This is a genomic window from Yersinia entomophaga, assembly GCF_001656035.1.
Classification (GTDB): Bacteria; Pseudomonadota; Gammaproteobacteria; order Enterobacterales; family Enterobacteriaceae; genus Yersinia; species Yersinia entomophaga.
Map to the genome: position 1 here is coordinate 3665766 of NZ_CP010029.1, position 115343 is coordinate 3781108.

Sequence of the window (115343 nt, forward strand, 5' to 3'; positions counted from 1 at the left end):
AAAGAAACCGGTGAAAAAGACGCATTGGTCGCAATGAAAGGCACTTTGTACGGTATGCCTATCGTTGCGGCTTCCTTTGAATTCGCTTTTATGGGCGGTTCAATGGCTTCCGTAGTGGGCGCACGTTTTGTCCGCGCGGTAGAACAGGCATTGGAAGACAATTGCCCTTTGGTCTGCTTCTCCTCCAGCGGCGGCGCCCGTATGCAGGAAGCGTTGATGTCATTGATGCAGATGGCAAAAACCAGTGCGGCGTTGGCAAAAATGCAAGAGCGCGGCTTGCCTTACATTTCTGTTCTGACCGATCCGACCATGGGGGGCGTTTCCGCCAGCCTGGCGATGCTGGGTGATATTAATATAGCCGAGCCAAAAGCGCTGATCGGCTTTGCCGGCCCGCGTGTTATCGAGCAGACCGTGCGCGAGAAGCTGCCACCGGGCTTCCAACGCAGTGAATTCCTGATCGAGAAAGGCGCGATTGATATGATCGTTCGCCGTCCGGTCATGCGTGAAACCTTGGCCAGCATTCTGTCTAAACTGACCAACCAGCCGCAGCCTATCGTGGCTGAAGCCAAAACTGTCGTAGTCGAAAACGACGATGCAGTAGAAGGCTAATTCGGCCTGCGGGCATCACTTTTACCGAGTGATGCCCGATTATCGCTGACAGAAATTGCGAGCTAAAGGTTGATTAACCACAGGGTAATTTAACCGGCGTCTGTCAGGCGTTCTGCCTGGCGAACACCATGGAATGAATCCAAGGCCAGTGACGGGACTCATGAATAATCATCAAATCCCCCAAGCCACGTCGCCTTTAGCCGCGTGGCTTTACTATCTTGAGCGTTTACATTTTCAGGCCATTGATATGGGTCTGGAGCGTATCAAACAGGTTGCCGAGCGGCTCGAACTGCTAAAGCCGGCGCCTATCGTTTTCACCATCGCCGGTACCAACGGTAAAGGCACCACTTGCTGTACGCTGGAAGCGATTTTACTCGCCGCCGGTTTACGAGTGGGCGTCTACAGTTCCCCACATTTGCTGGAATACACCGAGCGGGTTCGCATTCAAGGCCATGAGTTGCCTGAATCTGAACATAGCCAATCTTTTGCCTATATCGAAGCCGGTCGCGGCGACATTTCCCTGACTTATTTTGAATTCAGCACGCTATCCGCTTTGCATCTGTTTAAACAGGCAAAACTGGACGTGGTGATTCTGGAAGTTGGGTTGGGTGGGCGTCTGGATGCAACCAATATTGTGGATTCAGACGTCGCGGGCGTAACCAGTATTGCGTTGGATCATACCGACTGGCTGGGTGCAGATCGCGAAAGTATCGGTCGCGAGAAAGCCGGCGTATTCCGCGCCGGTAAGCCTGCGGTGGTCGGCGAGCCGGATATGCCAAACTCCATCGCCGCTGTAGCTAAAGAGTTGGGCGCGCATTTGTATCGCCGCGATGAAGCCTGGAAATTTAGCCAACAGGATTCTAGCTGGAACTGGCAGTGCGGAGCCTCTGAACTAAAGGATCTGCCGTTGCCAAACGTCCCCTTGGCTAATGCAGCCACGGCGTTGGCGGTATTGCACTATTCGCCGCTCCAGATCGCTGAGGAAGCTATCCGTCAGGGGCTGATCGCGGCGCAGTTACCGGGGCGTTTCCAAATTGTCAGTGAACGACCTATGCTGATTCTGGACGTTGCTCACAATCCTCATGCCGCCGGTTATCTCGCCGATCGCCTGTCTCAATTACCGGCGACCCAGGGTAAAGTTCGCGCGGTAGTGGGGATGCTGGCGGATAAAGATATCCCAGGTACGCTGGCGTGTTTAAGCCCGCAGGTTGATGAATGGTACTGTGCGCCGCTGGAAGGGCCGCGGGGAGCCAGCGTGGCAGCTTTGGCGCAGCATCTTGAAGCATCGCGGCAATTTACCGATGTGGCAACGGCGTGGCGTCAGGCCATGCAGGATGCGACAGCGGAAGACGTGGTTATCGTGTGTGGGTCTTTCCTTACCGTGGCTCATGTGATGGAAGCATTGAAAACGGGGAGTGTGAGTGGCCAGTAAATTCCAGAACCGTTTAGTGGGTACCGTCATTTTGGTGGCGCTGGGCGTCATTTTATTACCCGGTTTGCTGGATGGTAAGAAAAAGCATTATGAGGATGAGTTTGCCGCTATTCCATTAGTACCTAAGCCCGGCGATGCGGAAGAAATCGACGTGGTGCCGCCGGTGAACCAGCCTTTACCGACGCAGCCGCCAGAAGGTGCAGCGGAAGCCCTCGGAGCCAATAAAGGTGAAGAATCAGCCTCTCAGGCAGCTAACGATGCAGGTAGCGTTGCAACTCCGCCACTGGTCGTCAGTAAGCCTATTGAAACTAAGCCTGTACCGCCAAAACCGGTAGAGGTTAAGCCGATAGAAGTTAAACCGATAGAAGTTAAACCAATAGAGAAGAAACAGGCCGCGCCTAAACCGGTTGAGGTGAAACCTAAGCCTGAAGTTAAGCCGATAGAAACCAAACCTGAGGCGAAAGTGGAAGAAAAAGCGCCGACAGGACAGGCCTATGTGGTTCAACTGGGGGCGCTGAAAAACGCGGCCAAAGTGAATGAGATCGTAGCGAAGTTACGCTTATCGGGTCATCGCGCCTATACCGTGCCGGCTACGCCGGTTCAGGGTGAAATTACCCGCGTATTCGTTGGCCCGGATGCTTCAAAGCAGAATTTGCAATCGGCGTTGCCTGAACTGAATGCCCTAAGCGGCCTGAACGGGCAGGTTAAGGCATACAATACCGGCCGCTAAAGTGATTTACCCTTGTCCCGCCGCGGTAGAACGACGGCTGGCAAGGGGTTATAGCTAAGTTTGTGCGGCGATTGTTGTTTTTAAAATCGCCGCACTTTATTTATCGGAGCGCAGGAATTCCCCTACGCAAACGTTTTCTTTTTCTGTTAGAATTCGCCGCGAACAGGATGTAGGGGCGATTTCATCATTGGAATAGTCATGGTTTGGATTGATTACGTCATTATAGGAATTATCGGGTTTTCTGCTTTAGTCAGCTTGATCCGGGGTTTTGTCCGTGAAGCATTGTCACTTGTGACATGGGGATGTGCGTTTTTTGTTGCCAGCCATTTTTATGCTTATCTTGCCATTTACTTCACGCGTTTTGAAGACGAACTCGTACGCAATGGCATCGCGATCGGCATCTTGTTCATTGCGACATTGATCGTCGGAGCAATTGTTAACTACGTGATTGGCTCGCTGGTTGAGCGTACCGGGTTATCGGGAACGGACAGAGTGTTGGGGATCTGTTTCGGCGCACTGCGAGGTGTGTTGATCGTTGCCGCCATGCTGTTCTTTCTGGATACCTTTACCGGCTTCTCACAAAGTGAAGACTGGAAACAGTCGCAGTTGATTCCGCAGTTCAGTTATATCATCAGGTGGTTCTTTGACTACCTGCAGAGCACGTCGAGTTTCTTGCCGAATCAATTACCGATTCGGAGCGGCTTATGAGGAAAGACACATGTGCGGTATTGTCGGTATCGCCGGTTTTACACCGGTAAACCAGTCGATTTATGATGCGTTAACGGTGCTTCAGCACCGAGGTCAGGATGCCGCAGGCATCGTCACCATTGATGCCAATAATGGATTCCGTCTGCGTAAAGCGAACGGTTTGGTGAAGGATGTTTTTGAAACCCGGCATATGCTCCGGCTGCAGGGAAATATGGGCATTGGTCACGTCCGCTACCCAACCGCCGGCAGCTCCAGCGCCTCTGAGGCCCAGCCTTTCTACGTTAACTCACCGTTTGGTATTACGCTGGCTCACAACGGCAATCTGACTAACGCTCACCAGCTGAGAAAGCAGTTGTTCGAAGTCTCCCGCCGTCATGTGAATACCACTTCTGATTCAGAAATTCTGCTAAATATCTTCGCCAGCGAACTGGATCGCTTCCAACATTATCCGTTGGAAACAGACAATATTTTTGCTGCCGTTGCCGCCATGCATCAGCTTATTCGCGGTGCTTATGCCTGCGTAGCGATGATCATAGGCCACGGTATGGTTGCTTTCCGCGATCCGAACGGTATTCGCCCTTTGGTGATTGGTAAACGCACCCTGGTTGATGGCCGTAATGAGTATATGGTTGCCTCTGAAAGTGTGGCGCTGGATACGCTAGGCTTTGAATTTCTGCGTGATGTGGCTCCGGGCGAAGCGGTGTATATCACCGAAAAAGGCCAGTTGTTTACTCGCCAGTGCGCAGAAAATCCTAAGTACAATCCTTGCTTGTTCGAGTATGTCTATTTTGCTCGCCCTGATTCCTTTATCGATAAAATCTCGGTCTACAGCGCCCGTGTACGCATGGGTCAGAAGTTAGGGGCTAAAATTGCCAAGGAATGGGAAGATCTGGATATCGACGTTGTTATTCCGATTCCTGAAACTTCCTGCGATATCGCGTTAGAAATCGCCCGTATTCTGGATAAACCGTATCGCCAGGGTTTTGTTAAAAACCGCTATGTGGGCCGTACCTTTATCATGCCGGGGCAGCAGGAACGCCGTAAGTCTGTGCGCCGTAAACTGAACGCCAACCGCGCCGAGTTCCGGGATAAAAACGTGCTGCTGGTGGATGATTCCATCGTGCGTGGCACTACGTCCGAACAGATCGTGGAAATGGCTCGCGAAGCCGGAGCGAAGAAAGTTTACTTTGCTTCCGCTGCGCCAGAAATTCGTTTCCCTAACGTTTATGGCATTGATATGCCGAGTGCCAATGAGCTGATTGCTCACGGACGTGAGGTTGACGAAATCAAACAGCTGATCGGCGCCGATGCCCTGATTTTCCAGGACTTAAGCGATTTGATTGACGCGGTAGGTGAAGACAATCCGGATATTACTCAGTTCGAATGCTCGGTATTTAACGGCATTTACGTCACTAAAGACGTCGATCAGAGCTATCTGGAATATCTGGAGTCTTTACGTAGCGATGACGCTCAGGCGTTGCGTAGTCAAAATGAAGCAGAAAACCTTGAGATGCATAACGAGGGGTAATTCTCCGCACGCTATTTCGCTGGTTCAGTAGCGTTGCAGCGTTAAGTGCCAAGGGGCTTTCTGGGTATTAAAAAGGTGCAACCGGCTAATCAAAGCGGTGCACCTTTTTTTGTCATATCTTGCTAATATTTCTGTGATACGGCACAGTTTGTCCCTATTCCATTATTTTTCCGCATTTTTCTTTGAATACGCGGCCAGTTTGAGGCAGTTCTTCATGAGGCGACTTATTATCGGTATTTCCGGCGCTAGCGGGGCGATTTACGGCGTTCGGCTATTACAGGTGCTGCAAAGCGTCGCTGATGTGGAAACCCACCTGATTATCAGTAATGCTGCCCGGCAAACTTTGGCGCTGGAAACGGATCTGAGCCTGCGAGATGTACAGGCGCTGGCCGACGTGGTTCACGATGCCCGAGACATTGCTGCCACTATTTCCTCCGGTTCCTATAAAACCACAGGCATGGTGATTCTACCGTGCTCGATCAAAACCCTATCCGGCATTGTACATAGCTATACCGACGGACTGCTCACGCGTGCTGCCGACGTTGTGCTGAAAGAACGCCGCCCGCTAGTCCTGTGCGTGCGTGAAACGCCGCTGCACTTAGGCCACCTGCGCCTGATGACACAAGCTGCTGAATTAGGAGCGGTTATTATGCCGCCGGTGCCGGCTTTCTATCATCGGCCAACCAGCGTACAGGATATTATCGACCAAACCGTTAATCGGGTAATAGATCAGTTTGATATCGAATTGCCTCAGGATCTGTTTGTTCGTTGGCAAGGCTCAAATTAACAATATTTCCCCAAATTGATACATTTGTGCAACATCGCACTAAAATTAAACAGATTATGCACCACAATGATCCTGCTTAGTTTCCTGCGTAGTTGGACGAATTTCGCATTTTGTCCTGTTTGCGGGCGCTGACGTCTTTCGAACTGTCGATTTTAGTGGTTATCGCGCTGATAATGGGACTGATGGAAATCCTTTCATTATTCGTCATTACTGGCACGATTACTGCAAATTGATTTACGAAAGCTCAGGGACGACAAAATAGCAACGTACTCCGTGGCATCGAAAATCAATTTGAGGGTAATGTATGAAAAAGCAGATATTGGCCATTTCTATGGTACTGGCTCTGGCAACCGCCAGCAGCGCCTTTGCTGCCATACCTAAGACGTTGAAAGTAGGCACCGATCCTACTTATGCGCCATTCTCGTCTAAAAATGCCAGCGGTGAGTTGGTGGGTTTCGATATTGATTTAGCGAAAGAACTCTGTAATCGCATTGATACTAAATGCACCTTTGTCGACAGCGATTTCGATGCGCTGATCCCCTCTCTGAAAGCGAAAAAAATCGATGCCATCATCGCATCCTTGTCCATTACTGAGAAACGACAGAAAGAAATTGCCTTCACTGACAAACTCTACGCGGCGAACTCTCGCCTGATTGCCCAGAAAGGCTCGACCATTCAACCCACGCTGGAATCTCTGAAAGGCAAGCGCATTGGGGTATTGCAAGGTTCAACCCAGGAAGCGTTTGCCAATGCTTTATGGCAGCCCAAAGGGGTAGATGTGGTGGCTTATCAGAATCAGGATCTGATTTATGCCGATCTGGCTTCTGGTCGTATCGACGCGGCCTTCCAGGATGAAGTGGCAGCTAGCGAAGGCTTCCTGAAGCAAAAAGGCGGCAAAGATTATGCCTTTGCCGGTCCTTCGGTAAAAGATGACAAATTCTTCGGCGTGGGTACTGGTATGGGCTTACGTAAAGATGATACCGAACTGAAAGCGGCGCTGGATAAAGCCTTTGCCGAAATGCGCAAAGACGGCACTTACGACAAGCTGGCGAAGAAATACTTCGATTTTAACGTTTACGACTAGTTTTACCGACAGGTTGCTCAGCCTCTGCCGCAATGGCAGAGGCAATTTCTGACAACCAACCAGACCCACACTCAGTGATAGCAGGAAAAACCGATGCTGGATGGATATTCCAAACTGATATTTGATGGTGCGCTGGTGACGCTGGAATTAGCGTTGTGCTCGGTGCTGCTGGCCTTGGTGATAGGCATGGTGGGCGCTGGGGGGAAATTATCCGCTAATCGCTTGTTGTCCGGCGTATTTGAGTGTTACACCACCCTGATTCGCGGGGTGCCTGATTTGGTCTTAATGCTGCTCATCTTTTACGGTTTGCAGATCATCTTAAATTCCATCACTGAATCTCTGGGATTCAGTCAGATCGATATTGATCCATTATCTGCCGGTATTATCACGTTGGGTTTTATTTACGGCGCGTATTTTACCGAAACCTTCCGCGGTGCCTATATGGCCGTTCCCCGTGGGCAAATCGAGGCGGCGACTGCTTTCGGTTTTTCCCACAGCAAGATATTCCGTAGGATTATGTTTCCCGCCATGATGCGCTACGCCTTGCCCGGCATTGGTAATAACTGGCAGGTGATCCTAAAAGCAACGGCCTTGGTCTCCATTCTGGGTTTAAACGATGTGGTTAAAGCCACGCAACTGGCGGGTAAAGGGACTTACGAGCCGTTCTTCTTTGCTATGGTGGCCGGTGCGGTTTATCTGATCTTCACCACGTTATCCAATGGTGTGCTGTGGTGGCTGGAACGCCGTTATTCTCAAGGTGTGAAGAGGGCTGAGCTATGATGGATATTCTGCATCAATACTGGCAGTCACTGCTTTGGAGCGATGGCTACCGTTTTACCGGCGTGGCGATAACGCTGTGGCTGCTGATTTCTTCGGTGGTGATGGGCGGGCTGCTGGCGATTCCGCTGGCTGTAGCGCGGGTTTCACCAAATCGCGCGATTAGCCTGCCGGTATGGTTCTTCACCTATATCTTTCGCGGTACGCCTCTCTACGTACAGCTTTTGGTGTTTTACTCCGGTATGTACAGCCTAGAAATTGTGCGCGGCAGCGAGTTTTTAAACGCCTTTTTCCGCAGCGGGCTGAATTGCACCATTCTGGCGCTGACGCTGAATACCTGTGCCTACACCACGGAAATCTTTGCCGGAGCCATCCGGGCGGTGCCGCAGGGGGAAATTGAAGCGGCGAATGCCTATGGTTTTTCCCGATTTAAGCTCTACCGCTGCATTATTTTACCTTCGGCGCTGCGTATCGCCTTACCGGCTTACAGTAACGAAGTCATTTTGATGCTGCACTCCACGGCGCTGGCTTTTACCGCCACCGTACCGGATATCCTGAAAATCGCGCGGGATATCAACGCCGCGACCTATCAACCTTTTTACGCTTTTGGCATCGCGGCGGCGCTGTATCTGATAATTTCATTTGGTTTGATCAGCCTGTTTCGTCAGGCGGAAAAGCGTTGGTTGGCACATATTAAGCCGCAGTCGACGCATTAAAGGTTTATCCCGTCGGGGCTACGGGATGGGGCATTTTAAATCAGGGATGCGCAGGCTCCCCGCTGGCGCCAAGTACGGAGAGAATGATGATAACAACATCCGAAACCAAATTAGCCGTGATCGAGCTGCATAAGCACTATGGCGAGCATGAAGTATTAAAAGGCGTATCGCTATCGGCGAAAGCCGGTGACGTGATTTCCATTATTGGATCATCAGGATCGGGGAAAAGCACCTTTTTACGCTGTATCAACTTTCTGGAAAAACCCAGTGAAGGTTCGATTAGCGTGAATAATCAAGACATAAAGTTAGTTCGTGATAAAGACGGGCAACTGAAAGTATTCGATAAAAAACAGCTGCAACTGTTGCGTACCCGCCTGACGATGGTATTCCAGCATTTTAATCTGTGGAGCCATATGACGGTGCTGGAGAACGTTATGGAAGCGCCAATTCAGGTGCTCGGCCTGAGCAAATCGGTGGCGAAGGAGAGAGCGATTCGCTATCTGGATAAGGTTGGCATTGATGAACGGGCGCGGCAAAAGTATCCGGTTCATCTGTCTGGCGGCCAGCAGCAGCGGGTTTCCATTGCGCGGGCGCTGGCGATGGAGCCGGATGTTTTGCTATTTGACGAACCGACTTCGGCGCTGGATCCTGAGTTAGTAGGAGAAGTGCTGCGAATTATGCAAAAACTGGCGGAAGAAGGGAAAACCATGGTGGTCGTGACTCATGAAATGGAGTTTGCCCGCCACGTTTCCAACCATGTGATATTTCTGCATAAAGGTGTTATTGAGGAAGAAGGGCCACCGGCCGAATTGTTCGGTAATCCGCAAAGTGCGCGCCTGAAACAGTTTCTTTCAGGCGCATTGAAATAATCAAAAAAATGGATAATTAGAGGTGCGGACGAGGAAGCGGCTTTTGCAGCACATCTCGCAGCGCCTCTTCCAAATCAAAATAACGGAAACCGAAACCAGCCTCTTCTATACGTTTCGGCAATGCTCTTTGGCTGCCTAACACCAATACCGCGGATTCTCCCATCAGTAGCCGGATAACGGTGGCAGGGACGCGCATAAAGGCCGGGCGATTCAATACGTCCCCCAGCGTGGCGCTGAACTGCTCATTATGTACCGGATAAGGCGCAACCATATTGAACGGGCCGTGCAGCTCGTCGCTGGTTAGCAGGTAATGAATGCCATTGACCATATCATCCAGATGAATCCATGGCAGATATTGGCGTCCATCTCCGATAGGTCCGCCCAAGCCCAGCCGGAAAATCGGCAACATTTTTGCCAGGGCACCTCCGTCGGCAGCCAGCACTACGCCGGTACGCAACAAACACACGCGCGTCTGCGGGCTTTCTGCCGCCAACGCCAGATTTTCCCAACGTTGGCAAAGCTGATGGGTAAATTCATCATGAGGAGTTTCTTCCTCAGTGACAAAAGAGTCGCCCTGATCGCCGTAAAAACCCACGGCAGAGCCAGAAATTAGCACTTTAGGCGGTTGCTGACCGGCTTTAATCAGATTGGCGATACGCTCGGTTATTTGCCAGCGGCTTTGGCACAGACGTTCTTTTTGCTGCGCCGTCCAGTGCTTATCTGCAATAGGTTCACCGGCGAGGTTAATTACCGCATCAAAGTCATCGAGGTTCTGTCGGTCATCTAGCGTAGACCAGCAGGTAACCTGTTGACCTAACACCCGTTTAGCGCGCTCGGGATCGCGGCTCAGCACGGTCACGGTGTGCGAGAGGCTTAGCAGTCGCTGGGTCAGGCTGCGGCCGATCAGCCCTGTTGCGCCGGTTATCAAGATACGCATGGTAAACCTCCGTTTATCTCTGGCCCAGTTTCACCCTCGGCGCAGTTCCTGATGATCTAATCATCACATCAGTTTGTCTGCGGAAAATCTGAGTAAAAAGTCTTTTTCGCGCTCTTTTAGCATAGGCGATCCGGGGCATTTATCCCACGATAGAGAGCACATCCTGAGTGAATTATTTCTAACAGGCTGCGGCGATAAATGGCCAGTAACCAAATGATATTTCGATTAATAAACCGCGAAGAAACGGATAAAACGAGGCATTCCAGAGAAAATCACTGGATTGCTCAAAATATTCGATTAATGACTTATCTCTTTACTTTCGCTGCCGATAACACTTTATAGGTATTGGCGAATGAGTATGAGCGAGAAAGCGATGAGCTGCCAGCGCGGTGAAATAGCAAGCCTGAGTTCGAAATAGAGCAGGCAACGCGGTCTGCGAAGTCATCAGCTTGCCGGTGTCTGTGTAGGGGATTTTCTGATATGAGGTATAAATGCCCCACTGCGGGGCATTGATGGCAACTTAGCTGGCTTTGGCTAGCTCATAGGCGCGTAGCGTTGCCGGGCGGCTGGCAATGCTCTGGAACCAGCGTTCGACGGCGGGATAGTCGGCCAAATCGATATTCTGATTTTTATGGGAAACAACCCAAGGATAAGTGGCGATATCGGCAATACTGTAATTTTCACCGGCCAGGTAGGCGTGTTTTTGCAGTTGGGTATCTAACACACCGTACAAGCGCTGGGTTTCTTTCTGATAGCGTTCAATGGCGTAAGGTATTTTTTCGGAAGCATAAATGCTGAAGTGATGATTTTGGCCGAGCATAGGGCCAAAACCGCCGACCTGCCAGAACAGCCATTGCAAGGTTGCCGTGTGTTCACGTAGCTCAGCGCTTAGAAATTTACCACTCTTTTCAGCCAGATACAGCAAGATTGCGCCGGATTCAAAAATACTGATGGGATCGCCGCCGCCGTCTGGACGATGATCGACAATTGCCGGGATCTTATTATTCGGTGATATAGCGAGAAAATCCGGTTTGAACTGATCGCCGGCGCTAATATTTATCCGGTGAAGATTATAAGGTAGTCCAGCTTCCTCTAAAAACAGGGTGATCTTGTGTCCGTTAGGGGTTGGGGCGTAATAGAGATCGATCATAACATTCTCCAAAGCGACATCAGACAGGGGGAAATAACGACTTCATTTGTTTTTTAACACCAAAACAGGCTCAGGCACATGGAAACAAGGTAACAAACTGAGAGTGAATAAGTGAAGATAAATTGATCTACGTATTGTCCACAAATCTACAGTAAATAAGAGAATTCAGTGTGACTTTGATAGGTTACCTGAATCAAAATCACTTCAACGCTGGGGCACAATTTAGCCATAAATATGACGAGTCCCCTTATTTATACTTGCTTGCAGGATTTCTGCTAGAGTGGAAACACTGTGTCGAGGGAGCTTAAGTACACATGAAACTCAATATTGAGATTAACTGCTCTTATGTATGTGAGCCGATATACAGGAAGGATGGCAGCCTACTCGCTGCTGAATTGCTCAGCCGTTTTACGACAAAACCTTTGGATTTACCGATTAATCCGGAAGATTTTTTTAACGAGTTAGACAGCGAGGGGAAAGGAAAACTGTTCCGCGATCAGCTGTTGGCAGCGCAGAAGTATAGCCAGTGGTTTATCGATAATCAGGTACTGCTTTCCATCAATATTGATTTTGATACGGCAGGAATTATTGTCAGAGACAGCGAATTGCAGGCGTTACTAAATACCATGCCGTTTTTGCGTCTGGAATTAATGGAGACTTTCTCCAATTTATCCGATGGTAACAACAATCCGTTGCTGCGAGACTTGGTTAAACTCTATCCACTATGGTTAGACGATCTTGGACGCGGAGATTCCAGTCTGAACGCGGTGACGGCCAATATCTTCGAATATGTCAAAATTGATAAGCACTTTTTCTGGCAGCATAATAAGCACACCTTCCCAATTCTGATTAATAACGTCAAAAAATACTGCGAAGGCGTTATCGTTGTTGGCGTAGAAAATCAGATCGAATCCGAGCAATTGCAGGGCAGTAATATTGATGCCATGCAGGGTTATTTATTTAACTCTCTGACTTTGGATGAACTGACCCAAACACCCCGCTAACAGGTCGTTAAGTTATGCGGTTAACTTTCCTGCACCAACTGACGATTTTCTCTACGATAATACCGGTATTGCACAAATGAAGGCGCTGTTTTACTCAATGCGCTGGTAATAAGTCGTTTATTCTCGGAATAATCTCAATTATTGAATGTTAAACTAGGCCGTATTTATTAATGAGGGCTGAGACGGCGATAACCTGCCAGACGCCGTTGCTGATGATCAAAAATAAGGTGATGCCATGAAGTTAATGTTTGCTTCTGATCTACATGGTTCGCTTACTGCAACCGATAAAGTATTGGAAATTTTTAACCGTAGCGGTGCGCAGTGGCTGGTTTTGTTAGGTGATTTGCTCAACCACGGGCCGCGTAATGCTTTGCCGGAAGGCTATCAGCCGGCGCAGGTTGCCGAGCAACTTAACGCTTACGCTGATCGGATTATTGCCGTGCGGGGAAACTGTGACAGTGAAGTGGATCAGATGTTGCTCAACTTTCCGATGATGGCACCCTGGCAGCAGATTATTTTACCGGAAAGACGGTTGTTTTTAACCCACGGTCACCTTTATCATCCTGCGGAACGTCCTCCATTGCGTTGCGGGGATGTCTTGGTTTATGGTCATACACATCTGCCGCAGGCTCAGCTACAGGGTGATGTTTTTTGTTTCAATCCCGGCTCGGTCAGTATTCCTAAAGGCGGTAATCCAGCGAGCTACGGCATGTTGGATCAAGGTGAGTTGCAGGTTTTGACCCTACAAGATGATAAACCTCTTGCCCGGTTGGTTTTAACCGATGAGTTTTAAACGCCGAGGGTTATCGTCGGTTAAAAATACGCGTTTTACACATACTTATAATGTTGTTTTTGAAAAACACTTGATCAACAAATGCGCGCTTATCGTCGCGCCCAGATAGAAGGTTTCAGAGGATGGTGGAGCAAAATCCAACAGTGAGCACGGAATGGGTTGATATTGTTGATGAGCAAAATGAAGTGATTGCTCAGTCCAGTCGTCAACAAATGCGTGCTCAACGTCTGCGCCATCGTGCTACCTATATTGTGGTGCATGATGGTATGGGGAAAATTCTGGTACAGCGTCGTACTGAAAGTAAAGACTTCTACCCGGGTAAACTCGATGCAACGGCGGGGGGAGTGGTGCAAAGCGGTGAAAACTTCCTCGAATCCGCCCGTCGTGAAGCGGAAGAAGAATTGGGTATTGCCGGCGTGCCTTTTGCCGAGCACGGCCTGTTCTATTTTGAAGAGGAGTGCTGTCGCGTGTGGGGCGCATTATTTAGCTGTGTTTCTCACGGGCCTTTTGCGCTGCAAGCGGAAGAAATTGATGAAGTGCGTTGGATGTTGCCGGAAGAAATCACCGCTCGTTGTGATGAATTCACTCCGGATTCTCTGAAAGCGCTATCTTTGTGGCTGAGCCGCAATAACGAACAGGATTACGGTAAGATTACCGTTCGGGAAGATTAACTTCGCCGATAATCTCGCGGTTATCAATAAGTGTTGCTGGCAATGAATAACAAAAGGCTCCGAATAATCGGAGCCTTTTTCATATCGAATATGAGTAAAATCTTAGCGAACGATAATACCCAATAGAATGCCCAGCGCGCCGAAGTCAGCGTCGCTGAAGGTCGTATTGGCAAAACCAATATCACCCAGCACTGGCAGTAGGAATACCGGCAAGAAGGTAATCAGCAGGCCCTGGGCGAAAGCCCCCAGAATCGCCCCGCGACGACCACCGGTCGCGTTGCCGAACACGCCCGCAGCGGCACCTACGAAGAAGTGTGGAACGACGCCTGGGATAATCACCGTCATATTCAGTAGGTACAGGGCAAACATACCAATCAAACCGGCGGCGAAGCTGCTCAGAAAGCCGACCAATACCGCATTGGGTGCGTAAGGGAATACGACTGGGCAATCCAGCGCAGGTTTGGCGTTAGGTACCAGTTTGTCTGAAATGCCTTTAAATGCCGGTACAATTTCTGCAATCACCATGCGTACACCTTGCAGAATGATATAAACACCCGCTGCGAAGGTAATGGACTGCATGATAGAGAACATAAACCAGTTTTTGCCGCCGCTCAGTTCTTTCACCACATCGGCCCCGGCAAACAGGCAGGTTACCAGGAAGATAATGCTCATGGTGAAAGAGATGGCAACTGGCGTATCCCGCAGGAACAGCAGGCTTTTCGGCACGTTCATGTCTTCGGTCGAATGTTCTTTATTACCGAATTTGCTGCCGATAAAACCGGCCAGCACATAAGATAACGTCGAGAAATGGCCAATAGCCACGTCATCGGAACCGGTTACTTTTTTCATGTACGGATGAGCAATCGCAGGGAAGAACACCATTGCCACGCCGACGACCAATGAACCAACGGCTATCAGCGTAATACCGCTCATGCCCGCCGTTGCCAGAATCACTGCCACCATCATTGACATAAACAGCGTGTGATGACCGGTCAGGAAGATAAATTTCCATGGGGTGAAACGGGCGATCAGAATATTGATCACCATAGCGAAGAACATGATCATCGCCATTTCTTTACCGAAGCTTTTTTGCGCCACGGAGACAATGGCTTCGTTGTTCGGTACGACGCCCTGAATACCAAAGGCGTGCTGGAAAATGTTAGCGAAATCACCCAGAGAGGAAACCACCAGACCGGCACCGGCACCCAAAATCACAAAACCCATGATGGTTTTGACAGTGCCTTTAATACATTCGGTTACGGGTTTTTTCTGAGCGATTAGGCCGATTAAGGCGATAAAACCGACTAATACCGCCGGTTCGGACAACACATCGCTCATCAGAAAACGAAAGAAATCCATATTGACCTCCGCTTACAGCGCGCCTAATTCGGTTAATGCAACGGACAAACGCTCTTTCATGGCTTTTTTATCGATCATGTTATCCAGTGCGACAATTTTGCCCGTCACGGATTGCGCGATCAGCTGTTCGGCGATGTCTTTGGTGCCAACATAAATATCGCTCGGTGTGCCTTTGGCTGAGCCTAAATCCACATGATCGACTTCAGCGCTGACGGCCAGCTCTTTCAGAATGTTTTTAATACTGATTTCCATCATCAGGCTGGTGCCTAAACCGTTACCGCAAACCACTGTGATTTTCATTTTATTTCCCCTTGGAATTGGTGATCCCGATTGCTTCGGTGGTTAAACCTTCGCTAATCGCGGATTAATAGCGCGCAATGACAGATAAAATGTCTTGCGTCGTTTTGGCGTTTAACAGGCTGCTTACGTCATTATCGTTATCGAACAATTGAGCGAGTTGAGAGATAGCCTCAATGTGGCTATTGCTGTCCGTCGCGGCTAATACTATTAATAATTTTACCGGGTCGTTCTCTTCGGCATCGAAATTGACGCCGGAGGAAATGACCGTGAGCGCCAGTGAAAGCTTATTGACGCCTTCTTCTGGGCGAGCATGGGGCATGGCGATACCGGGGCCAACAACGTAGTAAGGCCCTATTGCCTCGTGAGAGCGATAAATGGCATCGACGTAGCGTGGTTCAACGGAGCCATTATCAATCAATGGCTGACATGAGATGGCGATAGCATCTCGCCAATCTTTGGCCTGTTCTACTACCTGAACGACATTCGCCGTTAACAATGTCTTTAACATGAGATGAGTCACTCCCGATAACAATTCACATGAGAGTAGATATTTCGCTCATTGATTAATGTGATGTTTATCGCATTTGATAGCGCTACCTGATAGCGCTATCAATAATTGTGATAGCGCTATCATTTAACCGATCCTGGTCTTTGGCTAAATCTGCCCCAGGCATATACAATGCGACTCGATATCTGCGCTGCTAATAGTAGGCGGAGCGCAACAGACAGGCTGAAAACGGTGAGTTTCAGCGGACAGGGAACCCAGAATGGAAAAAACGCGTAAGCGCCGTAACACCGGGAGAGTCACGCTGCAAGAGGTGGCCAACTACGCCGGTGTCGGAACCATGACCGTTTCTCGTGCATTGAGAACCCCGGAGCAGGTTTCTGACAAGTTACGGGAAAAGATAGAACAGGCAGTTGAAGAGCTTGGCTATATCCCTAATCGGGCAGCAGGTGCGCTGGCGTCTGGGCATAGCAATACCGTAGCGGTGCTGATTCCATCGCTGACAGATAAGTCAAGCTCGCGCTTTATGCAGGCTTTACAGCAGGTGCTGAATAAAAACGAATTTCAGCTGTTACTAGGCTGTCACGAACACAATCAGCACAAAGAAGCCGAAATTTTAATGACCTTATTGCAGAGTAATCCGGCTGCGCTGGTTATTTTTGGTTCTCAGCTGGCAGAGAAAACCTATCAAATTCTTGAGCGAGCAAATATTCCTACAGTGAATGTTGTTGGCTCGCGTTACAGCAAGGCTGAAATCACGCTGGAGGCGGCGTTTTTTGAAGCCGCGCATAAACTGACGGATCATTTGCTGGATCAAGGTTATCAGCATATTGGTTACGTGGGCGCGCATATGGATAACCGCTTGCAACGGCAATTGCTCAATGGTTGGCATAAAGCCATGCTGAGCCGCTACCAGAATTCAGATCAGATTGTGACGACTCCGGAAGCCGCCAGCCTGCAATTTGGCCGCTATGCGCTAACGGAAATGCTGTTGCGTCAGCCTGAGCTGGATGCGGTGATTTGTAGCCATGAAGATATTGCGTTGGGCATCATGTTTGAATGTCAGCGGCGTTTGCTGAAGATCCCCGGTGATATAGCCGTGGCTTGTCTGGATGGCTCAGACAGTTGTGACCAAACGCATCCTACCCTGACGTCTATTCGTATTGATTACAAAAAAATGGGGCGGGAGGCCGGGAAACTACTCATTGATATGCTCAATGATAGTGATGATGACGAAGAACCTCGGACGCAGACCTTCAGTTACCAGTTAGAGTTGAGACAAAGCAGTTAAGGCAGTTAAGGATAGGCGGGCAGATTTCACCGTTTAAACCATAAAAAACGCCAGCGCTAAGGCTGGCGTTTATCATTCAAACCGAAGCGTAAATTAAGACGCGTCGGCCTGAGCAGACTGAATAGCAGTCAGAGCGACGGTGTAAACGATATCGTCTACCAGTGCGCCACGGGACAAATCGTTAACCGGCTTGCGCATACCTTGCAGCATTGGCCCGATAGAGACCAGATCTGCTGAACGCTGTACCGCTTTGTAGGTGGTGTTACCGGTGTTCAGATCTGGGAAGATGAACACGGTAGCCTGACCTGCAACCGGAGAGTTAGGCGCTTTGGATTTCGCTACGTCAGCCATGATTGCCGCATCGTACTGCAACGGACCATCGATGATCAGATCTGGGCGTTTTTCCTGTGCCAGACGGGTCGCTTCACGCACTTTCTCAACGTCACTACCTGCGCCGGAATTACCGGTTGAGTAGGAAATCATCGCAACGCGTGGTTCGATACCGAAAGCGGCCGCCGAATCAGCAGATTGAATTGCGATTTCAGACAGCTGCTCTGCGGTTGGATCCGGGTTGATTGCGCAGTCACCGTAAACCAGAACCTGGTCAGGCAGCAGCATAAAGAACACGGAAGAAACCAGCGAGCTGCCCGGTGCAGTTTTGATCAACTGTAGCGGTGGACGAATAGTGTTCGCAGTGGTGTGAACCGCACCGGAAACCAGACCGTCAACTTCGCCTTGTTCCAGCATCAGCGTACCCAGAACCACGTTGTCTTCCAACTGTTCGCGGGCAACGACTTCGGTCATGCCTTTGCTCTTACGCAGTTCTACTAAACGTGGAACATAACGTTCGCGTACGGCAACCGGATCAACAATCTCGATACCTTTACCCAGTTCAACGCCTTGAGCGGCAGCCACTCGACGTATTTCGTCCGGGTTACCTAACAGCACGCACTCGGCAATGCCGCGTTCAGCACAGATTGCAGCCGCTTTTACGGTGCGTGGCTCGTCGCCTTCAGGCAGAACGATGCGTTTGCCGGCTTTACGTGCCAGTTCGGTCAGCTCGTAACGGAATGCCGGTGGAGACAGACGGCGTGAACGCTCGGAGGTGGCGCTCAGTGAGTCGATCCACTCGCTGTTGATATGGCTGGCAACGTAGTTTTGCAGCTTTTCAACGCGCTCATGGTCGTCCGCAGGCACTTCCAAATTGAAGCTTTGCAGGCTCAGAGAGGTCTGCCAGGTGTTAGTGTCAACCATAAATACTGGCAGGCCAGTCTGGAAGGCACGTTCACACAGCTGTTTGATTGGCTCGTCGATAGCGTAGCCACCGGTCAGCAGAATTGCGCCGATTTCAACACCATTCATCGCCGCCAGACAGGCTGAAACTAATACGTCTGGGCGGTCTGCGGAGGTGACCAGCAGAGAACCCGGACGGAAATGCTCCAGCATGTGAGGAATGCTGCGCGCACAGAAAGTCACGGATTTAACGCGGCGGGTATTGATGTCGCCTTCGTTGATAATACGTGCGTTCAGGTGTTTGCACATGTCGATTGCGCGGGTAGCAATCAGCTCGAAGCTCCATGGCACGCAGCCCAGAACTGGCAGCGGGCTGTTGGCAAACAGCTGAGTCGGATCGACTTTCGCTACGCTGGCCTTGGTGGAATCATCAAAGATTTCAGACAGGTCAGGGCGAGTACGGCCTTGTTCATCAACCGGGGCATTCAGTTTGTTAATGATAACGCCGGTGATGTTTTTGTTTTTGCTGCCGCCGAAGCTGGAACGAGCCAGTTCGATACGCTCTTTCAGCTGATCTGGAGAATCGTTACCCAGCGCCAGCACGAACACGATTTCTGCGTTCAGCGTTTTAGCAATTTCATAGTTCAGCGCGTTGGCAAACTGGTGTTTGCGGGTTGGCACCAAACCTTCAACCAGAACCACTTCGGCATCTTTGGTATTTTCGTGGTAACGCGCCACGATTTCTTCCATCAACACGTCCTGCTGGTTAGAACTCAGCAGAGTTTCCACGTAGTTCATATTCAGCGGCTCGGCAGCGGTGATGCTGGAGTTGGCGCGAATGATAGTGGTGGTCTGGTCAGGCGCATCGCCACCGGAACGCGGCTGGGCGATAGGTTTGAACACGCTTAAGCGGACGCCTTTTTGCTCCATGGAGCGAATGACACCCAGGCTGACGCTGGTCAGACCCACGCTGGTGCCAGTTGGGATCAACATAATTGTACGGGACACGGCTAAACCTCTTTACGGTTGCACTCAGGCGACGGTTCTCGCCTGCTGTCGGGCGAAAACAACACCGCCAGCCTTGGCTGACGGTGTTGAGGAGACTTATGCAGTCAGACGGGCTGCGTCTTGTGCGATAACAAACTCTTCGTTAGTTGGGATTACCATCGCCAGACGGCTGCCATCTTTAGTGATGGTGCCGGATTTACCGAAGCGAGCGGCCAGGTTACGTTCGTGGTCAATTTCGAAGCCCAGCAGACCCAGTTTATCCAGAGTCAGTTCACGTACCATAGCTGCGTTTTCACCGATACCGCCGGTGAAGATAACCGCGTCCAAACGGCCGTCCATCAGTGCAGTGTAAGCACCGATGTATTTGGCCAGGCGGTGGCAGAATACGTCCATCGCGCGCTTAGCGTCAGCTTTGGTGTCGTAGTTGTCTTCAACGTAACGGCAGTCGCTGGTGACTTCGGTCAGACCCATCAGGCCAGACTCTTTGGTCAGCATTTTGTTGATTTGATCAACGCTCATGCCCATTGCATCATGCAGATGGAAGATGATTGCTGGATCGATGTCACCGCTGCGAGTCCCCATGACCAGACCTTCCAGCGGGGTCAGACCCATAGAGGTATCGACACATTTACCGTTGCGAACTGCGGTAACAGAACCGCCGTTGCCCAGGTGGCAAGTGATCACGTTCAGTTCTTCCATTGGCTTGTTCAGAGCCTTGGCCGCTTCCTGGCTAACGAAGAAATGGCTAGTACCGTGTGCGCCATAGCGACGGATGCCGTGATCTTTGTACAGGCTGTACGGCAGGGCGTACAGGTAAGATTCTTCTGGCATGGTCTGATGGAATGCAGTGTCGAATACCGCGACATTTTTATTAGCCAGATTCGGGAAGGATTTCAACGCCTCAGCGATACCGATCAGGTGCGCTGGGTTATGCAGTGGTGCAAACGGGATCGAATCTTTGATACCCTGAATAACTTCATCGTCAATAATTACTGATGAAGTGAATTTCTCACCGCCGTGAACGATACGGTGGCCGACAGCAGTCAACTGGGCAGAAAGCTCTGGTTTTTGTGCCAGAATAGTATTAACAATGAAATTCAGTGCTTCGCTGTGCGCTGCACCAGCACCCAATGCTGCTTCTTGTTTGCCGCCATCCATTTTCCATTTGATGCGGGCTTCTGGAAGATGGAAGCATTCGGCTAAACCAGACAGGTGTTCTTCACCGTTGGTCGCGTTGATCACGGCGAATTTCAGGGAAGAACTACCGCAGTTAAGAACCAGTACTAGCTTACTCGACATGGAAGTACCTATTTATTGTCGTGTTTGCAATAAACACGTGGTTAATAAAACGTCAATCTGACCACAAGCGTAGCGCATAATGGTGATGACATTAATGATTAACATCATGCGATAAATGAAAAAGGCATGATGGTGGAAAAATCGCTGATCAAGTGTTTAAAACCTGGTGGTTAAAATGCATCAACGATTTAACAAAAATGATTAATTTGCTGCTAAAAGTTGACATATTGTGCGTCTTCTTCTAGCGGCCAAAAGGCCGGGCTAGGATACCGATAGCGCGCGCTAAAAACAAAATATATTTAATCCATCCAATTTATCATTGGTGGGTTGCAAGAAAATTTTAAATTTTGTCTTTGAAGTTGAGGTGAGCCATGACATCCAAACCTTCCGATTCCGTTAGCTGGTTTCAGGTCCTCCAGCGCGGGCAGCACTATATGAAAACCTGGCCATCAGACAAACGTCTGGCGCCGGTGTTCCCAGAAAATCGCGTAGTGAATGCGACGCGCTTCGGTATTCGCTTTATGCCGCCGCTGGCGATTTTCACGCTGACCTGGCAAATCGCGCTGGGTGGGCAGCTTGGCCCTGCGATTGCTACCGCACTGTTTGCCTGTGGTTTGCCGCTGCAAGGTTTGTGGTGGCTGGGCAAGCGCTCTATTACGCCGTTGCCGCCGACTTTGTTGCAATGGTTTCACGAAGTGCGCAATAAACTGGCTGACGCCGGGCAGGCGGTTGCGCCTATAGAGAAAACTCCGACCTATCAGTCGCTGGCTGAATTGCTGAAACGGGCGTTTAAACAGTTGGATAAAACTTTTCTCGATGATTTATAACTTTTGCAACGATAACTAAATACAAATCCGAGAGTCGGCAGCGGCTCTCGGTGAATCCTTTCACCAAACCCCCTGTCAAATCAAAGAATGGCCCGCTAGTAGTACCACTGAAAGATGCGCTATGCGATGATTTCACCATTAACTTGCCTTTCAGGAGATCATGATGGATATGACTAACGCCCAACGGCTGATCCTTTCAAACCAATACAAAATGATGACCATGTTAGATCCGGATAACGCCGAGCGTTATCGTCGTCAGCAAACCATTGTCGAGCGCGGCTTTGGTCTGCAAATGCGCGAGTTGGACCGTGATTTTGGTGAGTTAAGCGAAGAGACCTGCCGCACCATTATTAATATTATGGAGATGCACCACGCGCTACAGGTGTCTTGGGACAATCTGAAAGATAAGCAAGATCTGGACGGGCGCCGCATCGCTTTCCTCGGTTTCGATGCTGCCACCGAATCCCGCTACCTGAGCTACGTGCGCTTTATGGTGAATACCGAAGGGCGTTATACCCATTTCGATTCCGGCACTCACGGTTTCAATGCCCAAACCCCAATGTGGGATAAATATCAGCGCATGCTGTCTATCTGGCAGTCTTGCCCGCGTCAATATCATTTGAGCGCGGTTGAGATTTCGCAAATCATTAATGCCTGATTAATCACCCGCAAAGCCGCGACTGATCGAGCGAGACGAGGGGGAATAGGCCATTGGCTCGGTGGAGGTTTGTCCATTACGGTGCCCATAGGTATATTACCCCCTCGTTGACCCGGCTCTGTGGCCGGGCTTGCCGTTAAACTCAATAAATAGCCTGATGATTTAGGTTTCAAGAGGATGTGCTTGTGGAGTGCAAAGGTTTTCTTTTTGACTTGGATGGAACGCTAGTAGATTCATTGCCCGCCGTGGAGCGAGCATGGATTGGCTGGGGAGCCAGGCACGGTATCGAATCATCGGTGGTATTGGACTTTATCCACGGGAAACAGGCTATTACCTCCTTGCGCCACTTTATGCCGGGGCAGAGTGATGAGGCTATTCAGGCCGAGTTTCTGACGTTGGAAAAAATCGAGTCGGAAGATACCGAAGGCGTCACCGCATTGCCGGGTGCAGTTGCGTTACTGGAGCGTCTGAATCAATTGGACATTCCTTGGGCGATTGTTACCTCGGGTTCCGTGCCCGTTGCGTCCGCCCGTCGCGCAGCCGCTCATTTACCGTTACCGGAAGTGTTTATCACGGCTGAACTGGTTACTCACGGCAAACCGCAGCCCGATGCCTATCTGCTGGGCGCGCAGCGTCTGGGGCTGAAACCGGAAGATTGCGTGGTGGTGGAAGACGCGCCCGCGGGGATTCTTTCCGGTCTGGCCGCAGGTTGTAAAGTGATTGCGGTTAACGCACCAGCGGACACGCCAAAACGGGATCAGGTTGATTTGATTCTGACCTCCCTTGAGCAAATCGCGATAGAGAAAACGCTCAACGGCGCGGTGATTCAGCGGGTTAAGTAGCTTTCCTGCTTATTCATTGAATCTGCGATAAAAACCAAGAGCGCCTTAAGGCGCTCTTTTTACGTTTACCGAGTCCCAGCTGCGACTTAACCGGCTGGAAGGGAAAAACTGGCCGCCAGACTCTCCAGATTTTGCGGTATCACCTTAATCACGCCGCCGCGCGGACTATCTATATCGGCAATCAACATAAACGAGAAAGAGATAACCAGCGGTAATATCAACAACATGATTTTTCGCCCTTTGCCGTTTTTAAAACCGTAGCCCACCAACGTGCAGCAGCAGATTGCAATAATACTCATCAACATCCATGCCGCCGGAGGAATACGGTTCCACCAAGCCGCTTGAGTGTAACTGGCTGAGTTCAATACATCGTTCATTCCAGCCAGTACCAGCGCCATCGGTGGCGTTGGCTGTTGCGCCGCAGGTTCAAGCAGCACAGTCCAGAGTTCATCCTGTAGCTGATTGGATTGCTGGTTAATTTCCAGCAGCCTGGCTTTATCGCGGGTGCGATAAAACAGAATTCGTTGATCTACGTAGCGTATCAGCAGGTCTTTGGTTTTATCTCGCGCGGCGGGCGAGAGCAGGTCGGCACGCAGATATTCAGTGCTAATAGCGTTGGCTTCCGCTTCTTCTTGATTTTTACGTAAATCGTAACGGCTGATAGCCATGGAAAAACTGAAGCCGATAATCAGCCCGAGTAGCGTCAGTGTCGCACCTTGAATAACGGTGAAGTTTTCCTGAGTGTTGCCATCCATGGTCTGTCCGCGACGAAAAAACGCCTGGCCGATAAGGGCGCAGCCCCACAGCACCAGAAAAGTCAGGAGAAACAGAACCAGCGGATAATTAGTGATATTAAGCATTTAGCGACCTTGCTCTTAGGGATAATTTCAGCGGTAACTGTCACGCGGCTGTTATACGGCCGCGTTTACGGAGTCACCCAAATCAGGCGGGTTGCCACCAATCTAGTATAGTCAGATGTTGCCCAAACCACCGATATGCTCACCATTAATATGGATATGTATCACTAACGAACAAACGACTCATTTCCGGCGAATAATCAGCAAATCGGCAATGAATTGGATAAAAATACGCCATAAAAACGGTATAAGACTGATAAGCGACAATTTTTTAATCAATATTGATCGCAGGCAGTTGAACTCGCGGCGTTTAATGCTTTACTGATAACGCCCAATCTTTGATTTCCGATTTGCCAGCGAGGCCATTTTGAATAGCGAACTATTGTGGGTATTAACTTTACTTCTGATAGCGATAGGACTGTTTACCACTAATAAATTGAGAATGGACGTGGTGGCGCTGTTGGTGATTATTGCCTTTGTGATGAGCGGCACGCTGACGCTGGCGGAGGCCACCAGTGGTTTTAGCGATCCCAACGTGATTTTGATTGCCGCACTTTTCGTGATTGGCGAAGGTTTGGTAAGAACCGGCGTGGCTTATCAGGTGGGGGATTGGTTGGTTAAGGTGGCAGGGCATAGCGAAACCAAAATGCTGGCTTTGCTGATGGTTACCGTAGCCGGATTGGGTGCCTTTATGAGTTCCACCGGCGTAGTGGCTATTTTTATTCCGGTGGTGCTAAGCGTTGCCAGCCGAATGAAAACATCACCCAGTCGTTTAATGATGCCCCTGAGCTTTGCCGGATTAATCAGCGGCATGATGACGCTGGTGGCGACGCCGCCCAATATGGTGGTGAACAGTGAACTGCTGCGAGAAGGCATTCAGGGTTTCGGGTTTTTCGGCGTCACGCCAATTGGCCTTATTATTCTGCTGTTGGGCGTAGGCTATATGCTGATTGCCCGCCGCTGGCTAGGCAGCAACGAACCGCGCTCAGATAAGGAAAAGTGGCAACGCCGAACTTTCCGCGATTTAATTCGGGATTATCGACTCACTGGCCGCGCGCGTCGTCTGGCAATTCGTCAACGTTCCCCACTGATAGGGCATACGCTGGACGAACTGCATTTACGCGCTCGCTATGGCGCTAATGTGGTTGGGATTGAGCGCTGGCGGCGTTTTCGCCGGGTGATGGTCAGCGCAACCGGTAACTCCGAACTACGAGAAGGGGACGTATTGTTGATCGATATGTCCGATTGTGACGTGGATTTACGCGAATTCTGTAGCGATCAATTGCTGGAACCGATGGTGCTGCGGGGGGAATATTTCTCTGAGCAGGCGCGAAACGTCGGTATGGCCGAGGTTTCTCTGATTCCTGACTCCACTTTGATCGGGAAAAGCCTACGGGACATGACATTCCGCAGTCGTTATGGCCTGAACGTGGTGGGAATTCGCCGTCACGGTAAAGCGATGGAAGGAAAGCTGGTGGATGAAAAACTCCAGTTCGGCGATATTTTGCTGGTGATTGGCGACTGGAAACTGATTCGCCAGCTTCAGTCTCAAACCAAAGATTTTATCGTACTCAGTTTACCGGCAGAAGTGGACGAAGTGGCTCCGGCTTTGTCACAGGCTCCTCACGCGCTGTTTTGTCTGGCGTTGATGGTCGCGATGATGCTGACCGACGAGGTGCCTAACGTGATTGCCGCGTTGATCGCTTGCCTGCTTATGGGACGTTTTCGTTGTATTGATATGGACAGCGCTTATCGCGCGATTCATTGGCCAAGTTTGATTCTGATTATTGGGATGATGCCCTTTGCGCTGGCGCTACAGAAAACCGGTGGGGTAGACCTTATTGTTCACGGCCTGATGGATGTCGCGGGCGGCGCGGGGCCTCGAGTAATGCTGCTGTGTCTGTTCGTGCTTTGCGCCACGATTGGGTTGTTTATCTCTAATACGGCCACGGCGGTATTGATGGCGCCCATTGCCATCGCGGCAGCGAGAGAAATGTCGGTATCACCACTCCCATTCGCCATGATTATCGGTATTGCCGCTTCCGCTGCCTTTATGACACCGGTTTCATCGCCGGTCAATACTTTGGTATTAGGCCCTGGTGGTTATAAATTTGGCGATTTTGTACGTATGGGCGTGCCGTTTACGCTGTTGGTGATGGCCGTTAGCGTGATGGTTGTGCCGCTATTATTTCCATTCTGATTAGCTTTCGTCCTTGGTGCCAAGAGAGGTTGGTGGCACTGACGTGAGCCAGCTCATTAGGATGGGTTCACGTCAGCGACGGATCGGGATTATTCCAAGGGATCTAGGCTGATTTCATCCAAAGACAGGCTGAAGCTAGGCACGAAGACTTCCATAAAGTAATCCATTTCCGGGCTTTTACGCAGGTCGAGAGTTTTCTCCAATCGCGTTTTTGCTTGGGTAAACTCGTGATTTCCCGCCGAAAGCTCTTCCAGACATTTCAGATAGGCGCACAGGGCATCAGCCTGTTTAACCAGCAGTTTCTCATCTTCACTGTAATAGTTTTCATCCAGCAAGCAGCGGAAATCATGCTGTAATTCGGTGGGTAACATTTCGATCAGTTTCTGCTGTGCCACTTTTTCGATTTTTTTATATTCGTGGGCAATCTGCGGATTGTAATACTTGATAGGCGTGGGCATATCGCCGGTAATTACTTCGCTGGCGTCGTGGTACATGGCTAACAGCGCGATGCGGTCGGCGTTCAGATTACCGTTGAATTTACGGTTTTTGATGATTGCCAGCGCATGAGCGACAAAGGCCACTTGCAGGCTATGTTCTGATACATTTTCCGTTCGAACATTACGCATCAGCGGCCAGCGATTAATCAGTTTCAGGCGGGATAGATGGGCGAAGAAGTGGCTCTGACTCATAATTTTCTCTCTTTGTTTTTTCTACGACGATAAATCGGTAATCAAACAGGGAGTCGGGGTAATTTTAGGTTTATAGCCTAACAGAAGAGGAGGCGGGTTTTGTAATTTCTCATCTGCGATAGCGATGATGTGACCAGATAACCTGGGTTGGGTTTTGAAAGCCTGACGGTTCAGTTGCTCCCCACTCGCGGAGACGGCGATAAAATGTCTCGAGCTATGCCGTAGCTTTCTGATAATTCGTATCGGATCAGGTTTGAAAGCCTTATTGTTCGGTTTTTCCCTCACTCGTCGTGGAGGCTTGCGAGCAGGGTTGACAGTCGCCCCAGCTCTGTACTTGGTGCGAAAGTGGGGTTCTGCGAATTTTCCTCGTACACTTTTCGTCCGGCGAGCCAGCGCTAGATTCAGCTGCGGGCGTTATCAGGATGCCATGCTTCCTGCCTCTGCGGCTCAAGGCGCGCTTTGAACAGCTGCCGGCCCACCTCCTGATTGCGCCTTATTAAAATCAAAACCATTTTTATGAATCGCTATTTGCCTTTCACCCTTGATAGGGTTTTTGGCCCCAAGCTGGCCCTTTCACAGCACATGTGATCTGCCTAATGAAGAGCGAGTTGCGGCATTCCGCCAGCCGAAGCGATGAGCAAGAGAACCGACGCCGTGAGAAGGCGATAGGTACGGAGGTGCGGAGTGTTAAGACGTGGGGAATGGGGGGGCGCGTAGTCCCCCCAAATCAATTACTGATGGTATGTCTCTAGGAACCGGCCTAGCTTCCCGACCGCCATTTCTAACTCATCTACGCGCGGTAAGGTCACGATGCGCACGTGATCAGGGTACGGCCAGTTGAAGGCACTGCCTTGTACCAGTAACACTTTTTCTTGCAACAGCAAATCCAGCACTAGCTTCTGATCGTCTTTCAGATTGAAACGCTTGGCGTCGATACGCGGGAACATATACAGCGCACCGCGAGGCTTCACACAGGAAACCCCAGGGATCTGATTGATCAATTCCCAGGCGCGATCCCGCTGTTCATACAAACGACCGCCGGGCTGAATAAACTCACTGATGCTCTGATAACCTCCCAGAGCTGTCTGAATGGCGTGCTGCATCGGCACGTTGGCACATAAACGCATCGAAGCCAGCATTTCTAGGCCTTCAATATAACCTTTAGCGTGCTTCTTCGGCCCGTTAAGCACCATCCAGCCCTGACGGAAACCGGCTACGCGGTAAGTCTTGGACAAACCGTTAAAGGTCACGGTCAGCAAATCCGGTGCTAATGCAGCAATCGAATGGTGCTGCGCATCGTCATACAAAATTTTGTCATAGATTTCATCGGCAAAAATGATCAAATCATTCTGGCGGGCAATCTCAACAATCTCCAGCAACAGCTCTTTGCTGTATACCGCGCCGGTTGGGTTGTTCGGGTTGATAATCACAATGCCGCGAGTGCGCGGAGTGATTTTGCTACGAATATCATCCAGATCGGGGAACCAGTCAGATTCCTCATCACACATATAGTGCACGGCTTTACCGCTGGACAGGGAAACAGCCGCGGTCCACAGCGGGTAATCCGGCGCCGGTACCAGCATTTCGTCGCCAATATTTAGCAAGGCTTGCATGGATTGCACAATCAGCTCGGAAACGCCGTTGCCGATGTAAATGTCCTCCACCGTCAGATCGCGCATATCCCGCGCCTGATAGTGCTGCATGATGGCTTTGCGCGCTGAGTATAGGCCTTTGGAGTCGCAATAGCCTTGCGCCGTGGGCAGGTTACGAATGACGTCTACCAGAATTTCATCCGGTGCGTCGAAACCAAACGGGGCAGGATTGCCGATGTTCAGTTTCAGAACCTTATTACCTTCTTCTTCAAGACGCTTAGCTTCTTTTAGCACCGGGCCACGAATGTCGTAACAGACGTTGTCCAGTTTGCTGGATTTTTCAATGGGGGACATAAAACAGAGCCTTTTCACTGGTAAAAGCGTGTCCTGTTCCTGGAACACGGCAAGGTGTTCAATGTACTCCGCTGCCGCACATTTTTGAAGTTCTATACATCGCTTTACTGCAAATGTTTATCGAGGGTAACTGACTTATCATTTTTCCTGTTTCATTCATCATAAAAATCTTAATGATTAGATAAAATGAAGTGTTTGCTGTCTATTTTCTGATCGAAATGACGTGTTTCGGCGATAAAGCAACCGGTAACGCATAATATTCATCCAGCAATACTTATCAACTTAACGCGTTCCCTTACTATTTTTACAATAAAATATTGGCCAATTTCTTTTATATAATAAGTTGATAGCTAAATATTCATGTTTTTATCATACATATTGTAGATGCCAGTCTAAAAATGGCAGGGAAGCTAAAAACTATAAATAGGAAAACTATTAAGAACATTTAATGTAAGGGATTCATTCTCGCACTTTAGTAGAAAATCATTAGTTAAATCTTTTTGAAAAGATAAACCACCATCTCGGTGATAAGTTGTTTTTTTATATATAAAATAAGCGGCCATTAAGGTGAATTTAATTAAAAACAGTACATTAGAAGCATTAAATTTAGCGGCAAGAAATGGCGTTCCCCAGCATAAAAAATCTTCATTTATCGAAGATTTAGCGGTTTTTTGTGACGCTATTCATATAATTGGATGACTGGTTGGGAAAAGATGTTTTTGAAAAAGAGATAAAGATAACGAAATATAAGTTATTTTTTTGCCCTACTCTAATGAGTGGGGTACTGTCATACTTAACATTGTCTCATTTGATAATGTTGTTAGTTAAACACCAGGGTAGTTTGTAATTAGAATTCAAAAAAGTGAAGAATACACTATGACAAATGCAAATCGTCCGATAATTAATCTCGACCTCGATCTGCTTAGAACCTTTGTCGCTGTTGCTGACCTGAATACTTTCGCCGCCGCTGCTGCCGCAGTATGTCGAACGCAATCAGCCGTTAGCCAACAGATGCAACGGTTAGAACAGTTGGTTGGTAAAGAGTTGTTTGCCCGCCATGGGCGCAACAAGTTACTTACTGAACATGGTCTCCAGTTACTTGGCTATGCCAGAAAAATTTTGCGTTTTAACGATGAAGCTTGCACTTCTTTAATGTACAGCAATGTAGAAGGCGTGCTGACCATTGGTGCATCTGATGATACCGCTGATACGCTGCTCCCTTTTCTTTTGAATCGGGTGGCAACGTTGTATCCGCGTTTAGCCATAGATGTGCGGGTCAAGCGTGGGCCGGAAATTGCTGAGATGCTGAGCAGTGGTGAAGTTGATTTAGCGATCACCACGGCAGCAGTTGAAAGTCTTCCCCATCTGATGTTGAGAACCTCCCCAACGCTGTGGTATTGCTCTGCGGACTATCAGTTTGTCCCTGGAGAGGCCATTCCGCTGGTGGTGATGAATGAGCCAAGTCCATTTCGTGACATGGCAATAGAGCATCTGACACAGGCTGGTATTCCGTGGCGCATTGCCTACGTTGCTTCTTCGCTTTCGGCCATTAGGGCGGCGGTGAGGGCAGGGTTAGGTGTGACCGCCAGACCTATCGAAATGATGAGTCCGGACCTGCGGGTATTAGGCGAAACAGAAGGATTACCTCGGTTGCCTGAAACCCATTATGCGCTGTGCAAAGATGATGCATGTGAAAATGAGTTAGCATTGGCGATTTTTAGTGCCTTGCAAAATGGTTATCAGCCTTCATTGCTGACCGGAACAGAACCATCCCAGGGTTCCGAATTGTATATCGATAATTAATAAGAATTATTTAACATCTAGTGTTTCGTTAATCCCCTGTTTAAACAGGGGATTTTTCGTTTCTAAGACAGTAAAAACCTATTTATTACCGTTTTGTTGATATTTCGTGACTAAAGGCGCGTTTCCCACACTTATTTTGGGGTATAGCCCAAGACAGTCAGGCTGCAGTCTAGACTGATATCCATATAGCTCCCCGCAGTATTTTTTTTCTTTTCGTTAACACGTCTTCAATTGACTCAAAACGATGTTTCACTATTTTTAGTTTCAATAACAGCTTTTTATTTGTTAAGAAACTGCCTAATAACACTCAAAACGTGTTCTGGATCAAAAAAATACCCCTAGCTAGTGAGTGGAAGAACAGGTTATTCCTGCGACAATGGTATAGTAAAAACGAAAGATCCACGTTGCTTTATATGTGCATGATAGAACTCAACAAATGACTGACTCGATTTAGCTTTCGAGGTCGCACCAAATGTTAAGCAAGATCGTGCGTTTGTAAATTAATGTGTAGTTACTTTTGTCAAAGTTGACAAAAGGTTATTGAAAGGAGTAAAAAGCCCACAGTAAAACACTGGCTAAATAGTTGTAAAGACAGTGTCTTTGTGTGGTTATTATCCTTCCCTTGAATCGATGTGGTGCACAACTGCCGACACAAGAGCAGAACGTTCGACGCCACTTTTGATGAGTAAGCAATGAGTATGTCAACAACCACTGAAGTTATCGCTCATCACTGGGCGTTCGCTGTATTCCTCATTGGCGCTATCGGGCTGTGCGGTTTCATGCTGCTAGGTGCGTTCTTCCTGGGTGGGAGAGCTCGGGCCCGTGCCAAAAACGTACCCTATGAGTCCGGTATCGACTCGGTTGGCTCTGCGCGTATGCGCCTGTCGGCCAAGTTCTATCTGGTCGCCATGTTCTTCGTTATTTTCGACGTTGAAGCCTTGTACCTGTATGCCTGGTCGATTTCCATTCGCGAAAGCGGCTGGATAGGTTTCATCGAAGCCACCATTTTCATTTTGGTGCTGCTGGCTGGTTTGGTTTATCTGGTGCGCATCGGTGCTCTGGATTGGACTCCTGGGCGGTCGAACCGCCGCGTGAGCAAACCGAGCACGGTCACAAATTCCAAAGGTATTCCGCCCGATTTGCGCCAATAAATACAGCGAGGCATTAACATGGACTATACGCTAACCCGCATAGACCCCAACGGTGAAAATGACCGTTATCCCCTACAAACACAGGAAACCATCAGCGGCGATCCGCTCGAGCAAGACATCCATCGTAGCGTGTACATGGGTAAACTTGAGCACGCGATGCATGACATGGTGAACTGGGGACGTAAAAACTCACTTTGGCCGTATAACTTCGGTCTTTCTTGCTGTTACGTAGAAATGGTGACCTCGTTTACCGCTGTGCATGACGTGGCGCGTTTCGGGGCTGAAGTATTGCGCGCCTCACCGCGTCAGGCTGACTTCATGGTGGTTGCAGGAACCTGCTTCACCAAGATGGCTCCGGTTATTCAGCGTTTGTACGAACAGATGCTTGAACCGAAATGGGTTATCTCAATGGGTGCCTGCGCCAACTCCGGCGGCATGTATGACATTTACTCCGTGGTGCAGGGCGTAGATAAATTCCTGCCGGTGGATGTGTATATCCCAGGTTGCCCACCGCGTCCTGAAGCTTATATGCAAGCGCTGTTACTGTTGCAGGAATCCATTGGTAAAGAACGCCGCCCACTTTCCTGGGTTGTCGGCGATCAGGGCGTTTATCGCGCCAATATGCAGCCAGAACGCGAGCGTAAACACGCTGAGCGTATTGCGGTCACTAACCTGCGTACTCCTGACGAGATTTGATTCTGTCGATTTGACAGTCAATCTAGGTACGACAGCTAAATTCGCGGCGCACTGACCACGAAATGACCCCGGTAGTGATCAAAAAAGTTGTGGTGAAAAAAAAATTATGACAGATCATACAACGACCGACAGCGCCCAGCCCGCATGGCAAACCCGCGATCATCTCGATGATCCGGTAATAGGTGAGTTGTCGAACCGTTTTGGGCCAGAGGCCTTTGTTGTTCAGGCGACCCGTACCGGCATGCCGGTAGTCTGGGTGAAGCGTGAACAATTGCTGGAAGTAATGTCGTTTTTAAGAAAACAGCCTAAGCCTTACGTTATGCTGTTCGATCTGCATGGGGTGGATGAGCGGTTGCGTACTCACCGCCAAGGTTTGCCTGATGCGGATTTCTCTGTTTTCTATCATTTGCTTTCTATTGAGCGTAACCGCGACATTATGCTGAAAGTGGCACTGTCTGAAAAAGACATGCACGTGTCCACAGCAACCAAGATTTTCCCGAATGCCAACTGGTATGAGCGGGAAACGTGGGAAATGTTCGGTATTACCTTTGATGGCCACCCGCATTTGACGCGCATTATGATGCCGCAAAGCTGGGAAGGTCATCCGCTGCGTAAAGACTACCCTGCTCGCGCCACGGAATTCGATCCCTTCGTGCTGACCAAGCAGAAAGAAGATATGGAGATGGAGTCTCTCACCTTCAAACCAGAAGATTGGGGTATGAAGCGTGGAACCGAAAATGAGGACTTCATGTTTCTTAACCTCGGTCCTAACCATCCGTCTTCTCATGGTGCTTTCCGCATTGTATTGCAGCTGGATGGCGAAGAAATTGTCGATTGCGTGCCAGACGTGGGTTATCACCACCGCGGCGCGGAAAAGATGGGCGAGCGTCAATCCTGGCATAGCTACATTCCTTACACTGACCGTATCGAGTATCTCGGTGGCTGTGTAAACGAAATGCCGTATGTGCTGGCCGTTGAAAAACTGGCCGGGATTAAAGTGCCGGAGAAGGTTGATACCATCCGCGTGATGCTGTCTGAACTGTTCCGCATCAACAGCCATCTGCTGTACATCAGTACCTTTATCCAGGACGTGGGTGCGATGACCCCGGTGTTCTTCGCCTTTACCGACCGTCAGAAAGTCTACGATGTGATTGAGGCGATTACCGGCTTCCGTATGCATCCAGCCTGGTTCCGTATTGGTGGCGTGGCTCACGATCTGCCACGCGGCTGGGAGCGTTTGCTGCGCGATTTCCTTGACTGGATGCCCAAACGTCTGGATTCCTACGTCAAAGCTGCTTTGCAGAACAGTATCCTGAAAGGACGTTCAATTGGCGTTGCTGCATACAATTCCAAAGAAGCGTTGGATTGGGGCGTCACTGGTGCTGGCCTGCGTGCCACCGGTATCGATTTTGATGTGCGTAAATGGCGCCCGTATTCCGGTTATGAAAACTTCGAATTCGAAGTGCCAATCGGTAATAACGGTGACTGCTATGACCGCGTAATGCTGAAAGTGGAAGAACTGCGTCAAAGCCTGCGAATTCTGGAGCAATGTTATAAAAACATGCCAGAAGGTCCATTCAAAGCTGACCATCCGCTGACTACGCCGCCGCCGAAAGAACGTACGCTTCAACATATCGAAACGCTGATTACTCACTTCCTGCAAGTTTCGTGGGGCCCGGTGATGCCAGCTAACGAGTCATTCCAGATGATTGAAGCGACCAAAGGGATCAACAGTTACTATCTGACCAGTGACGGCAGCACCATGAGCTATCGCACCCGGATACGTACCCCGAGCTATGCCCATTTGCAGCAGATCCCATCGGTAATCCGTGGCAGCCTGGTATCTGACCTGATCGTCTATCTGGGCAGTATCGATTTTGTAATGTCTGATGTGGACCGCTAATTATGAGTGATCAAAAAGAGACCCAGGATCATAAAGATCAACTTGATGTGGTGAACCTGGCTGTCGATGCAGCGCAGTCTACTGCCGTTGAGCGCTCTGTCGCTGAACAGCCGGCCACCGCACAAGAAGCCTTTGAATTGAGCGCGGAAGAACGCGATGCCATCGAGCATGAAAAGCATCATTACGAAGATGCTCGTGCCGCGTCGATTGAAGCGCTGAAAATCGTACAGAAAAAACGCGGTTGGGTGCCAGACGGTGCGATTCACGCTATTGCTGAGGTGCTGGGTATTCCGGCTTCCGACGTTGAAGGCGTAGCCACTTTCTACAGCCAGATTTTCCGCCAGCCAGTTGGTCGCCATGTGATTCGTTACTGTGACAGCGTGGTTTGCCACATTACCGGTTATCAGGGCATTCAGGCGGCTATCGAGAAAAAGCTCAGCATCAAGCCGGGTCAGACCACTTTTGATGGTCGTTTCACGCTGCTGCCAACTTGCTGCTTGGGTAACTGTGACCGTGGTCCGACGATGATGATCGACGACGATACTCACAGCTACCTGAAGCCTGAAGAAATTGAAAAGTTACTGGAGCAATATCCATGACAAATCCTTCAGGTTTTACTCGTGAAATTATCCGTACCCCGGAAATGCATCCGCTGACCTGGCGTTTGCGTGATGACAAACAGCCGGTATGGCTTGATGAGTACCGCAGCAAAAATGGCTATGTCGGAGCAGAAAAAGCCTTAAAAGGCATGGCTCCGCCGGACGTCGTCAATCTGGTCAAAGATGCGGGTCTGAAAGGGCGCGGCGGCGCAGGTTTCTCCACCGGTTTAAAGTGGAGCCTGATGCCGAAAGACGAAAGCATGAACATCCGTTACCTGCTGTGTAACGCCGATGAAATGGAGCCGGGCACCTATAAAGACCGTCTGCTGATGGAGCAATTGCCTCATCTGCTGGTGGAAGGGATGCTGATCAGCGCCTTCGCGCTGAAAGCCTACCGGGGCTACATCTTCCTGCGTGGTGAATACATCGAAGCGGCGGTGCATTTGCGTCGCGCTATTGCCGAAGCGACCGAAGCCGGTTTGCTGGGCAAAAATATTATGGGCAGCGGTTTCGATTTCGAGCTGATTGTCCATACCGGTGCCGGTCGTTATATCTGCGGGGAAGAAACCGCGCTGATTAACTCACTGGAAGGCCGCCGCGCTAACCCACGTTCCAAGCCGCCTTTCCCTGCGTCTTCCGGCGTGTGGGGCAAACCGACCTGCGTCAACAATGTGGAAACCCTGTGTAACGTGCCGGCAATTTTGGAGCACGGCGTGGATTGGTATCAGGGAATCACCGCTGGCAAAAGTAACGATGCGGGTACCAAGCTGATGGGCTTCTCTGGTCGGGTGAAAAATCCGGGCCTATGGGAACTGCCGTTTGGTATTTCTGCTCGTGAAATTTTGGAAGATTACGCCGGTGGTATGCGTGACGGTTTGAAATTCAAAGCCTGGCAACCGGGCGGTGCGGGTACCGACTTCCTGACCGCCGATCATTTGGATCTGCCTATGGATTTCGAAAACATCGGCAAAGCGGGCAGTCGTTTAGGTACGGCGTTGGCAATGGCGGTGGATCACGAAATCGGTATGGTTTCGCTGGTACGTAATCTGGAAGAGTTCTTTGCCCGTGAGTCATGCGGCTGGTGTACTCCGTGCCGTGACGGTCTGCCGTGGAGTGTCAAAATTCTGCGTGCGCTGGAACGTGGCGAAGGCCAACCGGGTGACATCGAAACGCTGGAACAGCTTTGCCGCTTCTTAGGGCCGGGTAAAACCTTCTGTGCTCACGCGCCGGGCGCGGTTGAACCACTACAAAGCGCGATTAAATATTTCCGGGACGAATTTGAAGCCGGGATCGCGACTAAGGACTATGGCAATACCCGAGCCATAGCCGGTATTCAGCCTAACCTGTTAAAAGCGCGCTGGTAGCACTGATGCCCTTGCTATCTATAAATCGTTATAAGTAGCAAACAGTTATAAGCAGCAAGGGTCAGAATTTTTTGATTAACGCTTGTAAAAAGAACGGTTTCAAGGTCGTCGTGAGCGACGGTCAAACGAGGCAGAAATCAGTAAGAAAGAGCATTTCGGGCTGATTTTTGACGAAGTATCACCGAGCGCAACAGACCTTGAATGTGTTCTGACGCAAGCCACTTGGAAGCATGCTGATATGGCTACGATTCATGTAGACGGCAAAGAATATGATGTAAACGGGGCCGACAACCTGTTACAAGCCTGTCTCTCCCTGGGACTCGATATTCCTTATTTTTGCTGGCATCCGGCGCTGGGAAGCGTCGGCGCTTGCCGCCAATGTGCGGTAAAGCAATACCAAAACGCCGATGACACCCGTGGGCGTTTGGTTATGTCCTGTATGACCCCGGCCACCGATGGCACCTTTATTTCCATCGATGACGGCGAAGCAAAGCAGTTCCGCGAAAGCGTGGTTGAATGGTTAATGACTAACCATCCACACGATTGTCCGGTCTGTGAAGAAGGCGGTAACTGTCACCTGCAAGATATGACGGTGATGACCGGCCACAGCTTCCGTAAGTACCGTTTCAGTAAACGTACTCATCAGAATCAGGATCTCGGCCCGTTCATTTCCCACGAAATGAACCGCTGTATCGCCTGTTACCGCTGTGTGCGTTACTACAAAGACTATGCAGACGGCACTGATTTCGGCGTATATGGCGCGCATGACAACGTATATTTCGGTCGTACCGAAAGCGGCACCTTAGAAAGTGAGTTCTCCGGTAATCTGGTAGAAGTTTGCCCGACCGGCGTATTCACCGATAAAACCCACTCCGAGCGTTATAACCGGAAGTGGGATATGCAGTTTGCCCCAAGCATCTGCCAGCAGTGCAGCGTCGGTTGTAACACCAGCCCAGGCGAGCGCTATGGCGAACTGCGTCGTATCGAAAACCGCTATAACGGCAGCGTAAACCACTACTTTATGTGTGACCGTGGCCGCTTTGGTTATGGCTACGTCAACCTGAAAGATCGTCCGCGTCAGCCGCAGCAACGCCGTGGCAACGATTGGATCGCTCTCAACGCCGAACAGGCCATGCAGGGGGCGGCAGATATCCTGCGTCAGGCGAAGAAAACCATCGGTATCGGTTCCCCTCGCGCCAGTCTGGAAAGCAACTTTGCGCTGCGTGAACTGGTGGGGGCAGAAAACTATTACACCGGCATCGCCGCGGGCGAGCAACAGCGTCTGCAATTGATGCTGAAAGTGCTGACTGAGGGCGGCATCCACACTCCGGCGCTGCGTGAAATTGAAAGCTATGATGCGGTACTGGTTCTGGGTGAAGATTTGACCCAAACCGGCGCGCGCATTGCGCTGTCTGTGCGTCAGGCTGTGAAAGGCAAAGCCCGTGAAATGGCCGCTGCGCAAAAAGTTGCCGATTGGCAAATCGCCGCGATCATGAACATTGGCCAGCATGCCAAACATCCGCTGTTTATCACTAACGTTGATAACACCCGTATGGATGATATCGCTGCCTGGAACTACCGTGCGCCAGTGGACGATCAGGCACGTTTGGGCTTTGCTATTGCCCACGCGCTGGACGAGTCCGCGCCGGCAGTGGAAGACCTGTCAAAAGATCTGAAAGGTAAAGTGGATATCATCGTGCAGGCATTGGCCGGCGCGAGAAAACCGCTGATTATTACCGGTAGCAGCGCGGGTAGCGATGCAATCATCGAAGCGGCAGCCAACATCGCCAAGGCGCTGAAAGGCCGAGGATCTGACGTAGGCATTACCTTCGTCGCGGCAGCAGCTAATAGCATGGGGCTGGCGATGGTCGGCGGCGGTTCGCTGGATCAGGCGTTGGCTCAGTTAGCCAGCGGCGAAGCTGATACCGCAATCGTGATGGAAAACGATCTTTATCGTCATGCGGCGGCGGATCAGGTTGACGCGGCGTTAGCCAAAGCGGAAAACCTGATCGTGTTGGATCATCAGCGCACCACTATTATGGATAAAGCCAGTTTGATTCTGTCTGCGGCCAGCTTTGCTGAAAGCGATGGTACGCTGGTGAATCAGGAAGGTCGCGCGCAGCGTTTCTTCCAGGTTTACGATCCAAGCTACTACGACGAAAACGTGGTGATGTTGGAAAGCTGGCGTTGGCTGCATTCTCTACATTCGACCTACACTAGCCGCCACGTAGACTGGACTCAGCTGGATCACGTGATTCAGGCCTGTGTCAAAGCATTGCCGCAGTTGCAGGGTATCGTGGAAGCTGCGCCAGACGCGACTTTCCGTATCCGCGGTCAGAAACTGGCGCGTTCACCGCACCGTTACAGTGGCCGTACTGCGATGCGCGCCAACATCAGCGTGCACGAACCGCGTCAACCGCAAGACATCGATACGCCGTTTGCCTTCTCAATGGAAGGGAACAACAGTCCATTGGCCGATCGTCAGCAAATTCCGTTTGCCTGGGCGCCAGGTTGGAACTCACCGCAGGCGTGGAATAAATTCCAGGCTGAAGTGGGTGGAAAACTGCGCTTTGGCGATCCGGGCGTGCGCCTGATCGAAGCTGGGGAGGGCAGCCTGGCTTACTTCACCGGCGTACCGGCAGCCTTTGCGGCAAATACCGACGGCTGGCGTGTGGCACCTTACTACCATCTGTTCGGTAGCGAAGAAATGTCTCAGCGTTCAGCGGTGATTCAACAGCGTATGCCAGCGCCTTATGTGATGGTCAATCCATCCGACGCAGCGCAACTGGGGGTTAACCTCGGTATGTTGGTCGAGTTCAACTGTTCTGGTCAGACGCTGCGTCTGCCGGTGCGTTTGAGTGAAACTTTGGCTCAGGGTCAGGTCGGCTTGCCGCTTGGCTTACCGGGCATTCCACCTATATTGGTGGGTACCCGCGTTGAGAACCTGCGGGAGGCGGTGCTATGAGCTGGTTTACCCCTGAATTGATCGAGATCCTGATCTCCGTCCTGAAAGCGGTAGTGATTCTGTTGGTGGTTGTCACCTGCGGCGCGTTTATGAGCTTCGGCGAGCGCCGCCTGCTGGGTCTGTTCCAGAACCGATACGGACCAAACCGTGTCGGTTGGGGCGGCTCACTGCAGCTGGTGGCCGACATGATCAAAATGTTCTTCAAAGAAGACTGGGTACCGCGCTTCGCAGACCGGGTAATTTTTACTCTGGCACCGGTTATCGCCTTTACCTCGTTGCTACTGTCTTTCGCTATCGTCCCGGTCAGTCCGACCTGGGCGGTTGCGGACCTCAACATCGGCATTCTGTTTTTCCTGATGATGGCCGGTCTGGCGGTGTACGCGGTACTGTTCGCCGGCTGGTCCAGTAATAACAAATATTCTCTGTTAGGGGCGATGCGTGCGTCAGCACAAACCCTGAGCTACGAAGTGTTCCTCGGCTTATCGCTGATGGGCGTGGTAGCGCAGGCAGGCTCGTTCAATATGCAGGATATTGTTAACTCTCAGGAACACGTCTGGAACGTTATCCCGCAGTTCTTTGGCTTCGTGACCTTTGCCATTGCGGGCGTTGCGGTTTGTCACCGTCATCCCTTTGACCAACCGGAAGCGGAACAAGAGCTGGCCGATGGTTACCACATTGAATATTCCGGTATGAAGTTCGGTTTGTTCTTCGTTGGCGAATACATCGGTATCGTGACCGTCTCTGCACTGATAGTCACCTTGTTCTTCGGTGGCTGGCAAGGCCCGTTCCTGCCGCCATTTATCTGGTTTGCGCTGAAAACGGCTTTCTTCATGGTGATGTTCATTCTGATCCGTGCATCTTTGCCGCGCCCACGTTATGACCAAGTGATGTCATTCGGCTGGAAAATTTGCCTGCCGTTGACTCTGCTGAATCTGCTGGCGACTGCCGCGGTCATTTTGTACAACGCTCAATAAGGGGTGAATGAACCATGACGTTGAAAGAGTTAGTGGTTGGTTTCGGCACCCAAGTGCGCAGCCTGTGGATGATTGGCCTTCATGCCTTCCACAAGCGTGAAACCCAAATGTATCCGGAAGAGCCGGTTTACCTGCCGCCGCGCTACCGTGGCCGTATCGTGCTAACCCGCGATCCGGACGGCGAAGAGCGCTGCGTAGCCTGTAATCTGTGCGCCGTGGCTTGCCCGGTGGGCTGTATCTCTCTGCAAAAAGCTGAGCAGAAAGATGGTCGCTGGTATCCGGAATTCTTCCGTATCAACTTCTCCCGCTGCATTTTCTGCGGCCTGTGTGAAGAAGCTTGCCCAACGACCGCTATCCAGCTCACGCCGGATTTCGAAATGGGTGAGTTTAAACGGCAGGATTTGGTCTACGAAAAAGAAGATTTGTTGATCTCGGGTCCGGGTAAATATCCGGAATATAACTTCTACCGGATGGCCGGTATGGCGATTGACGGCAAGCAGAAAGGCGAAGCCGAAAATGAAGCCAAACCGATCGACGTTAAAGGTCTGATGCCTTAAAGGAGCCGTTGATCATGGAATTTGCATTTTATATAGCAGCATTGGTAGCGGTAGTGGCGACAATTCGCGTCATTACCCATACCAACCCGGTACACGCCTTGTTGTACCTGATTATCTCTCTACTGGCGATTTCCGCTGTGTTCTTCTCACTGGGCGCGTATTTCGCCGGTGCGTTGGAGATCATCGTGTACGCCGGTGCCATTATGGTGCTGTTCGTCTTCGTGGTGATGATGCTGAACCTGGGCAACGTCGATGCGCAAGAACGTGCTTGGCTGAAACCGAGCGTCTGGATTGGCCCCGGTTTGCTGGCGCTGGTGCTGTTATCGGTACTGATTTATGCCATCAGCAGCGTATCCGATCAGGGTATCAGCGGCGAGATGGTTGACGCAAAAGCCGTAGGTATCAGCCTGTTTGGTCCGTACGTATTGGCGGTTGAGCTGGCTTCAATGCTGTTGCTGGCGGGTCTGGTTGTTGCGTTCCACATTGGCCGGGAACATAAACCCGGTGATGTGCTGAGCAGCGGCGATTCAGCGAAAAGAAAAACGGAGGAACAAGCATGATCCCTCTACAACATGGCCTTATTCTGGCGGCCATTCTGTTTGTGCTAGGGCTGTCTGGGTTGCTGATACGCCGCAACCTACTGTTTATGTTGATCAGTTTGGAAGTGATGATCAACGCGGCGGCGTTGGCCTTTGTGGTCGCGGGCAGTTATTGGGGTCAGGCTGACGGACAGGTGATGTATATCCTGGCGATTACGCTGGCAGCGGCGGAGGCCAGTATTGGCCTGGCATTGCTGCTTCAGCTGTATCGTCGCCGTCATACTCTGGATATTGATACAGTCAGTGAGATGCGCGGATGAACCTATTATATTTAACAATTCTGCTGCCACTGCTTGGTTTTCTGCTGTTGGCATTCTCCCGCGGTCGCTGGTCGGAAAATACTTCCGCCACCGTCGGAGTCGGCTCCATTGGTCTGGCTGCGCTGGTTACCGCTTACGTTGCGGTTGATTTCCTCAGCCAGAAAGCCACGGGCGTTCAGGTGTTTAACCAAACCCTGTGGAACTGGATGTCCGTTGGCGACTTCAGTATTCCATTGACCCTGACGCTGGACGGCCTGTCGCTGACCATGCTGTCGGTAGTGACCGGCGTGGGCTTCTTCATCCATATGTATGCCTCTTGGTATATGCGTGGGGAAGAAGGCTATTCCCGCTTCTTCGCTTATACCAACCTGTTTATCGCCAGTATGGTGGTCTTGGTATTGGCGGATAACCTGCTGCTGATGTATCTCGGCTGGGAAGGCGTGGGTCTGTGCAGTTACCTGCTGATCGGTTTCTACTACACCAATCCGGCGAATGGCGCGGCGGCCATGAAAGCCTTTATCGTGACTCGCGTAGGTGACGTATTCTTGGCTTTTGCGCTGTTCATCCTCTACAACGAATTGGGTACGCTGAATATTCGCGAACTGATGGTACTGGCACCGCAGCAGTTGGAAATGGGCTCCACCGCCATTACCTGGGCGACCTTGATGCTATTGGGCGGTGCAGTAGGTAAATCGGCGCAGTTGCCGTTGCAAACCTGGCTGGCCGATGCGATGGCAGGCCCGACGCCGGTTTCCGCGCTGATCCATGCGGCGACCATGGTTACCGCCGGTGTGTATCTGATTGCTCGTACTCACGGTCTGTTCCTGATGGCGCCGGACGTTCTGCATCTGGTGGGAATTATCGGTGCGGTTACGCTGGTACTGGCGGGCTTTGCGGCGCTGGTGCAAACCGACATCAAACGGGTTCTGGCTTATTCGACCATGAGCCAGATCGGTTACATGTTCCTGGCGCTGGGCGTTCAGGCGTGGGATGCAGCCATTTTCCACCTGATGACTCACGCCTTCTTCAAAGCCTTGCTGTTCCTCTCCTCCGGTTCAGTGATTCTGGCTTGTCACCACGAGCAAAATATCTTCAAAATGGGGGGGCTGCGTAAAAAAATCCCTCTGGTTTATATCTGCTTCTTGGTGGGCGGCGCGGCGCTGGCAGCATTGCCAATCGTCACCGCGGGCTTCTACAGTAAAGACGAAATCCTCTGGGGCGCACTGGCTACCGGCCATATCAACCTGATGGTTGCCGGTCTGGTGGGGGCGTTCCTGACGGCGCTGTATACCTTCCGCATGATCTTTATCGTGTTCCACGGCGAGGAAAAAACCAAAGCCCATCCGGTTACAGGTATGACTCATAACCTGCCATTGCTGGTGCTGCTGGTGCTGTCTACCTTTGTCGGCGCGTTGATCACACCACCGTTGGCGGGCGTATTGCCAGAACTTCATTTAGGTGAAGAAGGCAAAATGCCGCTGGAGATCTTCTCCGGGGTGATTGTGGTGATCGGTATTCTGCTGGCTGCGGCACTGTATCTGGGCAAACGTCAGTGGGTGAACAGCATCGGGCAAAGCGCGATTGGCCGTTTCTTCACCGTCTGGTGGTTCCACGCATGGGGCTTCGATTGGTTGTATCACAACCTGTTTGTAAAACCTTATCTGTGGATTGCACGCTTGCTACAGCGCGATCCGCTGAACTCACTGATGAATACGCCGGCATGGATTGCACGCTTGGGTAATCGCGGTTTGACGTTCAGTGAGAATGGTCAGGTGCGTTGGTACGTTGCCTCAATGGGTCTGGGTGCAGTTGTCATACTGGCTCTGTTGCTTTTCGTTTAGAAGCCTGAATAGGCTCTTTAATTAGGGACACAAAACGCCATGCTATTACCTTGGCTAATTCTTATCCCCTTTATCGGCGGTCTGCTGTGCTGGCAGTTTGAACGCTTCGGTACCAAGGTACCGCGCTGGATAGCGTTAATCGCGATGGGGCTGACGTTGGTACTTTCCCTGCAACTGTGGTTGCAGGGCGGCTATTCACTGACTAATCCGGCGGGCATTCCGCAGTGGCAGTCGGAGTTCTCCTTGCCGTGGATTCCACGCTTTGGCATTGAGTTCCATCTGGCACTGGACGGTCTGTCACTGCTGATGGTGGTGCTGACCGGCCTGCTGGGCGTACTGGCGATTCTTTGTTCGTGGCGTGAAATTCAGCGCTATCAGGGTTTCTTCCACCTGAACCTGCTATGGATTCTGGGTGGCGTCATCGGCGTGTTCCTCGCCATCGACATGTTCCTGTTCTTCTTCTTCTGGGAAATGATGTTGGTGCCGATGTACTTCCTGATTGCCTTGTGGGGTCACAAAGCGTCAGACGGTAAAACGCGTATCTCCGCCGCGACCAAGTTCTTCATTTATACCCAGGCCAGCGGCCTGATCATGTTGATTGCTATCCTGGGTCTGGTATTTGTGCATTACAAAGCCACCGGCGTCTGGACTTTCAACTATGAAAATCTACTGAAAACGCCGATGTCCCACGGTGTGGAATATCTGTTGATGCTCGGTTTCTTCATCGCTTTCGCGGTGAAAATGCCGGTGGTGCCGCTGCACGGCTGGTTGCCGGATGCGCACAGTCAGGCTCCAACCGCGGGTTCGGTGGATTTGGCCGGGATTCTGTTGAAAACCGCTGCTTACGGTTTGCTGCGCTTTAGCCTGCCGCTGTTCCCGAATGCTTCCCACGAGTTTGCGCCTATCGCTATGTGGCTGGGTGTTATTGGTATCTTCTACGGTGCGTGGATGGCGTTCTGCCAGACCGATATCAAACGTTTAATCGCTTACACCAGCGTGTCCCACATGGGCTTTGTATTGATTGCCATCTACACCGGCAGCCAGTTGGCTTATCAGGGCGCAGTGATTCAGATGATTGCCCACGGCTTGTCAGCCGCGGGTATGTTCATCATCTGTGGTCAATTATACGAACGTCTGCATACCCGCGATATGCGTCAGATGGGCGGCCTGTGGGGACGGATTAAGTACCTACCAGCGCTTTCCCTGTTCTTCGCGGTTGCGACGCTGGGGATGCCTGGCACCGGTAATTTCGTCGGCGAATTTATGATTTTGTTTGGCAGCTTCCAGGTCGTACCGGTGATTACTATCATCTCTACCTTTGGGCTGGTGTTTGCGTCGATTTATTCATTAATCATGATGCAGCGCGCTTACTATGGTGCGCCGAAATCGGAAGAAGCCTTGCCGGGTATGAGCCTGCGAGAACTGTCGATCGTGTTGCTGCTGGTGGTATTACTGGTGTTGTTGGGCCTTTACCCGCAACCGATTCTGGATACCTCTCATGCGGCGATGAGCAATGTACAGCAGTGGTTTAACGCTTCATCACCACTAGTTTCACCAAACATAACAACAAGGCCGTAATTCGCCATGACAATAACTCCTCAACAACTGATCGCAATGCTACCGCTGTTGATCGTCGGATTGACGGTGGTGGTTGTGATGCTGTCCATTGCGTGGCGACGCGATCATTTCCTGAACGCCACCCTGACGGTTATCGGGCTTAACCTGGCGCTGCTGTCTCTGTATTTCGTCGGGCAAGTCGAGCCAATGGATGTCACGCCGCTGATGCGGGTTGACGGCTACGCGATGTTCTATACCGGGCTGGTGATTATCGCCAGTCTGGCCACGGCGACCTTTGCCTATCCGTGGTTGGCAGGGTATCCGGATAACCGCGAAGAATTCTACCTACTGGTGCTGATTGCCACCTTGGGCGGCATTCTGTTAGCCAGTGCCAATCATTTGGCTTCGCTGTTCCTGGGTATCGAACTGGTTTCTCTGCCGCTGTTTGGTCTGATTGGCTATGCCTATCGCCAGAAGCGTTCACTGGAAGCCAGTATTAAGTATATGTTGCTGTCTGCGGCCGCATCGTCCTTCCTACTGTTCGGTATGGCGCTGTTGTATGCGGAATCCGGTAGCCTGTCCTTCGCCGGTCTGGGTAAAAGCCTGAGCGATTCTGTTATCCATCAACCGCTGATTCTGGCCGGTTTGGGGATGATGATCGTCGGTCTGGGCTTCAAACTGTCGCTGGTTCCTTTCCAGCTGTGGACGCCAGATGTGTATCAGGGGGCGCCTGCGCCGGTTTCCACCTTCTTGGCTACTGCCAGTAAGATCGCCATCTTCGCCGTAGTGATGCGTCTGTTTATGTATGCTCCAGCGGCGGACAGCGAAGTGGTTCGTCTGGTACTCTCGATCATCGCCGTTGCCTCTATTCTGTTTGGTAACCTGATGGCGATCAGCCAGAGCAATATCAAACGTCTGTTGGGTTACTCTTCCATTGCGCACCTCGGTTACTTGCTGATTGCGTTGGTGGCGGTGCAGACTCATCAGTTGGCGCTGGAAACCGTCGGTGTTTACATGGCCGGTTACCTGTTCAGCAGTCTGGGCGCTTTCGGCGTCGTTAGCCTGATGTCCAGCCCGTATAAAGGGCCGGATGCGGAATCCCTGTTCTCTTATCGCGGTCTGTTCTGGCATAAACCGATTCTGTCTGCGGTAATGACGGTGATGATGCTGTCTCTGGCCGGTATCCCGATGACGCTGGGCTTTATTGGTAAGTTCTTCGTTATTGCGATGGGCGTTAGCGCTAACCTGTGGTGGCTGACCGGTGCTGTAGTACTGGGGAGCGCCATTGGCCTTTATTACTACCTACGCGTCACCGTGAGCCTGTTCCTCAGCCCACCGGAGAAACTGGTGCGCGATACTCCAAGCAACTGGGCCTTAACTGCCGGTGGCGTTGTGGTGTTGATTTCTGCGATTCTGGTACTGTTCCTCGGTATCTACCCGCAGCCGTTGATTACGCTGGTACAAATGGCTCAGCCGATGTTCTGAGTCCGGCAATAATCCGCCAAACGGTGGGTTAACATGCTGAGATAAAACCCCTTGCCGAATTTCTGGCAAGGGGTTTTGCTTTTTGGGGGGAATGTCTACATCTCGTCGATAAATTAAAACCTGATTGGGTTTTCCCGATGGCCGAAGGCTGAGAAATAACAGTCTCTTAATTTTTCTGTTTCAGAGAGTTGGCTGGCGGGTGTACGGCAGGTGCCCTGCCTCGAACGGAGTTTTCTGCTAGAGAATTCAGGACAGAAGAGGGCACGCTAACCGATGCGGCCAAACCTAGGTACCGCCGAGATAAAATGACGTTAAATCATGTTTATTAATATTCTTATGCCAGAATATGGTCGTATTTGATCAGCAATCTTTATTTTTCGGATAAAGAATGGAATGTGTTTTCGAGGCTATTGATCACCGCACGCACGCGTGCTGCCCGTTGTACGTCTGGATGTAAAACCAGCCAGATATCCACGGGATCCTGCCGTTCAGGCCAGATTCGTACCAGATCCTCATCGTTATCCGCCAGAAAACAGGAAAGCAGCGCAATGCCTAACCCTTTTTGCGTGGCGGAACGCAGTAATATTTGCGAGTTGCTTTGCAAGACGACATTGGGTTGAACCAGCGTTTCACCGCATAAACTTTGCCAGTGGCGAGGAACGTCTTGTTGAGGGAACAGCAAGAGATCGTGACCGCGAAAGTGTTCGCCGGGTCGAGGGACGCCTCGCACAGCAATATATTCATGGGCGGCATATAAACCCATATTGATCGTCGCCAGCCGCTTAATGATTAACTCATTATTTTCAGGTCTATCGCCGCGAATGGCCAGATCGGCGCCGTGATGCGCCATATTGGTGATGTTAATGCTGGTTGCGACGCTATAACTGATATCTGGATGCTGCTGACGTAGCAATTTCAACGCGGGAAGAACAAATACTTCGGCCAGCGTATCCGTGGTGACAAGAGAAACCGTGCCCTGTAACCGGTCGTCGCCGTTGGCCGCTTTACGATTAATCGCCTCTGCCGCCCTTTCCATAGCAACAGCATCGGTTAGAAGCTGCTCACCCAATAAGCTAAGAGTGAAATGTTTTGGTGTGCGAATAAATAGCTTTGAATTTAAGGCATGTTCCAACGCTGAAATTCTACGCCCGACGGTAGCCTGATCGACATGTAGCTCACGCGCTGCCTGGCGCAGAGTTCCGGCACGCGCCACGGCGAGAAAGAATCGTGCGTCATCCCAGTTCATCAACTTTTCCTTTCGGTATCAGTTCGTTTATGCCTGTAAGTTTAATGTATAAATGCATCAAGATGATGCATTTATGTCTGTTTTGATGCAATTTTGCAGGCGTATAATCCAGAGCTTCTTTTGTTGTCTGTGACAAGGTATTCCCTTGTTGTTTCACCGTTTTAGGAGCCATTTATGTCTGTGGGAGTTGCCCCTGCTGCCCGTTATTTCCCGGTGCTGTGCTTTCTGGCGTTGGCGCTGACTGCGGCATTACTGAATAGCAGCGCGCCAACGCCGCTTTACCCGCTCTATCAGCAGCAACTGGGGCTCAATTCGGTCAGTTTGACAATGGTGTACGCCGCTTATGCCGCTGGCGTGTTGATTTCGCTATTGGCGGTAGGGAATTTAGCGGGAAAGATTCGGGACCTTCGAATGATGATTGTGCCTGCTCTGGTCACGGTACTGGCTGGAGCCTGGCTGTTTGCTATTGCTGATACTTTTGGTCGCCTGTTTGTGGCGCGATTGCTGGCTGGAATTGGCACTGGCGCGCTAACCGGTGCGGCGAACCTGGCGCTGATCCGTTTTTGTCCGCCGGATGGCGGCAAGCGGGCGGCGTTAATTGCCACGCTTTCTTTTACCGCTGGGTTGGCCTTGGGGCCGATATTTAGTGGTGTAGCGTTACAAACCCATTTTCATCCTACGGTGCTCCCTTTTATTTTGATTATTGCTATGGCCGCGTTGGCAGCGGCAGGACTCACATTGGGCTGGCCGGAAACACGCGCCTTGCGGCATAAGAACATAAAGCTAACTTGCGGGGCCAGTGGTGCAGTGAAACCTGCCGGCGGTTTACTCAGTGGTCTCACCGCTACGGGAATGCGGTTTTTCTTATGCGCCGGTGCACTGTTTGTCTCTTGGGTGGTTGCCGCCAGTATTCTGGCTATCGGCCCGGCGATTGCAAAGCAACTGTTGTATTTACCGGGGCAAGGCGGATTTGGCTATGTGATTGCGGTCTATCTGCTGATTGCGGGTATCTGTCAGTTGGTCAGCCGTAGTATTCCTAGCCGTATTTCCCTGTATACCGGCTGTCTGGCTCAGGCGGTTGCGGTGATGACCTTTGCCGCTGCGTTGTATTTTCATTCATTGCTTTTGGGTGGCATCGGCATGGTCGTGACCGGCTACGCCTTTGGCGCCATCTTTGTCGGCAGTGCCGCGTTGGTGAATTTAATTTCACCTAAAGCCAGCCATGCCCCCTTGCTGTCGTTATTTTATGTGATCGCATACACCGCTAACTGGGTTCCCGTTGCATTGGGATGGATGATAGATCGCCACGGATTATTATCAGCAGCTAATCTTCTGTTCTGTCTGAGTTCGCCGGTTTGTTTGTTGCTGGCATGGGGGATAAAACGCGCCGCGTTCTTCGCTCATGAGTGATGTTTTGTGATTCAAGTCACGATATGATTTATTTTATTGCATTGTTACCATAATAAGCGTGATTTGAATCGCTATGAAATTCACCGATTCGGGTAAAATGCGCTCATTGCTACCTCCCGTTTATTGAACCGAACTTTATCGCGAGTGAATCCTGATGAACATTATCCTGATGATTGCTATCACTACCGGCGTGCTTTCCGGCATTTGGGGCTGGGTTGCTGTCACCTTGGGTTTGCTCAGTTGGGCGGGTTTTTTGGGCTGTACCGCTTATTTCGCCTGCCCACAGGGTGGAATAAAAGGATTGATTATCAGTTTGCTGACCTGCGCTAGCGGCATCTTTTGGGCAATGATGATTATTCAGGGCAGCGCATTACGGCCAGAGTGGACGATACTTGGCTACCTGTTGACCGGCGTCGTCGCATTTTTAATGTGCATTCAGGCCTGCCAGCAATGGCTGTCTTTTGTACCTGGAACCTTTATCGGCGCCTGCGCGACTTTTGCCGGTGGCGGCGATTGGAAGCTAGTTTCAGCCTCATTATTAGTTGGATTGATATTTGGCTATGCCATGAAGAACAGCGGGCTATGGCTGGCGGCGAAAAGAGAGAAACTAAAGAATGAAGACAAGCAGCCAAGGGCAATGGATATCGAGCCAGAAAGCTGAAAAGTCGGTCATCGGGGCAGTTAAAACAAAAGGGCGACTATCCGCCCTTTTTGCTGGAATTTACAGTAAATGATTTGCGACTTTGATCACCAGTTTACGCAGTGGTGCCGGTTCGCTTAAGGTTCCCATCGGGCGGTGAAGTTCTCCTGGGAATAGCATCACCACATCGCCGGGTGTCAGCGTCAGCAGGGTTTCTTGCGTGATACCTTCGAACAGGCCGTAATCTTTCTCGCAATCAAAATCCATAGTAGGGCGCTGCCCTTGCGTACCCTGCGCCGCCCCAATCACTTCGCTTCCTTCCAGCAGAATATGCAAATCAATGTAATAACGGTGCAATTCAGGCAGTTGCTGAGCCAGGGGCTTAGTCTGACCGATAATATGATTGAGATAGATTTCGCGGCCTTCCAGATCCAATTCCCCAGCGGGTAGAGCCGCTAAATCCATCTGGCAGAGGCGGGTCAGCGTGCGGCGAATAACCGCCGGATAAAGCGGGTTATTGGCGGCACTCTTCAGTTCATCCAATATCATAATAAGCCTTCTTTTTTAGTAATGTGAAATTCAGGCGTGGCAGTGGGCGGTGTCGGCCTGCTCTAATGCTGTGATGCAGTTTTGCACGACGCCAGCCAACGGCGGGGTGATATCAATTTTGATGATGTCCCGCTCCGTGGCGTCTGGGGCTTCCAGAGTGGCAAACTGGCTCTGTAATAGACTTTCCGGCATAAAATGTCCGGCGCGCTGCCGCATTCTGGCCAGCACCAGCGAATAATCGCCGGTTAACCATAGAAATTGAATATCCTGATTGCCAGCGCGTAGTCGGTCACGATACTGCTTTTTCAGAGAGGAACAGACTAAAAAACCGGTTTCATTTTTCTGTTGCAGGCTGTAAGCCACGTCACTCAAACGTTCTAGCCAGGGAGCGCGATCCTGATCGTTGAGCGGCTGGCCCGAGGCCATTTTCTGGATATTGGCGCGTGGGTGTAAATCGTCACCATCGATGAATTTGGCATTCAGCCGTAAGGCCAGCGCCTGACCGACGCAGGATTTACCGGTTCCTGCAACGCCCATAACAATAATGCATTTGCCTGTCATCATTTTCCCCTGTCACTCATTCCCAGTGGCTTAGGCACCACCGCAAGTCACATTCACTGAGGCCAGTCGGCTTAAACCGCGACCAGCATACCGCCGTCGATGAAAAGTAAATGACCGTTGACGAAATCGGAGGCTTTGGACGACAGGTAAACCGCCGCGCCAATTAGTTCTTCCGGATTTCCCCAACGGGCGGCAGGAGTGCGTTTACACAGCCAGTCGGTAAAGGCTTTGTCTTCCACCAAGGCTTTAGTCATATCGGTTTTGAAATATCCCGGAGCAATGCCATTCACCTGAATATTATGACGAGCCAACTCCACGCACATGCCGCGGGTCAGCATTTTCACTGCGCCTTTAGACGCTGCGTAAGGCGTAATAGTGTCGCGGCCTAATTCACTTTGCATTGAGCAAATATTAATGATTTTTCCGCTTTGGCGTTTGACCATATAACGAGAAACGGCCTGAGAAACCAGAAATACTGATTTTTGGTTGACCGCAATGACGTCATCCCAGTCTTTTTCCGGAAATTCGGTAAAAGCATGACGGCGTTGAATTCCGGCATTATTAATTAATATATCGATAGCACCTATCTGATTTTCTATTTGCTCAATGGCCTGATTCACCGCATCGTGGTCGGTGACGTTAAAGGCTGCGGCGTGGGCAATGAAACCGGCGTCACGCAGCTGCGCCACGGCGCTTTCAGCGCGCTCCGTAGTAATATCGTTAATAATTATCTCAGCACCAAATTCGGCTAACCCTTTAGCTAATAAAAAACCAATGCCTTGGGCGGAACCGGTGATTAACACCTTACGATTTTCCAATGAGAATAAGTTTTTCATGGTGCATTCCTGATAGCGCCGTGAGCGCGATTATTCGGTAAAGGGTTTCGCCAACGGCGAGGTTGAGTAACCGGTTTTATTTTTCTGGTAAATAGACAGAAAGTTTTTGTTAAATTATCCGTAGCCGTGAATAAGTTGATTTATATAAATCAACGCGGCCTGCCTTCAGGCGACATTATTATTCACAGTTCGGTATTGTTTTAGCTCAGTATTGTTATTTGACCTGAAAATTGAATTCCTTTCATTTGACCAAGGTATTTATTTATCTGGTGATGGTTTGAAATCTGTCATCATCAAACCGTTTTTTAGCAGGGTAAACCGTGATTAAGATCACTTTAAATTATGTTACGCCGAGCTGTTACTCTTTACGTGAGCTTTATCCCTTTTGGCTAAACAAAAAGGCTGGAAAGATAAGGATTGAGGAAGGGAAGATGGTGGGTAATGAAACTAACCTATTGATAAAACGTTGGCTTAATAATAAAAATCCTATCTGTTATGCCATTTTAAGCCAGTAACATGCTTTTCATTACCCCAGCTAACAGGGCATAATCGATTCAACTCCATTCGCCTTATTCCGTCAGGTATCTCCCATGAAAAATCAGCGTGTTACGTTACAAGACATTGCGTTACTGGCAGGAGTGACGAAAATGACCGTTAGCCGTTACCTGCGCACGCCGAAAAAGGTCGCGCCTGAGACCGCTGCCCGCATTGCGCAGGTCATGGTTGAAGTGAACTATGCCGATGGTCATGAAGGCGAGGGGCGCGCTAACCAGCATAATCCTCGCATCGGTATTTTGGTACCTTCCTTTAATAACCAGATTTTTTCCGATTTACTGGCGGGTATTGAATCTGTCACCGCCGGAAATAGCTATCAAACGTTGGTGGTTAACTATAACTATAATAAAGATCGTGAAGAAGAACAGATCATCAACCTGCTTTCCTGCCAGATATCCGGCCTGATTTTGACTGATTCTGAACATACTTTACGTGCAGATAAATATTTGAATGCTGCTGAAATTCCTATTGCGCAGGTGATGGATTTAGAGCCTCAACCTAATCGAATTACAGTTGGTTTTAATAATTATCAGGCCGCCTATGATATGACTTCCACGCTCATTGCCAGTGGTAAACAGCATATTGTCTGGTTTGGTTCGATGTCGGATGTACGTGATCGTAAACGTTATCAGGGATACAGCCAGGCGATGGAAGACGCGCAGCTATCACCTTTGCATATCACTCCTAACAAAGTGTCATCGGTATCTATAGGTTCTGGCATGTTGGCATTGGCGCGACAAATGTATCCGCAGATGGATGCGATCTTTTGTACTAACGATGATATGGCGGTTGGCGTGTTACAGGAATGCCTGAAGCTGGGTATCGCGATACCGGCTGAAATGGCGATTTCCGGCTTTCACGGGTTGGATATTGGTCAGGCAACTACGCCCGTTTTGGCCAGCGTGACTACTCCGCGCTATGAAATGGGTAAAGTAGCCGCAGAAATCTTAATCAAGAAAATCAAAAGTATTCCTACTATCGAACAGGTGGATCTTCATTATCGCATTTCTCTGGGTGGGACTATTTGATATCCGCGATAATCATTGCTGCCTGAACCCGTTAAATGCTTTCAGTCCGAATCATGTCCGATAACCGTGGGTATGTAGTGGTATCGCCACGTTGGTTATTGGCTACTGATTATCTGGCAATTGATAATATTGCAAGCGAATAAATTGATTTATGGTTAAAGGAATTCGTTGAATGGAAATATTATACCGACGCAATGATAGCCAGCTCACGTTGCAGGTAACACGTTTTCTTAACATGATTTACAGTGACCAGTATCACAAAATAAAGTATTGAAAAAAGGTTTTATAACGGCATCGACAAAATAAACGGAACAGAAAGAAATTAGCCGTGGATGATTAAAAACATTAAGAACAGCGATGTAATTAAATCATCCAATCATTGTTTAATAATGGCTAACTGCTTCGGTTATTTTTTATTTTATTTTACTGTCAGGTGCTCAATGATGAAAAAAAACCAACCGGCCGTGCTGATTATTGCTCCAGTAATGGATTATCTGACCGATAAACTGGACGCTAACTTTACCGTTCATAAACTGTATCTATTGGATGATGCCGCCAGTTTTCTGCGTGAACAGGGAGGGAATATCAAAGGTGTGGTAACCCGCGGTGATATTGGAATAAGCAATGAAGTTATGGCGCAACTGATTAATTTAGAGATTATCTCAATCTTTGGCGTCGGTACTGATGCCGTCGATTTGGAATATACTCGCGAGCGAAATATTATTGTGACCAATACGCCGGGCGTGCTGACTGATGACGTCGCAGACACCGCTTTGGGGCTGATTATCACCACCTGCCGCCGTTTCTGTCAGGCCGATAAATTCCTGCGTGCTGGGCAGTGGCCGAAAAGCAGTTTGCCGCTGTCGACAAAAGTAACCGGCAAGCGCCTGGGGATTTTTGGCATGGGACGCATAGGCCGCGCTATTGCGCGCCGTGCCGCCGGTTTCGACATGCAAATTGCCTATACCGATAATACTCACGATCGTGAATTGCCTTATCAGTTTGTGCCCGACCTGATCGATTTAGCGCGTCAAAGCGATATTTTGGTGATTGCCATTTCCGGAGGGAAAGACAGCGGCGGTCTGATTGATGCCAAAGTGTTTGCCGCCATGCCGGAACATGCCATTCTGATTAATATTGCCCGTGGCAATATGGTGAATCAGGATGATCTGATTGCGGCGCTACAGCAAAAAACTATCGGCGGAGCCGGATTGGATGTGTTCGCTAACGAACCTCATGTGCCGCAGGCATTAATCGAGTTGGAAAACGTGGTGCTATTGCCACATATTGCCAGCGCCACCGTTGAAACGCGTATGCAAATGAGCGACATGGTATTTTCTAATATCTCTGCTTATTTCTCTGAGCAACCGGTACCGACGGCGATTAAGTATTCATTAGTTTGAGTTGATTCGTATCAGGGTTAATTAATTTAGCCCTCTCGAAATAATAATAAAAATAAATTATCACATCGTGCATTTTAAAATAACTGGCAAATTAATTCTAATTTGCTGACGGTATTCTCTGCGCCAGCCATCCGAATCGCAGAGTAAATATTGCTATAGAAGAGGCGTGTTCAATATGGACAGTAAGATTCCTAATGCCCGTTGGTTCCGCATTATTGTTCCCATCATGATTGCCTGTATTATTTCCTTTATGGACCGGGTTAATATCAGCTTCGCATTACCCGGTGGAATGGAAAGCGATCTGGGTATTACCAGCCAGATGGCTGGTTTAGCCGGCGGCATCTTCTTTATTGGTTATTTATTTCTGCAAGTCCCTGGAGGGCGTATTGCGGTACACGGCAGCGGGCGTAAATTTATCGCTTATTCCCTGTGCGCCTGGGCGGTCGTATCCATTCTGACCGGATTTGTGACCAATCATTATCAGTTATTATTCCTACGCTTTGTTCTGGGCGTCTCTGAAGGCGGCATGTTGCCAGTGGTACTGACCATGGTGAGTAATTGGTTTCCCGAGCGTGAAATTGGCCGAGCTAACGCTTTTGTGATGATGTTTGCACCTATCGGCGGCATGTTCACCGCGCCGCTTTCTGGCTATATCATTAATATATTGGACTGGCGCTGGTTATTTATTCTGGAAGGCACGCTATCCGCTATTGTATTAGTGATGTGGTGGTTTGTGATTAGCGATCGCCCGGAAGAGGCTAAGTGGCTCTCTGAAAAAGAGCGCGATTATCTGGTGACTGAATTAGCCCGTGAACGCGCCGAAAAGATGCATAATAAACTGGTCACCCATGCGCCGCTGAAAGCCGTATTTCAGAATAAAGGTCTAATGAAACTGGTGGCACTTAATTTCTTTTACCAAACCGGTGATTATGGTTATACCCTGTGGTTACCTACCATATTAAAAAATCTGACCGGTGGAAATATGGCGTCGGTTGGCGTATTAGCCATATTGCCTTTTATTGCGACAACTTTAGGTATTTACGCTATTTCCTATCTATCGGATAAAACCGGTAAGCGCCGTTTGTTTATTATGCTTTCCCTGTTCTGTTTTGCCGCTGGATTAATCACGTCGGTCATATTCCGCCATAACGTGATGGTGTCCTATCTGTCCCTGGTGTTCTGCGGTTTCTTCCTTAAAGCCGCGACCAGCCCGTTCTGGTCTATCCCCGGCCGAATTGCTATTCCGGAAGTGGCCGGTGGGGCGCGTGGAGTGATTAATGGTTTAGGTAATTTGGGGGGATTCTGCGGCCCGTATCTGGTGGGCGTCGTGATGTTTTTCTACGGTCAAAGCGCGGCGGTTTGCATGCTGGCGGGGTCGCTGGTCATTGCCGGTTTGATTACGCTATCCCTGCCAAAAGACTGCGATTTGAATGTGGCTCCCAAGGAAAAAAAACCTGTCGATAGCGCGTTAGCTAAAGTGAAAACCGTTTGAATCAGGCGGATTGGGCGCTGAGAGTGCCCAACCTGCTGCCGGAGATGACTATGAACTTATCCCAACAAATTGCCTTATGTCAGCAACACTTACAGGTACTGCAGTTTTCCCATTTCAACCATCAGCTAGCCTGGTCGCTAGGCGAAAGCATCAGGCAACGCGCCGAGCGGCAACATCTTGCGCTGGCGATAGAAATCAATGTGAATCATCAGTGTATTTTCAGTTATGCCATGGCAGGAACCACGCCGGAAAATCAGGACTGGCTGCGCCGGAAACGGAATGTGGTGGAGTTACTGAATATCAGCTCTTACGAGGCCGGGCTGATGTTGCAACAGCGGCAAACCACGCTTAGCGAGCGCTACGGCGTTAATCCACGGGATTATGCCGCACTGGGTGGTGGTTTTCCCTTGCAGATTAGGCAATCGGGCGTGATTGGCAGCATCAATGTATCGGGCGCCCCGCATCTGGATGATCATGAGTTCCTCCTGCTGACGCTATCTGAGTTTATCGGTTTGCCTGCGGGCAGCGTGGAATCCCTCCGCGAGCTGGACAATACGCTATGACGATAAATCCAACGGTGGAACGAGTTACTCAGCGAATTGCCGCTCGCTCTCTGGCTACCCGAAGCGCCTATTTGCAGCGCATAGCGGCGGCAAAGGAGTGCCGAGTACGCCGTTCTCTGCTGGGCTGTGGCAATCTGGCTCACGGTTTTGCAGCCTGCCAGCCGGAGGATAAAACTGCGCTAAAAAATCAGCTAAGCAGCGATATCGCCATTATTACGTCTTATAACGATATGTTGTCCGCCCATCAACCTTATGCCGATTACCCGAGTCAGATCAAAGCTGCTTTGCATCAGGTGGGTGCGGTGGGGCAGGTGGCGGGTGGCGTACCGGCGATGTGTGATGGCGTCACTCAAGGGCAGGATGGCATGGAGCTTTCCCTGATGAGCCGGGATGTGATTGCCATGTCTGCTGCCGTGGGGCTTTCTCACAATATGTTCGATGGCGCACTGTATCTGGGGGTGTGCGATAAAATTGTGCCTGGTCTGCTGATGGCGGCGTTGTCTTTTGGTCATCTGCCAGCGATTTTTGTCCCGGCGGGGCCGATGGGAAGCGGTTTACCGAATAAAGAGAAAGTGCGTATTCGCCAGCTCTACGCCGAGGGGAAAACGGATAGACAGGCTCTGTTGGAAGTTGAGGCGGCGTCTTATCACGGTGCCGGTACCTGTACCTTTTATGGTACTGCTAATTCCAATCAGATGGTGATGGAGGTTATGGGGCTGCATTTGCCTGGGGCGTCTTTTATCCAGCCGGACGATCCTTTGCGCGAAGCCTTGACCGCAGCGGCGGCACGGCAAATTACGCGACTAACCGAAGTCAGCGGGCAGTATTTACCATTGGGAAAATTGGTGGATGAAAAGGTTATCGTCAACGGCATTGTGGCTTTGTTAGCGACCGGCGGGTCGACAAACCACACCTTGCATTTGGTGGCTATGGCGCGGGCGGCGGGGATCATCATTAATTGGGATGATTTCTCCGATTTGTCGAACTGTATTCCTCAGCTTTGCCGAATTTATCCCAATGGCCCGGCGGATATTAATCATTTTCAGGCTGCAGGTGGCGTCGCGCTTTTAGTGCGGGAACTACTGCAGGGCGGTTTGCTGCATCCTGACGTTGAAACCGTGGCGGGCTTTGGCCTACGGCGTTATACCCAAGAGCCTTATCTCTCCGCGGGAGAACTGTTTTGGCGTGAAGGCGTGGCAAAATCTCTGGATCGAGCGGTGATTGCTGACTTATTGCAGCCTTTCGCCATTCACGGTGGTACCAAGGTGATGAGCGGTAATCTGGGAAGAGGGGTGATGAAAACCTCGGCGGTTCCTGCGGAATATCAGGTTATTGAAGGGCCAGCGCTAGTATTTGATAGTCAGCATCAGGTACAGCCTGCCTTTGATGCGGGATTGCTCAATCAGGATTGCGTGGTGGTGGTGCGTTATCAAGGGCCAAAAGCGGTAGGAATGCCGGAATTACATAAATTGATGCCACCGCTGGGCGTGTTATTGGATCGCGGCTTTAAAGTGGCTTTGGTGACCGATGGTCGATTGTCTGGCGCATCCGGGAAAGTCCCTGCGGCGATTCACGTTACGCCGGAGGCCTACTGTGGCGGACTGTTGGCAAAAATCCGCAGCGGCGATCGAGTACGAGTGAACGGGCATACCGGTGAGCTAACGCTGTTGGTCGATGAATCCGAGTTGGAGAGACGCCAACCCGAGGAGCCAGATTTATCCCGCTTTCATCTTGGCTGCGGGCGCGAGCTGTTCGGTGCGTTACGGGAAAGCTTATCCGGTGCCGAGCAGGGAGCCTGTTGTATTCGATTTTAGCAATAAAAAACGGCGAGTGCGCGTTATCACCTTCGCCGTTTTGCCGTGGTCGCAGCTGATTGCCCGTCACGCATGGCGAGCGTTAACGGATTGTTATTCAATGCGAAACAGCTTTATCTCTGTCCTGATGCGGTTATTTTGTGATTTTGCGTTTTCGGCCTAATACAAAAATCAGCGCGATTAACACCAATACGCCCACAACCATAGCCGGGGCCATATAAGGCTGTAGTTTCGCCAGCAGCGGAACCGGCCCACCGGCGCGCAACTCAGCGACATCAGCCTCGCTAACGCTCACCTGCGGATTGCCGTAATTCTGTAAAACGTAATTGGCAATCAACGCAATCTCTTTGTCATTCAAATAATTGACGTAGGATTCCGGGCCAAAGTTAGGCATCAACACATGTTCATTTCCCACTTTTCGATCGACACCGAATAACATGGCAGAAATCAGGTTCGCCGGATTGCTGGAACCGGTAGCGGTGTTATTGAACAGGGATGGATAAGCCTGATTTTTGCTGCCGCTACCGTCCGGTTGATGACAACTGGCGCAGTTACCGCTAAATAATGCCGCACCGGTATCCTGCGTATGATTGGCGGTCGCCGGATGCAGGCCGCGCAATCCTTCCTCCACATTAACCGGTTGGCCAAACTGGTCTGCCGCCTGCCTATCCAGCGGGTCGCGTACCGGCTTGGTACTTTTCAGGTAAACCGCAATCGCCAGCAGGTCTTCTTTGGGTAAATATTGCAGGCTGTTTTGTACCGCTTCCGCCATGCCACCCGCCGCCTGATTTTTACCCTTGGTACGACCGGTAGCCAAATATTCCACGAGCTGCTCATTGCTCCAGCCGCCAATACCACTCACTGGATCTGAAGTAATATTTGGCGCATACCAAGGCCCAACCATGCCACCGGCGAAAGCTTTGCCGTGGTTTTCGCCCATCAGCAGATTACGAGGCGTATGGCAGGTGTCACAGTGGCCGGGGCCGTTCACCAGATAAGCGCCGCGATTCCATTGTTCACTTTGGCTAGCGTCAGGTTCAAAACGGCCTTTGTCGAGGAACATCATGTTCCAGCCGATCATGGCAAAGCGCATATTGAACGGGAAAGGCAATTCCGTCGGGATATTTTCCTCATCCACCGCTGCAACGCCGTGCATAAAGTAGGCGTACAGCGCCTTAATATCCTCGCCGCTCAGGCGTGTGTAGGAGGTATAAGGCATGGCGGGATACAAATGACTACCGTCAGACCGAATGCCGTCGCGTACTGCTCGGGCGAACTGTTCTTCGGTGTAGTTGCCAATACCGGCAGCTTTGGACGGCGTGATATTGGTGGAGTAAATCACGCCCATCGGCGAGCTGATACCGTAGCCGCCAGCGTAAGGTGTACCGCCTTCGGGCTTGGTGTGGCAAGCCTGACAGTCAGAGGCAATGGCGACTTGCTCGCCCTTGTGAATCCATTCCTGCTGGCTGAGAGAAGCATTGTCCGCTGCCAGCGCCGCTGCGCTGATGAAAGAGAGAGAAAGCAAGAAAGCGCCGATTCGTTTTTTCATCATTTGCCCGCCATTGAACGAGCCATATCGTCGGCTGCTTTCAAACCCAGCGCCGCCATAGTCAGGGTGCTATTTACCACGCTGGCAGAGGGAATGGCGCTACCGCCCGGTAACCATAGGTTGGCGTGATCGAAGGTTCGACAGTTTCCATCCACTACCGAATCCTTCGGATCGCTGCCCATAATTGTTCCACCCATAATATGGTTGTTGGCATTCAGACTGGTGGTGATTTTGAATTCATCGGCTTCAAACAGTTGGCCGATATGCTCCAGCTGTTTGTGCGCGGCCTCGGCACCCTGACGTACGTAGTCACCGACATCGTAATAAATATCCGGGCACGGCAAGCCGTGGGCATCTGTGCGGGTTTTGCTCAGTGTCAGACGGTTTTCCGGATCGGGCAGCGGTTCCAGGCTGATCGACAAATCAGCGCCGTAAGCCGCTCGGCGGCGGATTTCCTCATCCAGTTCCTTGCCGACTAGGCCCATCTCCAGCGCTTGCTGAGTCGCAGGCAAAACCCGGTTGATATTGTTGAGAATCATCTTGTTAGCCGAATAATCTTTACGGAACTCGCCGTCCCGTGGGCCAACCAGGCAACTGCTTTGCGCCGGGCCGCGGCCTAGCCACAGCGGTTCTTTGGCCAAAAACGTACAGTGAAAACCGGAGTGGTCCATCATGTTGCGGCCGACCTGATCGGAAGAGTTGGCGATACCGTTCGGGTTTTTCTCATTCGCCGCGATCAGCAGTAGTCGGGGCGTTTCAATCCCGTTACAGGCTAATGCGAAGGTTTTCCCCGTGGCTTTATGAGATTGTTTCTGGTTATCCAGCCAGTGTACGGCGGTAACCTGATTATCCTCATCGGTATCAATTTTGTAGACCACCGCTTCCGCCAGTACCGCCGCGCCTTTCATTTCTGCGCGTTCGATGTGATGGATACCGTTATACATGGCACCAATTGGGCAGATCGGTTGGCAGTTATTGTTACCGCAGCAGGTCGGGCGGCCTTCCCACGGGCGGGTACTGCGTCCCTGCGGAATGGGCACCGAATTATAGCCGTGAGGGTTAACCACTTCGGCAAAGCGAGTATCGCCGTAAGCCCAAGGCACACTATCCATCGGATAAGGTTTACTGCGTTCAGACGGAGATTGTTTAGCCGGATCGTTCGGCCCGGCTACGCCAATTTCGTCTTCTGCACGGCAATAGTAGGGTTCCAGTTCGTCATAAGAAATCGGCCAATCGCGCCCCACGTCGTATAGCGTTTTCATCTGGAAATCGTTGGGAACGTGACGCCAGCAAGATGCGGCCCAATGCCAAGTGGTGCCGCCGACGGTGCGTAAATAACCTTGTTTAAAGCTACCGGCGCTTGGGCCGCTGAGTTCGACGTAATTATTTTCCGGGAAATACAGCGGCGCGGTGGCATATTTTGACTGCGGATAAAGCCCTTGATAATCCGAGCCAGTACGGTTATCAAACGGCATATTACGCCAGTTTTCTACGGCCTGACCGCGGCTGATGCGCAGACCGGCTTCCAATACTAATACCGAGTAGCCTTGGCTGACTAATTGGTCGGCCATCATGCCACCGACAATACCGGAGCCAACGATGATAACGTCGGCAGAGGCGTCACCATTGGCGCTGAAAATAGGTTTTTTCATTAGGAATGGCTCACATTGTCAGGCTTAGGCAAATTGATATCAGGTGGGGCGGCGGTCCACCACAGCGGACCGTTACCGCAGTAGGTTGGCACGATCAGGCCATCGCTGGCAGGGCGGTACATCAGCGCATCTTTGTAGGCGATTAACACCGCCTGCTGGCCGTGTCCTACGGTGCCGGTGTACCAGGCTGCCATGATGTTACTGACCACTTTTTGCAGATTATGGCCACTAGCCGCAGCCAACAGTTGCTGGGCGCGTTGTTCTGGCTGCATCAATGTGGTGAGCTGGATTATTTGGTCGGCAAACTGGGCGTCACTGTTGTGTAGTGCGGTAAAAATCCGTGCCGACATACCTTGATCGATATCTTTATGTTCGGTCAGTGCCTGAGACAATTTGAAGAAGCGAGCGAAAGCCAGTGGGTTGGCAGCGGCGGTGGCCTGTTCGGCTTTAGTCAAAAATGGGTAACCTAAAAGTGAGGTTGCCACCATCGCGGAGGCCACGCCAAACAGCAGTTCCCGGCGGGTGAAACCGGTTCCATTTTTTTCCGGCTCAATAACATTGCGAGATGAAATCTTTTCCATCGAGAGTCTCTCTTGGATCGGGTGTGGTGCTGAACGTCAGCTTTGAAAATGAATTATTGTTATTTTATGTAGCGTTTTTTTAGAGGTTATATGGCCGCAGAGTGGGCAAATACAGTGTGAGAGTGTCATTCACCAAGGAAATCATCACTCTTCAATGAGCGGTAAATTAACAAGCTATTAAACAATTTTCAATAAGATTGATTAGGTGTCTAACTATTTGTTGATAATTTGCACGGTTTTTAACAATCCTAATTCGTGGCGCGTCGGTGAGGGAATTTAGTGCCAATCTTCATCAGGATCAAAATGGTAAGCCCGATTATAAGCTATGGTTAGTAGGGAAAGGTTATAGGGTGTAATTGATTTTTTAATCACGGAGAAGTCACATGAGCAGAGTAAATGACCCTCAACAAACCTCGTTAGATGACGACTTGAGCATGTTGACCGACACGCTGGAAGAGGTGTTGCGGTCATCCGGCGATATGGGTGACGATGGTTATCAGATTGTGAAAGCCCGGGCTGAAAATGCGCTGAAAGCAGTAAGAGATCGCCTGAATGGCACCACTGATTGCTATATGGAACGCGCCAAGCAGGCGGCCTGTCGTACCAATGAATACGTGCGCGAAAAACCCTGGCACGGCGTGGGTATCGGCGCTACCGTTGGCCTGATCGTCGGATTGTTATTGGCTCGTCGCTAGCGATAAATCTGATGGAGTGACTCAACGGCTCATTTATGTATGAGCCGTTTTTTTTGGCCAGCATATTGCGTTTTTTCAGTCAGAAATCCACGGAAATAGTTACGTGTGCGACTAATGATTAGTTTTTCATGTGTTATTTTTACCAGGGCAACATAAATCATATTACTATTATCATCTTATGTATTTAGGTTTGTTTAATTTCATCTATAACAATGATTAATAGGTTTGTGGCGATTATATAAACTAAATATTGTAATTTATTAAGACGCTGTAATTCATAGGTATGAGTTTATTTTTAAAATGTATTATTTTTTTCTAGCGGATGAGCCGTTTTGTTTTCTTTAAAATTAATAGATATTTTTATTGGCTCATAACCTACTGATCAGTTGGAGGAATTCGGAATCGTCAATTATTTTGCGATTTTAAAAGTGTGATGAGCGTCACGCTAAATGGAAAAAACAAAAAAACGTATTTGAAGGCTTGAGTATATAAACTAACCTTAATCTTACTTCCGGAATACTAATGAAATGGCAATTAATGTATTCACTGGAAATGTTGAATTAATTTTATTATCTCTATGTAAATATTGATTTTTTCTTTACTTTCTCATGTGGTTCAGGGGCTGGTCTTCGCTAATTTTTTTTCACCCATAATATTTTCTTTTGTTTTGTTGACGTTTTCACTCTTATTTATTCTTGTAATTAAAATAGAGATTTTATTTTTGACTTTAAATCTTGGGTCGGTGTTGATTGCCGATATCGAGACGTAGCAATGCAGTTTGTTTTATTTTTTTATTTTACACACAGCGCTTTATCTAAAGCGAAAAACTAATGTTGGAAGGATATATATTATGCCGAAACAAATATTAATTAAAGTGTCTCAGGAATTTAGCGATTTCTGTAAAAGCAATAATTTCTCACTTGCTGCATTCCGTGGAGCAAGTGCCAGTAATACTAATGGGGTTCCGGTTGTTTGGTTTAACGTGGCTAATACCAATATTGTTCCGAATAATCCGATAAACGTTACTTTTGATCCTTCTTATCAGGTTTATGACTCTTTGGTGGATCAGGTAATTCCTGATGGCAGTGTTACCGTAGGGCAATCCATGTCGGCGAAACTAAGCGACAGCTTTGGTATTGTGGCCAAACAGCTAACAAAACTGTCCGGTGGTGGTATTCCTACGGGGATCCGTATCATCAACCAAACTCCCGGGGTGAATATTGTGGCCGGTCTGGCAGGGGATAATGGCGTACCTATTGCAGCCTTTGTGTGTAATCCGAATGTTAATTTATTCCTGGAGCCCTTACAGACCGTAACGATTTCGCTAATCGGATCAGCCTTTGGCGTTGGTACTGCGATTGTTAAAGCGACCGGGCCATCGGTATTATTGGATCTTACCAGCAATAATGTGGCCAACATTGAATATAATGTTTTAATGGGCGAATGGGACTTATCTGTAGGTTCACCGACTGTACCTTTAACTCAAATTCCTGCGGATACGGCAATGCAGCCATTTGTATTGCCAGGAATGAACAGTGTAAAACTAAAACAGTTAGCGTCTCTGAATGCCGAGGCAGTGAAATAACGTAATGGATATTGAAAATCACTGAATACCCGCTTCTGGCGGGTATTTTTTTAGGGATAATCTTAGCTTAATGTAGGCCAATGTTGTTTATGGCATCCGCGGTATCCGGTGCTAAGTGTGTAATAGAACTTCTTTTCTGATGTTCACTCCGTATAATCACATTCTTTATGTTGATATACCGAGGTGCGCGTGACACAACTCTCTGATTTGCTGGAAGAATTACGGCACCTTTTGGATGCTGACTTTCCCGATCGGGCCGGTGTCCGACAGATCGCTTTGCCAGCCCCTGCCGTGCTTGGCAGTCAATTGCTGGAATGGTTGGCAACGCAGCCTGTTTTTCCGCAGTTTTACTGGCGTCACCGCGATGGACATGAAGAGGCTGCGGTATGTGGTCAGGTGCGTTTATTCCGTGATATGTCTGCCGCCGATGAATTTATCCGGCAATATAAAAATCATGCCGGATTACGTATTTGGGGGCTGAATGCCTTTGAACCCTTTCCGGCTATCGCCAATGAAACAGACATTTCCTCCGCTTTCTTTTTTCTACCGCGATTGCAATTGCTGCGTCGCGGTGGAGAAATTAGCCTGACGCTCAATTTAGCCAGTGAAACCTCCCTGCAACAGGATGTTTGTCTGGCGCTGGATTTCATCGAGCAATTACTCGCTCCGCGGCCAATTCCTGAACTGACGGTCAGCGTTGAAACTCTTGTTCACCAGCCCGATCAAAAAGGCTGGTGCCAACTGCTGGAACAGGCATTACGGGCCATTGCCAACCAGCAGATGGAAAAAGTGGTACTGGCGCGCATGACTCATCTGACCCTGCGGGAAACCTTATTCAGCCCGGCATTTATGGCCGCCAGTCGTCAGGTTAATCACCAGTGTTTCCACTTTATGCTGCGTTTTGACGATCGGCGGGCGTTTCTGGGCTCCAGTCCGGAACGTCTGTATCGCCGTCAGCAATCACAGTTGGAAACCGAGGCGCTGGCGGGAACCGTGGCGAATGATAAGGATGATGCCAAAGCCGCGTGCTTAGCCCATTGGTTAGCCGGTGACGATAAGAATCAGCGGGAAAACCTGCTGGTGGTAGACGATATCTGCCAGCGCCTGCAAGGCGGGGTTTCAGCGGTGGATGTGATGCCTGCCGAGGTGATTCGTCTGCGCAAAGTGCAGCATTTGCGCCGTCGGATTCGGGCGCAATTACAGCCGAATGTCACTGATGCCGATTGTCTACAGCGTTTGCAGCCCACGGCAGCAGTGGCGGGATTGCCACGTGAACCGGCGCGGTTGTTTATCCTCGATGCAGAGCCGTTTTCTCGCGGCTGGTACGCCGGTTCCTCAGGCTATTTTTCATTGGCGCAATCGGAATTCGCGGTGGCGCTGCGCTCGGCGCAAATCGAGGGCGATCAGGTTCAGATTTATGCTGGCGCTGGCATCGTCGCCGGTTCTGACCCATTAATGGAATGGCAGGAAATCGAAAATAAATCCGCTGGATTACGCAGTCTGTTGGAAAAATAAGCCCTTAGTCGATAACCACTAACTAATAGTGGGTAATTACCCCTACCGCCTATGAGGGCGGATTGTGGCGTTGATTCGGCAGGTGTAAACTATATCGCCGTTATTCATCGGTAAAACTTTGGCCTAGCGCAGGGCTTTTCCTTCGCTGCCGAGTAAAAATATTTATTTAGGCTATCAGCCTGTTAACTGACTGTTGAGCGAACCATGTCGACAAGCGTCTTTAACCGCCGTTGGGCGGCCTTGCTACTGGAGGCATTGACCCGCCACGGTGTGCGTCATATCTGCATTGCCCCAGGGTCTCGCTCTACGCCCTTAACGCTGGCTGCGGCGGCGAATCCGTCGCTGGTTTGCCATACCCATTTTGATGAACGCGGTTTGGGGCATTTGGCGCTAGGGCTGGCTAAGGCTTCGGCTCAGCCGGTGGCGGTGATTGTCACTTCCGGTACGGCGGCGGCCAATTTGTATCCCGCGCTGATAGAAGCCGGGCTGACCGGCGAGCGTCTGGTCTTTCTGACGGCGGATCGCCCGCCAGAACTAATTGACTGCGGCGCAAATCAGGCGATTCGTCAGCCCGGTATGTTCGCCAGCCATCCCAATGCGAGTCTCAATCTGCCGCGCCCTACGCCGGATATTCCCGCAAGTTGGCTGGTTTCCAGCCTGGATAACGCGATGGCGCAGTTACAGCAAGGGGCATTGCATATCAATTGTCCTTTTGCCGAGCCATTGTACGGCGGTGATGATAGCCAATATGCCGAATGGTCCGCGGCGCTGGGAGACTGGTGGGAACGCCGCGAGCCTTGGTTAAAATCCTCATATCCTGTTAGCCATGCCGTTCAGTCTGATTGGTATTTCTGGCGCCAAAAACGCGGCGTTGTTATTGCCGGACGCATGAGCGCAGAAGAAGGTATTCAGGTTGCTGAGTGGGCGCAGCAATTGGGCTGGCCGCTATTGGGGGATGTGCTATCTCAAACCGGCCAGCCGCTGCCCTGTGCGGATTTATGGCTAGGGCATCCGCAGGCGCAAAAACTGTTACAGCAGACGCAGGTGGTGGTGCAATTCGGCAGCAGCCTGACGGGCAAACAGTTATTGCAATGGCAGGCTCAGTGTCAACCGGAAGAATACTGGCTGGTGGATCATTTAGCGGGTCGCCTCGATCCGGCTAACCACCGCGGGCGGCGGTTGTTAGCCAATATCGACGAATGGTTGGAGCTACATCCGGCGCAGCCGCGAGCCCCTTGGGCCGGAGAGCTGGCTTTGTGGTCCGACAGCGCCGAAGGCTGCGTGGCAGAATATCTGAACGACAAATTTGGTGAAGCCACGGTGGCCCATCGACTGGCGGAATTACTGCCGGAAAACGGGCAGCTTTTTGTCGGTAATAGCCTGATCGTGCGTTTAGTAGATGCGCTAGGCCAGCTTCCCGCTGGCTATCCGGTTTACAGCAATCGCGGCGCCAGCGGCATCGACGGCCTGCTTTCCACCGCCGCCGGTGTGCAGCGCGCTACCGCCAAACCGACTCTGGCTATCGTCGGCGATCTTTCTGCGCTCTACGATCTGAACGCCCTGGCGTTACTGCGCCAATGCTCGGCTCCGACGGTACTGTTAGTGGTGAACAATAACGGCGGACAGATTTTCTCCCTGTTGCCAACGCCGGAAGAAGATCGCCAGCGCTTCTACTGCATGCCGCAGAACGTCAGTTTTGATCATGCTGCCGCTATGTTTGGCCTGCGATATGCCTGTTTGTCCAGTTGGGAGAAACTGCACGAAGAGGTGCAGCAAAGCTGGCAACAGGGCGGTATGACGCTGATTGAGCTAAAGGTTCCGGCTAGTGAAGGGGCGGAAACGTTGCAATATCTGGCGCAGCGGGTGGCGGAACTGTGACGCTGGCCTGCCGCACCGTCAATTCGCACACTGGCACGAAACCCTGGCTGGTCTGGCTGCACGGTCTGTTGGGCAATGGCGAAGATTGGTCAGAGGTAGCCGGGCGCTGTACCGAATTTCCCTCGCTGTTTGTCGATCTTCCGGGCCACGGCGGTTCGGTTGCTCAAGCGCCCGGTGATTTTGCCGAGGTCAGCCGTCAGCTAAATGCGACATTGGCGGCGCAAAATATTCAGGATTATTGGTTGATAGGCTACTCGCTGGGTGGGCGCATTGCCATGTATCACGCTTGCTGCGGTGAACATACCGGGCTGCGTGGTTTGTTGGTCGAAGGGGGAAATCCCGGCCTGGAAAACGAAGAACTGCGGCGAGCGCGTCTGCTACGTGATACCCATTGGGCGCAGCGTTTTCGTCAGGAACCCATGACGCAGGTTCTGGCTGACTGGTATTTACAGCCGATTTTCGCTGATTTAACCGCCAGTCAGCGGCAAGAGTTCATAGATTTGCGCTCGGTCAATCAGGGTTTCACAGTAGCTGCTATGCTTGAATCCACCTCTTTGGGTCGCCAGCCTTATCTGCTGCCTGCACTGCACCAGTTGGCTATACCTTTTGCCTACCTGTGCGGTGAGCGAGACCTTAAATTTCAGCAACTGGCGCGCCAGAACCGGTTGCCGTTACACACCCTTGCCGGAGCTGGCCATAATGCCCATCGGGCCAATCCCGATGCTTTTGCCGAGCAGGTGCGTTTATTCTTATCACTCTCCCGTTAAAGGAATGCTTAATATGCTGTATCCGAGCGAAGAACAATTGTACGCCGCCATTGAATGGCAGGACTGCTCAGCCGGGTTTGAAGATATTCGTTATCATAAATCCCGTGATGGTATCGCCAAGATCACCATTAACCGCCCTCAGGTACGCAATGCGTTCCGTCCTCAGACGGTCAAAGAGATGATTCAGGCGCTGGCCGATGCCCGTTATGACGATCATATCGGCGTGATTATTCTGACAGGCGAAGGGGATAAAGCCTTCTGTTCCGGTGGCGATCAGAAAGTGCGCGGTGACTACGGCGGCTATCAGGATAACAGCGGTGTGCATCATCTGAATGTGCTCGATTTCCAGCGCCAGATCCGCACCTGTCCAAAACCAGTTGTGGCCATGGTTGCAGGCTATTCCATTGGCGGTGGACATGTATTGCATATGATGTGTGATTTGACCATAGCCGCAGACAACGCCATTTTTGGTCAGACTGGCCCGAAAGTCGGTTCTTTCGACGGCGGCTGGGGCGCGGCCTATATGGCACGTATCGTAGGGCAGAAAAAAGCGCGTGAAATCTGGTTCCTGTGCCGCCAGTACGATGCTAAACAGGCGTTGGACATGGGGCTGGTTAACACCGTGGTGCCTTTGGCCGATCTGGAAAAAGAAACCGTACGTTGGTGTCGTGAGATGCTGGAAAACAGCCCAATGGCGCTGCGCTGCCTCAAAGCGGCGCTGAATGCTGACTGCGACGGTCAGGCTGGTCTGCAAGAGCTGGCGGGTAACGCCACCATGCTGTTCTACATGACAGATGAAGGTCAGGAAGGGCGTAACGCGTTCAACGAAAAACGCCAGCCGGACTTCAGCAAATTCAAGCGTAATCCGTAATGCGTCGGGCGAGTTTATATCGCTTTAGTCTGCCTATGGAGGCGGGCGTGATTCTGCGCAACCAACGGCTGAAAAGTCGCGATGGGCTATTGGTGGAATTGAGCGAAGGTGAAAACAGCGGCTGGGGGGAAATCTCCCCACTGCCGGAATTCAGTCAGGAAACGCTGGCCGAAGCCGAAGCGGTGACACAGCGATGGTTACAGGCTTGGCTGGGCGGAGAGCAACCGGCGGAAAGTCCTTTGCCTTCAGTGGCTTTTGGCCTGAGCTGTGCGCTGGCTGAGCTGAATCAGACGTTGCCGATACAGGCGGATTATCGTAAAGCCCCGTTGTGTAACGGCGATCCCGATGAGCTTTTTGACGTACTGATGGCGTTGCCCGGTGACAAAGTGGCGAAGGTCAAAGTTGGGCTATATGAAGCCGTGCGCGATGGGATGATCGTCAACGTATTGCTGGAAGCCTTGCCGGATCTCACTTTGCGTCTGGATGCCAATCGAAGCTGGACGCGTGCCAAAGCCGACGGATTTGCCAAATACGTTAATCCCGGATTGCGTTCCCGCATTGCTTTTCTGGAAGAACCGTGCAAAACCCGCGACGAATCCCGCGCTTTTGCTCGTGAAACCGGTATTGCCATTGCTTGGGATGAAAGCGTGCGCGAAGCCGATTTTCAGGTGCAGGCCGAGCCGGGCGTTGCGGCAATCGTGATCAAACCAACGCTGGTTGGCAGTATCAACCGATGCCGACAATTGGTGCAACAGGCTCATCAGGCGGGGTTGGTAGCGGTAATCAGTTCCAGCATTGAATCCAGTCTGGGGTTATCGCAATTGGCTCGGCTCGCCAGTTGGCTAACGCCGGATACGGTGCCGGGGTTGGATACGCTGGATCTGATGCAGGCGCAGCTATTACGCCCGTGGCCAGACAGTCAATTGCCGCTGATTTCGCTGGAACAACTGGATCGCATATGGCGCGGCTAAACCAGTGGCCATGGCGGCACTGGGCGGAGTTGCAACCGCAGAAAGAGGCGCTGCGGCTGGAAGGTCGGTCTATCAGTTGGCAACGGCTGGTGGCGGATATCGACGCCGTGGCGGCCAGTTTTCATCATCAGGGCGTGGCGGCAGGCCGTGGCGTTGCGGTCAGAGGGAAAAACAGCTATGGCTTGCTGCTGGCCTATCTGGGCGCTTTACAGTGTGCCGCTCGCGTCCTGCCACTCAATCCGCAGTTACCTGAAACTTTACTGCATCAGCTGCTTCCGGGGCTGGATATCGATTTTATTTTCGATTCTCACGGGAGCGACTTGGCTGGCTTAGAGCTAACTTCTCTGACCGACAGCGCGGCGTCGCCTGTAACGCCGCAACCTTGGGACGGGCAACGTCTAGCGACGCTAACTCTGACCTCAGGCTCCTCTGGTTTGCCCAAAGCGGCAGCACATCAACTCGATGCTCATTTGGCTAGCGCGGAAGGGGTATTGAGTCTGATGTCTTTCCATACTGACGATAGCTGGCTGTTGTCATTGCCGCTGTTCCATGTTTCCGGGCAGGGCATTATTTGGCGCTGGCTTAGCGTGGGTGCCACGTTAGTTATTCGGCCAATGCAGTCATTATCTGCAGCGCTGGCGGGATGTACTCATGCGTCACTGGTGCCGACCCAGCTTTGGCGTTTGTTGACTCAACCTTCGGAAAAACTGAGCCTGACGGACGTATTGTTAGGTGGCGCTATGATTCCGACTGAATTGACCGAGCAAGCCGAAGCGCGTGGTATTCGCTGCTGGTGCGGTTATGGTTTGACGGAAGCGGCTTCCACGGTGTGCGCCAAGCGAGCCAATGGCAACGCCGGAGTGGGCGTGGCGCTTTCAGGGCGACAGGTGAGGTTGGTGGATCAGGAAGTGTGGGTGAAAGGAGATTGTCTGGCCGCAGGTTATTGGCAGCGGGGCAAATTACTTCCTTTGACTGATGAGAACGGCTGGCTGCACACCCGCGATCGCGGTCAGTGGTTTGAGGACGAACTGCATATTCTTGGGCGGCTGGATAATCTGTTTTTCAGCGGTGGGGAAGGGATTCAGCCGGAAGATGTTGAGCGCATTTTGCTGCGGCATCCTCAGGTTTATCAGGCATTTATTTTGCCGGTGAACGATAGCGAGTTTGGCCAGCGTCCGGTCGCGGTGATCGAAAGCGATCCCCAGCTTTCATGGTCAGAACTGGCCGATTGGCTAGCACCGCAGGTCGCGCCATTTCAGCGCCCAGTGGCTTTCTATCGCTTACCCGATGAATTGAAGAATGGCGGAATTAAGATCTCGCGGCGTTCGGTGGGGGAGTGGTTAAGGTGATGTTTTTGTTTGCGGGTATTTTCGCTACCGGAAACCAAGATTGAGTCGGGTTTCGAAAGTGTAACCGTTCGGTTTTTCCTTAACTCGGTTGGGCTGGGAAGTGATGTATTCACTAAACTAATATCAACCGAAACTGGATGCGGTTTTAGATATGAATTGGCTTTGACTTTAAAGCACGTATTTGAGCTTTCTCACGTCAAGATTGGAGCCGGTTTCGTAAGCCCAGCAGTTCACTGTCTCCTCACTTGCCGTGGAGGCTTCCGAGCAGGGTTGGCGCGAAAGTGGGGTTCTGCGAACGTCCCTCGGGCGCGCTTTGTCCGGCGGGTCAGCGCTAGATTCGCCTGCGGGCGTTATCAGGATGCCATGCCATCCTGGCCCTGCGGCTCAAGGCGCGCTTTCAACAGCTGACGGCTGTTCACTCTTGGCCTCATCCCTGCTCGGCCCACTTCCTGATTGCGCCTGTTGAGTGCAAAACCAGTGTTCTTACGAATCACAATTTGCCTTTCGTTTTTGATAGGGCTTTTGACCTTGAGTTTGATTTTTCAGAGCACATTTGAGCGGCTGAGACGATGAGTGAGGGAACCTACTTAGTGGGCAGGCGATACGTGCGGAGGCGCGGATTGTTAAGGCTCGCGCTTACGAGCCTTAACTCGGTTGAGGCTGTTGAGGTGAGATATTCACCAAGCTAATATCAACCGAAACCAGATGCGGTTTTAGATATGAACTTCTACCATAACGCTTTTTAGCCGCGCGATATTAGCTTAGCCCCAGTGCCTTTTTCACACCTATTCCATAGTCTGGATGTACTTGCTCAAACAGCGCTATCTGACGGCGTTGAATCTCTTCTGGCACCTGCGAAAGTTCCCCAGCAATACGGGTAAACATGCGCTGATGTTCTTCTTCGCTCAACAGGTTAAATAAGGCCCGTGGCTGACTAAAATAGTCATCGTCATCGCGGTGATTCCAGTGATCCGCCGCACCGGTCAGCGTCAACGGTGGCTCGCTAAAATCAGGCTGCTCCTGGAATAAACCGAAGCTGTTCGGCTCATAGGTGGCGGTATTGCTGCTGTTTCCGTCCACGCGCATTGCGCCATCACGATGATAGTTGTGGAACGGGCATTTGGCGCCGTTAACCGGAATCTGATGGTGATTAACGCCTAAACGGTAACGATGCGCATCGCCGTAGGAGAACAGGCGACCTTGCAGCATTTTGTCTGGAGAGAAGCTAATGCCCGGAACCACGTTGGCCGGGTTGAACGCCGCTTGCTCCACTTCAGAGAAATAGTTCTCTGGGTTACGGTTCAGTTCGAAATATCCGACGTCAATCAGCGGATAGTCACCGTGTGGCCAAACTTTGGTTAAATCGAACGGATTGTACGGAACTTCCGAGGCTTCGTGCTCCGGCATAATCTGCACTTGCAGAGTCCAACGAGGGAAATCACCGCGCTCAATGGCTTCGTACAAATCGCGCTGAGAACTTTCCCGATCGGAACCGATCAGTTTTTCCGCTTCATCATCCATCAGGTTTTCAATGCCCTGCTGGCAACGGAAATGGAATTTCACCCAATAACGCTCGTTCTGATTGTTGATAAAGCTAAAGGTGTGGCTGCCGAAACCGTGCATATGACGGTAGGATTTTGGTAGGCCGCGATCGCTGAAATCGATAGTTAACTGGTGAAGTGATTCAGGAAGCTGAGAGAAGAAATCCCATTTGTAGGTTGGGTTACGCAAGTTGGTTCGCGGATCGCGTTTGACCACATGGTTCAAATCCGGGAATTTCAACGGGTCGCGCAGATAAAACACCGGCGTATCGTTGCCCACTAAGTCCCAGTTACCTTCTTCGGTATAAAACTTCATGGCAAAACCGCGAATATCCCGCTCTGCGTCAGCAGCGCCGCGTTCACCGGCTACCGTTGAAAAACGCACGAACATATCGGTTTTCTTACCGATCTGAGAGAAAATCTTAGCGCGAGTATACTTGGTTATATCGTGAGTAACGGTAAAGGTACCGTAAGCGCCAGAGCCTTTGGCGTGCATCCGGCGCTCAGGGATCACTTCCCGATCAAAGTGAGCTAATTTCTCAAGAAACCAGACATCTTGCAGTAACATCGGGCCGCGAGGGCCTGCGGTCACCACGTTATTGTTGTCGACAACGGGTGCGCCTGCTGCCGTAGTTAGTCCTTTCTTTTTGCTCATCATGTTCTCCAGTATCGCTGTTGAATTGACTGCGGGTGTTGAAATGAGTCTGAGTGAGAGACTCTGTTAAAAATTGGACTTATTGCCAGATGACAAAGAATGACTTTAGCGAATCGCCGCTGACTGTTCTTTGATCCCCCCACTAGTTGTAGCTGTATAGGTCACCTTCGGCAAATAGATATAGGTTATCGCTGGGATTAAATCTACGGCGGAACGATTCATCGCATTTAGTTACAATCATATGAAATGATGAGTTATTTATTCGGTTTTTTCTGGCTTGTTATGGGAAGCTTTTCGGTTAAACTCATGGCGGGAAAGCTCTGTCGGCAAGTTGCGCGGCAGATAATTGAATAATAACGAGAGATTATATGAGAAAGACACTTATTGCCTGTGCAGCAAGTTTGCTGTTTGTAGCAGGTTCAGCCAGCGCGATCAGCGTCACCGCAGAAGCAGGACGTCATTACACTAACCTCGGTGTCGGTATGGGCACCAACAGCGGCGGCCTGGCTGTGAGCGGTAACTGGGCGCGTAGCGACCACGACGGTGACATGGGCAGCTTAGGTCTGGGCTTCAACCTGCCAATTGGCCCATTGATGGCGACCATTGGCGGTAAAGGTATCTATATGGCACCTGAAGACGGTAAAAACGGCGGCGCAATTGCCGTTGGCGGCGGGTTGAGCTATCCGATAACCAAATCATTCACTTTATACGGTGAAGGTTATGTAGCGCCAGAATCCCTGACCAGTGGGATGAAATCCTACACCGAAGCGAACGCCGGTGTGCGTTGGAGCGTGATTCGCCCGTTGACGGTAGATGTTGGTTATCGTTACATCAATATGGAAGGGAAAGAAGGCCGTCGGGATAACCGTCTGGCGGATGGCATGTATATCGGTGCCGGTCTAAACTTCTGATTTCATGCGTTGAAAACAAAACGGGCGCTGGGTGTGATACCCGCGCCCATTTTTTTATGTAGAGATACTCGGTTTCTATGTGGAGATACTAGGTATAAAACCTGTTATTTCAGTGTATTAACCCACTGCGGGTAATACCCCGGCGACAATACCGACCTGAATCGCAATCACGGTTACACCGCAGGTAAATACCAGTGCCAGAGCTGGTTTACCGCCCCAAACACGATAGTTTTTACCCTGATGCATCTGGCGCGCTTTCCAGGCCAGTAACGAAGGCAAAATCAGCGCCAGCACCGATAGGGCAACGGCGGCAAAGCCCAGCGCCATGACAAATCCGCGTGGGTAAAACAGGGCGAACAGCAGCGGTGGTAGGAAGGTTATTACGCCGGTTTGCAGTCGACCGCGCACCGTATTACGACGCTTAAATAAATCTGCCAGATAATCGAATAACCCTAAGGCTACGCCGAGGAATGAGGTCGCCAGCGCCAGGTCGGCAAACAGGTGTACCGCCAGTTCAACGTGTGGTGAGGCGACGACTTCACGCACGGCCTGTAATAAACCGTTCAGACCGGCCTGCTGCGCCAGAATACCGACAAAGGTATGAGAAGAAATCGCGCCCAGCGTCGCTAATTGCCAGAAAATATAAGCGATTAATGGAATGGCGCTGCCGATGATAAACACCCAGCGCAGTTTGCGAATATTACCGCCCATATAATTGACGATACTTGGTACGCTGCCGTGGAAGCCGAAAGAGGTGAAAATCACCGGAATGGCAGACAGCGCCAGCCCTTGCTCCAAGGGTAAGGTCAGCAGGTTGGCTTTTTCCACGTGCGGCATCATTAATGCCAGCATTACCACGAGGAAAATAATTTTCGCGCTGAATAAAATTCGGTTAAATAAATCGACTGAATGGGTGCCAATGCACACAACTCCACCGGCTATCAACGTGAATAGCAGTACGCCGAGATAGGTCGGGAAGCTCTGCTCTGTCCATTGGCTGATACTGGTTGCCAAAAGCTCACCGGCGCCGCTGATATAGGCAGAGGTCAAGGCGTACATCAAAAACATCATGCTAAAGCCGGTTAACCACTGACCACGGCTGCCTAGATAGCGTTTGGCCAAAGTGCCCAGACCGGTATCAGCCGCTTCGTGTTGATATACTTCAACCAATAATAATGCGGTGTAGCACATCAATAGCCAAAGGGAGACCAGAAGGGTCAAGGTTACGCTGAAACCCACGCCAGCGGCAGCAAGCGGCATCGCCAGCATCCCTGCACCAATTGTGGTTCCCGCCACGATAAAAATACTGCCAAGAGTGCGATTCTTCACGCTTTCCTCTGCTAACCGACATTTTATTGAAATTATTGAGTGCAGCAGAGTAGATGATCCCATTAATTCTGTCAAATCGACGTTACAACTGATGTAAAATTATGTTTACACTCGGTTGTTGTTTGATTTATCAGGTTTTATTTTAAAGTTGTTGCGGGCGCGGTGGAAAGAGTAGAAAAGATTGTGTTTCACCGAGGCTGTTCTTAAAGTGTGAGTAAGGGAATTTGCGGAGAGAAAAATGCTGAGAATTGAGATGTTAAGCACCGGCGATGAAGTATTGCACGGGCAAATCGTGGACACCAACGCCGCCTGGTTGGCGGACTATCTGTTTACTCAAGGATTGCCGATGAGCAGCCGGGAAACGGTAGGTGACGATTTGGAAGCGCTCATCGCCGTACTGCTAGAACGCAGCCATGTAGCCGATGTTCTGATCGTCAACGGCGGGTTGGGGCCGACCAGCGACGATTTAAGCGCGATGGCGGCAGCACGAGCCTGCGGGGTGGAACTGATCGAACATCCACAGTGGATTGCCCGTATGGAAGCGTTTTTCGCCGAGCGCGGAAGAGTGATGTCCGCCACTAATCGCAAACAGGCACACATACCGGCCAACGCTGAAATGCTGGATAACCCCGTGGGAACTGCCTGCGGTTTTGCGTTCCAACTGAATAAATGTCAGATGTTTTTCACTCCGGGCGTGCCTTCTGAATTCAAAGTGATGGTGGAGCAGCAGATTGTGCCGCGTTTACGGGAAAGTTTTCCGCAGATTGCGCCACCGCTTTGTTTACGTATGACCACTTTTGGCCGTTCGGAAAGCGATTTGGCGATGGAGCTAGACCCGCTGCCGCTGCCGGAAGGCGCGGTGCTAGGTTATCGTTCTTCCGCCCCTATTATTGAGCTGAAACTGACCGGCCCGGCTTCACAGCGTTCGGCGATGGAAGAAGTCTGGCAGCAGGTGCGTCAGGTGGCCGGTGAAAGCCTGATTTATGAAGGCACAGAGGGATTACCCGCGTTGGTTGCCGGGCAGTTGAATCAGCGCGGATTAACGCTGGCGCTCAGTGAGCAATTTACCGGCGGGCTGATCAATTTACAGCTACAAAGCGTGCAGGCACCTTTAGCCGGTGGGGAATTGCTGCCGTTATCCTGTGTGGAAACTTTGCCTGAGCTTGCCGCCCGCGCTCAGTCGTTGGCTGCCCTGTGCGGTGCGCCGTTGGTATTGGCGGTTAGCGCAATGAAAGGTGAAAATCTTAGCGTAGCCTTACATACGCCAAACGGTACTTTCGGACAGACGGTTCGCTCTCAGGCCAGCCGTCACGGGTTAAGAATTCGACAGGAAACGAGCGCGATGCTCGGCCTGGAAATGCTGCGTCGCTGGCTGGCAGGAGGCAAAGTCTGCGGTCAGCACGGCTGGCTGACGGTGATTGAAATGCTGTGATATCACGGCGCAAATAAAAAAGCAGACAGTGCCATCACTCTGTCTGCTTTTTATCTATTTCGTCGATTTTTATTGCCGCCGCGGATTATTTTTCCTGCGCGCTGTGTACTTCTTTACTGGCTTCCCACAGACGATATTTCACTTCCACGCCTTGAGGCACGTATACCACGATTGGCAGGCGGCTGTTATAACGCTGCATGGTATTGTTACCCAGATTGGCGGTAACAAATGCCGGATGTTTAGCGCTTTCTGGACAGGCCATCTGGGTTGATAAAACTCCGGAGATTTCATTCATTACCAGATAGTCGTAACCCCAGCCATCCAGAGTATGGGATTCTAACTTGCCGCCCAACATATGGTGGTTACAGTCAATTTCCAGATTTTTGCCAATCAACAATTCAACTTTAAAGCGATCTTCATCTGGCCGCTGCGGCAGATAAATAACCTGGCGGCTCATACCTGTTTCAGCGGCTGGGAAGGGCGCGATTTTTTCCAGCGGCTGCTGTTCTGGTGCCGTATTGTCTGCGGCGATAGCTCCGGCGGAGGCGGCAAGCAGTAAACCGGCGATCAGGGAAAATGTTTTATTCATATTGATTTCTCCTTGCGATTAATGCCGATAATTTTAACACAAAAGTATCATAAGGTTAGTATATGCAATTGGCTATAATCATATTATTCATAGATGATTATAGCCCTGATTTTTTGTTAAAATGCTGAATATAATTTTACAATGCTCGTTTTATAAAATGAAAAACTAAATTTTGTCTTATTATACCTCCTCATAGTACAAGGTATGTATGTGCCCAATGATTCCAAGGGTACGTGATTCCATATTTCTATTCATTATTGTTAATGAATGAATATTTTTTATATATTGATTTACTGTAATTGTAATAAGGAGAGGCTATGAATGTTGGTATGACATCAGGCGTTTATCAGATTAATAATTCAATGGAAAACGTCGCTGAAATTAAACGTGGTTCTCAGTTCACTCATTCGTTGGCTAAACTTTTAACTAAAGTAAAAAATGTCTACATTTCACTTGTTACCTCGGTGAGGTCATCAGCAGTATCGAAAGGGGAAGATAAAACTTCCCCTGAAGTGAAATCAGAAGGACGGTTACAAAAATTGCTAACCGGAATTAAACAATTATTTGGCTCTTTATCCACATCCTTTAATATCGACAAATCAAAATCATCAGCAGCGAGTTTTACGTTACACAGTCTATTTGATATTAAGGAGGTAGAGCGCGGCGATGGGATTGAAAAACTTTGTAAAAAAATAAAAGAGACTGCAAAGCATGAAGATATTCTTACTATGTTTAGGACGTCACCGTCGAGCGATGATGCACAAGAAATAAAACAAAAAAGGTTTGGCTTCGAACAATTTTGTTCAAGTCAGAATTGTACTCCTGAGGTTTTGTCCTCAATTTTCAAAAAAGAGATGAGTCATCTTTTGCCTAAATTAGATAATAATGATTTTAAGCGTCTTCCTGATATTCATCCCGAAAATAAACAAACGCTTGATGATTGCAAAAACGCGGTACGGAATGTCTTGATAGAGAAAATTAATCAGATGCCTGCGGATAAAATAAAACTTGTGGTTATGATGCTCAATACGCTAGCAGAAGTTAAAAAAGTGGCAATAGATAAAGAGGACCATACTCTAAGAGACATCAATGGACTTAACCGCTATGTGATTCCCCATTTGATTGGTGATGATCTTGAATCTCGCTATTTAGAAAAAATACCCGGTACCAATAAGATGATGAAAGATGATATTGAAGCTAAGTTAACTACGCCATTTAATCACTGGCAACATCTATCTATAGCGCAATCTGGTTACGTACAGGTATTTAACTGAGATAAAAGTTGGGTGGTGATATGTTTAATAAAAAACCGCGCTAGGGGCGCGGTCATCAGTAGTTTACTTTGTTTTATCTGTCTGCCTGAAAAAGTGCGTTGCAGACTAAATTTCCAGCTCAATATCACCCACCGGTTGGCAGCAGCAGGGGAGAATTTCCCCGTCTTGTACAAAGGCCAGCGGTTGCTGGGCGTAGCAAACTTCGCCTTTTAGCAAACGGATACGACAAGAACCGCAATAGCCCGAGCGGCATTGGTATTCGACCTGAATCTGATGCTGCTCCAGCACTTCCAACAGGTTGGATTCATTATCGGGATAGGGCAACTGCGTACCTGAAGTACGCAGATTGATAATAGATTTTTCCATGCAATTAAAGCTGGAAATCACTCAAATCGTCGGCGCTGACTTCGGAATCAATCTGACCGACCAGATAGGAGCTAACTTCCACTTCCTGCGGGGCAACCTGCACGTTGTCTGACACTAACCAGGAGTTAATCCATGGAATCGGGTTGGTGCGGGTTTTAAACGGAATGCCTAAACCTACGGCCTGCATACGGATATTGGTGATGTATTCCACGTATTGGCACAGAATATCTTTATTCAGGCCGATCATCGAACCGTCGCGGAACAGGTATTCTGCCCATTCTTTTTCTTGCTGCGCGGCTAGTACGAATAGGTCGTAACACTGTTGCTGACATTCTTCGGCAATTTCAGCCATTTCCGGATCGTCTGCACCGGAGCGCATCAGGTTAAGAATATGTTGAGTGCCGGTCAGATGCAGAGCTTCGTCGCGGGCAATCATTTTGATGATCTTGGCATTGCCTTCCATCAGTTCGCGCTCGGCGAAGGCGAAAGAACAGGCGAAGCTAACGTAGAAGCGAATCGCTTCCAGCGCATTGACGCTCATCAGGCACAGATACAGCTGCTTTTTCAGCTCGCGCAGGTTAACGACCACGGTTTTACCGTTGACCTGATGGGTGCCTTCCCCCAGTAAATGGTAATAGCTGGTCATTTCAATCAGATCATCGTAATAAGCCGAAATATCTTTAGCGCGTTTCAGAATTTCTTCATTTGTCACGATATCGTCAAATACCACCGCCGGATCGTTCACGATATTGCGAATAATATGGGTGTAAGAACGAGAGTGAATCGTTTCCGAGAACGACCAGGTTTCTACCCAGGTTTCCAGTTCAGGAATGGAAATCAGCGGCAATAAAGCCACGTTCGGGCTACGACCTTGAATGGAATCCAGCAGCGTTTGATATTTCAGATTGCTGATAAAAATGTGTTTTTCGTGTTCCGGCAACGCGTTGTAATCGATGCGATCGCGGGAAACGTCAATTTCTTCAGGGCGCCAGAAGAAAGAAAGTTGCTTTTCAATCAGCTTCTCGAAAATTGGGTGTTTCTGTTGGTCGAAACGTGCCACGTTAACGGACTGACCAAGAAACATGGGTTCGAGTAACTGGTTGTTTTTGTTCTGAGAAAAAGTGGTATAGGCCATGATGTCCTCGAGGATATCGCAAAAGGCAAAAAGAAATGGCCCTCAGGATGACTCGATTTTTGCGCGGCCGAAACGGCAGGGCGCAAAATGATCAACCGCCAGCCAATCGCTGAATGGATTGTCCGGCGGGAGGGCCTTAACTAAAAATCAAATCTTACACGCACCGCCTTCGCAGTCGTCGTCTCCGGGCTGACCCTGAATGTCTTCCTGCACATCGTCAGCCCCGTCGCGGGTGTTTTGATAATACAGTGTCTTCACACCAAATTTATAGGTGGTCAGCAGGTCTTTTAGCAATTGCTTCATCGGCACTTTGCCTGATGGGAAACGGGCCGGATCGTAATTGGTATTAGCTGAAATGGCCTGATCGACGAATTTCTGCATTAAACCGACCAATTGCAGGTAGCCATCGTTATTTGGCATTTCCCACAGCAGTTCGTAAGCCTCTTTCAGGCGTTCATACTCAGGAACAACCTGACGCAAAATACCGTCTTTCGAGGCTTTGATACTGACATAGCCGCGCGGTGGCTCAATACCGTTGGTGGCATTGGAGATCTGCGAAGAAGTTTCTGATGGCATCAGGGCAGACAGCGTGGAGTTACGCAGGCCGAATTCCTGAATATCTTTACGCAGCGTTTCCCAATCGTAGTGCAGTGGCTCATCGCTGATCGCGTCCAAATCTTTCTTATAGGTATCGATCGGCAGAATACCTTGAGAATAAGTGGTTTCGTTAAACCACTGGCATGCGCCTTGCTCACGCGCTAACTGATTAGACGCTTTCAGCAGGTAATACTGAATGGCTTCAAAGGTACGGTGAGTCAGGTTATTTGCGCTGCCATCGGAGTAACGCACGCCGTTTTTCGCCAGATAGTAAGCGTAGTTAATCACGCCGACGCCCAGAGTACGACGACCCATAGCGCCACGGCGAGCCGCTTCGATCGGGTAATCCTGATAGTCCAACAAGGCATCCAGCGCGCGAACGGCCAGAATAGCCAGGTCTTCTAATTCATCCAGGCTATCAATTGCGCCGAGGTTGAAGGCAGACAGCGTACAAAGCGCAATTTCACCGTTCGGATCGTTGATGTCGTTCAGCGGTTTGGTCGGCAGCGCGATTTCCAGGCACAGGTTGGACTGGCGTACCGGCGCAATCTTCGGATCAAACGGGCTGTGGGTGTTGCAATGGTCAACGTTCTGAATGTAGATGCGGCCAGTTGATGCACGTTCCTGCATCATCAGGGAGAACAGTTCCACCGCTTTGACGCGTTGCTGACGGATGCTGCTGTCCTGCTCGTACTGGGTATACAGACGTTCGAATGCTTCCTGATCGGCGAAGAAGGCGTCATACAGCCCCGGTACGTCGGACGGGCTGAATAAAGTGATGTCGCCGCCTTGCAGCAGACGTTGATACATCAGCTTGTTGATTTGTACGCCGTAATCCATGTGGCGAACGCGGTTTCCTTCCACCCCACGGTTATTTTTCAACACCAGCAGGCTTTCAACTTCCAGATGCCACATCGGGTAGAACAGGGTGGCTGCGCCGCCGCGAACGCCGCCCTGCGAGCAGGATTTCACCGCGGTCTGGAAATGCTTGTAGAACGGAATACAGCCGGTGTGGAAAGCTTCGCCGCCGCGAATTGGGCTACCCAGCGCACGGATACGACCGGCGTTGATACCGATACCGGCGCGTTGAGAAACGTATTTCACAATGGCGCTAGAAGTGGCGTTGATAGAATCCAGGCTGTCGCCGCACTCGATCAGTACGCAAGAGCTGAACTGACGGGTAGGAGTACGTACGCCGGACATAATCGGCGTCGGCAGTGAAATCTTGAAGGTGGACACTGCATCATAGAAACGCTTGATGTAATCCATGCGGGTATCACGCGGGTAGCCGGAGAACAGGCAGGCCGCAACCAGGATATACAGGAATTGGGCGCTTTCGTAGATTTCACCGGTAACGCGGTTCTGTACCAGATATTTCCCTTCCAACTGCTTAACCGCAGCGTAGGAGAAGTTCATATCGCGCCAGTGGTCAATAAAACCGTCCATCTGCTCGAAGTCTTCAGCGGTGTAGTCTTCCAGCAGATGCTTATCGTATTTGCCCATGTCGACCATTTTGCTGACGTGGTCAAACAGTTTTGGCGGCTCAAACTGGCCGTAGGCTTTTTTACGCAGATGGAAAATCGCTAGACGCGCGGCCAGATATTGGTAATCCGGTGCGTCACGGGAGATCAAATCCGCTGCGGCTTTGATAATAGTTTCATGGATATCGGCGGTTTTGATGCCATCATAAAACTGGATGTGAGAACGTAATTCTACTTGAGATACTGAGACGTTATGTAAACCTTCCGCGGCCCAGTCGATGACTCGGTGGATTTTATCAAGGTTGATGCGCTCTTTGCTGCCATCGCGTTTAGTAACAAGTAGACTTTGGTTCATGTGTTCTTGACCTTTTTTCCCCTGTTCAGCCTACATAAAACACAAGTCTATGCTCTCCTTGATTGCAGTAATCATTGAGGGCAGTAGTGCATTGTTCAGTATGTAAACACTATATGTGGGGGTAGTATGTTGGTGAGATAACAAGATAGTGAGAAACGACGATTTTAGCAAGTGAACAAAACCGACGAATTGTGTGGATAACTTGGGGGTGAAATGTTACCAACGGCTTACAACCTGCGTCAGCACTGGAGATCTTGCTCCCTCAGTCTGGGGGATAAGATTTTACCGAAAATCTTAAAAATTTGATTGTTTGACGCTTTATTAAACGTTAGAAAAAAACGCGATAAGGTCTCTGTTTTAATGTCAAAAAAAGCGGCTTGGATCGCATTTTTCTGTTGACGGCGCATAAATCAACGTATTTCGGATAGAAGCTGATCAATCTGATAAAAATTCGGGCGACGCGCAGTTGGCCGCCATCGCCCTTAAAGCTATGAACTATTCAACGCTACCCATTAAGACTCTCTTGATCCCTTTGGGTGTGCAGCATGTAGTTGACGTCTACGTTGCGACCGAGCTTAAAGTGATCGGTCAGAGGATTATAATGCAGGCCAATAATTTGCTTTTCTCGTAGCGGAGTTTGGTCGATCCAACCGATCAATTCTGACGGACGAATGAATTTTTTCGAGTCGTGAGTGCCTTTCGGTACCATTTTCAAAATGTATTCAGCGCCAACTACCGCCATCAGCCAGGATTTGGTATTGCGGTTAATGGTAGAGAAGAATACGTGGCCGCCGGGTTTAACCAAACGGGCGCAGGCGCGAATCACCGAAGCCGGATCTGGAACGTGCTCAAGCATCTCCATGCAGGTCACTACATCGTACTGCTGCGGATGCGCTTCAGCGTGAGACTCGACGGTTTCTTGTACGTAATCGAGCTTGACGCCGGTTTCCAAGGCGTGCAAACGAGCCACTTGCAGCGGCTCGGTGCCCATATCCAGCCCGGTGACTACTGCGCCTTCCCGCGCCATACTTTCCGCCAAAATGCCGCCGCCGCAGCCGACATCCAGAACTTTCTTACCGAAAATACCGTCTGCGCGTTGCAAAATATAGTTCAGTCGCAACGGATTTATCCGATGAAGGGGTTTGAATTCACCTTCTAAATCCCACCAACGGGAGGCGACGGCCTCGAACTTGGCGATCTCGCTTTCATCAACGTTAGGGCGGTTTGCTGGGGTTTCTGCACGCATGGCTGAATATCACTCCTCTATCTCTTTGCGCGGATTATACATGCTCCCCGCAGATTGGCGCAGTTTTGTATCGTCAGCCTAAGTTTCATCGGAAGCTTGTGGAACAGGAATTCGAGGATAAACTTGGCATATTCACGTCTGTAGTTTCCCCAAAATCTGCGGTTTGTGATATAGTTTCGTACCTTTGAATCCGGTAATTAGTAGAGGGATAGCGGCTCAATGAGCGACCTTGCCAGAGAAATAACACCGGTCAACATCGAAGAAGAGTTGAAAAACTCCTATTTGGATTATGCGATGTCCGTGATTGTGGGACGTGCGCTACCAGATGTTCGAGATGGATTGAAGCCGGTACACCGTCGCGTTCTGTTTGCGATGAATGTACTGGGTAACGACTGGAATAAACCATACAAAAAATCGGCCCGTGTAGTTGGGGACGTTATCGGTAAATATCACCCGCATGGTGACAGCGCGGTCTACGACACAATTGTGCGTATGGCTCAGCCGTTCTCACTGCGCTATATGCTGGTGGATGGGCAGGGCAACTTCGGTTCCGTTGACGGCGACTCCGCCGCGGCGATGCGTTATACCGAAGTGCGCATGTCAAAAATTGCTCACGAACTGCTGTCGGATCTGGAAAAAGATACCGTCGATTACGTGCCTAACTACGATGGCACCGAGCAGATTCCTGCCGTCATGCCAACTCGCATACCGAACCTGCTGGTCAACGGCGCGTCGGGTATTGCCGTCGGTATGGCAACCAACATTCCGCCGCATAACCTTTCTGAGGTTATCGATGGCTGTCTGGCGTATATCGAAGATGAAAACATCACCATTGAAGGGTTGATGGAACACATCCCAGGGCCAGATTTCCCAACGGGCGCCATTATCAATGGTCGCCGTGGTATTGAAGAAGCTTATCGTACTGGCCGTGGCAAAGTGTATGTCCGCGCCCGTGCTGAAGTGGAAGCTGATGCTAAAACCGGTCGCGAAACCATCATTGTTCACGAGATTCCGTATCAGGTGAACAAAGCGCGGCTGATTGAAAAAATCGCCGAGCTGGTGAAAGAGAAACGCGTCGAAGGCATTAGTGCGCTGCGCGACGAGTCTGATAAAGACGGTATGCGCATCGTTATCGAAGTGAAACGCGACGCGGTTGGGGAAGTGGTTCTTAACAACCTGTATTCTCTGACTCAATTGCAGGTCACTTTCGGTATGAACATGGTTGCCTTGTCTCAGGGCCAGCCAAAATTACTGAATCTGAAAGATATTCTGGTGGCATTCGTGCGTCACCGCCGCGAAGTGGTTACACGCCGGACTATCTTTGAACTGCGTAAAGCCCGCGACCGTGCTCATATCCTGGAAGCGCTGGCGATTGCACTGGCTAACATCGATCCGATTATCGAACTGATTCGCCGTGCGGCAACGCCTGCCGAAGCAAAAGCCGGTTTAATTGCCAATCCGTGGGAACTGGGTAACGTTGCTTCCATGCTGGAACGTGCTGGCGATGATGCTGCGCGCCCGGAATGGTTGGAACCAGAGTTTGGTATCCGCGACGGCAAATATTACCTCACCGAGCAACAGGCTCAGGCGATTCTGGATCTGCGTTTGCAGAAACTGACCGGTCTGGAGCATGAGAAACTGCTGGATGAGTATAAAGAACTGCTGACTTTGATCGCTGAGCTGATCTTTATTCTGGAAAACCCAGAGCGCTTGATGGAAGTGATTCGCGAAGAATTAGTGGCGATCAAAGAACAGTACAGTGACGCACGTCGCACTGAAATTACCGCTAATACTTCCGATATCAACATCGAAGACCTGATCAGTCAGGAAGACGTGGTTGTGACGCTATCCCATCAGGGTTACGTCAAATACCAGCCGCTTTCTGATTACGAAGCGCAGCGTCGCGGCGGTAAAGGTAAATCAGCAGCCCGTATCAAAGAAGAAGACTTCATCGATCGCCTGCTGGTTGCCAATACCCACGACACTATTCTGTGCTTCTCCAGCCGTGGTCGTCTGTACTGGATGAAGGTGTACCAATTGCCAGAAGCCAGCCGCGGTGCTCGTGGTCGCCCAATCGTTAACCTGCTGCCGTTAGAGCCGAATGAGCGTATTACCGCTATTCTGCCGGTGCGGGAATACGAAGAAGGGCGTCACGTCTTTATGGCAACCGCCAGCGGTACCGTGAAGAAAACTGCGCTGACCGAATTCAGCCGCCCTCGCAGCGCCGGCATTATTGCCGTCAATCTGAACGAAGGCGATGAGCTGATCGGCGTCGATCTGACCGATGGTAGCAACGAAGTCATGTTGTTCTCCACCGAAGGTAAAGTGGTTCGTTTCCCAGAAGAACAGGTTCGTTCGATGGGTCGAACCGCGACCGGCGTGCGCGGGATTAACCTGAATGGCGATGACCGCGTCGTGTCACTGATTATCCCTCGGGGTGACGGTGAGATTCTGACGGTGACAGAGAACGGCTACGGTAAACGTACTGCGGTAGAAGAATATCCTACCAAGTCTCGTGCAACGCAGGGCGTTATCTCCATCAAAGTCAGTGAGCGTAATGGTAAAGTGGTCGGTGCGGTTCAGGTTGCGCCAACTGACCAAATCATGATGATCACCGATGCCGGTACTTTGGTGCGTACTCGCGTTTCAGAAGTCAGCATTGTGGGCCGTAATACCCAGGGTGTGACGCTGATTCGTACTGCTGAAGACGAGCACGTTGTCGGCCTGCAACGAGTTGCAGAGCCAGAAGACGACGATGAGGATGAAGCACTTGAAGGTGAAGAAGGCAGCGCAGAGAACTCTGAGCTGCCAGCAGCACCGGAAGATGATGCCACCGACGCGCCGGAAGACGACAACGCATAATGTTAAAACAGGTGCGGAAAATCGCGCCTGTTATTGACTGCTGTGATGAAAAGACAAGCCAGCCTCAGTGCTGGCTTTTTTATGTGTTATCGGTAGTGTATTCTGTTAGCAGAACTGCCCATCCGGCAACGTTTTCACCATGGTATCCGATTGAAATATCTTTCTTCTTTTCGAACAACGCTAAAAATATCCCGCTATTTATTCCGGGTACTTGCCGTTATGCTGTGGTCGCTAGGCGCACTGCTGACCACCTTCTATATCCTGAATATTCTGAATGAGAAAAAATCGGATATTCGTCAGGAATATAATACCAATTTCGAACAGGCGCAGAATTACATCCGGCATTCTGCTGATATTATCCGTGATATCAGATATATGGCGGAAAATCGCCTCAGCGAGCTCAGTAATTCCGTCGAGATACGCAGCAATGGCATGGCGCATAAAGCCGGTGAGCCAAAATATTATCCGCTTAATGTCAACGCTGAATGTGGCGATCTGCGTTCTTCGTACCATTCTTCGCTGGAATCGCTGAGCGATCTGATTCTGTACTGGAAAGAGAACTTTGCCGCTGCGTACGACCTTAACCGGATCTTTTTCGTTGGCGCTGAAAGCCGCTGTCTGGTTGATTTCAATATACGTAATACGCCGTTGGATCAGAAAAACCTGCTTTCCGCTCTGCATGAACATATGCAGAAATATATGGATGCGAAAAATCAGGATAAAGACAACACTCTGTATTTTGTGGTGCCCGGCGCGCGCTCAGATACCGGTTATCTTTATGTGCTAACGCCGGTGTTTATTGGCAATAAGCTGGAAGCGTTGATTGGTACTGAGCAGACGATTCGTCTGGAGGACTTTATCTCAGCGGGAACCTTGCCGATTGGCGTTACTTTGCTCGATCAGAATAATGAGCCGGTGCTTCGTCTGGCTACCGGCGAACGCTATGCCTCTATGCTGGATGAATATCCGGACTCACCCTCCTATTTTGGCTATGCAGATGATTATAACGACCTGATCCTAAAGAAGAATTTACTGCCTTCATCGCTTAGCATTGCTTATTCATTGCCGGTGAAAACCGTGGTTGAACGTTTTAAGATGTTGATTTTTAACGCGCTGCTACTCAATGCTTTGTCTGCGGTTGTGATTTTTACTTTAGCCTGGGTATTTGAACGCAAAATGTTCCGCCCGGCAGAAAATAACGCTTCGCAGCTGGAAGAACACGAGCAATTTAACCGGAAAATCGTAGCTTCCGCGCCGGTGGGGATCAGCATTTTGCGGCTCAGCGATGGGACTAATATCCTGAGTAATGAGTTGGCTCATAACTATATTAATTTGCTGACCAACGAAGACCGGGAACGCATTACGCGAATTATCTGCGATCAGCAGGCTAATTTTGTCGATGTGATGACCAGTAATAACAATAATTTGCAAATCAGCTTCGTCCATTCCCGCTATCGTAATGAAGACGTGGCGATCTGTGTACTGGTGGACGTCAGTTCGCGGGTCAAAATGGAAGAGTCGTTACAGGAAATGGCCGCCGCCGCCGAGCAGGCTAGCCAGTCCAAGTCCATGTTTTTGGCTACGGTTAGCCACGAATTGCGCACGCCGCTGTATGGCATTATCGGCAACTTGGATTTACTACAAACCAAGGAGCTGCCGCCGGGCGTGGACCGCTTGGTCACGGCGATGAATAACTCTTCCGGTTTACTGCTGAAAATCATCAGCGATATTTTGGATTTCTCCAAAATCGAGTCAGAACAGCTAAAAATCGAGCCTCAGCCCTTCTCCTGCGTGGAAGTGATTACTCATATTACTGCGAACTATTTGCCGCTGGTGGTGAAAAAACGGCTTGGCCTGTACTGCTTTATTGAGCCTAACGTTCCGGTCATGATGAACGGCGATCCGGTGCGTTTACAGCAGGTCATATCCAACTTATTGAATAACGCCATTAAATTCACCGATACCGGCTGCATTATTGTGCAGGTCAGGCTGCACGGTCTGTATTTGGAATTCCGCGTACAGGATACCGGCGTTGGTATTAATGCGAAAGAAATCAATCAGTTATTTGACCCCTTCTTTCAGGTCGGTACTGGCGTACAGCGCCACTTCCAGGGAACGGGGTTGGGGCTGGCGATCTGCGAAAAGCTGATCAATATGATGGATGGCGATGTTGAGGTGAATTCCGAACCGGGTATCGGCAGCGTATTTTCAATCCGAATTCCGCTATATAACGCGACGTTACCGACGCCTCCGACTGGCAAATGCTGGAAGGGGAAGACTTTGCTGATGGAAGTGCGGAACGCCCGCCTCGAATCTTATCTGACCAGCCTGTTTTGCAGTTACGGCGCAGATATTCAGCGTTACAACGGTCAGGCAACCCGTGGGGATGAGGTGCTGATTACCGATTACATTCCGCAAGTCGCCACGCCGCTGTTGGCGCGAATTCATTTTTCTATCGAACATATAGGTTTACCGCAGGAAACCCGGCCAGGCTACTGGGTGGTCAGCACTTCAACGCTGCTGGAAGCCGTTCCTCTGTTGCATCGAATTTTGCTGGATGTATCGATTATGACGTCCACGCCGCTGCAATTACCGGTGCCGGATAAAGATAATCAGGTAGATAATAGCGATATGCGTATTCTGGTGGTAGATGACCATCCGATAAACCGTCGTTTATTAGCTGACCAGCTAACGTCCTTAGGTTATCAGGTGCTTACGGCTAATGACGGCATTGATGCATTGACGGTATTGGGTAGCAATCCTATTGATATCGTGTTGACAGATGTCAATATGCCAAATATGGATGGTTATCGCCTGACCCAATGTTTGCGCGAACAGGAGCTGCATTTCCCAGTGATTGGTGTAACGGCTAATGCGCTGGCGGAAGAGAAGCAACGCTGTCTGGATGCGGGAATGGATGACTGTCTGTCTAAGCCGGTGACGCTGGATACGCTGCGACAAATGCTTAATCACTACAGTGAAAAGGTGCGGCAGGGGCGGTGAGTGGATTTGAAATAATAAACCCGACGCGAGAAAGCCGGGTTTATTGGTAGGAAAACCGCTTTATTACCCTTTATATTACTCTTTATCAACCTGGCTGATGCTGACGGAAGACAGGTAATTTAGCAGGGCAATATCGTTATCCACACCCAGTTTCAGCATGGCTGATTTTTTCTGGCTACTGATGGTTTTGATGCTGCGGTTCAGTTTCCGGGCGATCTCTGTCACCAGGAAGCCTTCGGCAAACAGGCGCAACACTTCGCTTTCTTTTGGAGAAAGACGTTTGTCGCCGTAGCCGTTAGCGCTGATTTTTTCCAACAGTTTAGCCACGCTTTCCGGGGTGAATTTTTTCCCTTTCTGCAATGCGGCCAAGGCTTTGGGTAAATCGGTCGGCGCACCTTGTTTGAGCACAATCCCATCGATATCCAGATCCAAAACGGTGCTGAGAATCGCCGGGTTATTATTCATGGTCAAAACAATAATGGCCAGATGCGGAAAATGACGCTTGATATATTTGATCAACGTAATCCCGTCACCGTACTTGTCTCCAGGCATGGAGAGGTCGGTAATCAGAACGTTGGCATCAAGTTTTGACAAGCTGTTTATCAGTGCAGTGGAGTCTTCAAACTCACCGACTACATTTACCCATTCAATTTGTTCTAGTGATTTCCGAATGCCAAACAAAACGATTGGATGGTCATCTGCAATAATTACATTAAGGTTGTTCATGTTATGGGTTACCTTGCTGCAACAGCCTACTGACGAACGAATCAATCTGGCTGATGCTAGTTTCGATCTTCAACTGATCGCCGTTTGCGATATGCTGTTCTAATGTTTCACACAGTTGCTTGCCGAGAACCAGATTCAACATAGCAAACACGCCTTTCAATCGGTGCGCGGTCTGCGAGAGCGATATAAAATCACGTTGCTGGGCCTCAGTATACAGTTTCTTCAAATCTACCGGTACTGTCTCAACAAACAGCGCATAATAGTCACTAGATTTTAACTGTTGCTCATATCCGGAAATATCATCCTCGACAGGGTTTTCTTCCGCTGTTTCCACGCTATGAGCGGACTCATAGGAAGAAATCTGCTGCTCTATCAGTAACAGAATGGCGTCTATCACCGCGCTGCCAAGGTTGTAGTTAACCCGAATATAGTTCTGTTGCAACTGTTGTAAACCCGGCTCGTCTGAAGTCAGTAAGAGGGTATAAGGCGCATAGTTTTGCGGGTTATCCGTTAACATTACGTCATACTCCCTGCCCGGCAGACGATCGTCTGCAATAATACAATTTGCACCGAACGCATTCAGTAGCGTAGTCACGATGGATTTCACTTCATCTGAAGTAATATCCAGCATCACGGTTACGCCATCTAGTAATTTCTCCTCTTCATCTTCTTGATTTTCGTGCAATCCCATAGCAACGCGGACGGTGTAACGGGTACCGATGTCCACTTTACTGCGGATTTCCAGCTGCCCGTTCATTTTTTTGCATAACTGATTGCACAAAAAGAACGTCAGACCAGAGCCCTGACTATAGCGATCAACCAGCGTTTGGCTTAGGAACGGATAGCTGAGATTACTGATTTCTTCGTCTGAAATACCGGCACCGGTATCCACAATCTGAATAGTCAGTAACTCTGGATGCTCAGGTTCATGTTTCACCGTTAAGGTAATTTTACCGTAGCTGGTGGTCACAATGGCATAGTTCAGCAACAACGCTAGCACTTTACGCAATGCACGTTCATCACCGATATAGGTTTTGTCTACATCTGCCAAATAATGGTTGAATAAACTCAATCCTTTTCGGTTTATGGACGGCAAAGCTTGCAGCAATAGCTCATCGATCAGTCTGGATAGCGAGAAATTCTGCTGTTCCGGTTGCCAATCCTGCGTTTCCAGACGGGTGAGCAGAGTGATGTTATCGATGAGCGTTAGCACGCTATCTGAATGCTGAACCAACTCGTTGACTAGAGACTCACGTAACTCTGGATCGGTGTCCGGATGCTGTAGCAACCGGTGCGCTAGCTGATTTAACATGCTAACCGGTTGATTCAGCTCGATGCCCAGATTATGCAACATCAGCTTCCGCGCCTGTAGATTCTTATCGTATTCGCGCCGCGCCATTTGCAGTTTTTTGTTCACCAGTACTTCTTTATCCTGATCGTGCAGCAGGAAAAGGTAAGTTTTTGGGGATAATCGACTGCGGAACATTCGTATTTCATATACTTCGTTGTTAACCGTTCCCTGAATGACCCCGTGATGCTGTTCTGCCATATGGGCAATTTTTTGCAAATTAAGATGAGGCAGCAAGTGCTCGGCAATTTTGTTGCTGGCCACCAGCTTACTGGTCGCAAAGTTATATACCAGTAATCCTAAAGGCAGGCTGGCAATAATTTCCTGATTCAGAGACTTCTGTGCTTCCAATTGCTCGGCCATATCTTCACCGGGGCGAACATACTGATGGCGAATCAAATAGATGCACAGCAGCGTCAGGCCGAATAAGAACAGATTAGTTAAGATCAGCCAGGAATTATTGCGCGCCAGATCGAGGGCCAGACCGGTCAAGGGAACGCGATACACTACTTTGAGCGAGGCATTGGCCAGCGGAGCGGCAAACTCCAGCCATGAACCGTTAATGGCTACCGAGGCGGTAGCCAAATCTTCCGGAGCCATCCCGCCATCGCCAATTGGCGTGTTGTCCGGCTGGAGCAGGAAGCTGGAGCGCGCCATATTGACTGGAATCAGATCGTTAATCGGCAAATCAAAGGCGATAACCGTCGCCAGATGGCCGGGATGGTTGAAGGTGGTTCTGAGCGTAAAATAATAGGCATTTTGAAAACGCTGTTTACGTAACGGAGAAAAACTTTCCCGCTCATCCAGCGTATTGGCCTGTTGCAGCATTTCCGCCCGGCGAGACTCAGCGGACGCTGTCAGGTAGGTTTCCTTAAAGCGGGTGGTGAGCTCTTTTAGCGACTGAGTCGTAATCAGAATCAGGCTGTTATCCTGCCCGTTCAGGTAGTACATGGAAAAGGTGTCGCTCTGTGAACCCCAGCGGCTATCCAGATAGTTTGACATACGCAAAGTCATGCCCAGCGTGGCTCTATCATGATTACCGAAAATCACCGCATCAGTTTTAGCTCTGGGTTTTTCAATGAAATAAACATCAGGCCGCAGGCGGGTTTCTTCTACACCCGCGGGTAGCACCTCATCGGCATCATTGTAGGCGGGATTGGTCGCCAACTCGTAAATCTGATAGGTATTGTAGCGATAATCATCAATACGCTGCTGCAAGCTGGTAGCGATATTATTCAGAGCAAACTTTTTTTCTGCCAGATATGCGTTGGTATAGTTGTAGCCGTAGAGACCCACGGCGATCAGCAATAGCAGGATAAACAGCCAAAAACAGCGGGCGATATTGGTCAGGCTAAGAGGTAACGAATTATTTTGCATAGGGATAACGCTGATTCCTTGATTAACGCGTTACTGTCCGGGCGCTGGCCGTTACGCTGAGTAACAGAACCGCTACGCACCCGAAGGCAAAGGGCAAACTACTGAGCTGTGCGATAAAACCTATCAGCGCAGGACCTGCCAGAATACCGGCGTAGCCAATGGTTGTCATTGAGGCAATGGCTAAATTCGTTGGCATAACCCGCTGATTGCCCGCAGCGGTAAACAGAATCGGTACCACGTTCGAAGCCCCCAACCCGACCAGCATAAAACCAGCCATAGTTGCCGTAGGATTATCAAAGCTGATAGCAATAATAAAACCGGCGGCGGCAAATAGGCTACCGCCCAATAATACGGCATAGCGGCCTAGTTTATTCACGATACGATCGCCGTTCAAACGCCCCATCGTCATAGCGATGGCAAAAATAGCGTAGCCCATGCCGGCCTGAGAAGGTTCGATACCGCGTAAGCTAGTGAGAAACAATGCGCTCCAGTCCAACATTGAACCTTCAGCCAAAAACATCACGAAACACAGGAAACCGAGAAACATCACCCAGCCTTTAGGGCGTACAAACAGCGGGCCATCGTGTGGTTCTCCGCTGCCTGCCAGCAGGTTTCTGTTCGCCATCGCCAGCAAGGCAATAATGACTATTACGGTAATCAACACCGCGACTAAAGGAGAGAGACCTAGCCACAGTAGCGCACTGACTCCGCCAGCACCGGCGATACCGCCAACGCTGAACAGGCCGTGGAATCCTGACATCATGGCGCGACCGCTGGCCTTTTCGACAATCACCGCCTGAATATTCATTGCTACATCAATTACCCCGATAGCAGCCCCAAATAGCAGCAATGCCACGGCCATGCTGATGGGAGTATCCATCAGTACCAGCAGCGGTAAATCCAGACACAAAAGGGCACCGGCAATCAAAATAACCCGGCGACAGCCCCATTTCGCCGTCATTACGCCGGTCAACGGCATAGCCAGCAGGGATCCAACGCCAATACACAGTAGCAGTAACCCTAATGACGCATCATTAAGAGCAATTCTGGCTTTGGCGAAGGGGACTAGCGGCGCCCAGGCGGCCATTGCCAAACCGGCAATAAAAAAGGCCAGGCGGGTAGCGATCTGTTGAGGAACGCCGGGCAGTTCGTGTTGTTGCTCTATTTGGGTGCTCATGTTGATTTTGGCTTGTCGTGAGGGTGAATAACTAAAATTGAGACTTGTTTCTATCACAAAGCGAAATCCGGGTCGAAGATATTCACGGCTTCGGACGGATTAATCGTGGGTTAGCGTGCTGGGTTGATAAGGTCTGGGTCGTTTCATTGGGGGTAATTCAGCCTGTTATTATTTTCTCTGGATTTTTTAATGATTAAAAAAATTTAATAATATGGTTTGGCGGTGATTCTTCCAGTGATTATCTATTTTTATCATATAAAAAAATTCATACACATCGTCAGGGACAAAAAAACCATAAAACAACGATAGGTCAATTGGCGAACTGCTTGATTAAATGTAAAGCCATTGCAATTAGTTAGTTAACTTTTTGTCACCCCGAATGACCCTTTAAGGTTCGCCCCGTCATTGATTCCCCTACTTTTTATCATGATTAGTATTCACTCAAATAATGAAAATATTTTTGTACAAGCGTTGAAATATCTACTTATATCTAAGTATTAGCTTTTGAAGTAACTACGCAAAATTTTAACAAAATAAATGTATTTATCGTGCCTTGGTTCATTTTTACGTTGTCATCAACACCGAAAACAAGCTTAAACCCAGATTAACAAGGTTTACTTTACTCTCCTGCGTCTGACTACCCGCCCTGGGGTGGTTTTACGTGGAGGTCGCGTCCTGCTTGCTTTGTGAGGTTACCTATGGCGAACACCGCTGCCGGCTCAGTTGATATCATTTCCCGCCTAAATGGCAAACAAATCACCCATGTTGCCAGTGGCAATCAAATTGTGGTGCTTAATGAACCCAGCGTGGTGCGTATCCATGCGGCTACGGATAGCGTTGTTCGCTATGAGCGTCAAGGTAACGATCTGATTTTACATATGAAAGATGGTAGCACCGTACGCTATCAACACTTTTTCAAGGCAGATGCAGAAGGCCACTACAGTGAGCTGGTGTTTGATGACGGCTTGCATCAACCGGTCTATGCCGTCTTCCCTCCGACGCTGTTGGCCGCAGGGGGCGAAACCGTTGCTCTGGTGCCGGAATTTGCCGCCATCGATGGGCTATCCAGCCTGGTCTTAAGCGACGGTATTGCCTCCAATGCTGTGCTGGCTGGCGTTTTAGGCTTTCTGGCCATCGGTGCCGGGATTGGTATCGCAGCGGGTAGCAGCAGCGGTGGTGGCAGCGGCGGCGGTAATCCCAATACGCCGACTTTGACGGTAAATCCGTTGACCGGTGACAACCGTTTGAACGCGAACGAAACCCATGCATCACAGGTATTGAGCGGCGAGACAACCTTTATTGCTGCGGGTCAGACAGTTACATTGATTTTGAACGGCGTAACCTATACCACCACCGTCGGTGCCGATGGTAAATGGAGTTTCAATCTGCCCGCTTCGGTACTAGAGGGTCTGCAAGACGGCCGCTATAGCGTGATTGTCAAAGTGACCACGCCAGGCGGACAGACGCTGGAAAAAGATTTCACGCTGGAAGTGGATACCGTTGCGCCAGCGCTCACGGTTTCACCTTTGGCTGGCGACGGTATTCTGGAAGGCGCGGAACTGACTCAGCCGCTGGTGGTGAATGGTACCGCGTCGGCTGGAGATGCAGGACAAACCGTAACCGTTGGCTTTAACGGACAGACATATACCACCACGGTAGGATCTGATGGCAGCTGGAGCGTGACAATTCCGCCTTCGGCCTTGACCGGTATCAGCGTGGGTTCTCATCCGGTCACGGTGACCGTTTCCGATGCGGCGGGCAATACTACCACGGTAACTCAACCCTTGACCGTCGCGGGCAATGCTTCGCTGACTATCGGCGATTTTGCGGTGAATAATATTCTGGATGGAGCGGAACAGCAGCTTAATCAAACCATTAGTGGCAGTACCAAAGGCATTACCACCGGGCAAACTGTAACTGTAACTTTGAATGGTAAAACCTACACCGCAACCGTGGATACGAATGGTAATTGGAACCTGTCCGTACCCGCCGCCGATCTGGCGTTGCTGATGAATGGCACTAGCACCATTCATGCCTCGGTTAACGATCCGGAAGGGCGTCAGGTCACCGGCAGCCATGATTTCATGGTGAATAACAACTTCAGCGCCATAGCTATCAGCCCGGTGTCCGGCGATGGCCTGATTAATGCGACCGAAGCGCAAAGCGATATGACCGTCAGCGGCAGTACCAGCAATGTTGCTGCCGGTACTCAATTGACGCTGACTTTAAATGGCAAAACCTATACTGCGACCGTTGGCCTCAACGGCAGTTGGAGCGCGCAGATTCCGGCGGCGGATCTGGCATTGCTGGCCGATGGCAACATCACATTGACTGTAAGCGGCACTGATGCCGCCGGTAATCCGGTCAGCGGATCGCAGCAACTGGGCATTTATATCCACGATCTGCCGTCAGCTAGCCTAACCTTGCCTTTTGGTGATGGTTCATTGAACGGCGTTGACGTGCAGGGGAATCAGACATTAAGCGGTTCGACCGGAGTCAGCGGTGCGGGGCAAACCGTGAGCGTCACCATTGGTGGCATGACTTATCCGGCAGTGGTAGCAGCGGACGGCAGCTGGTCTGTCAGCATTCCGACTTCTACCTTACAAGGTTTGGGGCAAGGCCCGCAGCCGATCTCGGTGACGGTGAGCGATATCGCAGGTAACACCAATACCCAAGTCACGCCGGTATTGGTGGATACTTTCGCGCCGACCATAACCCTTTCCCCTATTGCTGGCGACGGAACAATTAACGCAGCCGAAGCCGCGTTACCGGTTGCCATTAGCGGTACTTCTTCTGAAGCGGGCTCGACTATTACGGTGAGTTTCAACGGCGGCAGCTATATCGGCGTGGTGCAAAACGACGGTACCTGGAGCGTGAATATTCCTGCCAGCGCCTTTGTCGGTCTGCCGGATGGCCCGGCATTGGTTAGCGTGACGGTCACTGACGTCGCAGGCAATACGACGACGGTCAATAAAACCGTCATTATGGATGCCGCTCCGGCTAATTTGCCAACGTTGGATATCCATAACTTTGCTGGCGACAACGTACTGGATGGCGCCGAGCAAAAAGTGAATCAAACCATCAGCGGGAGTACGACTCATATCGAAGCGGGTCAGGTTGTGACCATTACTTTGAATGGGAAAACCTACACCGCGACGGTGGATGGAGTGGGGAACTGGAGTACTCAGGTGCCTGCTGCCGATTTGGCGTTGCTAGCCAATGGAACAACCACCATCAATGCTCAGGTTGGCGATGTCAGCGGTAACCTGGCGTTTAAGAGCGAAATTATTGACGTTGATAGCACCAAGGGGGGGCTGGCTATCAACACCATCGCTGGTGATAACTTACTGAATATTCAGGAAGCGTCCGCCTCTATCAATATTACCGGTACTTCTGCCAACGTAGCCGTGGGGACGCTGTTACAGGTGACGATCGGCGGGGTGCCTTATTTTACTACGGTTCAGGCCGGCGGCGTTTGGAGCGTAACCATCCCATCGGTTAGCCTGTTCGTGTTGCCTGATGGTAGTACTCCGGTCACCGTTTCCGGGGTCGATCTAGGGGGGAACCCGGTTTCCAGTACTCTGGACTTAGGCGTATTCATACATAATCCACCCAATATTTCGGTCGATCCGCTGTTTATCGATGACAGGCTGAACGCTGCAGAAGTAGCGGTCAATCAGACGATTACCGGTTCTACCGGGATTACCGGCCCTGGCCAAACCGTGGCTGTGACTTTTGGCGGTGTCACTTATCAGGGTAATGTGGCTGTGGATGGTAGCTGGAGCATAACGCTGCCCAGTGCGGCGTTACAGGCTCTGGGGCAAGGTCTGTTGCCTTTCAGTATCATCGTTAAGGATATTGCGGGTAACGAAGGATTCTTTGCGACCAGTATTCTGGTGGATACCGTTGCGCCAACGTTAGCCGTGAACCCGGTTGCCGATGATGGCATTATCAATCTGGCGGAAGCCACTGCAACGGTAGTGATCAGCGGAACCAGTTCGGAAATTGGGGCGCAGATCAGCGCGACGCTCAACGGAAAAACCTATTTTGCAACAGTATTGTCTAACGGTACCTGGCAGTTCAGCGTGCCGCCGGCAGATCTGGTGGGGCTGGCAGAGGGCAACTATTCGCTATCTGTTATGGTAAAAGACGGCGTTGGCAACACGACAACGGTTTCACAGAATCTGACGATCGATGCCGATCCGGCCAATTTACCAACGCTGACCATCAATCCCTTTGCGGGTAACAATATTCTGGACGGTGCCGAGCAACAGGTCACGCAAAGCATCAGCGGTGTCACCACTGGTATTGAAGCGGGTAAGAGCGTGACCGTGACTTTAAACGGTAAAAGCTATACCGCAATCGTAGCCGGTGACGGCAGTTGGAGCACGCAGGTTCCCTCCGCAGATTTGGTGTTACTGGCGAATGGCAGCGCCACTATTACTGCTAGCGTCAGCGATGCAGCCGGTAATCCGGCGGTAGGCTCGGAAACTATTACGGTAAATAACCAGTTAGCCGGGCTGAGTATCAATCCGGTCGCTGGCGATAACCTGATTAATGTGGCTGAGGCCGCCAGTAATATTACCGTGAGTGGCGCCTCGACCAATGTCAATGTCGGGCAAATTGTCACTCTGACGCTCAATGGCAAAACCTATACCGCGACGATTGGAGCGGGCGGCGTATGGAGTGCGCAAATACCAGCGGCTGATTTGGCTCTGCTGGCTGATGGAACAATGACCCTGACTGCCAGCGCTACCGATGCAGGGGGTAACCCGGTTTCTGGTTCAGTAGATTTGGGTATTTATATCCACAACCTGCCGGTCGTTAGCGTCGGTCCTCTGTTTGGCGATGGTGTGGTGAATATTGCCGAAGCGGCGGTAAATCAAACCATTACCGGTAGCACTGGCATTAACGGCGCGGGGCAGAAAGTATCCATCACCGTTGGCGGCGGAACCTATACCGGAATCGTGGCGGCGGATGGTAGCTGGAGCGTCACGCTGCCAAGTGCGGCGCTGCAAGGATTGAATCAAGGCAGTCAACCGCTGATAGTGACGGTTTCCGATGCCGCCGGTAATACCAACAGCCTGAGCACGCCGATTACGGTAGATACCCAAGCTCCGTTACTGACTCTGGCACCGATCGCTGGCGACAACATTATTAACAACCCTGAAGTTCAAGGCGTAATTACGCTAAACGGGACTAGCTCAGAGCTGGGCGCTACCGTTTTTGTCACGATCAATGGACAAACCTATACCGCGGTAGTTCAGCCGGGTGGTAACTGGAGTTTGTCATTGCCAGCGGGCGCGCTGTCTGGCCTGAGCGATGGTAACTATGCGTTCACGGTGAAAGTGACGGACGCGGCGGGCAATCCGACCACGGTAACGCAAAATGTCGCCGTTGATGCCGATCCGGCTCATTTACCAACTCTGAGTATTCATGTTTTTGCGGGGAATAATATTGTTGATGGTGCTGAGCAGCAGGCCGCGCAAATCATCAGCGGTGTCAGTACCGGATTAGAAGCTGGACGTATCGTTACCATTACCTTGAATGGCAAAACCTATACCGCCGCGGTCGGCAGTGACGGCAACTGGAATACGCAGATTCCGGCGGCAGATTTGGCTCTGCTAAGTAACAGCCCGTTCACCATGACCGCCAGCGCCACGGATATTAGCGGCAACCCAGCTAACGGTAGCCAAAGTATTACGGTAGATAACACCGCTAGCGGTTTGTCCATTAGCCAGCTAACCGGTGATAACCTGATTAATGTGGATGAAGCTCTGGCCGGTGTTACGGTTAATGGTACTTCCAGCAATGTGAACGTGGGTCAAAGCGTGGTTATCACGCTGAATGGCAAAATTTATACCGCGACGGTTCAGGCTAACGGTAGCTGGAGCACCACGATCCCGACCGTTGATTTAGGGTTACTGGCCGACGGAAACATTACTTTATTCGCCACCGCTACCGATGCTGCGGGCAATTCTGTTAGCAGCAGCGCCGATCTGGGCATCTATCTACACAGCCTGCCAAACCCACAGATCAACACGCCATTTGGTAATGGCACATTAGATGCGAGTGAGGCGGCGGTTACTCAAGCTATTACCGGTACAACCGGCGTCAGTGGGTTGGGGCAAACGGTGACAGTGACTATCTCTGGCGTCGAGTATCAGGCGCAGGTTGGTACCAATGGTCAGTGGGCGCTCAATCTGCCGAGTAGCGTTTTACAGGGGATCGGCCAGGGGGCGCAGACCATTGATGTGACTGCTACCGATGCCGCCGGTAACTTCGCTAGCCATTCAATCCCAATTTTCGTCGATACCGTGCCGCCAACGCTGACTGTAGGCAATATTTCCACCGATAACGTTGTGAATGCGTTGGAAGCAACAGCCATTATACCGATTAGCGGCACGACGTCTGAGCTGGGCGCGACCGTTAGCGTTACCATTAACGGCATCACCTATACCGGCTTAGCCAATGGTTTAGGCGTCTGGACCGTCAATATTCCGGCCAACATCTTGAATCAATTACCGGATGGGACTTATCCGGTACGAGTTAGCGTCGCGGATGCTGCGGGCAATACTACCGTGGATACCCAGAATATTAAGCTGGTGACTCAAGGCGTGCCGGTTCCATTCATGAATACGCCGTTTGGCGACGGATATTTAAACGCCGCCGAAGCGGGAACCAGCCAAATTCTGACTGGCAGCACCGGCGTTTCCGGTAGTGGTCAAAGCGTCACGGTAAACGTCGGCGGTACGCCTCACTTGGTCAGCGTGGACAGCACCGGGAACTGGCAGTTGGTGCTGCAAAGCAGTGAACTTTTGGCATTGCCAAACAGTCACGTGGCGATTGTCGTTACCGCGACCGATTCATACGGAAATAGCGTGGTGTTGAACGGATCTGCGGTGGTAGATAAATTGGCACCGACGCTGAATATTGCCCCGATTACCGGCGATAACATAATCAACGCCGCAGAAGAACTGGCACCTTTGGCCGTCACAGGGACGACAGATGTTAGCGAAGCCGGACGTACGGTTTCCGTGGTATTGAACGGGATAACTTACACCGGTCTGGTGCTGAGTGACGGTAGCTGGAGTGTGGCGCTGAGCAATTCGGCGGTGCAGGCATTGGCCGATGGCAACTATACCTTGACCGTTAGTGTGCAGGATCTGGCGGGTAACCAAACCTCGGTAGATCGGGTGATTACCATTGATGCTAACCCGGCTAATTTACCGACCATCACCATCGGCGCGATTTCCGGTGATAACTATATCAGTCGGGCTGAGTCAACACAGGACGTATTGATAAACGGTGTAACTGAACGCGTCGAGCAAGGTCGTCAGGTCACCGTTGTGTTAAATGGGAAAAGCTATTTCGGTACGGTGCAGCCGAACGGCAGTTGGTCGGTAACGGTACCGGCCGCAGACGCTACGCTGTTGCCGGAAGGGCCACTCACGGCGCGTGCCAACGTTAGCGATTTGGCCAATAACCCAGCCTCGGATGTTCATCAAGTCACGGTCATTGCGTCGCTGGCGGATCAGCCTTCTCTGACGGTTGGAACCGTGGCTGGCAACGATATTATTGATTTGCAGGAAAGTCACTCGCCGCTGATTATTTCAGGGACCAGCCAGCGGGTTCCGGCTAATCAAACGGTGACCGTGACGTTAAACAGTAAAACCTATACCGCGCAGGTTCAGGCCGACGGTAGCTGGCAGGTCAGCGTGCCTTCTGCCGATGTGAAAAACTTGCCGCAGGGCAGTAATACCATTGAAGCCAGCGTGAACGATGCGGCGCAGAACCCGGCTAATGCGACTCACCCTGTTAGCGTGGATACTCAGGCACCGCTGCTGGTGGTGGACGTGGATACCAGCATTAACGGCGTGCTGAATCTGGCGGACGCATTGCTGGGCTTGGTGGTTCACGGCACCTGTGTTGGCGATACGGGCCTACAGGTGACCGTTACCGTCGCGGGCAAACCTTATCAGGCGACGGTGCAGAATGACGGCACCTGGACTTTAACCATCCCAACGGCGGATTTACTGCTGCTGGGTGATGGTTCGTTGGTCGGCGGAATGAATGTAAGCGTCACTGATGCCGCCGGTAATAAATCCGAACAGGTGGTAGATTTGACCGTCGCGGTGCATCAATTACCGACGCTAACCTTCGACCCGCTGTTCACCGATGGCATTCTGAATCATGCCGAAGCTGCTGTAAGCACCACTTTGACCGGTGTCAGCAGTGGGCTGGACGTGGGGACACCGGTAACCTTAACCCTTAATGGTGTAGGTTATCTGGGCAGCGTGACCTCGTTGGGCGTGTGGCAGGTGAACGTCAATGCATCGGTACTAACCGGTTTGGCTGACGGCACGCTGCAAGTTTCGGTTTCCGCTACGGATCCGACTACCGGCAACCCGGCCAACGGTTCGGCCAGTCTGGATGTGCTAACGCATAATATTCCGAATGTCACTTTCCCAACCTTGCCGTTTGGCGACGGCCTTATCAGTAAAGCGGATTCCGATTTAACCCAGTTATTAACCGGTCAAACCGGCGCTACCGGTGCTGGACAGACAGTTTCCGTCAATATTAACGGTGTGGACTATCTGGCTAATGTGGCATTGAATGGTACCTGGACGCTGTCAGTGCCGAGTCTGATCCTCACCGGTTTGACCGACGGTTCACACACTATTACCGTCACGGCAACCGACCGCGCGAAAAACGTGAGCGTGGAAAGTGTAGACTTCACCTCGATTATCAACAGCATGCCAGCACCGACCATCAGTTCCGTCAGTTTTGGCACCGAGCTGAATGCGACCGAGGCGCTTTCTCCAGCGCTATTGACCGGTACTGTGGGAACCCCCGGGACTTTTGGCAATGTGCAGGGTGTCACGGTCTTTATCAACGGTTTTGGCTATACCGCCACGCTACCGAATCCGCAGGATGGCACCTGGTCTCTCAGCGTACCGTCAGCAATATTGAAGGCCTTGCCGGACGGTTCATGGCCGATTCAGGTGGTGACCACCGATGCGGCGGGTAATACAGGTTCTGTGACTGGCTCGGTCGATGTACTGATTCACGGTCTGCCAAATCCGACCTTCAATCTTCCGTTTGGCGATGGCATTTTGACGTACGCGGAAGGCGCACTGACGCAAAATCTGACCGGTACCACCGGCGCGCTCGGGGCGGGGCAAACGGTGACCGTCGTCATTGACTCACTGGCGGGGTTAACCTTTAGCGTTACTGCGAATGCGGACGGCACCTGGTCGCTGCCTCTGAGTTCCAGTGTGTTGCAGTCTCTGGCTGGTGGAAACCATACCCTTAGCGTCACCGTCACCGACCGGGCGGGCAATGAAGCCACTATCACGCCGCCGCCGTTTTTATCGCAGCAGCAATTGCCTTTGCCAACCATCGATACTCTGTCGTTTGGCACCAGCCTGAACGCATCGGAAGCCGCTGGTCTGATTATTATTCGCGGGACTACCGGATTGAGCGGTTTGGGCCAGAACGTTTCTCTGAAAATTGATATTGCTGGTGTAAGTTACCCCGGCATTGTTGATTCAGTCGGCGGCTGGTCGGTGAACATTCCTGCCGGTGCGTTAGGTGGTTTACTCAACGGTTCCCATTCTGTCAATGTCACCGCGACCGATTCGGTGGGCAATAGCGGCAGCATCAGCACGCCGTTCGATAGTTATGTTGTGTTACCTGTTCCAACGATCAATACGCCAATCTTTGGCGACTATCTGAGCGCCAACGAATCGAACGCTGGAGTCACCTTTACCGGAAACTCCGGCACTTTAGGTGCGGGTCAAAGCGTGAAGTTTTACATCAATGGCTCAGAATATACGGCGACCGTTAACCCATTAACCGGATTCTGGACTGCGCCTGTTAGTTCTCCTGACTTAAAACTGTTGGTGGATGGCGTACAAACCATGAACGTAGTGGTGACGGACGCTGGCGGTAACGTTGTGAATACGACCCAAGAATTCACCTCCGTTATTCATAATTTGCCGACCATCACCGTTGGAGCTTACAGCTTCGGTAGCGAGCTGGACTTTAGCGAGAGTCATACTAATCAGACAATTAGCGGAACGACCACCCACATCGGTATTGGTCAGCAAATTACCGTGAATGTCGGCAGTCTGGGGCCGCTAACGGCTACCGTTGGTGTGGGCGGAATCTGGTCACTGACGTTAACGCCGGTTCAAATGACGGCGGCAAGCTTGGGCGCCAGCCCGGTACATGTTTCTACATCTTATACGGATATGGCCGGTAATCCGTCCACGGGCACCGATCTGCCAGACTTTACCCTGAGCCTGACGCCGCCGGCGGTTAACCTAACGATCAACGCGGTTGCTGGCGATAACGTCATTAACGTTGCGGATAATTTACAGGGTTTACCTACTGACCTTATTACCATTAGCGGCACCGTTACTGGTGCGAACCCCTTATTACAAACCGTTACGGTATTGATTAACGGCGTGCCGGTTTCCGTATCGTTACCGATTACCAGTAATACCTGGACCACTCAGGTATTGGCCTCGCTGTTTGCCAACAACGCGACAACCACCGTTGAAGCAACGCTGGTGGGCATTGGCAGCCCGGCTTCGGCCACGGTATCCGTTATCCGTGATACCACGGCTCCAACGCTGACGCTGGCTGATTTTGCGGGTGACAACATATTGACCATCGACGAATCTCAAAGCAGCAAGACAATCAGTGGCACCGCCTCACTGGATGTGGTTGGGCAGGTGGTTACCGTCACGCTGGGAGCCAAAACCTACTTTGCAGAGGTATTGGCGGGTGGCACTTGGAGCGTGACGGTGTCGCCTACCGATCTACAAGCGCTGGCGCAGGGGAACGTCACTCTGTCAGCCTCGGTGAAAGACAGTGTGGGTAACGTGGGTGGCGCGAGTGAAACCATTGTGGTTGATACCGTAGCGCCGCTTATTTTGCTGGATGTCGGTACTAATCTGTTGAATAACCTCGGCGGATTGTTATCAGGTACGGCGACCGGTGCGGAAGGTAAAACTTTGACCATTACGCTGGGGAGCAATCCGGCAAACGTGATCAACGTAGTGGTGGGATCCGATGGTAAATGGACGGCCAATATCGATCCCTCCAATCTGGTTGGTCTGATTAACGGTCCGCTGGTGGCGGATATTACCGTGACCGATGGCGTAGGTAATACCGCAGATACCCATGTGACTCTTAGCGTGGCGCTCAACAATACGCTGGCGCTGGTGGTTGACCCGCTGTTTAACGGTGGCTACCTGAACGCCGCCGGAACTTTGGTTTCGCAGGTTATTTCCGGCGTTGCCACCGGAGCCGGTTTAGGGGCCAAGGTGAATCTAACCCTCGGCGGTGTGTCGCTGGAAGCAACGGTGGGTAGCAATGGTAAATGGAGTCTGACGATTCCGAGTGCCCAGTTAGGTAACCTCAGCGACGGTTTGGTTCACTTGGATCTGGTGCTGACCGATGCTAACGGTAACATCACCAATAAAGTGGTGGATCTGAACGTACTGAGTCACTTGCTGCCGAGCTTTGGAACCACCAGTCAGGTGTTTGGCCCCGATGGCATTCTGAGCGCGGCGGAAGCCTTAACCACTCAGACGCTGAGCGGTGTAATTAACAACGTTGCGCCGGGGGCGTTAGTCACGGTAACCGTAGGCAGTGCCTTGCTGTACACCACGGTCGGCGCTGGCGGTGCCTGGAGCATCAATCTATTACCAGCGTTGCTGGGTGGATTACAGGATGGTTCGTTGCAAATTGGCGTTTCGGTGAAAGATGTGGCCGGGAATATTGTTAATTCGGCGCTAAATCTGAATGTTTTAACTCACAACCTGCCAAGCATTACCCTGAACCCGATCTTTGGCGATGGAATCCTGAATCTGGCGGATGTATCGCTGGGGCAGGTCATCAGCGGTGTGACCAAGAATCTACCGGCTGGATCGACCGTCAATATTCTGTTTGGCAGTACGCCACTTAGTGCCATCGTTGGGGCGGACGGTACCTTCTCCGTACCGGTTCCGGCGGGCTTGCTAAGTGCGCTGACCAACGGCACGGTGAATGTGACCGCTAACGCCAGCGATGCGGCGGGCAACCCGACATCGTCAACCGGTGTGCTGAATGTCAGCGTCACCTTACCGCAAATTACCTTGCCAGCACTGTTTGGTGATGGATCCCTGAGTTTGGCGGATACCGCAGTGGCTCAGTTGATATCCGGTACGGTGAGCGGTGTAGCCGCCGGAACTCAGGTTAAAGTGAGCCTAGGGGGGAAAGATTTCTTCGGCGTTACCGCAGCCAACGGCAGCTTCAACATTACTTTGCAACCGGCCGATCTGAAAGCGCTGGCGGACGGTAATCTGTCTGCCATTGTCTCGGTGACCGATGCGGCAGGCAACACCGGCACCGCCAACGGCGCGCTGAATGTCATTATCAACAACGTACCGAAACTGATACTCAACCCAATCTTCGGCGATGGTCTGCTCAGTCTGGCCGATTCCTTACTGCCGCAGATTATTAGCGGGCAGGTGGTCAACGGTGTGGTTGGCTCGCAGGTTCAGGTGACGGTGGGAGCCACGACGCTGTATGCAACGGTCGGAGCCGGTGGAATTTGGAGCCTGCCTGTGCTGCCAGGAATTCTCTCCGGATTACTGGACGGTACGCAAAACATCAGCGTTTCTCTCACTGATAGCGTCGGTAACACCAGTAGCGCCAGCGGCTCGGTAAAAGTGCAAATCCATGCACTGCCAACCCTGACGGTGCAACCGATCTTTGGCGACGGCGTTCTCAGCGTGGCGGATCTGTTGACGGCGCAAACCATCAGCGGGACGTCGACCAACGTGGCCGTGGGAACGCAGATCAGTGTCACGCTGAATGGAAAAACCTACCTGACTACGGTGGGGACCGGCGGTGGCTGGAGCGTGGCGGTACCACCATTGGATCTGAAAGCGATTCTGACCGATGGCAGCATATCGGTTAACGCGAGTCTGACGGATGCAGTGGGCAACCCGGCAACGGTTTCCGGCTTGCTGAATGTTATTTCTAACGCGCTGCCGAGCCTGACGTTAGACCCCATCTTTGGCAACGGTTTGCTGAACGCGACGGAAGCGGCGCTGACTCAAACTATCAGCGGGCAAACCACCAACGCGGTGGGTTCAACGGTGAATCTGACCGTAGGCGGGCTACATTTCAGTACCACCGTGGGCGCGAACGGCAGTTGGAGCATCGCCATACCGCCGACCAGTTTGTCCCAGTTGCTGGATGGCACTATTGGCGTTAGCGCCAACCTGGTGAACGCCGCGGGTAATAGCGCGGGCGCGGCAGTCAATGTGACGGTGGGCATTCACAACCTGCCTACTTTAAGTCTGGGCACCTTCTTTGGGACGGACCACTACCTGAACGCCGCCGAAGCGTTGGCCGCGCAGGTAATCTCCGGCACCAGTACTCATGCGGCGGGGGGGACCGTTACCATTACCTTGGGCGGCGCTACGCTGACGGCTAGCGTCAATCTGGATGGCACCTGGAGCGTGCCAATCACGCCATCGGTGCTGACCGGATTACTGGATGGTACTGCCAACATTGGCGTGACACTGACCGATGCCGTGGGCAATAGCATCACTGATAACTCCTCCTTTACCGTTAAAACCCATGCGTTACCGCTGCTGGGGATTAACCCGGTTACCAGCCTATTGGGGATATTGCTAAATGGTCTGGTGGTTTCCGGTAGCAGTAAAAACGTCAGCCCGCCTGCGCAAGTCAGCGTGACCTTGCTGGGCCAGACACTACAGGGCGATATTGCTCCAGATGGTAAATGGAGCGTGAAATTCACCGGTTCCATTCTGAATCTACTGAATCTGGGCAACCTGCTGACTACGCTGGTCAACGTCGCGGTTACTGATGAAGCCGGCAACCATAAAGAGTTAACCGTCGGCTTGGGCGTGGGGTCTGTGCTGCCGCTTTCTCTGTCGGCAGAATCAGAGGCTCAGGCCACCAGCTTTATGCTGACCAGCGATACTGACACCAGCCACACCACCACGTCAGATCAGCATCAAACGGCGGCGATTAATGGTGAAAGTACCGATACCGGATTACACACTGCGGCTGCGGCGAATACGGTACAGGCGGAATCCACGTTGGTCGAACCATTGGCGCAGCAAATCGATAGCATCCTGATCACGGATGTGACCGAGGGCGGCTACACCATCGGCGGCGTTACGCTGAATCTAGCGGATGGCACCGTGCTAAGCGGTGAGTCGCTGACCGGTAGCGTCGAGAACGATGAGTTCATTCTGAATACTATGGACTTTACTCATATCGACGGCGGTTTGGGCACCGATACCTTGTTGTTGGGCGGTCTGCATCAGGTGCTGGATCTCACCAGTCTGGGGCTGAAAGTCGAACATATCGAGGTTATTGATTTAGGCACCAGCGGGACTAACAGCATTGTGCTTAATCTACATGATGCTTTAACCATCACTGATAAACCGCAGGACGACCTGCTGATTAAAGGTGCGGAAGGTAGTCAGGTTACGTTGAGTCATACCGAAGGCGGCGTCTGGAGCAGCGTGAGCCAGCGTATCGTTGATGGGCAAACCTTTGACGTATACCACAACTCGTCATTAGACAGCAGCAATACTCTGGGTGATGTACTGGTGCAGCACGGTTTGCAGGTGCATCTGGCCTGAGGCTAAGCGGCGGCGAGGTGACGGCATGTCCCTCGCCGTATTTTTATAATAAATCAGATGGTTAAACGCTGGATTCATCAGCGCGAAATACGAGGTTGGGAAGTATCGGAATGGGTGCCTGGGAGCGCCTTTTTCGCAGGGCGCAAAGCCAGTCGGCGTGACTGGCTGATACATCAGTACAGCAACATGATTCTAATAAAGAATCTCGGCAACGGAGTCGTGTCGGTGATGAAAAAAACACAGCAGCACCTTCTGCCCTGGCGCATTGTGGGCAACTTGTTGGCAGTAGGTATTTTTTCAATTGGAATTAATGCCGCTACGCTGGCTGAAAATGTGCCACCGGCGGCAGTTTTTAACTGGCAGGCGGCACCCAGCGAGGAAGCCCTTGCTGAACTCAGTCTGCGGGAAGCCATTCTGCGGGCTTTTGCACGTAATCCGCAAATCGCTCAGGCGTCCGCGCAAATTCGGGTGGGACAGGGGGATTTGGACGTCGCTGAAAGTGCCTGGTATCCGCAAATTTCTTTACAGGGAACGGCGGGGAAATCCCATCAAACTGATTCTGCCGGTAGCCTGAATAGCAACGCTTCTGCTGGTGTGATGCTCAGTCAGTTGTTGTATGACTTCGGGAAAACCGGAGGCAGCATTGATGAACAGAAACAACTCTCCGACGCCTATCGCTATGAATTGTTTAACACGATGACCGCCGTGGGGTTAAGCACTTTACAGGCCTATTTACAGGTCAAACGCTATCAGGCGCTCACCGCCGCGGCCAGAGACAATCTGGCTTCTCTAGAGCGAGTCAGAGACATTGCCCAACTGCGGGCGGATGCCGGTCTCAGCTCTCAGTCCGACGTATTACAGGCCGGAACCCGCATTGCCGGTATGGTGGCGACGCTGGAGCAATATCGGGCGCAGCAGCGCTCGGCTCAGGCGCAGCTTACGGTTCTTACCGGTGTGGTTTCCGACAATCTGCCGGATCTGCCTAAAACGCTACTCAATCAGAAAATTGCTCTAAACGCGATTCCTTATGATGCCAGCAGCGCGGTGCGGGGGGCGGAATCCAAGCAGCAGGCGGCAATGGAACGGGTACGACAAAATCAGGCGCAGCACTGGCCGACGTTTAAAGTACAGGCGGGGCGTACTCGCTATGAAAATGACTCACGATCTTACTGGGACGATCAGGTTCAGTTGGCAGTGGAAGCGCCTCTGTATCAAGGGGGCGCGGTCAGCGCACGAGTACGTTCTGCCGAAGGAGCCAGAGCTGCTGCGCAGGCTGAAGTGGAAAAAGCCAAGCTAGATGTGAACCAACGTGCCTCAACCGCTTATGCCGACATGATTGGGGCTCAGCAGCGCCAGCTCGCCGGCGAGCAGCAGTTACAAAGCGCGCGTCATACCCGCGAGGTTTATCAGGATGAATATAAGCTCAGCAAGCGCAGTCTGAACGATTTGCTCAGCGTGGAACAGGATGTATTGCAGGCCGATTCAATGCGTCTGATGGCGCTGTATGACGGCTGGGATGCCACCGCGCGTTATGCCGCTGCGGTAGATAATCTGGTCGATATGTTAGGAATTGATCGTGTGGCCCAGAGCGGTGAAAAACTCCCCGCTCTCTGATAACCGCCCCTTACGCGATTGAGGTAAGGATGAGGTGTTTAATTGACCGTTTCTGATGAGGCGACAGGGGTAACATGACAGTACAATCAACGCCAACGGAGGTTTGGATCACTGCAATGGCAAGGGTTGCCAGCCGCTATGGTCAACCGGCCGATATCCATTTCCTCGGCCAGCAAATGCGCTGGTATGAACAACTCAGCTGGCCACGCCAGTTGGAGCGACTCAGTAGTTTGCTGGGATTACAGGTAACGCTGGTTCCGATCAGCAAAGTCCATTGGCGCAATGAATTAATGCCGGTGCTGCTAGAGCTGGAACCGGGCAGCGTAGCGGTAGTCGAAGGCATCACTGAAGCAGGCCTCGCCAATTATTGGTTGAGCGACGGCGGCGATTTGGTGCGAGAAGCGGAGCTGCCAGAGCTGCTGGCGCGCAGTCCGGGCATGGCCATTATGGTTGGCATTGCCGCCCGAGGCCGTGACCAGCGCATTGATGAATTTGTGCAACCTTACCGCAAACATTGGTTTTGGCGACATTTTCGCGGTGCCGGACGCAAAATTGCCGAAATTTCGCTGGCGTCAGTCATAGGTAACGTACTGGCGCTGGGGGGAATTCTCTTCTCCATGCAGGTCTACGACCGGGTGATTCCAGCACAGTCTTATTCGACGCTGTGGGTGCTGTTCATTGGCGTACTGCTGGCGGCGGCGATGGAGTATGTCATTCGACTGACCCGCACGCAGGTTTCGGATCTGATGGGGAAAAGCATCGATCTGAAAGTGTCCTCCATGCTGTTTGTGCGTGCGATGGCGATTAAGAACGAAGCGCGTCCGAAATCTACCGGTTCTTTTATCTCACAACTGCGTGAAATCGATCAGGTACGAGAGCTGCTGACGTCCACTACCGTGGGCGCGGCGGCGGATATGCCTTTTGTGCTGTTGTTTTTAGCGATAATGGCGTTTATCGGCGGCCCGTTGGTGATTATTCCGCTGCTGGCGATCCCGCTGATTGTGATTCCCGGTTTACTGATTCAATGGCCGATGGCCAAGCTGGCGAAAGAAGGGATGCGCGAAGGCGCATTGCGTAACGCCATTTTAGTCGAAACTATCGAAGGCATCGAAGACATAAAAGCGTTGCAGGCTGAGCCGTATTTCCAGCGTCAATGGGAACAAACTCATGAAGTCAGCGCTGCAGTAGGGATGAAACAGCGTCTGTGGGGCGCCCGCCTGACCGGTTGGGCATCAACGGTACAGCAGCTAACCTACGCCGGTATGCTGGTATTCGGTACTTATCTGGTTTTGGCCGGAGATATCACCACAGGTACGCTGGTCGCTAGCAGCCTGCTTTCCTCGCGAACTATTGCGCCGTTGATGCAATTAACCATGGTGTTTTCCCGTTGGCAACATGCCAAAAGTGCCATGACCGGTCTGGACGAATTGCTGAAAAAACCGCTGGATCGGCCAGAAGATGGCGAACTGGCGCATTGTCCGGTACTCAACGGCCACTATTTGCTGCGCAACGTGCAATACACCTACGATGCGGAGAAAGGGCAAAATGTTATTGGTATCGGCTCGCTGGAAATCAAACCCGGAGAGAAAGTGGCGATTCTTGGCAAAGTCGGTGCGGGGAAAACCACTTTACTGAAGCTATTAGCCGGTCAGGCTAGCGCCAGCAAAGGCAAAGTTATTATTGATGGCGTGGATATGCAGTGCATTGAACCCGCCGACTTGCGTCGCCAGTTGGGCTTTCTCTCGCAGGATTCCCGTCTGTTCTTCGGCTCCTTGCGCCAAAACCTGATGCTTGGTCATCCGCACGCTACTGAGCAGGAAATGCTTCAGGCGCTGCGTATCAGCGGTGCGCTCAGTTTGGTACAGCAGGACGCCGCCAGCTTGGATCGCATTATTAATGAAGGGGGACGCGGTTTGTCCGGCGGCCAGCGCCAAATGGTATTGCTTAGCCGAATGATATTGCGTAACCCGCAGGTAGTTCTGATGGATGAGCCTACCGCTTCTATGGATGAACAGCTAGAAGACTATGTTATTCGCCAAATGAATGCGTGGCTCACCGGGCGCACCTTAGTGCTAGTGACTCATCGGCCAGCGCTGCTGAAATTGGTTGACCGCATTATCGTGATGGAGGGGGGACGGGTGATTGCCGACGGCCCGCGCGACCAGATTCTCAATGCGGTATCCGCGGCAGAAAAATCCAGACAGGGTGCAGCGTAAGGGGAATTAGCATGGCAAATTTAGGCTTGCAGCAAGAAATGGCCCAACAGGAACGGCGGATTTCCGCCATTATCTGGTTTACGCTGGTGGGGATGGTGGTGATGTTTGTCTGGGCATATTTTGCCATTCTGGATGAAGTGACGGTGGGGGTAGGGAAGGTCACGCCCTCCAGCCGTGCGCAGCTGATTGAAAGTCTGGACGGCGGTATTATCGATGAGCTGTTGGTGCATGAAGGTGCCATTGTCAGTAAGCAACAGGTGCTGGCTCGTCTCGATCCCACGCGTTTTCAATCCAATTATGGCGAAGCTGCTGCGCGGGTGACGGCTTTGCGTGCTTCTTCAGAGCGTTTACGGGCGGAGCTGACAGGAGAGAAACTGGTTTTCAGCGCCAAAACCTTAAAAGAACCGGCTTTAGCAGCGCGAGAAATGCAGCTTTACCTCTCACGGCGACAAAATATGATGGAAACTGTCAGCAACCTTCAGCAGTCTCTCAAACTGGTTCAGCAAGAGCTGCAAATGACGGAGCCTCTGGTTGCGAAAGGTGCGGCCAGCCAGGTTGAGGTGATCCGACTACGGCGGCAAGTGAGTGAGATCCGCGGCAAAATCGATGATGCTCGCAACCAATATGCGGTCAGGGCGCGTGAAGAGCAGGTGAAAAACAATGCCGATCTGGATGCCCAGCTTCAGGTGGTTGCCGGCAAAGAAGATCAGCTGACGCGCACCACCTTGATATCGCCGGTGCGCGGCATAGTAAAAGATATTCAGGTTTCCACTGTGGGCGGCGTGTTACAACCCGGCGGTAAGCTGATGGAAATCGTTCCTATAGAAGAACAGCTCTTAATTGAAACGCGAATCAACCCGCGTGATATCGCCTATATTCGCCCCGGATTACCGGCCACGGTAAAAATTACTGCTTACGATTCATCAATTTATGGAAATCTTACCGGAGAGGTAGAGTCTGTATCGCCAGACACATTACAGGACGAAGTGCGGCGCGATCAGTTTTACTATCGCGTGTATGTACGCACCGACAGGGCAGAGTTAACCAATAAAGCCGGTAAAGCTTTCCCGATATTACCAGGAATGGTTGCTAGCGTAGAAATAAAAACCGGGCAAAAATCGGTGATGGATTACTTGATAAAACCGCTTAATAAAGTGAAGGAGTCTCTGCGGGAACGCTAATTATTTACTGAGAATCCTCAGTCTACGCTCAAAATAAACCCCCAAACCCTTTCTTGTTGAAGGGTTTTATTTCGTTTGTTAGGCGGGGAATTCACTCGGTAATCTGAGCTTTACGTGCTGAAATAAATTAATGAAACTATACATCTCAATAATTATCACGTGTAACTATTTAGC

General features: G+C 50.9%; 84 protein-coding genes (1 of these 84 only partly in view). 57 read left to right on the forward strand and 27 right to left on the reverse strand.

From position 1 onward, the window contains the following. The 10 genes from accD to hisP all read left to right on the forward strand — a co-directional run. A protein-coding gene (gene accD, locus PL78_RS16540) for an acetyl-CoA carboxylase, carboxyltransferase subunit beta (RefSeq protein WP_064517170.1) crosses the window boundary here: on the forward strand, positions 1 to 609 show its 3' portion. It extends 303 nt beyond the left edge of the window; the window shows 609 of its 912 coding nt (coding positions 304-912); its start codon lies beyond the left edge, outside the window; its stop codon occupies positions 607 to 609. A gap of 160 nt (positions 610 to 769) precedes the next feature. Further along, positions 770 to 2041, forward strand: coding sequence for a bifunctional tetrahydrofolate synthase/dihydrofolate synthase (gene folC / locus PL78_RS16545; RefSeq protein WP_064517171.1), 1272 nt, complete (start codon positions 770 to 772; stop codon positions 2039 to 2041). Next, complete coding sequence (gene dedD / locus PL78_RS16550; protein WP_064517173.1) at positions 2031 to 2771, forward strand: cell division protein DedD; 741 nt, start codon at positions 2031 to 2033, stop codon at positions 2769 to 2771. Before folC ends, dedD begins: the two co-directional genes overlap by 11 nt. 198 nt (positions 2772 to 2969) lie before the next feature. Further along, positions 2970 to 3479: a colicin V production protein gene (gene cvpA, locus PL78_RS16555; RefSeq protein ID WP_064517175.1), complete on the forward strand. Its 510-nt coding sequence runs from the start codon at positions 2970 to 2972 to the stop codon at positions 3477 to 3479. Between the two features lie 10 nt (positions 3480 to 3489). Continuing rightward, the gene (purF, locus tag PL78_RS16560; RefSeq protein WP_064517177.1) at positions 3490 to 5007 is read left to right on the forward strand and encodes an amidophosphoribosyltransferase; all 1518 of its coding nucleotides are present in this window, start codon (positions 3490 to 3492) and stop codon (positions 5005 to 5007) included. A gap of 214 nt (positions 5008 to 5221) precedes the next feature. Continuing rightward, positions 5222 to 5794 carry a UbiX family flavin prenyltransferase gene (locus PL78_RS16565; RefSeq protein WP_049597006.1) on the forward strand — a complete coding sequence of 191 codons (573 nt, stop codon included), beginning with the start codon at positions 5222 to 5224 and terminating at the stop codon, positions 5792 to 5794. Between the two features lie 304 nt (positions 5795 to 6098). Then, entirely contained in the window at positions 6099 to 6878 is a 780-nt protein-coding gene (argT, locus tag PL78_RS16570) for a lysine/arginine/ornithine ABC transporter substrate-binding protein ArgT (protein WP_064517179.1), read from the forward strand. 93 nt (positions 6879 to 6971) lie between these two features. Then, complete coding sequence (locus tag PL78_RS16575) at positions 6972 to 7658, forward strand: histidine ABC transporter permease HisQ (protein WP_064517180.1); 687 nt, start codon at positions 6972 to 6974, stop codon at positions 7656 to 7658. Continuing rightward, on the forward strand, positions 7655 to 8371 hold the full coding sequence (locus PL78_RS16580) for an ABC transporter permease (RefSeq protein ID WP_064517182.1): 717 nt from the start codon (positions 7655 to 7657) through the stop codon (positions 8369 to 8371). Before PL78_RS16575 ends, PL78_RS16580 begins: the two co-directional genes overlap by 4 nt. A gap of 83 nt (positions 8372 to 8454) precedes the next feature. Beyond that, positions 8455 to 9240, forward strand: a complete 786-nt coding sequence (gene hisP / locus PL78_RS16585; RefSeq protein ID WP_064517183.1) for a histidine ABC transporter ATP-binding protein HisP — start codon at positions 8455 to 8457, stop codon at positions 9238 to 9240. Positions 9241 to 9256: 16 nt separating this feature from the next. On the opposite strand, the gene PL78_RS16590 is transcribed toward hisP, so the two are convergent. Both PL78_RS16590 and PL78_RS16595 read right to left on the reverse strand, forming a co-directional pair. Beyond that, complete coding sequence (locus tag PL78_RS16590; RefSeq protein ID WP_064517185.1) at positions 9257 to 10177, reverse strand: TIGR01777 family oxidoreductase; 921 nt, start codon at positions 10175 to 10177, stop codon at positions 9257 to 9259. A 520-nt stretch (positions 10178 to 10697) separates the two neighbouring features. Continuing rightward, on the reverse strand, positions 10698 to 11327 hold the full coding sequence (locus PL78_RS16595) for a glutathione binding-like protein (RefSeq protein ID WP_064517187.1): 630 nt from the start codon (positions 11325 to 11327) through the stop codon (positions 10698 to 10700). A 314-nt stretch (positions 11328 to 11641) separates the two neighbouring features. Between PL78_RS16595 and PL78_RS16600 the strand changes: the two genes are divergently transcribed. The 3 genes from PL78_RS16600 to yfcD all read left to right on the forward strand — a co-directional run bounded on the left by PL78_RS16600 (position 11642) and on the right by yfcD (position 13795). After that, entirely contained in the window at positions 11642 to 12331 is a 690-nt protein-coding gene (locus tag PL78_RS16600; protein WP_064517190.1) for an EAL domain-containing protein, read from the forward strand. 235 nt (positions 12332 to 12566) lie between these two features. Then, positions 12567 to 13124, forward strand: coding sequence for a phosphodiesterase (gene yfcE / locus PL78_RS16605; RefSeq protein ID WP_064517191.1), 558 nt, complete (start codon positions 12567 to 12569; stop codon positions 13122 to 13124). 122 nt (positions 13125 to 13246) lie between these two features. Next, positions 13247 to 13795: an NUDIX hydrolase YfcD gene (gene yfcD, locus PL78_RS16610; protein ID WP_064517193.1), complete on the forward strand. Its 549-nt coding sequence runs from the start codon at positions 13247 to 13249 to the stop codon at positions 13793 to 13795. Between the two features lie 102 nt (positions 13796 to 13897). Here the strand turns inward: yfcD and PL78_RS16615 are convergent, their stop codons facing one another. The 3 genes from PL78_RS16615 to PL78_RS16625 form a co-directional block, all read right to left on the reverse strand. Beyond that, the gene (locus PL78_RS16615) at positions 13898 to 15154 is read right to left on the reverse strand and encodes a PTS ascorbate transporter subunit IIC (RefSeq protein WP_049597016.1); all 1257 of its coding nucleotides are present in this window, start codon (positions 15152 to 15154) and stop codon (positions 13898 to 13900) included. A 12-nt stretch (positions 15155 to 15166) separates the two neighbouring features. Next, positions 15167 to 15454: a PTS sugar transporter subunit IIB gene (locus tag PL78_RS16620; protein WP_049597017.1), complete on the reverse strand. Its 288-nt coding sequence runs from the start codon at positions 15452 to 15454 to the stop codon at positions 15167 to 15169. 64 nt (positions 15455 to 15518) lie between these two features. Continuing rightward, positions 15519 to 15962 (reverse strand): PTS sugar transporter subunit IIA, encoded by a 444-nt coding sequence (locus PL78_RS16625; RefSeq protein ID WP_064517194.1) that lies wholly within the window; start codon positions 15960 to 15962, stop codon positions 15519 to 15521. Between the two features lie 259 nt (positions 15963 to 16221). Between PL78_RS16625 and PL78_RS16630 the strand changes: the two genes are divergently transcribed. Beyond that, positions 16222 to 17250, forward strand: coding sequence for a LacI family DNA-binding transcriptional regulator (locus PL78_RS16630; RefSeq protein ID WP_064517197.1), 1029 nt, complete (start codon positions 16222 to 16224; stop codon positions 17248 to 17250). A 93-nt stretch (positions 17251 to 17343) separates the two neighbouring features. Here the strand turns inward: PL78_RS16630 and pta are convergent, their stop codons facing one another. Next, the gene (gene pta / locus PL78_RS16635) at positions 17344 to 19476 is read right to left on the reverse strand and encodes a phosphate acetyltransferase (RefSeq protein ID WP_064517200.1); all 2133 of its coding nucleotides are present in this window, start codon (positions 19474 to 19476) and stop codon (positions 17344 to 17346) included. 111 nt (positions 19477 to 19587) lie between these two features. Next, positions 19588 to 20790, reverse strand: coding sequence for an acetate kinase (ackA, locus tag PL78_RS16640; protein ID WP_064517203.1), 1203 nt, complete (start codon positions 20788 to 20790; stop codon positions 19588 to 19590). 371 nt (positions 20791 to 21161) lie between these two features. Here ackA and yfbV point away from each other — a divergent pair, with 371 nt between their 5' ends. The 3 genes from yfbV (at position 21162) to PL78_RS16655 (ending at position 23117) form a co-directional block, all read left to right on the forward strand. Next, a complete protein-coding gene (gene yfbV, locus PL78_RS16645) occupies positions 21162 to 21617 on the forward strand; it encodes a terminus macrodomain insulation protein YfbV (protein WP_064517205.1) in 456 nt (151 codons plus the stop codon). A gap of 163 nt (positions 21618 to 21780) precedes the next feature. After that, entirely contained in the window at positions 21781 to 22275 is a 495-nt protein-coding gene (locus PL78_RS16650) for a YfbU family protein (RefSeq protein WP_064517208.1), read from the forward strand. A 185-nt stretch (positions 22276 to 22460) separates the two neighbouring features. Beyond that, positions 22461 to 23117, forward strand: a complete 657-nt coding sequence (locus PL78_RS16655) for a sugar phosphatase (protein WP_064517209.1) — start codon at positions 22461 to 22463, stop codon at positions 23115 to 23117. Positions 23118 to 23203: 86 nt separating this feature from the next. Here the strand turns inward: PL78_RS16655 and PL78_RS16660 are convergent, their stop codons facing one another. Beyond that, a complete protein-coding gene (locus tag PL78_RS16660; protein ID WP_064517212.1) occupies positions 23204 to 23977 on the reverse strand; it encodes a bestrophin-like domain in 774 nt (257 codons plus the stop codon). 361 nt (positions 23978 to 24338) lie between these two features. Between PL78_RS16660 and PL78_RS16665 the strand changes: the two genes are divergently transcribed. After that, the gene (locus PL78_RS16665; protein WP_306423362.1) at positions 24339 to 26174 is read left to right on the forward strand and encodes an SLC13 family permease; all 1836 of its coding nucleotides are present in this window, start codon (positions 24339 to 24341) and stop codon (positions 26172 to 26174) included. 89 nt (positions 26175 to 26263) lie between these two features. On the opposite strand, the gene yfbR is transcribed toward PL78_RS16665, so the two are convergent. Both yfbR and PL78_RS16675 read right to left on the reverse strand, forming a co-directional pair. Further along, the gene (gene yfbR / locus PL78_RS16670) at positions 26264 to 26863 is read right to left on the reverse strand and encodes a 5'-deoxynucleotidase (protein WP_064517217.1); all 600 of its coding nucleotides are present in this window, start codon (positions 26861 to 26863) and stop codon (positions 26264 to 26266) included. A gap of 731 nt (positions 26864 to 27594) precedes the next feature. Further along, positions 27595 to 28809 carry a pyridoxal phosphate-dependent aminotransferase gene (locus PL78_RS16675; RefSeq protein WP_049597027.1) on the reverse strand — a complete coding sequence of 405 codons (1215 nt, stop codon included), beginning with the start codon at positions 28807 to 28809 and terminating at the stop codon, positions 27595 to 27597. A 567-nt stretch (positions 28810 to 29376) separates the two neighbouring features. On the opposite strand from PL78_RS16675, the gene PL78_RS20905 reads away from it, so the two are divergent. From PL78_RS20905 to nuoN, 15 genes are all read left to right on the forward strand, one after another. Then, entirely contained in the window at positions 29377 to 29508 is a 132-nt protein-coding gene (locus PL78_RS20905) for a hypothetical protein (RefSeq protein ID WP_256966607.1), read from the forward strand. A 177-nt stretch (positions 29509 to 29685) separates the two neighbouring features. Further along, positions 29686 to 30612, forward strand: coding sequence for a virulence transcriptional regulator RovM (gene rovM, locus PL78_RS16680; RefSeq protein WP_049597028.1), 927 nt, complete (start codon positions 29686 to 29688; stop codon positions 30610 to 30612). Between the two features lie 692 nt (positions 30613 to 31304). After that, the gene (nuoA, locus tag PL78_RS16685) at positions 31305 to 31763 is read left to right on the forward strand and encodes an NADH-quinone oxidoreductase subunit NuoA (protein WP_049597029.1); all 459 of its coding nucleotides are present in this window, start codon (positions 31305 to 31307) and stop codon (positions 31761 to 31763) included. Positions 31764 to 31781: 18 nt separating this feature from the next. Continuing rightward, the gene (locus PL78_RS16690; protein WP_049597030.1) at positions 31782 to 32459 is read left to right on the forward strand and encodes a NuoB/complex I 20 kDa subunit family protein; all 678 of its coding nucleotides are present in this window, start codon (positions 31782 to 31784) and stop codon (positions 32457 to 32459) included. 106 nt (positions 32460 to 32565) lie between these two features. Next, complete coding sequence (nuoC, locus tag PL78_RS16695; RefSeq protein WP_064517220.1) at positions 32566 to 34362, forward strand: NADH-quinone oxidoreductase subunit C/D; 1797 nt, start codon at positions 32566 to 32568, stop codon at positions 34360 to 34362. A 2-nt stretch (positions 34363 to 34364) separates the two neighbouring features. Continuing rightward, entirely contained in the window at positions 34365 to 34961 is a 597-nt protein-coding gene (nuoE, locus tag PL78_RS16700) for an NADH-quinone oxidoreductase subunit NuoE (RefSeq protein ID WP_235600984.1), read from the forward strand. After that, a complete protein-coding gene (gene nuoF, locus PL78_RS16705; RefSeq protein ID WP_064517223.1) occupies positions 34958 to 36325 on the forward strand; it encodes an NADH-quinone oxidoreductase subunit NuoF in 1368 nt (455 codons plus the stop codon). Before nuoE ends, nuoF begins: the two co-directional genes overlap by 4 nt. A 238-nt stretch (positions 36326 to 36563) precedes the next feature. Beyond that, positions 36564 to 39290: an NADH-quinone oxidoreductase subunit NuoG gene (nuoG, locus tag PL78_RS16710; protein WP_064517226.1), complete on the forward strand. Its 2727-nt coding sequence runs from the start codon at positions 36564 to 36566 to the stop codon at positions 39288 to 39290. Then, positions 39287 to 40264 carry an NADH-quinone oxidoreductase subunit NuoH gene (gene nuoH, locus PL78_RS16715; RefSeq protein WP_064517229.1) on the forward strand — a complete coding sequence of 326 codons (978 nt, stop codon included), beginning with the start codon at positions 39287 to 39289 and terminating at the stop codon, positions 40262 to 40264. Before nuoG ends, nuoH begins: the two co-directional genes overlap by 4 nt. Before the next feature lie 14 nt (positions 40265 to 40278). Continuing rightward, positions 40279 to 40821: an NADH-quinone oxidoreductase subunit NuoI gene (gene nuoI / locus PL78_RS16720; RefSeq protein WP_049597035.1), complete on the forward strand. Its 543-nt coding sequence runs from the start codon at positions 40279 to 40281 to the stop codon at positions 40819 to 40821. Between the two features lie 14 nt (positions 40822 to 40835). Next, on the forward strand, positions 40836 to 41381 hold the full coding sequence (nuoJ, locus tag PL78_RS16725) for an NADH-quinone oxidoreductase subunit J (protein WP_049597036.1): 546 nt from the start codon (positions 40836 to 40838) through the stop codon (positions 41379 to 41381). Further along, the gene (nuoK, locus tag PL78_RS16730) at positions 41378 to 41680 is read left to right on the forward strand and encodes an NADH-quinone oxidoreductase subunit NuoK (protein ID WP_038244227.1); all 303 of its coding nucleotides are present in this window, start codon (positions 41378 to 41380) and stop codon (positions 41678 to 41680) included. Before nuoJ ends, nuoK begins: the two co-directional genes overlap by 4 nt. Continuing rightward, the gene (gene nuoL / locus PL78_RS16735) at positions 41677 to 43521 is read left to right on the forward strand and encodes an NADH-quinone oxidoreductase subunit L (protein WP_064517232.1); all 1845 of its coding nucleotides are present in this window, start codon (positions 41677 to 41679) and stop codon (positions 43519 to 43521) included. Before nuoK ends, nuoL begins: the two co-directional genes overlap by 4 nt. A 39-nt stretch (positions 43522 to 43560) precedes the next feature. Further along, positions 43561 to 45099, forward strand: a complete 1539-nt coding sequence (nuoM, locus tag PL78_RS16740) for an NADH-quinone oxidoreductase subunit M (RefSeq protein WP_064517235.1) — start codon at positions 43561 to 43563, stop codon at positions 45097 to 45099. A gap of 6 nt (positions 45100 to 45105) precedes the next feature. Then, entirely contained in the window at positions 45106 to 46563 is a 1458-nt protein-coding gene (nuoN, locus tag PL78_RS16745; protein WP_049597039.1) for an NADH-quinone oxidoreductase subunit NuoN, read from the forward strand. 370 nt (positions 46564 to 46933) lie between these two features. Here nuoN and PL78_RS16750 read toward each other — a convergent pair whose 3' ends face one another. Then, positions 46934 to 47812 carry a LysR family transcriptional regulator gene (locus PL78_RS16750; RefSeq protein WP_064517239.1) on the reverse strand — a complete coding sequence of 293 codons (879 nt, stop codon included), beginning with the start codon at positions 47810 to 47812 and terminating at the stop codon, positions 46934 to 46936. A 171-nt stretch (positions 47813 to 47983) separates the two neighbouring features. On the opposite strand from PL78_RS16750, the gene PL78_RS16760 reads away from it, so the two are divergent. Then, positions 47984 to 49219, forward strand: a complete 1236-nt coding sequence (locus PL78_RS16760; RefSeq protein ID WP_064517245.1) for an MFS transporter — start codon at positions 47984 to 47986, stop codon at positions 49217 to 49219. Between the two features lie 154 nt (positions 49220 to 49373). Beyond that, positions 49374 to 49880 carry a DUF1097 domain-containing protein gene (locus PL78_RS16765; RefSeq protein ID WP_064517247.1) on the forward strand — a complete coding sequence of 169 codons (507 nt, stop codon included), beginning with the start codon at positions 49374 to 49376 and terminating at the stop codon, positions 49878 to 49880. Between the two features lie 60 nt (positions 49881 to 49940). Here the strand turns inward: PL78_RS16765 and PL78_RS16770 are convergent, their stop codons facing one another. From PL78_RS16770 to idnO, 3 genes are all read right to left on the reverse strand, one after another. Further along, positions 49941 to 50408: a NanQ anomerase/TabA/YiaL family protein gene (locus PL78_RS16770; RefSeq protein ID WP_064517250.1), complete on the reverse strand. Its 468-nt coding sequence runs from the start codon at positions 50406 to 50408 to the stop codon at positions 49941 to 49943. Positions 50409 to 50438: 30 nt separating this feature from the next. Continuing rightward, positions 50439 to 50969 carry a gluconokinase gene (locus tag PL78_RS16775; RefSeq protein ID WP_064517253.1) on the reverse strand — a complete coding sequence of 177 codons (531 nt, stop codon included), beginning with the start codon at positions 50967 to 50969 and terminating at the stop codon, positions 50439 to 50441. 71 nt (positions 50970 to 51040) lie between these two features. After that, entirely contained in the window at positions 51041 to 51805 is a 765-nt protein-coding gene (gene idnO, locus PL78_RS16780) for a gluconate 5-dehydrogenase (protein ID WP_064517256.1), read from the reverse strand. A 590-nt stretch (positions 51806 to 52395) separates the two neighbouring features. On the opposite strand from idnO, the gene PL78_RS16785 reads away from it, so the two are divergent. From PL78_RS16785 to edd, 5 genes are all read left to right on the forward strand, one after another. Continuing rightward, positions 52396 to 53388, forward strand: coding sequence for a substrate-binding domain-containing protein (locus PL78_RS16785; protein ID WP_064517259.1), 993 nt, complete (start codon positions 52396 to 52398; stop codon positions 53386 to 53388). A 443-nt stretch (positions 53389 to 53831) separates the two neighbouring features. After that, positions 53832 to 54791 carry a 2-hydroxyacid dehydrogenase gene (locus PL78_RS16790; RefSeq protein WP_064517261.1) on the forward strand — a complete coding sequence of 320 codons (960 nt, stop codon included), beginning with the start codon at positions 53832 to 53834 and terminating at the stop codon, positions 54789 to 54791. Between the two features lie 175 nt (positions 54792 to 54966). Then, the gene (locus tag PL78_RS16795; protein ID WP_064517264.1) at positions 54967 to 56283 is read left to right on the forward strand and encodes an MFS transporter; all 1317 of its coding nucleotides are present in this window, start codon (positions 54967 to 54969) and stop codon (positions 56281 to 56283) included. 50 nt (positions 56284 to 56333) lie between these two features. Continuing rightward, a complete protein-coding gene (locus tag PL78_RS16800) occupies positions 56334 to 56846 on the forward strand; it encodes a heme-degrading domain-containing protein (protein ID WP_064518509.1) in 513 nt (170 codons plus the stop codon). 2 nt (positions 56847 to 56848) lie between these two features. Further along, positions 56849 to 58660: a phosphogluconate dehydratase gene (gene edd, locus PL78_RS16805; protein WP_201030834.1), complete on the forward strand. Its 1812-nt coding sequence runs from the start codon at positions 56849 to 56851 to the stop codon at positions 58658 to 58660. A gap of 133 nt (positions 58661 to 58793) precedes the next feature. On the opposite strand, the gene PL78_RS16810 is transcribed toward edd, so the two are convergent. Genes PL78_RS16810 through PL78_RS16820 form a run of 3 tightly spaced genes read right to left on the reverse strand, consistent with a single transcriptional unit; the run spans position 58794 to position 62442 of the window. Further along, positions 58794 to 60209: a cytochrome c gene (locus PL78_RS16810; protein WP_064518512.1), complete on the reverse strand. Its 1416-nt coding sequence runs from the start codon at positions 60207 to 60209 to the stop codon at positions 58794 to 58796. Continuing rightward, positions 60209 to 61861 carry a GMC family oxidoreductase gene (locus PL78_RS16815; RefSeq protein ID WP_064517270.1) on the reverse strand — a complete coding sequence of 551 codons (1653 nt, stop codon included), beginning with the start codon at positions 61859 to 61861 and terminating at the stop codon, positions 60209 to 60211. Before PL78_RS16815 ends, PL78_RS16810 begins: the two co-directional genes overlap by 1 nt. Then, positions 61861 to 62442, reverse strand: coding sequence for a sorbitol dehydrogenase family protein (locus tag PL78_RS16820; RefSeq protein WP_064517272.1), 582 nt, complete (start codon positions 62440 to 62442; stop codon positions 61861 to 61863). The genes PL78_RS16815 and PL78_RS16820 overlap by 1 nt, the downstream gene beginning before the upstream one ends. Positions 62443 to 62825: 383 nt before the next feature. Here PL78_RS16820 and PL78_RS16825 point away from each other — a divergent pair, with 383 nt between their 5' ends. The 8 genes from PL78_RS16825 (at position 62826) to menE (ending at position 72073) form a co-directional block, all read left to right on the forward strand. After that, on the forward strand, positions 62826 to 63137 hold the full coding sequence (locus tag PL78_RS16825; RefSeq protein ID WP_064517275.1) for an ElaB/YgaM/YqjD family protein: 312 nt from the start codon (positions 62826 to 62828) through the stop codon (positions 63135 to 63137). Positions 63138 to 63987: 850 nt separating this feature from the next. After that, a complete protein-coding gene (locus PL78_RS16830) occupies positions 63988 to 64722 on the forward strand; it encodes a hypothetical protein (RefSeq protein ID WP_064517277.1) in 735 nt (244 codons plus the stop codon). A gap of 189 nt (positions 64723 to 64911) precedes the next feature. After that, entirely contained in the window at positions 64912 to 66237 is a 1326-nt protein-coding gene (gene menF / locus PL78_RS16835; protein WP_064517280.1) for an isochorismate synthase MenF, read from the forward strand. Between the two features lie 204 nt (positions 66238 to 66441). Beyond that, positions 66442 to 68115 carry a 2-succinyl-5-enolpyruvyl-6-hydroxy-3-cyclohexene-1-carboxylic-acid synthase gene (gene menD / locus PL78_RS16840; RefSeq protein WP_064517283.1) on the forward strand — a complete coding sequence of 558 codons (1674 nt, stop codon included), beginning with the start codon at positions 66442 to 66444 and terminating at the stop codon, positions 68113 to 68115. Then, complete coding sequence (gene menH, locus PL78_RS16845) at positions 68112 to 68882, forward strand: 2-succinyl-6-hydroxy-2,4-cyclohexadiene-1-carboxylate synthase (RefSeq protein WP_064517286.1); 771 nt, start codon at positions 68112 to 68114, stop codon at positions 68880 to 68882. The genes menD and menH overlap by 4 nt, the downstream gene beginning before the upstream one ends. A gap of 13 nt (positions 68883 to 68895) precedes the next feature. Continuing rightward, complete coding sequence (menB, locus tag PL78_RS16850) at positions 68896 to 69753, forward strand: 1,4-dihydroxy-2-naphthoyl-CoA synthase (RefSeq protein WP_049597052.1); 858 nt, start codon at positions 68896 to 68898, stop codon at positions 69751 to 69753. Further along, on the forward strand, positions 69753 to 70724 hold the full coding sequence (menC, locus tag PL78_RS16855; protein WP_064517289.1) for an o-succinylbenzoate synthase: 972 nt from the start codon (positions 69753 to 69755) through the stop codon (positions 70722 to 70724). The genes menB and menC overlap by 1 nt, the downstream gene beginning before the upstream one ends. Next, entirely contained in the window at positions 70712 to 72073 is a 1362-nt protein-coding gene (gene menE, locus PL78_RS16860; RefSeq protein ID WP_064517292.1) for an o-succinylbenzoate--CoA ligase, read from the forward strand. Before menC ends, menE begins: the two co-directional genes overlap by 13 nt. Before the next feature lie 756 nt (positions 72074 to 72829). Here the strand turns inward: menE and katA are convergent. Beyond that, on the reverse strand, positions 72830 to 74269 hold the full coding sequence (gene katA, locus PL78_RS16865) for a catalase KatA (protein ID WP_064517295.1): 1440 nt from the start codon (positions 74267 to 74269) through the stop codon (positions 72830 to 72832). 368 nt (positions 74270 to 74637) lie between these two features. On the opposite strand from katA, the gene PL78_RS16870 reads away from it, so the two are divergent. Beyond that, complete coding sequence (locus PL78_RS16870; protein ID WP_064517297.1) at positions 74638 to 75180, forward strand: YfaZ family outer membrane protein; 543 nt, start codon at positions 74638 to 74640, stop codon at positions 75178 to 75180. A gap of 117 nt (positions 75181 to 75297) precedes the next feature. On the opposite strand, the gene tyrP is transcribed toward PL78_RS16870, so the two are convergent. Then, positions 75298 to 76509, reverse strand: coding sequence for a tyrosine transporter TyrP (gene tyrP / locus PL78_RS16875; protein ID WP_064517300.1), 1212 nt, complete (start codon positions 76507 to 76509; stop codon positions 75298 to 75300). Between the two features lie 238 nt (positions 76510 to 76747). Between tyrP and PL78_RS16880 the strand changes: the two genes are divergently transcribed. Then, positions 76748 to 77941, forward strand: coding sequence for a nicotinamide mononucleotide deamidase-related protein YfaY (locus PL78_RS16880; protein ID WP_064517303.1), 1194 nt, complete (start codon positions 76748 to 76750; stop codon positions 77939 to 77941). A gap of 85 nt (positions 77942 to 78026) precedes the next feature. Here PL78_RS16880 and eco read toward each other — a convergent pair whose 3' ends face one another. Continuing rightward, positions 78027 to 78530, reverse strand: a complete 504-nt coding sequence (gene eco / locus PL78_RS16885; RefSeq protein WP_064517306.1) for a serine protease inhibitor ecotin — start codon at positions 78528 to 78530, stop codon at positions 78027 to 78029. Between the two features lie 317 nt (positions 78531 to 78847). On the opposite strand from eco, the gene PL78_RS16890 reads away from it, so the two are divergent. Then, the gene (locus PL78_RS16890) at positions 78848 to 79804 is read left to right on the forward strand and encodes a hypothetical protein (RefSeq protein WP_064517308.1); all 957 of its coding nucleotides are present in this window, start codon (positions 78848 to 78850) and stop codon (positions 79802 to 79804) included. Positions 79805 to 79909: 105 nt separating this feature from the next. On the opposite strand, the gene yfaE is transcribed toward PL78_RS16890, so the two are convergent. The 4 genes from yfaE to ubiG form a co-directional block, all read right to left on the reverse strand. After that, positions 79910 to 80170, reverse strand: coding sequence for a class I ribonucleotide reductase maintenance protein YfaE (yfaE, locus tag PL78_RS16895; protein WP_064517309.1), 261 nt, complete (start codon positions 80168 to 80170; stop codon positions 79910 to 79912). Positions 80171 to 80174: 4 nt separating this feature from the next. Beyond that, positions 80175 to 81305, reverse strand: coding sequence for a class Ia ribonucleoside-diphosphate reductase subunit beta (nrdB, locus tag PL78_RS16900; RefSeq protein WP_049597061.1), 1131 nt, complete (start codon positions 81303 to 81305; stop codon positions 80175 to 80177). 147 nt (positions 81306 to 81452) lie between these two features. Continuing rightward, the gene (gene nrdA, locus PL78_RS16905) at positions 81453 to 83738 is read right to left on the reverse strand and encodes a class 1a ribonucleoside-diphosphate reductase subunit alpha (protein WP_064517312.1); all 2286 of its coding nucleotides are present in this window, start codon (positions 83736 to 83738) and stop codon (positions 81453 to 81455) included. 505 nt (positions 83739 to 84243) lie between these two features. After that, positions 84244 to 84984, reverse strand: coding sequence for a bifunctional 2-polyprenyl-6-hydroxyphenol methylase/3-demethylubiquinol 3-O-methyltransferase UbiG (gene ubiG / locus PL78_RS16910; protein WP_064517315.1), 741 nt, complete (start codon positions 84982 to 84984; stop codon positions 84244 to 84246). 219 nt (positions 84985 to 85203) lie between these two features. On the opposite strand from ubiG, the gene gyrA reads away from it, so the two are divergent. Together gyrA and rcsC are read left to right on the forward strand one after the other, a co-directional pair. Continuing rightward, positions 85204 to 87846 (forward strand): DNA topoisomerase (ATP-hydrolyzing) subunit A, encoded by a 2643-nt coding sequence (gene gyrA, locus PL78_RS16915; RefSeq protein ID WP_064517318.1) that lies wholly within the window; start codon positions 85204 to 85206, stop codon positions 87844 to 87846. 150 nt (positions 87847 to 87996) lie between these two features. Next, on the forward strand, positions 87997 to 90849 hold the full coding sequence (gene rcsC / locus PL78_RS16920) for a two-component system sensor histidine kinase RcsC (protein ID WP_064517320.1): 2853 nt from the start codon (positions 87997 to 87999) through the stop codon (positions 90847 to 90849). A 75-nt stretch (positions 90850 to 90924) separates the two neighbouring features. On the opposite strand, the gene rcsB is transcribed toward rcsC, so the two are convergent. From rcsB to PL78_RS16935, 3 genes are read right to left on the reverse strand one after another with little or no spacing between them, the layout of a single operon-like run. Continuing rightward, the gene (gene rcsB / locus PL78_RS16925; RefSeq protein WP_064517323.1) at positions 90925 to 91575 is read right to left on the reverse strand and encodes a response regulator transcription factor RcsB; all 651 of its coding nucleotides are present in this window, start codon (positions 91573 to 91575) and stop codon (positions 90925 to 90927) included. A 1-nt stretch (position 91576) separates the two neighbouring features. Beyond that, positions 91577 to 94300: a phosphotransferase RcsD gene (rcsD, locus tag PL78_RS16930; RefSeq protein WP_064517325.1), complete on the reverse strand. Its 2724-nt coding sequence runs from the start codon at positions 94298 to 94300 to the stop codon at positions 91577 to 91579. A 22-nt stretch (positions 94301 to 94322) separates the two neighbouring features. Continuing rightward, complete coding sequence (locus PL78_RS16935; protein WP_064517327.1) at positions 94323 to 95477, reverse strand: MFS transporter; 1155 nt, start codon at positions 95475 to 95477, stop codon at positions 94323 to 94325. Positions 95478 to 96175: 698 nt separating this feature from the next. Here PL78_RS16935 and PL78_RS16940 point away from each other — a divergent pair. The 4 genes from PL78_RS16940 (at position 96176) to PL78_RS16955 (ending at position 115169) form a co-directional block, all read left to right on the forward strand. Further along, on the forward strand, positions 96176 to 110158 hold the full coding sequence (locus tag PL78_RS16940) for an Ig-like domain-containing protein (protein WP_064517330.1): 13983 nt from the start codon (positions 96176 to 96178) through the stop codon (positions 110156 to 110158). A gap of 228 nt (positions 110159 to 110386) precedes the next feature. Then, positions 110387 to 111772, forward strand: coding sequence for a TolC family outer membrane protein (locus PL78_RS16945; protein WP_084414386.1), 1386 nt, complete (start codon positions 110387 to 110389; stop codon positions 111770 to 111772). A 74-nt stretch (positions 111773 to 111846) separates the two neighbouring features. After that, positions 111847 to 113988, forward strand: a complete 2142-nt coding sequence (locus tag PL78_RS16950; RefSeq protein ID WP_064517333.1) for a type I secretion system permease/ATPase — start codon at positions 111847 to 111849, stop codon at positions 113986 to 113988. A gap of 11 nt (positions 113989 to 113999) precedes the next feature. Next, positions 114000 to 115169: a beta-barrel domain-containing protein gene (locus PL78_RS16955; RefSeq protein ID WP_064517335.1), complete on the forward strand. Its 1170-nt coding sequence runs from the start codon at positions 114000 to 114002 to the stop codon at positions 115167 to 115169. Positions 115170 to 115343: the final 174 nt, after the last annotated feature.

What these genes read in the sequence shown, in the direction of transcription:
- PL78_RS16660 (WP_064517212.1), bottom strand. Translation starts at nt 23,977, where the DNA reads ATGCTTAATATCACTAATTATCCGCTGGTTCTGTTTCTCCTGACTTTT.
- nuoM (WP_064517235.1), top strand. Translation starts at nt 43,561, where the DNA reads ATGCTATTACCTTGGCTAATTCTTATCCCCTTTATCGGCGGTCTGCTG.
- PL78_RS16820 (WP_064517272.1), bottom strand. Translation starts at nt 62,442, where the DNA reads ATGGAAAAGATTTCATCTCGCAATGTTATTGAGCCGGAAAAAAATGGA.
- PL78_RS16815 (WP_064517270.1), bottom strand. Translation starts at nt 61,861, where the DNA reads ATGAAAAAACCTATTTTCAGCGCCAATGGTGACGCCTCTGCCGACGTT.
- PL78_RS16620 (WP_049597017.1), bottom strand. Translation starts at nt 15,454, where the DNA reads ATGAAAATCACAGTGGTTTGCGGTAACGGTTTAGGCACCAGCCTGATG.
- menE (WP_064517292.1), top strand. Translation starts at nt 70,712, where the DNA reads ATGGCGCGGCTAAACCAGTGGCCATGGCGGCACTGGGCGGAGTTGCAA.
- PL78_RS16615 (WP_049597016.1), bottom strand. Translation starts at nt 15,154, where the DNA reads ATGGATTTCTTTCGTTTTCTGATGAGCGATGTGTTGTCCGAACCGGCG.
- PL78_RS16775 (WP_064517253.1), bottom strand. Translation starts at nt 50,969, where the DNA reads ATGACAGGCAAATGCATTATTGTTATGGGCGTTGCAGGAACCGGTAAA.
- hisP (WP_064517183.1), top strand. Translation starts at nt 8,455, where the DNA reads ATGATGATAACAACATCCGAAACCAAATTAGCCGTGATCGAGCTGCAT.
- PL78_RS16790 (WP_064517261.1), top strand. Translation starts at nt 53,832, where the DNA reads ATGAAAAAAAACCAACCGGCCGTGCTGATTATTGCTCCAGTAATGGAT.
- PL78_RS16590 (WP_064517185.1), bottom strand. Translation starts at nt 10,177, where the DNA reads ATGCGTATCTTGATAACCGGCGCAACAGGGCTGATCGGCCGCAGCCTG.
- PL78_RS16945 (WP_084414386.1), top strand. Translation starts at nt 110,387, where the DNA reads ATGAAAAAAACACAGCAGCACCTTCTGCCCTGGCGCATTGTGGGCAAC.
- nuoF (WP_064517223.1), top strand. Translation starts at nt 34,958, where the DNA reads ATGACAAATCCTTCAGGTTTTACTCGTGAAATTATCCGTACCCCGGAA.
- pta (WP_064517200.1), bottom strand. Translation starts at nt 19,476, where the DNA reads ATGTTGATCCCAACTGGCACCAGCGTGGGTCTGACCAGCGTCAGCCTG.
- nrdA (WP_064517312.1), bottom strand. Translation starts at nt 83,738, where the DNA reads ATGAACCAAAGTCTACTTGTTACTAAACGCGATGGCAGCAAAGAGCGC.
- PL78_RS16955 (WP_064517335.1), top strand. Translation starts at nt 114,000, where the DNA reads ATGGCAAATTTAGGCTTGCAGCAAGAAATGGCCCAACAGGAACGGCGG.
- PL78_RS16935 (WP_064517327.1), bottom strand. Translation starts at nt 95,477, where the DNA reads ATGAGCACCCAAATAGAGCAACAACACGAACTGCCCGGCGTTCCTCAA.
- nuoG (WP_064517226.1), top strand. Translation starts at nt 36,564, where the DNA reads ATGGCTACGATTCATGTAGACGGCAAAGAATATGATGTAAACGGGGCC.
- katA (WP_064517295.1), bottom strand. Translation starts at nt 74,269, where the DNA reads ATGAGCAAAAAGAAAGGACTAACTACGGCAGCAGGCGCACCCGTTGTC.
- nuoK (WP_038244227.1), top strand. Translation starts at nt 41,378, where the DNA reads ATGATCCCTCTACAACATGGCCTTATTCTGGCGGCCATTCTGTTTGTG.
- purF (WP_064517177.1), top strand. Translation starts at nt 3,490, where the DNA reads ATGTGCGGTATTGTCGGTATCGCCGGTTTTACACCGGTAAACCAGTCG.
- PL78_RS16810 (WP_064518512.1), bottom strand. Translation starts at nt 60,209, where the DNA reads ATGAAAAAACGAATCGGCGCTTTCTTGCTTTCTCTCTCTTTCATCAGC.
- nrdB (WP_049597061.1), bottom strand. Translation starts at nt 81,305, where the DNA reads ATGGCCTATACCACTTTTTCTCAGAACAAAAACAACCAGTTACTCGAA.
- PL78_RS16690 (WP_049597030.1), top strand. Translation starts at nt 31,782, where the DNA reads ATGGACTATACGCTAACCCGCATAGACCCCAACGGTGAAAATGACCGT.
- gyrA (WP_064517318.1), top strand. Translation starts at nt 85,204, where the DNA reads ATGAGCGACCTTGCCAGAGAAATAACACCGGTCAACATCGAAGAAGAG.
- PL78_RS16565 (WP_049597006.1), top strand. Translation starts at nt 5,222, where the DNA reads ATGAGGCGACTTATTATCGGTATTTCCGGCGCTAGCGGGGCGATTTAC.
- PL78_RS16770 (WP_064517250.1), bottom strand. Translation starts at nt 50,408, where the DNA reads ATGATATTGGATGAACTGAAGAGTGCCGCCAATAACCCGCTTTATCCG.
- PL78_RS16595 (WP_064517187.1), bottom strand. Translation starts at nt 11,327, where the DNA reads ATGATCGATCTCTATTACGCCCCAACCCCTAACGGACACAAGATCACC.
- PL78_RS16675 (WP_049597027.1), bottom strand. Translation starts at nt 28,809, where the DNA reads ATGTCCCCCATTGAAAAATCCAGCAAACTGGACAACGTCTGTTACGAC.
- PL78_RS16625 (WP_064517194.1), bottom strand. Translation starts at nt 15,962, where the DNA reads ATGTTAAAGACATTGTTAACGGCGAATGTCGTTCAGGTAGTAGAACAG.
- nuoE (WP_235600984.1), top strand. Translation starts at nt 34,365, where the DNA reads ATGAGTGATCAAAAAGAGACCCAGGATCATAAAGATCAACTTGATGTG.
- PL78_RS16825 (WP_064517275.1), top strand. Translation starts at nt 62,826, where the DNA reads ATGAGCAGAGTAAATGACCCTCAACAAACCTCGTTAGATGACGACTTG.
- nuoC (WP_064517220.1), top strand. Translation starts at nt 32,566, where the DNA reads ATGACAGATCATACAACGACCGACAGCGCCCAGCCCGCATGGCAAACC.
- PL78_RS16650 (WP_064517208.1), top strand. Translation starts at nt 21,781, where the DNA reads ATGGATATGACTAACGCCCAACGGCTGATCCTTTCAAACCAATACAAA.
- PL78_RS16760 (WP_064517245.1), top strand. Translation starts at nt 47,984, where the DNA reads ATGTCTGTGGGAGTTGCCCCTGCTGCCCGTTATTTCCCGGTGCTGTGC.
- nuoL (WP_064517232.1), top strand. Translation starts at nt 41,677, where the DNA reads ATGAACCTATTATATTTAACAATTCTGCTGCCACTGCTTGGTTTTCTG.
- menD (WP_064517283.1), top strand. Translation starts at nt 66,442, where the DNA reads ATGTCGACAAGCGTCTTTAACCGCCGTTGGGCGGCCTTGCTACTGGAG.
- PL78_RS16795 (WP_064517264.1), top strand. Translation starts at nt 54,967, where the DNA reads ATGGACAGTAAGATTCCTAATGCCCGTTGGTTCCGCATTATTGTTCCC.
- PL78_RS16870 (WP_064517297.1), top strand. Translation starts at nt 74,638, where the DNA reads ATGAGAAAGACACTTATTGCCTGTGCAGCAAGTTTGCTGTTTGTAGCA.
- PL78_RS16765 (WP_064517247.1), top strand. Translation starts at nt 49,374, where the DNA reads ATGAACATTATCCTGATGATTGCTATCACTACCGGCGTGCTTTCCGGC.
- PL78_RS16785 (WP_064517259.1), top strand. Translation starts at nt 52,396, where the DNA reads ATGAAAAATCAGCGTGTTACGTTACAAGACATTGCGTTACTGGCAGGA.
- PL78_RS16830 (WP_064517277.1), top strand. Translation starts at nt 63,988, where the DNA reads ATGCCGAAACAAATATTAATTAAAGTGTCTCAGGAATTTAGCGATTTC.
- rcsB (WP_064517323.1), bottom strand. Translation starts at nt 91,575, where the DNA reads ATGAACAACCTTAATGTAATTATTGCAGATGACCATCCAATCGTTTTG.
- PL78_RS16575 (WP_064517180.1), top strand. Translation starts at nt 6,972, where the DNA reads ATGCTGGATGGATATTCCAAACTGATATTTGATGGTGCGCTGGTGACG.
- PL78_RS16600 (WP_064517190.1), top strand. Translation starts at nt 11,642, where the DNA reads ATGAAACTCAATATTGAGATTAACTGCTCTTATGTATGTGAGCCGATA.
- yfbR (WP_064517217.1), bottom strand. Translation starts at nt 26,863, where the DNA reads ATGAGTCAGAGCCACTTCTTCGCCCATCTATCCCGCCTGAAACTGATT.
- yfcE (WP_064517191.1), top strand. Translation starts at nt 12,567, where the DNA reads ATGAAGTTAATGTTTGCTTCTGATCTACATGGTTCGCTTACTGCAACC.
- PL78_RS16890 (WP_064517308.1), top strand. Translation starts at nt 78,848, where the DNA reads ATGAATGTTGGTATGACATCAGGCGTTTATCAGATTAATAATTCAATG.
- rovM (WP_049597028.1), top strand. Translation starts at nt 29,686, where the DNA reads ATGACAAATGCAAATCGTCCGATAATTAATCTCGACCTCGATCTGCTT.
- argT (WP_064517179.1), top strand. Translation starts at nt 6,099, where the DNA reads ATGAAAAAGCAGATATTGGCCATTTCTATGGTACTGGCTCTGGCAACC.
- yfbV (WP_064517205.1), top strand. Translation starts at nt 21,162, where the DNA reads ATGACATCCAAACCTTCCGATTCCGTTAGCTGGTTTCAGGTCCTCCAG.
- nuoI (WP_049597035.1), top strand. Translation starts at nt 40,279, where the DNA reads ATGACGTTGAAAGAGTTAGTGGTTGGTTTCGGCACCCAAGTGCGCAGC.
- cvpA (WP_064517175.1), top strand. Translation starts at nt 2,970, where the DNA reads ATGGTTTGGATTGATTACGTCATTATAGGAATTATCGGGTTTTCTGCT.
- eco (WP_064517306.1), bottom strand. Translation starts at nt 78,530, where the DNA reads ATGAATAAAACATTTTCCCTGATCGCCGGTTTACTGCTTGCCGCCTCC.
- menC (WP_064517289.1), top strand. Translation starts at nt 69,753, where the DNA reads ATGCGTCGGGCGAGTTTATATCGCTTTAGTCTGCCTATGGAGGCGGGC.
- rcsD (WP_064517325.1), bottom strand. Translation starts at nt 94,300, where the DNA reads ATGCAAAATAATTCGTTACCTCTTAGCCTGACCAATATCGCCCGCTGT.
- yfcD (WP_064517193.1), top strand. Translation starts at nt 13,247, where the DNA reads ATGGTGGAGCAAAATCCAACAGTGAGCACGGAATGGGTTGATATTGTT.
- nuoH (WP_064517229.1), top strand. Translation starts at nt 39,287, where the DNA reads ATGAGCTGGTTTACCCCTGAATTGATCGAGATCCTGATCTCCGTCCTG.
- PL78_RS16630 (WP_064517197.1), top strand. Translation starts at nt 16,222, where the DNA reads ATGGAAAAAACGCGTAAGCGCCGTAACACCGGGAGAGTCACGCTGCAA.
- yfaE (WP_064517309.1), bottom strand. Translation starts at nt 80,170, where the DNA reads ATGGAAAAATCTATTATCAATCTGCGTACTTCAGGTACGCAGTTGCCC.
- PL78_RS16950 (WP_064517333.1), top strand. Translation starts at nt 111,847, where the DNA reads ATGACAGTACAATCAACGCCAACGGAGGTTTGGATCACTGCAATGGCA.
- menB (WP_049597052.1), top strand. Translation starts at nt 68,896, where the DNA reads ATGCTGTATCCGAGCGAAGAACAATTGTACGCCGCCATTGAATGGCAG.
- ubiG (WP_064517315.1), bottom strand. Translation starts at nt 84,984, where the DNA reads ATGCGTGCAGAAACCCCAGCAAACCGCCCTAACGTTGATGAAAGCGAG.
- PL78_RS16940 (WP_064517330.1), top strand. Translation starts at nt 96,176, where the DNA reads ATGGCGAACACCGCTGCCGGCTCAGTTGATATCATTTCCCGCCTAAAT.
- PL78_RS16880 (WP_064517303.1), top strand. Translation starts at nt 76,748, where the DNA reads ATGCTGAGAATTGAGATGTTAAGCACCGGCGATGAAGTATTGCACGGG.
- idnO (WP_064517256.1), bottom strand. Translation starts at nt 51,805, where the DNA reads ATGAAAAACTTATTCTCATTGGAAAATCGTAAGGTGTTAATCACCGGT.
- nuoJ (WP_049597036.1), top strand. Translation starts at nt 40,836, where the DNA reads ATGGAATTTGCATTTTATATAGCAGCATTGGTAGCGGTAGTGGCGACA.
- PL78_RS16580 (WP_064517182.1), top strand. Translation starts at nt 7,655, where the DNA reads ATGATGGATATTCTGCATCAATACTGGCAGTCACTGCTTTGGAGCGAT.
- folC (WP_064517171.1), top strand. Translation starts at nt 770, where the DNA reads ATGAATAATCATCAAATCCCCCAAGCCACGTCGCCTTTAGCCGCGTGG.
- nuoN (WP_049597039.1), top strand. Translation starts at nt 45,106, where the DNA reads ATGACAATAACTCCTCAACAACTGATCGCAATGCTACCGCTGTTGATC.
- ackA (WP_064517203.1), bottom strand. Translation starts at nt 20,790, where the DNA reads ATGTCGAGTAAGCTAGTACTGGTTCTTAACTGCGGTAGTTCTTCCCTG.
- nuoA (WP_049597029.1), top strand. Translation starts at nt 31,305, where the DNA reads ATGAGTATGTCAACAACCACTGAAGTTATCGCTCATCACTGGGCGTTC.
- PL78_RS16800 (WP_064518509.1), top strand. Translation starts at nt 56,334, where the DNA reads ATGAACTTATCCCAACAAATTGCCTTATGTCAGCAACACTTACAGGTA.